Source organism: Acidovorax sp. GW821-FHT10E03, assembly GCF_059415205.1.
In genome coordinates this window covers 56,634-168,081 of sequence record NZ_JBWKMU010000009.1, presented here as the reverse complement: position 1 = coordinate 168,081, position 111,448 = coordinate 56,634, and the positions used below count along the sequence as shown (strand labels likewise).

The following is a 111,448-nucleotide window of genomic DNA, read 5'->3' as shown; positions in this document are numbered from 1 at the left end:
GGCCGATGGCAGCCGCAGATGCTGCAGGGCGGCCCAGGCCCATGCCGTGGCTTCGATCTCGCCGCCGTGCGGCACGGGGGGCAGTTCGGCAAGGGCATCGTCCATGCCCGCGCGCAGGGCTGCGGACACCACGGCCAGGTGTCCGGCCTCGTGCAGCAGGTCGCCGGGCCACCGCAGCCGCGCCAGGTCCACCCTCAGGCCGCCGCGCGCGATGCGCACGCCGGGCAGGAAGCTGTTGCCGCCGGCAAGCTCGTCCTCGGCCACGTCCAGGCCGATCTCCCGCAGAAAGGCCATGATCTTGCGGGCCAGCGCGGTGCGCTCTTCCTGTTCCACCCGGTCCTGCTCCATGGCGGTCAGGCTCCGAGCAGGTCCGCCACGCGCGAACGCAGCAACGAAGGCTGCACGTCCGACGGCGCCACGGCGTGCCCCACGTTCAGGCCCACGCGGCTGTAGAAGCCCCGCCGGAAGGGCCGCACCATGGCCCCGCCCTGCTCGATGCGGCTGAAGTACGAGCCCCACAGATTGGTCAGCGCCATGGGAATGACGGGCGCCTCGATGCCCTCTTCGCGGGCACGCTCGATGATCTTCATGATGCCGCCCTTGAACTCCTGCAGCTGCCCGTCCTTGGTGATGCCGCCTTCGGGAAAGATGGCCAGCAGGTCGCCTTCGCGCAGCACCTGCGCGGCGCGGTCGAAGGCGGCTTCGTAGGTCTTGGGGTCTTCCTTGTAGGGCGCGATGGGGATGGCCTTGGCCAGGCGGAACAGCCAGCCGAGCACCGGCACGCGGAAGATGCGGTGGTCCATCACGAAGTAGATGGGGCGCGGGCTGGCCGCCATGAGCAGCACGGCATCCACAAAGCTCACGTGGTTGCAGGCCAGGATGGCCGCGCCCGTGCTGGGCAGGTTCTCGTCGCCCTGCACCTTGAAGCGGTAGACGAAACGCGAGGACACCCAGGCCACGAAGCGCAGCAGGTACTCGGGCACCAGCATGAAGATGTAGAACGCCACCACCGCATTGGCCAGGCCGGTGAACAGGAAGATCTGCGGCACCGTGAAACCGGCGCCCAGCAAGGCGCCCGCGATGAGCGAACTCGCGATCATGAACAGCGCGTTCAGGATGTTGTTGGCCGCGATGATGCGCGCGCGGTGCGTGGGCTGGCTGCGCATCTGGATCAGCGCGTACATGGGCACGCTGTACAGGCCCGCGAACAGGCTGAGCAGCGCCAGGTCGAGCATCACGCGCCAGTGCTGGCTCTGCGCTAGAAAGGTGCCAAGGCCCATGATCTCCGCGGGCGGCAGGCTGCGCGCGGCGAAGTACAGGTCGATGGAGAACACGCTCATGCCGATGGCGCCCAGGGGCACCAGGCCGATCTCGACATGGCGGCGCGAGAGCACCTCGCACAGCAGCGAGCCGATGCCGATGCCGATGGAGAACACCACCAGCAGCAGCGAGGCCACCTGCTCGTTGCCGTGCAGCACCTCCTTGGCCAAGCTGGGGAACTGGCTCAGGAACACCGCGCCGAAGAACCACATCCAGCTGATGCCCAGCAGCGAGCGGAACACCACGATGTTGCCATGCGCGAGCCTGAGGTTGCGCCAGGTCTCGGTGAAGGGGTTCCAATTGATCGTGAGCCCCGGGTCGGTGGCCGGCACCGGGGGAATGAACTGCGCCACGGCGCGCCCCGCCAGCGCGGCCACCACGCAGGCCACGGCCACCGTGGTGTGGCCGATGCCCGGCAGCGCCACCAGCAGCCCCCCCGCCACGTTGCCCAGCAGGATGGCCACGAAGGTTCCCATCTCGACCATGCCGTTGCCGCCCGTGAGTTCGCGCTCGTTGAGCACCTGCGGCATGTAGGCGAACTTGACCGGCCCGAACAGCGTGGAGTGCACGCCCATGAGGAAGGTGCACAGCAGCAAGACGGGCACGTTGCCCGCGATGAATCCGAAGGCGGCCACCAGCATGATGGCGATCTCCAGGTTCTTCACGAAGCGGATCATGCGCGTCTTGTCGTACTTGTCGGTGAGCTGCCCCGAGGTGGCCGAGAACAGCAGGAACGGCAGGATGAACAGCGCGCCGATCACCAGCCCCGCCATCGCGGGCGGCAGCCACGACACGCTGAGCTGGTACGTCACCATCACGGTGAATGCGAACTTGAAGAGGTTGTCGTTGGCGGCGCCGGAGAACTGGGTCCAGAAGAACGGGGCGAAGCGCCGCTGGCGCAGCAGCGCGAACTGGTTCGGGTCCTCATGCCCATGGCCCGGGCTGCCCGTGTGCTGCACGGAGTGCACGTGGGGCGCCTGGGGCACGCTGGCTGGGGTGGTCTCGGGGTTCATGCGTTTCTCCTCGTGTCCAATGGGTCGGCGGTGGCTGCTGTGTGTGTTGGTATGGCCCGGCGCACCCGGGGCTGGAGGCCCTGCCCGCGTGCGACACCCATGGTGTGGGCGCCATTCTGCCCGCACATGGCGGCAAATGCGGGGCGCGGTGCGCGGCTGTGGCGCGAAGCCGCCAGCGCATCCAGCGCCATCAGCACCGGCCAGGCAGCGCCAGCCGCCAGCACGTGCTTGAGGCTGTGGCCCGACACCCACTGCGCCGTGGCGTCGAACACGGCATGGTCGGCCGCCTCGAACAGCTTGGCCACGGCGTACATCGCGATCACGGCGCCCAGGTGCACCGGCAGCGTGCCCGCACGCCGGGGCAGCAGGGCCAGCGCCAGCACCACCAGCATCCCGCCCAGCTGCACCACGGCCCAGGGCAGCAGATTGCCGGTGGTGGACCACCACAGCACCGCAGCCGGACCCGCCAGCAACACCGTGCCTGCGGCGGCCCAGCCCGCCCGGGCGCTCACCCGGCCACCCGCCGCCAGGCCCAGCAGGCCCGCGAAAGGCAGCACCATGCCCAGCCGGTCCCACAGCAGGCCCGCATCGTCGGGCACCGCGTGGTACAGGCCGGAGCCCACGGCCGTGCACACCAGGCCCGCGAAGAACAGGGCCGCGAAGACCCGGGAGGCCGCATCCATGGCCGGGCGCTCCACGCGCCGCAGCCAACGCAGCCCCCACAGGCCGGCGGCGGCGAATGGCAGGTTGCTCAGGACATCCAGCGCGCAAGGGATGCCCCACAGCGCGCGCTGGTCCGCAAAGGCGTGCTGGTGGGTGCTGGCCGGCAGCGCCGGGCCCAGGCACGCCAGCCCCAGCAGCAGCACGGCGAGGCCCAGCAGGGCCCCCTCGGCGCGCGACGGGCCGGGGCGATGGCGAAAGGGAGCGGGGAGAACGGTCATGGTCGTCGTGTCCGTGGGCAGGTGGTGGATCGATGCAGCGCAGTGTCTTCAGCCCAACGGCCCCGGGCCGCGAAAAGTCGCACGGAGGGCCACCCGAAGCACCCTGGGTACCGATAATCGATACCCATGAGCACCACCGCCGACCTCGTTGCCGCCCTGAAAAAGGAACTCAAGACCGCGCAGATGACCTACGCGGACCTGGCCCAGGCCCTGGGCATGGCCGAGTCCAGCGTCAAGCGCATGCTGGCCAAGGGCGACATGCCGCTGTCGCGCATCGACGCGATCTGCCGCGCGCTGGCGCTGGACTTCGCCGACCTGGCGCGCCGCGTGGCCGACAGCCAGCCCTTGCTCAAGGAACTGAGCCAGGAGCAGGAGCGCGCGGTGGTGGCCGACAAGAAGCTGCTGCTCATGGCCATCTGCGTGCTCAGCCAGTGGACGCTGGAGCAGGTGACCACCACCTACCGCCTCACCGAGGCCGAGGGCATCAAGTACCTCGCGCAGCTCGACCGCATCGGCATCATCGAGCTGCGGCCGCTGAACCGCTACCGCCTCAAGCTGGCCAAGACCTTCCGCTGGCGGCCCCACGGGCCGGTGATGAACTACTTTCGCGAGCATGCGCTGCTCGACTACTTCGCGGGCGGCTTCGACGGCCCGGGCGAAGGCGTGCTGCTGGTGCACGGCACCATCAGCCGGGGCCTGGCGCCCGCCTTCATGGAGCGCATGCAGCGCGTGGCGCAGGACTTCGCGCAGCAGCACCTGGCCGACCAGAAACTGCCGCCGCGCGAGCTGGAGGGCTACACCCTGCTGCTGGCCATGCGCAGTTGGGAGTTCGAGGCCTTCACCGGGATGAGACGACTCCCCCCCTGAGCCGCTGCGCGGCGTCCCCCGCGGGGGACGCACCCGGTGGCCCGGCAGAGCCGGTTCCACGGGTGCACCGGCCTTGGGCGCGCCGGTTTCGGAGGGCGATGGCATGGCATGGCGGGGGGCCGGTCGAGCCAGCACAAACACTATCTTTTTGATAGCTTCTTGCGCTTTACCGACAGGCGGTAGAGGTCTAAAAGGTGCTCAGAACAGCCGCTTCCAGCGCACCGAATGCCCGTTTCAGCGCCGGTTGACTCTTTAATGTGAATACACTATTCTTTAAATATTAAATTTTACCAATTTAAAGATATTAAATGAAGACCACCCGCCAGCAGCAAGATGCCACCCGCCGCCAGATCGTGGCCAGCGCGGTGGACCTCATGACCCGCCAGGGCTTCGACGGCGCGACGATGAAGGACATCGCCCGCGCCGCCGGCATTGGCGACGCCACGATCTACAAATACTTCCCGACCAAGGACCGCATCGTGCTGGGCTACCTGGACGACGTGGCCCACCAGGCGCTGGCCGACACCCTGCAGACGCCCGGCTTCGCGGGCTACGGCCTGCAGGAAAAGCTGCAGCGCCTGACCGACGCGGTGCTGGAGCGCCTGCTGGCCGACCGCGAGTTCGTGGCCCAGGTGCGCAGCCTGGCGCGGCGCTCGCCGCTGTCGATGCTGGCCGAGCCCCTGGCGGCACGGCACAGCCTGCGCGAGGCCGTCGCCAGCTTTCTGGAAGCCGCGGAGGCCAGTGGCGAAATCGAGCCCTGCGACTTCAAGGGCATGGCGGGCGGGCTGTACACCGACTACCTGGCCGGTGTGGTGACGTACTGGCTGGCCGACACCTCCGAGGAATTTGCCGACACCACGCAGCTGGTGGACCTCTCGCTCGGCGTGCTGGTGCAGGCGCTGCGCGGAGGGCTCGTCAACCGCGTGTTGCAACTGGGTGGTTTTGTGCTGCGCAGCCAGATGGCCCGCATGGTGCAGCACAGCAGCGGCCTGATGGGCATGCTGCAGCTGGCCAGACAGGCCATGGCCAGCGCACCGCCCGGCCCGGCCCCCGCCTACACGGCAGCCGCTGAACCATCCCGGTCGCCGGAGCCTTCCAAACCGCCGCGTGCGCCCCGCAAACCCCGCGCGGCCAGCCCGGCACCCGCCGCACAGCCAGTGGCCACGTCCCGCAAGAGGAAGTCCGCATGACCACCGCCCACACCGTGCGCGAGGTCCAAGTGCCCGCTGGCACGGTCATCCATGCCACCTTGCACAACGCGGATTTTTTTGACGCCTTCACAACGACCGATCCCCGCCCCGCCACCAGCGCATTGCAGACCTGGCTGGAGGTCTTGGCCAGGACACCGCGGTGGACGGAGCAACTTCTGGCAGTGCGCAACAAGCTGGTGCGGCTGGTGGGCCTCAAGGGCGTGGGGCAGTTGCAGGACGTGCATCCGCTTGCCAGCGGAGCCTCTCCAACCAATGCGCGCAGCTACCGCGTCGGAGACCGCGTGGGCATCTTCCTCATCCGCCATCTGAGCGACACCGAAGTGGTGATGGGGCAGGACGACAAACACCTGGATGTGCAGGTCTCGCTGACCAAGCACGGCCAGCCTGGCAGTGCCCCCACGGTCGTCATCAGCACCGTGGTGCACATCCACAACACGCTGGGCCATGCCTACATGGCCGTCATCACGCCGTTTCACCGCCGCATCGTGCAGGCCATGCTGCAACAACTGGCCGCTTCAAACCATGGCCCGGGCTGACCCGCCGCGCACCAGCCGGCTTGCGCGCGGCACCATCACGGGCCTGGCGGCGGCACGCATCGGCATGGCCCAACTAGGCCATCGCGTGCGCAGCACGCCGTCTGCCCAGGCGCAGGCCGACCACGAGGCCGCCCTGGGCCGCATCCTCTTTGGCGCCCTGGGCCAGCTGCGGGGTTCGGCGCTCAAGGTATCGCAACTGCTCAGCATGCACCCGGGCCTGCTGCCCGACGGCGTGCGGCAGGAGCTGGCGCGCGCCCACCACCAGGCGCCGCCGCTCAACCGCGCGCTGGTGGGGCGCGTGTTCCGCCAGGCCTTCGGCCAGGAGCCCGAGGCGCTGTTCGACCACTTCGAGCCCACCGCCTTCGCCGCCGCCAGCCTGGGCCAGGTGCACCGCGCACAGCTGGCGGGCCACGGCACGGTGGCCGTCAAGGTGCAGTACCCCGGCATTGCCGCCACCATCGCCAGCGACATGCAATTGATGCGCACCGCGCTGCGCGCGCTGGCCCACACCGACATGCCCCTGCCCGCCAGCACCGTGGTGGACGGCGTGATGGCCGAGATCGAGGCCACGCTGCTGCGCGAGGTGGACTACCTGCAGGAAGCCGAGCAACTGCAATGGTTTGCGCAGCACGCGGCTTTGCCCGGCGTGGTGCTGGCGCGGCCCATCCTGTCGCACACGCGGGCCCAGGTGCTCACGCAGCAGTTCCTGCCGGGCCAGCACCTGCAGGCCTGGCTGACCACGCAACCCACACAGCAGCAACGCGATCAGGCCGGGCAGCACCTGTGGGACTGGTTCATGCACTGCACTTTTGTGCTGGGCCGGGTGCATGCCGATCCGCACCCTGGTAATTTTCTGTTCGCCCCCGATGGCACGGTGGGTGTGCTCGACTTTGGCTGCACGCGCAGCCTCTCCGGCGGGTTTCGGACGCAAGTGACACAGGCGTGGTCCGCACTGCTGCGCCCTCCCTCCGACCCGCAGCGCGACGCGCTGGTGCTGCAGGCCTACCAGGCACTCGGGCTCGTCAACGCCGGCCTCTCCGTGCAGGCCTACGCCGCCGAACTCGCCCCCGCACTGGCTGACATGCAGGCCTGGCAGATGGAACCCTTCACGCAGGCGGTTTTCGATTTTGGCGCCAAGACGCCGCCACCCATCACCGCCGGCCGCCACCAGCGCGTGCTGGGCGATCACTTGGTGCAGGTGCCCGGCGAAATGCCGGCGTTCGAGCGCATGTGGATGGGCCTGATGCACCTGCTCACGGGGCTGGGTGCACGGGTGCGCACGCATTGCCCCGCCCTTCTTTCTTCCTAGGAACCCGCCCACATGACCACCCTGACCTCCCCCTCCCCTCGCTCTGCGGCCATACCGCCTCGCAGCCGCTGGAAGGGCCCGTGGATGCTGGCCGTGGCGCTGCTGCACACGCTGTATGCCGCCGTCGTGTTTCCGACCCAGCTGCAGGAGATCGTGCGGCGCGGCGTTTTCAACAGCGTGCAAAAAGACCCGGCCGTGGGCGCCGTGGTCTGGTTTGTGCTGTTCGGCGTGTTGTTCGCGTTGCTGGGCTGGGCCATCCTGCTGGCCGAACGCAACACAGCCATGGCGCCCGTCCCCATGCGCGGGCTCGGTGCCGGGTTGCTGGCCCTCACGCTGCTTGGCATCGTGCTCATGCCCGCCTCGGGCTTCTGGCTGGCGCTGCCGCCCGCGCTGGCCCTGTGCTGGCCCCCAAGGCGCTGAAGGCGAAGAAGACGGATCGACGCGCCGCGTCTACACCTTCCACGGCCACCCTGATTGACTTGAAAACTGTCCATGATGAATACTGCGCTGGTACTGGCAGCCGGGGGCCTCGCCCTGGTGGGCGTTGCGCACTCGGTGCTGGGTGAATTCCTCGTGTTTCGCGCACTGCGCACGCAGGGCGTGGTGCCCACCGGCGGCAAGCCCGTGCTGCACGAGCGGCAGGTGCGCATCCTGTGGGGCACCTGGCACCTGGCCACCGTGCTGGGCTGGGCCCTGAGCGCCCTGCTGTGGCGCCTGGGGACCGTATCCGGGGATGCCAACCTGGGGGCCTGGGTGGCTGACGTGGCCGGGCTGGCCACCTTGGTCAGCGGATTGCTGGTGTTCTATGCCACCGAGGGTAGGCACCCTGCATGGTTTGCCTTGCTGGTGGTGGCGACCCTGGTGTGGTGGCGTTGACACGCGCAGGCCTGCACCGGACGGCCGCCTGCACGCCCCGGCGTGAAAGAAATCACGAAAAGCCCCGCCTTTGCCGCCACGGGAAACACAACTTCACAAGACTTCGCAATTCGCCTACACCGTCTTGACGCAGCATCTGCACCATGAAGTCTCCGGTTCCGCAAGGAATCATTTTGAGGAGACCATCATGGCCCGCAATGCACTCGCCGCTGCTTCCATCGCCCTGCTGTCGCTGGGCGCCGCGACCGTGGCGCAGGCACAGACCAGCGCCACCGTCGTCATCCAGTCGGGGCAGCCCCACCACTACCAGGCGCCGCCCGCGCCGGTGATGGTGCAGTACGGCCCACCCCCGCCACCGCGCTACGAAGTGGTGCCCCGCCCCCGCCGCGACATGGTGTGGGTGCCTGGGTACTGGGACTGGCGCGGCCACCGCCACGTCTGGATCCAGGGCCACTGGGTGAAGGCCCGCCCGGGCTACTACTACCGCGAGCCCCGCTGGGTGGAGCATGGGGGCCGCTGGGAAATGCGCCGCGGCGGCTGGGACCGCGATGGCGACGGCATCCCCAATCGCTATGACCGCGACCGCGATGGCGATGGCATTCCCAACCGCTACGACCGCGACCATGACAGGGACCGCGACGGCGTGTCCAACCGCCACGACCGCGACCGCGACGGAGACGGCGTGCCGAACCGCCACGACCGCCGCCCGGACAACCCCTATCGCAATTGACGGGGCCTGAGCGCCGCCCGCCCCCCCGAGGGCGGCGGGCGCGCCAGGAACTGGCCCTCGCCGCCTACGCACACCCCCGCAGGGCGCCTACGCGGCCCGGCTGCCCGTGCCGCCACCATGCAGTGACCGCTTCCGCAAGGAACATCAGGAGAATCCCATGACCTTCATGACCCGCAAGACATTCACCGCAGCCTCCATCGCCTTGATGGCGCTGTGGACCCTCCCGCAGGCGCATGCCGCCACGCAGGGCACCGTCATCGTCCAATCGAGCCAGCCGGAGCGCAGCTACCACGCCACGCAGTACCAGGTGAGGCCCGCGCCCCCTCCCCCGCGCCATGAAGCCGTGCCCCGCCCCCGCCGGGGCCAGGTGTGGGAAGAAGGCCACTGGGAATGGCGTGGCAACCGCTACCAATGGGTGCGCGGCCACTGGGTGCAGGCCCGCGCCGGCCACCAGTATCGCCAGCCGCACTGGGTGGAACGCGAAGGCCGCTGGGAGTTTCAGCGTGGCGGCTGGGACCGTGACGGCGATGGCGTCTCCAACCGCCATGACCGCGACCGGGACGGCGACGGCGTACCGAACCGCCGCGACCAGCAGCCCGACAACCCGCGCCGCAACTGACCCCACGCCCGGCGCGCGCGCCGCGCAGGGCGCCGCCGGTCAGCCCAGTTGAAGTTCGGCGCGCCCCAGGCCGGGAAACTCAGCCACCACCACCGTGCCCGGCGCCACCATCACGGTGCCGGTGCAGGACCCGGTGGTCACCCACTGTCCCGCGCGCAGCCCACCCAGGCTGTGCGCGCCGCCATTGGCCAGCCAGGCGAGCAGGCGCAAGGGATCGCCCGCCGGGTTGCCCCAGCCAGCGTGCCGCACGGCCTGCGCGCCATTCACCGACAGCACCACAGGCTGCCGCATCGGCTGCACCGACTGCGCGCTCTCCGCTCCCGACCCCACGATGAGTGCCCCATGGCAGGCCTGGTCGGCCAGCCGGCTCCACTCGCCTTGCTGCGCCCAGGCGGCGTAGCGCGTGTCGCAGACCTCGATGGCCGCCCGCACCGACGCCACGGCGGACAGCACCTCGGCCTCGCTGTAGGGCTGCGCCCGGGCAGGCAGATCGGCACCCAGTTCGTACACCAGTTCCGCCTCCACACCCAGCACGGCGAAGCCCGCGCAGGACAGGCGCACCACGCCCCCGCCGGCCATCGCAAACACCGAATCGCGCGCCAGGGCCGCCCGCGCAGGCAGCGCCTGCGGCGACGCCGCGCCCACCTTCCAGCCCGCGATCTCGCCGCGCTCGCGCACCACGGCGTCCTGCACGGCATAGGCCTGGGCAGCGTTCTGGGGACGCAATGCGGCGGGCAGGTCGAGCGGACGGGGCGTGCGCCCCAGGCGGGCCATGGTGAGCACGGCCGCGCTGGTCAGCGGATCAAAGGCGGTATCGGGCATCAAGGCGTCCTGGAGAGAAAGGCGAAGGTTCCGGCGGATTATGGCCAACCCCGTGCCCGCAGCATCAGCAACGATTGCGGCTCATTAGCGCGGACAAAGCGGTTTTTGCGCGATGCGGGCTCCTAGAATGGCCCCCGCAGGAGAGTCAGCGGCCCCGCCCGCTTCACCGAAGGCGCAAACTCCCATACACGCTCAGGTCCCGTACTGCACCATTCATCAAAGCCGTCTGGAGAGCCGCTTCGCGCAACGCGAAGCGCACCGAAGGAGCAAACCGCGCGCCATGTGGGCCGCGCGGTGAATCTCTCAGGTACCAAGGACAGGGGGAGCGGCAGCTTGGGCATTCATGCGCCAGCTGCACGCTATTGAATTCATAGCTGCCAGCGCATGTTGTTCTAGCGCCAGAGCCCAGAAAGGCTTTGAAAATCATGCGCGTGATCGTTTTGGGCGCCGGCTTGCTCGGCGTGACTTCGGCTTACTTCCTGCAACAGCGCGGCCACGAGGTGACCGTCATCGACCGCCAGGGTGCGCCCGGCGCCGAGACCAGCTTCGCCAACGGTGGCCAGATCTCGGTGAGCCACGCGGAGCCCTGGGCCAACCCGAGCGCGCCGCTCAAGGTGCTGCAGTGGCTGGGCAAGGAGGATGCTCCACTGCTGTTCCGCCTGCGCGCCGACATGCGGCAATGGCTGTGGGGCCTGTCCTTCCTGCGCAACTGCACGCCCGCGCGCACGCGCCACAACATCGAGCAGATCGTGCGCCTGGGCACGTACAGCCGTGACACGCTGCAGCAGCTGCGCGCGGCCACCGGCCTCCAGTACGACCAGCGCACGCAGGGCATCCTGCACTTCTATACCAACCAAAAAGAGTTCGACGGCGCCCTGGCCCCTGCCGAGCAAATGCGCCAACTCGGCTGCGAGCGCCAGGTGATCAGCGCCGACGAGGCCGTGCGCATCGAGCCTGCCCTGGCCCATATCCGCCCGCAGCTGGCCGGAGCCACCTACACGGCCGAGGACGAATCCGGCGACGCCAACCAGTTCACACGCGAGCTGGCCAAGCTGTGTGAAGAGGCGGGCGTGCAGTTCCGCATGGGCCACCACATCACCGCGCTGCGCGAGGCAGGTGGCCGCATCGACCACGTGGAAGTGACCAATGCCGAAGGCCGCTTCGAGCGCGTGCGCGGCGATACGTTTGTGCTGGCCATGGGCTCGTTCAGCCCACTGCTCGCGCAGCCGCTGGGCATCCAGCTGCCTATCTACCCGGCCAAGGGCTATTCGGTGACCATGCCGGTCAAGGATGCGGGCAAGGCGCACCAGGTGAGCCTCACGGACGACGAGTTCAAGCTCGTGTTCTCGCGCTACACCAACGAACGGGGTGGCGACCGCCTGCGCATCGCCGGCACGGCCGAATTGAACGGCTACGACCGCCACCTGAACCAGGTGCGCTGCGACGCCATCGTGCGCCGCGTGGAGCAGCTGTTCCCCGGCGCGGGCGATGCCAGCCAGGCCCAGTTCTGGACCGGCCTGCGCCCCGCCACGCCCAGCAACGTGCCGCTGATCGGCGCCACCAAGGTGGCCAACCTCTTCCTCAACACGGGCCACGGCACGCTGGGCTGGACCCACGCCTGCGGCTCGGGCAAGGCCCTGGCCGACATCGTGAGCGGCCGGGTGCCCGAGGTGGACTTTGCATTCCAGGGTCTGCAGGGCTGCGCTCCCGGCAAGGCGCTGGTGCCATCGCGCACCACGGCCTGAACGGGAGCACAGCGGGGTTGCAGCACCGCCGCGCAGGCGGGCGCTGCCACCACGGGCCAGCGCCCGGCCTACCTGGCAGCGCCCGTGGCGTGCGCCACGAACTGCGCCACGGCCTGCATGTCCTTCTCGCTCATGCGTTCGGCATACGAAGGCATCACGCCGATGCCCGCCTTGAGCGCGCGCAGCACGCGGCCCGCGTCGGGCTTGAGCTCATCCAGCACCGGGCCCACCTGCCCCTCGGCACCGGCGGCCTGCAGCGTGTGGCACACGGCGCAGGCAGGCTGGATCTTGATGAACAGCTCCTTGCCCCGCGCCAGCTCGGCGGCATCCGCCGCCCAGCCGGCACCCGTCCACAGCAGCAGCACGCTCGACATGGCCGCGAGCGCAGGCACGCGCAAATGCTGGAAACCGATGCGCCCCAGCACCAGTGGCACCGCGGATCTGGCACGGCCAGTCCGGGGGGCGCGCGCCCCTCCAGGGAGGAAGGCGCGCAGCGTCTCAGGGGGGCGCCCGGTCACGCTGCGGTCACCGTGACCGCATGGTCGCGCCAGCTCGCGTTGTTGTAGCCGCCCAGGTTTTCCTCGCGCTGCTCGGCCTGCACATTGCCCGCGGCATCGGTGGCGCGGCTGGCCAGCACGTGCGTGCCCGCCGCCAGCGTGACCGGCAGCACGAACTGGCGCCACGCGAACTTGCCCAGATCGGGGCCGATGAGCCGCGCGGCCTGCCAGGTCTTGCCGCCGTCCACCGAGACCTCCACGCCCTTGATGGCCTGCGTGCCGCCAAAGGCCACGCCATGCACCTGCACCTGGCCGGCCTTGAGGGGGCCCTTCTCGGGCAGAGGGCCATTGATCCAGGACTTGACGCCCATCTCCCACACCGACGGCTGGTCGGGGCTGGCCTTGGAGCCGGGGGGCGACATGCGGTAGCCGTGCGACATGATGCGCGCCTGCGACTGGGCGCCGGTGAAGGCCACGCGCTTGACGTACTTGATGTTGTTCACGCCCTGGTAGCCCGGCACCACCAGCCGCAGCGGGCCGCCGTGCGCCAGCGAGATGGGCTCGCCATTCATTTCCCAGGCCAGCAGCGCATCCTCGGTGGCCTTGATGGGCACGGAGCGCTCCACCAGCACGGACAGCGGGTCCACGCCGTCGGGCAGCTTCTCACCCCCCGTGCCCGTGAGGTAGGCCGCGCCATCGGCGAGCCCGCCCAGCGCCGCCACCACATTGCGCAGCGGCACGCCGCTCCACACGACGCACCCCGCCGCGCCCACGGCCCAGGGCGTGCCGCTGGGCTTGCTGGGGAAGAAGCCACGCCCGTTGCCCGAGCACTGCAGCACGGTGGCCACGGTTTCCACGCCCAGGGTCTTGAGCTCGGCCAGGGTGAGGCTGCGCGGGTTCTTCACGCCTTCGACCGACACCGTCCAGGCGTCCCGGTTGTCCAGGATGGCCGCGTCGGGCGCAGGCAGGTTGTTGCGCACATACAGCTGGTTGGAGGGCGTGATGACACTGGTGCCGAAAGCCGAGCGCCGGGTTTCCAGCGTGCTGCTGCTGTGCACGATGAGCGCATCGGAAGACTTCCATCCCGCGTACGCGGGCAGCGGCTTGGCGGGGCTGGCGGCCTGCTGCGCCCTGGCGCTGCCGGTCCATCCGGCCAGGCCCAGCGCGCTCAAGGCAGCGGCGCTTCCGGCCAGCATGTGGCGGCGCGGCAATGTCATGGAATCTTTCATGGAAACGGTCTCCAAAATAATGATTGAACAGGCAGGCTCGCGACAGCGGTGGGCAGGCCCCCGGCTTTCAGCCTAGGCCGCATTCTGTGCGGCAGCCCCTGCGCACCGCGCGTGACATGGCGTTAGTAAACGTAACAAATACAAAACATCGGAAACATTCGTACGCAGATACGGAGGGCGTGGGCATATTCGCCCTTTCTTTTGAGAGAGGGCGCGCGCCATGAACACTGACTGGAGACCCATGGGTGGCAAGCTCGCGGTGCTGCTTTTCGCGTGCGCGGCCTGTGCCGTGGCGCAGGCCCAGCTCACCGCCATGGTGGCGGTGGAGCCCACGGCCCGCAAGGCGGCCCACTCCATCCTGCGCACGGCCGCCGAGTCCGGGCTCTCCAAGGCGGCCGGCCAGACGGTGGCCCTGGCCACCAGCGACGAACTGGCCGACGTGATGCGCGCCACGCGCAGCGCCAGCCACGACATCTTCATCGGCCCCGCCCAGGTGGCCGCTTCCGCCCTGCAGCGCGGCTATGAACTGGTGGGCGCGACGCAGAAATCGGACAGGTACCTGCTGGTCGGCCTGCCGCAGATCGACGCGGTGCCGGCGATGAAGGGCCGCAGGCTCTACCTGCCCCAGCAGGATTCGCTCTATACCTACATGGCGCGCGGCATGCTCAACGAGGCGGGCCTGTCGTTCCAGGACCTGCGGGCCGTGCAGTACGAGAAGTTTCCCCAGGCGGGACTCACGGCCCTGACGCTGGGCACGGCCGACGCCACCGTGGTGCGGGAGGACGAGTGGGCGGAATGGTCCGCCGCGCACCCGGGCACCGCGCGCGTGCTGGCCACCTCGCAGCCGGTGCCGGGCGGGTTTTCCATCGTGGTGAAGAAGGACCTGCCCGCCGATGCGCGCGGCAAGCTGGCCCAGTGGTTTGGCGGGGCCTCGTCCGCCACCGGCCTGCCCCCGGTCGCCGTGCGCCCCGAGGCCGCGGAGTACCGGCGCGTTGCGGAGCTCGGCCTCTTCACGCCCACCAGCCTGCCCGGGGTGAACCGCATCACCGCGCGCGAGGCGCAGAGCCTGCAGGCCCAGGGCGCGACGCTGGTGGACACGCGCACCGAAAAGGAATTCAAGACCCGGCGCATCCGGGGCGCCGTGTTTGCCGCCTATGTGGAAAAGAGCCTCAAGGACGTGGCGTTCAACGCGGCCCAGGACGATTTCCAGGCGCTCGACAAGATTCCCAGCCTGGACAAGGCCAAGCCCGTGATCTTTGCCTGCAACGGCGCCGAATGCTGGAAGTCCTACAAGGCGGCCAAGGTGGCGGCGGCCAAGGGCTTCAAGTCCGTGTACTGGCTGCGCGGCGGGCTGCCCGAGTGGGACGCGACCGGGCTGCCCACCGAAGGCGGCTGAGCACGCGGCGCACGGGCGGCCACGCCCCCCGCGCCAGGCCTGCCCTGCGGCCAGCGCGCCCTGCACCGTCGGGTGCCGCGCGCGCAGGCGCCGTGGCCTTGGGGAACCCGCCGCGCCCCCGTCCTTACAATCCCATACTCATCAACACCCAAGGGCGTGCAAGGCGCCCTTTGTATGGAAATAGCAATACTGTTCGCCCTCATCCTCCTCAACGGCCTGTTTGCCATGTCCGAGATCGCCCTGGTCACGGCCCGCAAAGCCCGGCTGCAGAAGCTGATCGATGAGGGCGATAGCGGCGCCGCCGCCGCCGTGAAGCTGGGCGAGGACCCCACCCGCTTCCTCTCCACCATCCAGATCGGCATCACGTCGATCGGCGTCCTCAACGGTATCGTGGGCGAGGCCGCGCTGGCCGCGCCGCTCGCGTCCTGGCTGGAGTCGCTGGGCGTGCCGCTGCCCTATGGCGGCTATGCGGCCACGGGGCTGGTGGTGGTGCTGATCACGTACTTCTCCATCGTCGTGGGCGAACTCGTGCCCAAGCGCATCGGCCAGTCGTACCCCGAGACCTTCGCCCGGCTCGTCGCGCGGCCCATCAACTTCCTGGCGCTGGCCACCAAGCCGTTCGTGCTGCTGCTGTCCACGTCCACGCGCACGCTGCTGCGCCTCCTGGGCGTGAAGGAAACCAGCGGCAGCCCCGTGACCGAGGAAGAGATCCACGCCATGCTGGTGGAAGGCACCACCGCCGGCGTGATCGAGTCGCACGAGCACACCATGGTGCGCAACGTGTTCCGGCTCGATGACCGCCAGATCGGCTCGCTCATGGTGCCGCGCGGCGACGTGGTGTGCCTGGACATCGATGCGCCGTTCGAAGACAACCTGCAGCGCATCGAAGAATCCGACCATGCCCGCTTTCCCGTGGTGCGCGGCGGCATGGACAACATCCTGGGCGTGCTCAACGCGCGCCAGTGGCTGTCGCGCACGCTGCGCGACCGCGCCCACGGCCTGACCCAGCAGACGCTGCAGACCGCGCTGTACGTGCCTGAAACCATCACGGGGATGGAGCTGCTGGACAACTTCCGGCTGTCGGACGTGCACATGGCTTTTGTCATCGACGAGTACGGCGAGGTGCAGGGCATCGTGACGCTGCAGGACCTGATCGAGGCCATCACCGGCGAGTTCCAGCCGCGCGACCCCGAGACCTCGTGGGCGCTGCAGCGCGAGGACGGCAGCTGGCTGCTGGACGGCCACATTCCCGTGCCCGAGCTGAAGGACCGCCTGAACCTGGACACCGTGCCCGAGGAGGAGCGCGGCCGCTACCACACGCTCAGCGGCATGATCATGCTGCTGACCGGCCGCCTGCCCAAGGTGACCGACACGGTGCAGTGGGAGAACTGGAAGCTCGAAGTGGTGGACATGGACGGCAAGACCATCGACAAGATCCTGGCCACGCGGCTGACGCCCGAGGAAAAAGCCGAGTCCGACGACAACGGCGCGGGCTGACCGGCGTTGGCGATTGCGGGGGCTGCTGCACCAGCCCGCCCCCTCTTCTACATCAGGACGGTGAGGGCTCGCCGTCCACAAACACGGTCAACACGCCGGTGTAGCCGTACAGATGGTGGTGGGCAATCTCGCCGCCCGCAAAAAAACCGGCCAGCGGCACATCGCCCAGCGCGTGGCGCACGATCTGCAGTTCGGCGCTGGGGCCGCCAAAATGCGGGCCGCCACGGCCCGAGCAGCTCACGTAGATGGCGCCGCAGATGCGCCGGCCCGCCTGCGGGGCGAGGCTGCCCTGGCCGCCCGCGGCGGGCCCGGCGGCCGCGCCCGCAGCGGCATCCGAGACCAGCGGCACGGGCTCCAGCTCCTCTGGCGACAGTTCCTCGCGGATCTCGGCGCAGATGCGCATGAGGTCGGCGCGTGCCGCGGCCACGTTGCGCTGGCAGAACGCCAGGTGCATGCCGGCCTCGACCTTGTCGGCCAGCGCCACGCCCCGGCGGGCGCCGTCCAGCCCCACGATGTGCCGCACCCGCGTGTCGGTGCCGAAGTGGCCCGTGCGGCGCTGGCCCTGGGGCTGCTCGCCCGCGCTGACCAGGCCCGCCAGCGTGGCGCGCACCTTGCGCAGGGCGGGCTGGGGATCTCCGTCGAGCGTGACGTCCAGCGTCTCCAGCAGCACGTCCAGCGCGGGTTCGCCGTCGAGCTGCAGCACCACGTTCTCCTGCGCGTCGGTGATGGTGCGCAGCGCCCCCACGGGCTGGCAACCCTGCGTGACGCGCGACACCAGCCCCACGCTGGCGCCAAACGCCACGCCCGACAGGCCGCCATCGAACACGCCGCCCGCCGCGCCCTGCCCGGCCATGTTCCCATCGCCCCCCACGGCGAACTGCACGCTCGCGCCGCGGCTTGCGCTCAGGCCCCCAAAGAGATAGCCCGTATCGGTGCGGGCCGCCATCTCCGCCAGCAGTTCGGCCAGCTCGGGCGTCTGGCCATCGGCATGCACCAGCGCGGTGTGCGCGACGAAGCCGCTGGCCGGGTGGCGCGGGTGGTTGGGCAGCGGTGCCACGCCCGAGAACACGCGGTACTGGTCGGCGGGTACATCGAGCAGCAGCACCGACAGCGCGGGCTCGTCAAAGTACTCGGCATTGTTGGCCGATACGCCCACGCCCACGGTGCCGCTCCAGTCCGTGACCTCGGGCAGTTCGCCACTGAGGTGGTCGAGCAGCGCCTGGGCCTCGCTGGCGTAGTGGTCGGTGATGTAGAGCAGGCCCAGCGTGGGCGCCGAGGCGTATTCGGGCAGCGCCATCTGGGCGCGCAACTGCGCCAGAACCAGCGCGGCGGCCATGCGCCACTGGGGATGGGTGGCGTGGCCGGAAGGGAAAAGCTTCATGGTGTGGATCTCCGTGCCAGGGGCGGTGGCGGGGGTGTCGGGCCCCCACGGGTTGCCACCCGCCCGCGTTGGCGTCAGCCCGCCCGCTTGCGGGCCGCCGGGCTGCGGGTGCTGCTGCCGGTTTTTTTGGCGGCGGGTTTCGCCGTGGTCTTGCGGGCCGCGGGCTTGTTGGTGGCGGCGGTCTTCCTGGCGGTGCCCGCCGCCGCGGCACGCTTGGCGCCGCCCTGCATGGTCTGCATGCCCTTGGCGGCGAACTGGGTGGCCATGCCGGTGGCCGTCTTGAGGGCTTCCTTGGCGAGGCCCGTGGCCATGTTCTTGGTGGTGTCGATGGCGGTCTGCTTGGCCGCGTCCTTCATGGCGTTGGCGGCGATCTGCTGGAACTGGCCGGTGAGCGCGCCCCACCACTGCATCGGGTCCACCACGGTGGGCGCGGCGGCGGCGGCCGCTGCCGCCTTGCTGCCCTTCGCCTTGGCCTTGGCGGGCTGGGCGGCGGGCTCGGCGTCCTCGCCCTCGTCTTCTTCTGCTTCTTCGGCGGGGCTCGCGCGGCCCGTGACGCGGGCGGCGGCCCCTGCGACGGCGCCGGCCGCGCCGCTCACCGTGTCGGCGGCTTTCTGCACGCCGCTCATCACGGTGTCGGCGGTCTTGAGCTTGAAGGCATTGGCCACGTCACCCATGCTGAAGTTCATGCCCTTGAGCGTGGCCAGGGTCATCTTCTGCACCTCCAGCGCCTGGATGGTGGCGGCCAGCGCGCGCGAGTTCTGCTCCAGCCAGAACTGCACGGCCTTGAGTTCATCGATGCGCTTTTCGAGCTCTTCCACGCTGATGGTGGGCGCTACCCAGTTGCTCAGGTTGGGCAACTGCGGAATGCTGCTGGACGCCCCCTTGGCCAGGCTCTGCAGAAAGTCAAAACCGGGAACAAGTTTGCCGAAACCGAAATTCGATGTGTCGCTCATGGCCGCTCCGCAAGAGGTGGGTCTGTGGTGGGGTCACAGCTTACTCCAATGCGTTGCGGCCGCGAAGGCAGTGGCGCAGGCCAAATCCTCAGTGTTTGTGCTCATGCGCCTTGGCGCCGCCGGGCGCCGACGTGCCCACGGGCACGCTCAGCTCCAGCTTGCTCTCCGCGCCCTTGGCGTCCTGGAACACCAGCGTGATGGGCACCGAGCTGTCCTTGGCCAGCGGGGCCTTCAGGTCCAGCAGCATGACGTGGTAGCCACCGGGCTTGAGCTCCACGGTCTTGCCCGCGGGCAGGTCCAGCGCGGGCACGGCGCGCATCTTCATCACGTCGCCTTCCATTTTCATCTCGTGCACTTCGGTGACGCCCGCAGCGGGCGACTCGGCGCGCACCAGGCGAGCGCCGTCCCGGGCGGTCAGCTGCATGAAGGCGCCGGTGCCCTTCTGGCCCTGCACGCTGGCGCGCGCCCAGGCGCCTTCGACCTTGACGGCGGCGGTCTGTGCCCACGCAGCAGGGGCGCTGGCCAAGGTCGCGGCCAGTGTGGAAACGAGGGCAGCGGTGCGAAGCAGTTTTTTCATGATGGATGTCTTTCGGATATCAGAAGGAAAATTGGATGGAACAAGCCCGTGGGCCTGACTGTCAATGATGGTGGGCAACGCCGCCGCCCGTGGGCAGAATCTCCAGCGCCGCCGCAGGGGACTTCAGGTCCGAAAGTTTCTGGCCCGCCTTGGGCACGTCAGTCCAGTCGTTCCGGCCTTCGGCGCAGGCCTGGCGCACGGGCCAGTACACGGTGCCCGCCTGCTCGGGCGCCTGGGCCACGAGCACGAACTCATCGTAGTGCGCGCTTTGCAGCATGTCGTCCGGCGTCTTGGCCGTCCAGGTGATGCGCACCACGTCTTCGGTGATGCTGCGGCCGTGGCTGGTGTACGGCTGTGCGAGTTTTTCGCGCTGTACCTCCAGCGTCCAACCGGGCTTAGGCATGGCGCGCGCGCCGCGCATGCCGGCCGGGATGTCCACCGCGACCTGCCGCGTGGGCGACGCGCCGCAGCCGTGGCCAACCTTGAAGCTCGCCTTGTAGCTGGCGCCTGCCGGGGCCACCTGGTATTCGAGCACCACATGGGCGGATGCAGAGCCAAAAAGGCCTCCAGCGCTTAATAGTAAAGCGGTAGCAGCTATATTTTTCATAGTGTTTGATTTCATACTCAGACCTTGCGTTTCAACGATTCATTGCCTTCAACACTGGCGCGCCCGAGGCGAGCGCCACCGCGGAACCGGCTTCGCCGGGCCGCTGGAGGCGTCCCCCTTAGGGGAAGCGGCGCAAGCCGCTCAGGGGGTTACTTTCAATTCAGCCAGGTAGGTGCGCTGCGGGTAGGGGTGGAAGTTCCAGAACTGGTAGTTGTTGAGGTTGTCGATGCCCACGGCAGCGCTCACCTGCTTGGTGATCTGGTAGCGCACACGCACGTCGGTGGTGAAGTAGCGGCTGGCGCCCTGGTAGGCAAAACCGTTCACGTCGGTGTTGTCCAGCGTGCTGTACTGCCTGCCGCTGTAGCGCGCGCCCAGCGTGTATGACCACTTGTCGTCGGGCCGGTACGTAGCCACGGCACTGGCGCGCCACTCGGGGATGCGCGGCTGCCACTTGCCCACGCTGGCGGGAAACTTGTCGTTGCGGGTGATCTTGGAGTCCGTCCAGGTCAGGCTTGACCCGAGGTCGAGCCCACGCAGAAGAACATTGGCGGCCTGGTACGACAGCTCGATGCCCTTGGTGCGGATAGCGTCCACGTTCTGCACGTTGGTCACGTTGGGCGTGACGAGCACGTTGGTCTGCGAATACAGCGCGTCCTTGGTGCGCTCAAAAAACGCGGTCAGGCGCAGCAGCCCATTGCCCATATCGCGCTCGGCCGTCAGCTCGGTGGTCCAGCTCTTTTCGGGCCTCAGGTTCGGGTCGTTGTTGATCAGCGTGCCGCTGCCGTTGATGCCACCCTGGTACAGCTCGGCCACGGTGGGCATGCGCACGGCGCGGCCGGTGGAGGCCTTGAGCACCCACAGATCATTGGCCTGGTAGGCCACGGCAGCCTTGGGCGACACATAGGTTTCGTTGCGCTCGGGGTGGCTCAGCGTGGTGGTGGCGTTGCCGGTCTGGCCATTGCTGGCGCTCCAGCGCTCGGCGCGGGCGCCCAGCACGGCCTTCCATTGGGGCGCGATCTTCCAGGTGTCTTGCGCCCACAGGCCAATGAGCTGGGTGTCGCCGTTGAAGGCCTGGTTGCGGGCGCCTGCAGCGCCGTTGATCCAGTTCGTCGTGGCGTTCTCGATGGTGCTCAGCTGGTAGCTATCGCGCTGCAGGCCGAAGTCCACGATATGCGTGCCCTGCACCCCATCCGGACGCCAGGTGCCTTTGGCGGCCAGCGTGTTCCAGCCCGTGCCCTTGTTGTTGACGATGCGCCCTGCGCCACCGTTCAGCGCGGCGGGCAGCGCCACGGTGGCGGCCCGCAGGGTGTCGGTCTGGTAGTCGTAGAGGCTGGCGGCCACCTCCCAGTCGAACACGCCCTGGGTGTGGCTCTTGACCGAGAGCCCGTGCATAAAGTGCGTGAGGTTCTCGTTGGAGACATTGAAGTCCGTGGGCGCGAGCGTGTACGAGCGGCCGTTGATGTTGACCGTGCCGCCGTAAACCGCATTGCCATTGGCGTCACGCAGGTAGCTGGTGGGGCGCCCTTCGGATTCGTTGTGCCACCAGCCCAGGGTGTAGGCCGCGCGCACGGTGGGCGAGAGGTCGTAGGCGATCTTGGCCTTGATGTGGTCTTGCTGCGTGTGGTACTGGGTGGCCGTGCCCAGCAGGTACCAAGGCTGGTTGCTGCGGTTGTTGCCCAGCACGGCACCCGTCACCGGCGTGCCTGCATGGCCCACGGCGCCTGCAGACACGAGGCGCGTGGGGAAGGTGAGCGGCTGGCCCTCGCTGTCGGTCTTGTTGAAGTTGAGGAACCACGACCAGTCGCCATTCTTGTTGCCCACCGAGGCGCTGACCTGCTTGCCCGCGTAGGTGGCGCTGGTGCCGTACAGATCGAACGGCTGGTGCTGGACGCTGACCTGCCCGTGCGCCTCGAACTTTGTCGGCATGCGCGTCACATAGTCCACCACGGCACCCACCGAGTTGCCGGCATAGGCTGCGGAAAACGGGCCGTAGAGCACATCCACGCGCTCGATCTCCTCGGGCGTGACCAGCATCCAGCGCGGCGCGTTGGTGGGGCCGTTGCCCAGGTAGTTGGAGAGCAGGATGCCGTCGGCGAACACCATGGACCGCGCCGGGTTGCCCGTGCCCGAGGCGCGCGTGGACAGCACGGCGTGGTTGTAGTCGCCGATGTAGCGCTTGCGCACCAGCAGGCTGGGCAGGTACTTGAGGGCGTCTTCGCTGTCGGTGGCGTTGATCGAGTGCTCGATCTGCTCGCGCGTCACGCCCTCGATGGTGGTGGGAATCTGCGTGGGCAGCGACGTGGGCTGGCCGCCGCGGATGGTGACCACGCCCAGCTCCTTGACGGGCGTGCTGCTGTCAGCGGTCTGGGCCCACGCGGGCACGGCCCAGGACAGGGCAAGGGGAAAGGCGCCGGCCACGGCCAGCGCCATGCGGCTTTTGCGCATGGGAACTCCTGAATTTCAAGCCAAATAGGCCGTCAGCGCTTACTCATCAAGCGCGAACAGCTATCAAACAAATAGCAATTTCAGGAGAAAGCGGGGGGCCCGCGCGGCGGCAGCGGCGCGGCGGTGCGCGCAGCGATGTGCGCGGCGGGGATGGGGCGCAGGGCGTGCGCCAGGGGGTGAACCACAGGCAGCCGGGCCTGGGACACGGGAGGCGGAGCGCCGACATGCGCACACAGGGGGCAATCGAGCGTGTGGCTGGACATCTCCTGCATGCCATCGTCGGTCTTGACCAGCAGCTTGATCGCGCCCGAACCCGAGCAGATCAGTTCCATCGCCTGGGGGTTGACCAGGGGCGAGGCCACGGCCACGCCGATGGACAGGACAAACCACGCCAGCACAAGGCGGGCGAGCCAGCGAAGGCCGCGGATGGTTTGCAGGGAGGAAGGCATGGCAGGGTGATTGTAGGTGGCCCGGCCCCGGCCGCCTTGATCAGGGTCATCTGCGCGACGGACGCGGCAGGAGCGCCCGCCTACCATGCGCCTGTCATCCACAACTACAAAGGAGACTCCACCATGCTCACACTCTGCGGCTTTTCCGCCAGCAACTACTACAACAAGGCCAAGCTCGCCCTGCTCGAAAAGGGCCTGCCCTTCACCGAGGAGCTGGCCTGGGTCGGCGAGACCGACCGCAGCGCCAGCCCGCTGGGCAAGGTGCCCTACCTGCGCACCCCCCACGGGCCACTGTGCGAATCGGCCGTGATCGCCGACTACATCGAGATGGCCCACCCCCAGCCCGCCCTGCTGCCCGCGGACCCCTATCAGGCCGCCAAGGTGCGCGAGCTGATCACGTTCCTGGAACTGCACCTGGAGCTGGTGGCGCGCAACCTGTACCCCCAGGCCTTCTTTGGCGGCAGCGTGAGCGAGGCCGCCCGCGACAAGGTGGGCGCGCAGTTGGAGAAGAACATCGCGGCGTTCGGCCAGCTGGCGAAATTCAGCCCTTACGTGGCGGGCGACACGTTCACCATGGCCGATTGCGCGGCCATCGTTCACCTGCCACTGGTGAGCTCGGCCACCAAGATCATCTATGGCCGCGACTACTTGGCCGCGCTGCCCGTGCGCGACTACCTCGCGCGCATGGCCGAACGCCCGCACGTGCAGCGCGTGAACGCCGACCGCAAGACGAACACCGCCGACATGCTGGCGAGGAAGTGAAGCTTGAGCGCAGCCCCCTGAGCCGCTGCGCGGCTTCCCCCGGAAGGGGACGCACCAGTTTCACGCGGCTGCGGATGTTGGTGCTGACGGAACCGGAGGGGCGCGGGCACTGCGCGCCGCGTGCAGCCGGTGGTCAGAACTTGGGGGCGCGCTTCTCGCGCAGGGACGCCACGCCCTCGCGGGCGTCGGGGCCACCAAAGCCCATGAATTCGAGCGCCAGCGAGGTTTCGAACATCGGGCCCGCCTGGCGCAGCCACTGGTTGAGCGCATGCTTGGTCCAGCGGATGGCGGTCTGCGAGCCGGCCGCCAGCCGGTCGGCCACCTCGTAGGCGCGCGGCAACAGCTCGGCCTCGTCCACGGCCAGCGATACGAGGCCGATGCGCTCGGCCTCCTCGCCGCTCACCGGGTCGCACAGCAGCAGGTAGTACTTGGCCTTGGCCATGCTGCACAGCAGCGGCCACACGATGGCCGCGTGGTCGCCGGCCGCCACGCCCAGGCGGGTGTGGCCGTCCACGATCTTCGCGCCACGCGCCGCGATGGAGATGTCGGCCAGCAGGCCCGCCACCAGGCCCGCGCCCACGGCCGGGCCGTGGATGGCCGAGACGATGGGCTTGTCGCAGTGCACGATGTTGTAGACCAGGTCGCGCGCTTCCTTCCAGATGCGGCAGCGCAACTCGAAATCCTCGGTCATGTCCTGCACCATGGCCAGGTCGCCCCCGCCCGAGAAGCCCGCGCCTTCGCCGCGCAGCACGGCGCAGCGCACGCTGTCGTCGTCGCTCACGTCGCGCCAGACCCCGCACAGCTCGCGGTGGCCCACATGGCCCGCCGTGGGCAGCTTGCCGTTCAGCGCGCGCATCTGGATGTCCAGCACCGCGCCATCGGCGCCGCGGCGGGTGATGTTCAGCGTCTCGTAGCGCTGGTAGTCGGGGAAAGGAGCAGGCATGGCGGTGTGCGCGCGGCAAGCGCGGTGCAGTTGGGGAAGATGCGGCATTGTGGCGCGGGGACGGCGGCGCCGGAACCCGTGCGCGGCGCAAATCCCGCTGCTATCCTGTGCGCATGCGCAGCCTCTTTCACCTCGCCTTTCACGTCACCGACCTGGACGCCGCGCGCCGCTTCTACGGCGGCGTGCTGGGGTGCCAGGAGGGCCGAAGCACCGACACCTGGGTGGACTTCGACTTCTTTGGCCACCAGATCTCCCTGCACCTGGGAGCGCCTTTCGCCAGCGCCCCCACCGGCCACGTGGGAAACCACATGGTGCCCATGCCGCACTTCGGCGCCATCCTGGAGCTGCCCGGGTGGCATGCGCTGGCCGCGCGGCTGAAGGCGGCAGGCACGGCCTTCGTGCTGGAGCCGCAGGTGCGCTTCGAGGGCCAGCCCGGCGAGCAATGGACCATGTTCTTCCACGACCCGAGCGGCAACCCGATCGAGATCAAGGGTTTCCGGTCGCTCGATGGGGTGTACGCCGCGTGAGCTACACCTTCGCGTCCGCCACCATCCTGCTCCTGCTGATCACGGATCCGCTGGGCAACATCCCCATCTTCGCCAATGCCCTGCGCGGAGTGGCCCCCGAGCGCCGCGCCCGCGTGATCCTGCGGGAGGTGCTGATCGCATTCGCGCTGCTGCTGGTGTTCCTGTTCTTCGGCGCCCAGTTCCTGCAGGTCATGAACCTGAGCGACCTGTCGCTGCAGATCGCGGGCGCGGTCGTGCTGTTCCTGATCGCGCTGCGCATGATCTTTCCGCCGGACACCGGGCCGCAGACCGAGCTGCCCGGAGAACCCCTGATCGTGCCGCTGGCCATCCCCGCGCTGGCGGGGCCGTCGGCCATGGCCACGGTGATGCTACTCGTGGCCCAGGCGCCCGAGCGGCGGCTGGAATGGGTGGGCGCGCTGTGCGTGACCATGGCGGTGTGCGCGGTCGTGCTGCTGATGGCCGAGCGCATCCAGCGCCTGCTGGGCGAACGCGTGGTCATGGCCTTCGAGCGCCTCATGGGGCTGATCCTGGTGGCCATCTCCGTGGAGATGCTCATTCGCGGCATCAAGCAGCTCGCCCACCAGCTGTAGCCACGGCGGCGCTTCGGGCGCACCAGGAGCGCCGCGCCGAGGCGGCGCGCCGCCCCCTCAGCGGCGCTGCAGCAACGGGATCGTGCCGAGGGCAAAGACCGAGTTGGGCACCCCGACCCGCGCCATCAGGGGGCGGGGCTTGGCGCTCAGCTTGGGCCGCGGGGCCGCGGGCACGGCCTCTTGCGGGACCACGCCCTTCTCCAGCTGCTGGGCAACGAGGTCCTGCAGGGTGACCGACTGCAGGTATTCCATCACCCGGGCGTTGAAGGTGGACCACAGCTCACCCGTCATCGACTTCACCTGCGCGGCCTGGCCGGGCGCCATGTTCTGGATGTCATCGGCCTTCAGGTTCTCGACCGCCAGGATGATCTCGGCCACGGAAATCTCGTCCGTGTTGCGCGCGAGGGTATAGCCGCCTCCGGGGCCGCGCGTGCTGTCCACGAGCCCGGCGCGCCGCAGCGCACTGAACAGCTGCTCCAGGTAAGACAGCGAGGTGCCCTGGCGCGCGCTGATCGTCGACAGGGCCACGGGCCGCATTTTCTGGCGCAGGGCCAGATCGGTCATGGCCGAGACTGCGAGTTGTCCTCTGGTGGTGATCCGCATCTTTGACTCCTTGTGAACGGTGTATGGCCAGGGTTCGGTGCCCGAAGGGGCGTTCCGCGATCTGTCCATGAACGTACTGTAGGGATCTTGACACTTCGCGTATATTCGATTTATCGAGATTTTTACTTCGATTTTTACGAAGTATCAAGGAGACGGCATGAACTTCAAGCACCTGCGCTACTTCTGGACCACGGCCAAGGCGGGCGGCATCATGCGCGCCGGCGAGCAGCTCAACACCACGCCGCAGACGCTGTCGGGCCAGATCAAGCAGCTGGAGGAATGGCTGGGCCACGACCTGTTCAAGAAGCGCGGCCGGGGGCTGGAGCTGACCAGCGAAGGCCGCGTGGCGCTGGGCTATGCGGAGCAGATCTTCGCGCTGGGCGACGAGCTGGAAAAGTCCATCCGCCTGGCGCGCGGGCAGTCGCGCCCGCTGGAGTTCCGCGTGGGTGTGGCGGATTCGGTGGCCAAATCGGTCGCCTACCGCCTGCTGGAGCCGGCAATGGGCCTGGCCGAACAGGTGCACATGACCTGCCACGAGGGCAAGTTCCCCGAGCTGGTGGCGCAGCTGAGCCTGAACCGGCTGGACCTGGTGCTGGCGGACGAGCCGGTGTCCAAGAAGATCGGCGTCAAGGCCTTCAACCACGGCCTGGGCACCAGCTCCATGAGCTTCTTCTGCGCACCGGCCCTGCGCAGCCAGCTGCAAGGGCCTTTCCCCAGGTGCCTGCATGGCGCGCCGATGCTGATCCAGGGGCCCATGTCCTCGGTGCGCCAGCAGCTCGATCACTGGTTCAACAAGCACCAGCTGCAGCCACGCCTGGTGGGGGAGTTCGACGACAGCGCGCTGATGAACGCCTTCGGGCGCGAGGGGCGCGGGGTGTTCACCTCGCCCACGGTGCTGGAAGAGGAGACGCAGGCCCAGTTCGGGGTCGAGGTGATCGGGCGCTCCACGGAGCTGGTCGAGGAGTTCTTTGCGATCTCGGTGGAGCGGCGCATCAGCCACCCCTGCGTGGCGGCCATCACCAAGGCGGCCCGGTCCGACCTGTTCGCAGCGTAATGGGGTAGCCCCTCTGAGCCGCTTCGCGTCTTCCCCCCAGAGGGGGGACGCCCCCAGCGCGGCGGGGCGGCCCTTGCGCGGGGGCACTCGCCCAGGTCGCGCCAGTTTCCTGACGCTGCGACTATTGCCACGCTCCCCTTACATCAAGCCGTCACCTGCACCTGGCGCGCGTACGGCAACGGTGCCACAGCACCATAGCCCTGCACGGCCAGCGCCGCCGCGGCATTGGCATAGCGCGCCGCCGCGAACACGTCGTCACCCAGGGCCAGGCGGGCCAGCAGGTTGCCGCAGAAGCAGTCTCCGGCACCGGTGGCGTCCACGGGCGTGACGCGCAGGCCTGCGATGCGTTCCTTGCGCCGGCCGTCGCTCGCCAGTGCGCCTTCGGCACCGAGCTTGAGCACCACGGTGGCCGCGCCACGCGCATGGCCCCAGTCGACGATGGCCTCGGGATCGGACAGGCCGGACAGGGCCTGCATGTCCTCCAGGCTGGGCAGGAAGATGTCGCACAGCGACACGGCCTGTGCGATGCAGGCCTGGGCCCGCGCCAGCGGCCAGAGCTTCAGGCGCAGGTTGGAGTCGAAGGCCACCAGGGTGCCAGCCTCGTGCGCCAGGCGCATGGCCTCGAAGGCCGTGTCGCAGGCCTGCGGCGAGATGGCCAGCGAAATGCCCGACAGGTGCAGGATGCGGGCCGCCTGCAGCACGGCCGTGGGCTCGCCCGCCAGCCACTGCGGCGCCATGCGGCTCGCGGCCGACCCTGCGCGCAGGTAGCTGAACTCGTGTCCGGCCGCCCCGTGCGAGACGAAGTAGATGCCGGTGGGGTGCTCGCCGTCGCTCTGCACGGCGCGGGTGTCCACGCCCTCGGCGCGCCACAGCGCGGTGAGCGCCTGGCCGAAGCTGTCCTGCCCGATGCGCGTGAGATAGGCCACGCGCGCGCCGGCCCGTGCCGCCGCAATGGCGGCATTGCTGGTGTCGCCGCCGAAGCCGCGCAGGTACTGCGGCTGGCCGGGGTGGACCTGGTTGAACTCGACCATGGCCTCGCCCAGCGCGGCCACGTCGAAGGTCTTTCCCACGGAGGTGGTGGAACGCTCAGGCACGGGGCTTGTAGGCGGTCACGTCGATCTCGACCTTGGCGTCGATCATGAGGCGCGACTCCACCGTGGAGCGGGCGGGCCGGTGCTCGCCGAAGCACTCCATGTAGACGCGGTTGAAGCTGCCGAAATCGCGCGCATCGGCCAGCCAGACGCTGACCTTGGCCACATCGGCCAGGGTGCAGTCGGCCAGCGCCAGAGCATCCTTGACGCGCTGGAACACCTGGCGCGTCTGGGCCTCGATGCCGCCGACGATGACCTGGCCCTGGTCGTCCGTGGGCACCTGGCCCGAGACGAAGACGAAGTCGCCGGCGCGCGTGGCGGGCGACAGGGGACGCGCCTGGCGGTCGGATGCGATGGGGGACTGGCCCAGCAGTTCTACATGGCTCATGCAAGCTCCTTGTGTAATGAATTTACATAAATCATCGGAAAAAACCCGTTTGACTTTCACAAACGAGTCATCTACGATTAAAAATGTAATGTTATTACTTATGGAGCCACGATGCAATCCTCATCCATCCGTGATTGGTTGACGCCCGGAAGGCCTGTTCAGGCCGCCAGGCGCAGCGTTCTGGGCCTGGCAGCAAGTGCTACCGTGCTCGTGGCCCTGGGGTCGGGCCAGCCCGCCCTGGCCGCCCCCGCCAAGGGGGGCGCCGCCAACCTGGCCATGGTCGGCGAGCCCCAGGGGCTGGACCCCATGGTGAGCACGGCCGATCTGGTCGGCACCATCATGCAGCACGTCTACGAGCCGCTGTACACCTTCGACGCGAACTGGGCCGTGGCGCCCATGCTGGCCGAGGGCCTGCCCTCCGTGTCCAAGGACGGCCTGACCTACACCATCGCCCTGCGCAAGGAAGTGAAGCTGCACAACGGCCGCGACCTGAATGCCGACGACGTGGTGGCCTCGCTGCAGCGCTGGATGGAACTGTCGCCGCGTGGCAAGGCCGTGGGCAAGGAGGTGGCCTCGCTCACGGCCAAGGGCCCGCTGTCGGTGGAGCTCAAGCTCAAGGCACCTTACGCGCCGCTGCTGGCCCAGCTGGCGCTGCCCAGCGGCATGGCCGCCATCATGGCCAAGGAGAGCATCGCGCCGCAGCTCAAGGATTTCATCGGCACCGGTCCCTACAAGTTCAAGGAGCGCCGCCCCGACCAGTTCACCGTGCTGGTGCGCCACGACACCTACAGCGCCCGCAAGGAGGCCCCGAGCGGCTACGCCGGCCGCCGCGAGGCCCTGCTCGACGAGCTGCGCTTCGTGCCCGTGCCCAATGCCAACACCCGCGTGGAGGGCGCCCTGTCGGGCCAGTTCCAGTACGCCGACCTGCTGCCCGTGGAAGCGGCCGGCCGCATCGACAAGGGTGCCCCGGCCGTGGTGCCCATCGTGACCAAGAACTTCGGTTTCCCCTACATCGTCTTCAACACCAAGGAAGGCGTGCTGGCCGCGCAGCCGCTGCGCCGCGCGGTGCAGACCGCCGTGGGCTCGGGCGAGCTGCTGGCTGCGGGCTTTGGCGACAACCGCTTCTTCGTGGTGGAGCCCAACTTCTTCCCCAAGGGCACGCCCTACTACTCGGACGCGGGCAGCAAGCTGTACAACGAGCGCAACCCGCAGGCCGCCAAGGACCAGGCGGCCAAGGCCGGCTACAGCGGCCAGCCGGTGCGCATCATGGCCAGCCGGCAGTACGAGTTCCACTACAACATGGCGCTGGTGATGGCAGAGCAGCTCAAGAAGGCCGGCTTCAAGACCGAACTGCAGGTGGTGGACTGGGCCACGCTGGTGCAGCGGCGCAACGATGCCAAGCTGTGGGACGTGTACTTCACGCACTCGGGCCTGTTCCCCGAGCCCATGCTCTCGCCGCCGCAGCTCGGTGACGGCGCGCCGGGCTGGTGGGATTCGCCCGCCAAGAAGGCCACGCTCACGGCCTTCAACCAGGAGACCAATGTCGCCAAGCGCGGCCCGCTGTGGGGTGCCGTGCAGCAGGTGGTGTACGACGAAGTGCCCTTCATCGAGGTCGGCAAGTTCAACGGCCTCTCGGCGCGCTCGGCCAAGCTGGAAGGCTACACGCCGGCGATCTGGCCGTTCTTCTGGAACACGGGCTTGGCCAGGTAAGCCCCCACTGCACGAAGGTTCGTTGCCATGCGTTTTCTGATGACCCGCCTGGGCGGCGCCCTGGTGGTGCTGGCCCTTGTCGCGGTGCTGGTGTTCGCGCTCACGCGCCTGGCCTCGGGCGACCCGGTGGCGCTGCTGCTGGGCGAGCAGGCCACGGCCGAGGACATCGCCGCGGCGCGCGTGCAGTACGGGCTGGACAAGCCCCTGCCCACGCAGTTCGTGCTCTGGGTGGGCGAGCTGCTGCAGGGCAACCTGGGCCAGTCCATCTTTTTGCAGCGCCCGGTGGCGCAGGCGCTGCTCGAGCGCGCCGAGCCCACGCTGTTCCTGGCGCTGTTCGCGGTGGGCATCGCGGCGCTGATCGGCATCCCCTGCGGCATGGCGGCCGCCATCTGGCGCGGCAGCCCCGGTGACCAGGCCCTGAGCGGCGTGGCCATGCTGGGCGCCAGCGTGCCCAGCTTCTGGCTCGGGCTGATCCTGATCCAGCTGTTCGCGGTCAAGCTCGGCTGGTTCCCGGCCTCGGGCTATGGCGACCCGGCCTCGCCGCTGGCCGAGCGCCTGTCGCACCTGCTGCTGCCGGCGCTGGTGCTGGGGCTGCTGAACTCGGCGCTAATCATCCGCTTCACGCGCGCCTCGATGCTCGACATCCTGGGCGAGGACTACGTGCGCACGGCACGCGCCAAGGGCCTGGCCGAAGGCACGGTGATGGTCAAGCACGTGCTGCGCAATGCGCTGGTGCCCATCGTCACGGTGCTGGGCCTGACACTGGCGCTGATGATCGGCGGCACGGTGGTGACCGAGACGGTGTTCAACCTGCCCGGCGTGGGCAATCTGGTGGTGCGCGCCGTGCTGCGCCGTGACTACCCGGTGATCCAGGGCACGCTGCTGGTCATCGCGGCCATCTATGTATTCATCAACCTGGCCATCGACTTCCTGTACACGCTGGTCGACCCACGCATCCGGCTGGAGGGCCAATGACATGGTGCAAGGCCTGATTCGCAATCTCAAGGACTACTGGCTGCCACTGGCACGCCGCCTGTTCGCGCGCAAGGTGGTGCTGGCCTCGGCCATCGTGCTGGCCCTGGTGGTCGCGGTGGCCACGGTGTTCCCCTGGGTGTCGGACGCCGACCCCAACGCCATCTCGATCAGCGAGCGCCTGAACGCGCCCTCCGCCGCGCACTGGGCCGGCACCGACGAGCTGGGGCGCGACGTGATGCTGCGCATCGTGCACGGCGCGCGCTATTCGCTGCTGATCGGCGGGCTCACCGCGGCGGGGGCCGTGCTGTTCGGCACGCTGCTGGGCATGTTCGCGGGCTTCTTTCGGCGGCTGGACGCGCCGCTGATGCGCGTGGTGGACGCGATGATGTCCTTCCCCGACATCCTGCTGGGCATCGCCCTGGTGTCCATCCTGGGCGCCTCGCTGTGGAACGTGATGCTGGCGCTGGTCATCGTCTACACGCCGCGCGTGGCGCGCGTGGTGCGGGCCAGCACCCTGGTGCTGCGCGAGCTGCTGTTCGTGGACGCCGCGCGCGCCCTGGGCGTGCGCACGCCGCGCATCCTGCTCAAGCACATCCTGCCCAACCTGGTCTCGCCCATCCTGGTGCAGGTGACCTTCATCTTCGCCTATGCCATCCTGGCCGAGGCCGGCCTGTCCTTCCTGGGCGTGGGCGTGCCGCCCGACATCCCCACCTGGGGCACCATGATCGCGGGCAGCCTGGAATCGGCCGACCGCGCGTTCTGGACGATTCTCTACCCGGGCCTGGCCATCGTGTTCACCGCCCTGTCGCTGCAGATGCTGGGCGACGGCGTGCGCGACCTGCTCGACCCCAAGCTCAAGAAGGCCGCATGAGCTTCTTTCACCGACCCACGCAAGCGCCCGCCCCTGGCGAGCGCGTTACGAAGGCACCCACCCCATGACCACCCCCACGGCTGCCCGGCTCGAAGTGCAGGGCCTGTCCACCTCGTTCGCCACCGACGCCGGCCGCATCCAGAGCGTGGCCGACGTGTCCTTTGCCATCCACCCGGGCCAGACGCTGGCGCTGGTCGGGGAGTCGGGCTCGGGCAAGTCCGTCACCAGCCTGACGCTGATGGGCCTACACGCCAAGACCTCGCAGGCCCAGGTCAGTGGCCAGGCCTGGTTCACCCGGCGCGACGGCCGGCGCGTGGACCTGCTGGCCCTGCCCGAGGCCGAGCGCCGGGCGCTGCGCGGCAACGAGATCGCGATGGTCTTCCAGGAGCCCATGACCAGCCTGAACCCGGTGCTCACCGTGGGTGAGCAGATCGCCGAATCGGTGCGCCTGCACCTCAAGCTCGACCGCCGCGCTGCACTGGCCCATGCCCAGCGCATGCTGGAGCTGGTGGAGATACCGGCCGCCAAGCAGCGCGTGCACGAGTACCCGCACCAGCTCTCGGGCGGCATGCGCCAGCGCGTGATGATTGCCCTGGCCATGGCCTGCAACCCCACGCTGCTGATCGCCGACGAGCCGACCACCGCGCTGGACGTGACCATCCAGGCGCAGATCCTGGCCCTCATGGGCCGGCTGCAGAAGGAGACGGGCATGAGCATGCTGTTCGTGACCCACAACCTGGGCGTGGTGGCGCAGTACGCCGACGCGGTGGCCGTGATGTACGCGGGCCGCATCGTCGAGTCGGCCCCGGTGCACGACCTGTTCGCGCAGCCCGAGCACCCCTACACGCGCGGCCTGCTGGCCTGCCTGCCCGGCGTGGCCCGGCGCCATGCGGTCGCGGTGGCCGGGCAGCGCCCGCGCCTGGTGGCCATACCGGGCCAGGTGTCGAGCCCGCTCGCGCCGCCGCCGGGCTGCGCCTTCGCGCCGCGCTGCGAGCGCCGCATCGCGGCCTGCGATGCACGCATGCCGGCCTTGTCCGACGGCAGTGCCACCGAGGCCGGCCGGCGGGTGCGCTGCATCCGTGTGGGCGAGCAGGCGCAGCAGGAGGTGAGCGCATGAATGCCGTGGCCATGGCCCCGACCCCGGGCGATAACCTCATCGAAGTGCGCGGCCTGCGCAAGTACTTCGGCAGCGGCCCACACCCGGTGCGCGCGGTGGACGACGTGAGCTTTGCCATCCGGCGCGGCGAGACGCTGGGCCTGGTGGGCGAGTCGGGCTCGGGCAAGAGCACCATCGGCCGGCTGCTGACGCGCCTGGTGGACCCGACGGCGGGGCAGATGCTGTACCACGGCGGCGAGGCCGGTGGGCAGGATCTGGCGGGGATGAGCCAGGGCCAGTTCCGCCCGCTGCGCTCGAAGATCCAGATCATCTTCCAGGACCCGTATGCCAGCCTGAACCCGCGCATGCGCATCCGCGAAGTGCTGGGTGAGGCACTGGACACACACAAACAGGCGCGCGGCGCGGCACGCCAGCCGCGCATCCAGGAGTTGCTCTCGCAGGTAGGCCTCAGGCCCGAACATGCGGACCGTTTTCCGCACGAGTTCTCGGGCGGGCAGCGCCAGCGCATCGGCATTGCGCGCGCGCTGGCGGTGCAGCCGAACTTCATCGTGGCGGACGAACCGCTGTCGGCGCTGGACGTGTCGATCCAGGCCCAGGTGGTGAACCTGCTGGGCGACCTCAAGGAACAACTGGGCCTGACCTTGCTGTTCATCTCGCACGACCTGGACGTGGTGGAGTACCTGTGCGACCGCGTGGTGGTGCTGTACCTGGGCCGCGTGATGGAGATCGCGCCCACCAGCGCGCTGTATGCGCGGCCGGCCCATCCCTACACGCGCGCGCTGCTCGCCGCGGCCCCCATCCCCGACCCGGCGCAGCGGCGTACCATCCCCCTGCTGCAGGGCGACCTGCCCAGCCCCGCCAATCCGCCCTCGGGCTGCGTGTTCCGCACGCGCTGCCCGCATGCGGTGGCCGAATGCGCCAGCGCCGACATGGCCCTGCGCCCCGTGGGCACCGAGCACTGGAAGGCCTGCTGGCGCGACGACATCTGACCGGCGCAGCCCCGCTGCGCCCCTCCAACATGACGAGACGACATGACGAACATCACCACTGACTTCACCCTGGACGCCACGAGCAAGAGCTTTCCCATCGCGGCGGCGCCCTGCCGCGCCAGCGAGATCGCTGCGCGCGGATGGAACGTGCTGGCAGATGACCTGGCCTTCCCGCTCGCGGTGCTGAGCCGCACGGCCCTGGCGCACAACCTGGCCTGGATGCAGGATTTCGCGGCGCGCAAAGGCATTGCCCTGGCGCCGCATGGCAAGACCACCATGTCGCCCGAACTGTTCGCACAGCAGCTGCAGGCGGGCGCCTGGGGCCTGACCTTCGCCACGGCCTTCCAGGTCGCCACAGGGGTGGAGGCAGGCGCGCGCCGCATCATCATCGCCAACCAGGTGGTCTGCGATGCCGATCTGGATGCGCTCGATGCGCTGCTGGCGCGCCATGGCGATCTCGCCGTCTGGTTCCTCGTGGACTCGCTCGCGCAGCTCACGCTGGTCGAGGACTGGAAGCAGCGCCGCGCAAGTGCCCGGGTGTTCAACGTGCTGCTCGAGATGGGCATCCCCGGCCAGCGCACCGGCTGCCGCACGCCGGACGAGGCACTGGCACTGGCGCGCGCCCTGGCAGCCTCAAGGGCCGTGCAGTTCGACGGCATCGAATGCTACGAGGGCGGCGTGGCGCGCTGCGACAACGACCATGACGCACGTGAAGTGACCGCCCTGGTGCGCCGCGTGCTGGAGGTCGCCCGCATCTGCGACGCAGCGCACCTATTCGCCAGCGAGCGCATCCTGCTCACGGCCGGCGGCTCGGCCGTGTTCGACCTGGTGGTGCCGCTGCTGCAGGCCCAGGGCCTGTCGCGCCCCGTGGAAGGCGTGCTGCGCTCGGGCTGCTATGTGACGCACGACCATGGCAACTACGCGCGCTTCCTCAAGAACGTGGAGCAGCGCGAAGGTCTCGATACCTCGCTGCGCCCGGCCCTCACGGTCTGGGCCATGGTGCAGTCGGTGCCAGAGCCTGGCCTGGCCCTGCTGACCTGCGGGCGCCGCGACATCTCCTACGACCTGGAAATGCCCATCCCGGTGCAGCTGGCGCGGCGCGGCGAGCGCACGGCGGCGGCCGCCCCTGCCGGCTGGAGCGTGAGCGCCTTGAACGACCAGCATGCCTACCTGCGCTTCGATGCCGCAGCCGGCGACGCCGCTGCGCCCCGTATGGGCGACCGCGTGGCGCTGGGTATCTCGCACCCCTGCACCACCTTCGACAAGTGGCGCTGGATGCCGCTGGTGGAAGACGATGGCGCCATCACGGGTGCCATCAGCACCCGGTTCTGAGGCCGGAGAAGCGCATGAACAGCAGCCTGCCTCCTTCGCCATCGTCCACCGTGCCGCCCAGCCCCACGCCCGGACTGCTGCAGCAGTTGCGCGAACGGCAGGACAGCCTGCCCGAGGCGCAGCGCAGCGTGGTGCGCGCCGTGCTCGAAGACCCGCGCGCCGCGGTGGCGGCCACGGTGGAGCAGCTGGCGCAGCAGGCGGGCGTGTCCATGCCGACCATCGTGCGCACCTGCCGCAGCTTCGGCTACGACTCGGTGCGCGAGTTCATGCTGGCGCTGGCGCAGGACCTGGCCGTCTCGGGCTCCTACCTGCACCGCAGCGTGCTGGCGGAGGACAGCACCCAGGACGTGGCCAGCAAGATCATTCATGCGGCCGTCTCTTCGCTGACCGAGCTGGGCCGGCGCATCGACGTCGACGTGATCGACCAGGTGGCGGCCAAACTCGCCAAGGCGCGGCGCATCGATTGCTACTCCGTCGGCGCGGCCTCGACCTTCACGGCCAGCGAGTTGCAGAGCCGGCTGTTCCGCCTGGGCCTCACGGCCAACGCGATCTTCGACGCGCACCAGCAGCTGGTGTCGGCCAGCACGCTGGGGCCAGAGGGCGTGGCCTTCGTCATTTCACACGTGGGGCGCATGCCCTACACGGTGGAGGCGGCCAAGTTCGCGCGCTCGCAAGGGGCCACCGTGGTGGCCCTCACCCAGCCGGGCACGCCGCTGGCCGAAACGGCCGACCTGGTGCTGGCGGTGTCGGTGCCGCAGGACGCGGTGATGCGCGTGGGCACCGAGGCGTACCTGGCCCACCTGGTGGTGATCGAGATCCTGATGGTGCGCCTGGCGCAGCAGCTGGGGCCGGTGGCCACGCGGGGCCTGCAGCAATTCAAGGCCCTGCTGCACAAGCACGGATTCGACAGCGCCGAGTATGCCGGCGCCATGGACCATGGACCGGCCATGCACAACAAGCCGGGCAAGAAAGAACACTGATGGCAGCAACGCAAGCGACCCTGCTGAGGAACGGAACGATCATCGACGGCACAGACCGCCCCGGCTGGACGGGCGACCTGCTGATGGCCGGGGAGCGCATCGTGGCACTGGCGCCAACGGGCACGATCGACCCGGCGCTGCTGTCAGGCCTGGCCGTCAGCACCGTGGACTGCACGGACCGCGTGATCGCACCGGGCTTCATCGACGTGCACACGCACGACGATGCGGCGGCGCTGGATGCGCCCGACATGCTGCCCAAGCTGTCGCAGGGCGTGACCACGGTGATCGTGGGCAACTGCGGCATCTCGCTGTCGCCCATGGTGACGGATGCACCGGCGGCGCCGCTGTCGCTGCTGGGCCAGCGCCAGTTCCGCCACGCGCGCATGGCCGACTACGCACGCGCCGTGGATGCCGCGCAGCCCGGCGTGAACGTGGCTGCGCTGCTGGGCCATACGGCCCTGCGCATGCGCTACCTGCCCGAGCTGGGGCGCGCGGCCACGGCCAGCGAACGCGCTGCCATGGCGGCCGACATGCAGGAGGCCATGGATGCGGGCGCGCTGGGCCTGTCGTCCGGCGTGTTCTACAAGGAAGCCTATGCGGCCGACCTCACCGAGCTGACCGAGCTGGCCAGCGTGGCCGCGCGCAATGGCGGCGTGTATGCGACCCACATCCGCGACGAACTCGCCGGCATACTCCCGGCGCTGCAGGAGGCGGCGCTCACGGCGCGCCATGCCGGACTGCCGCTGGTGCTGTCGCACCACAAGTGCGCCGGCGCCTCGAACTGGGGCCGCACGCGCGAGACGCTGCCGCTGATCGAGTCCCTCGCAAAGGGCCAGCCCATCAGCCTGGACGTGTACCCCTACACCGCGGGTTCGACGGTGCTGCGCACCGACCTGGTAGACGGTGTGATCGACATCCTGATCACCGGCAGCCAGCCACACCCGGAAATGGTGGGCCGTTACCTCAAGGACATCGCGCGGGAATGGGACACGACCGAGCAGGCGGCCTGCGACCGGCTGCAGCCCGGCGGTGCCTGCTACTTCCAGATGCGCGAGGACGATGTAGAGCGCGTGATTGCCCACCCCTTGTCCATGATCGGCTCGGACGGCCTGCCCCATGACGAGCGGCCGCATCCCCGCCTGTGGGGCGCCTTCCCGCGCGTGCTGGCCTGCTACTGGCGCGAGAAGGGCCTGCTGCGCCTGGAGGAAGCCATCCACAAGATGACCGGCCTGTCGGCCCAACGCTTTCGCATCGGCGAGCGCGGGCGGCTGGAAGCCGGCTGCATGGCCGATATCGTGGTGTTCGACCCGGCGCGCGTGCGCGATACCGCGAGCTACGAACAACCCGTGCAGTTCAGCGAGGGGATCGAACAGGTTTGGGTCAACGGCGTGCTGAGCTACACCGCGGCTGGTCGTGCCACGGGCGCGCGGGCCGGGCGGTTCATCCGGCGTCAGGCACTACCGGCCTGAAGGGGCGATTTGCCTGCGGGGCCTGGATCATCATCCATGCCCCCAGGAATTCCATCTTCTCCTGCCGAGCCTGCCGTCAACCGCGTGCAGCTGTGGCACCAAGACCCAGAAGTTTCGCCGTCTGGGCGGACTTGCCTGCTGGCACGGTGATCCGTCAGCTCACGGCTGAGCGGGTCAGCAGCAGCCGGATGCCTGCGTACACGAAGACTCCAGCCAGCAGCGCATTGAATGCGCGATGGATGCGGGCGTATGCCGCACGTGCCAACGGTGTCGAAAATGCCAGGGCATAGCCCATGAAGATACAAGCGCCGATGCCGGCGCAACACGCCACGACCGCCAGGGCATGGCTGCGTCCGGCGCCGGCGGGCACGCCAAGAGCGACGATGGAAAGCCACACAAAGACGGCCTTGGGGTTGGTCATGTGCATCGCCAGGCCGCGCCGAAATGCCTGGAGGTGGTCGCCGCCCGTGGTGTCGGAGGCCTCGTGCAGGGCATTCGGCGTGAATGCGGCACGCGCCGCCTTCCAGGCCAGCCAGAGCATGTAGATGCCGCCCAGCACCTTCAGGACGAGCAAGGACCATGAATAGCTGCGCATGAGTGCCGACATGCCCAGTGCAGCGGCCATACCCCAAAACACCGAGCCGAGGACCACCCCGGCAGCCAGGGCCATGGCACGCCTCCGTCCATGTGACATGGCGGCCGCCATGATCGCCAGATTGCTGGGGCCAGGGCTTGCAACACCAACGGTATAGGCCATGAGCGCCACCAGCAGGGCCGGGGACAGAAAACCTGCGTCCATGGAAGAGGCCTCCTGGAATGCACACCCCACCAAAGAGGAAAGCCGCTCACTGCAATGGCAGGGCACAAACAAAAACGCCCACGGTGAAGTGGGCGTTTGCTGTGAGCGGAGACCGCTACATATTGGTTGCGCGAGAAGGATTTGAACCTCCGACCTTTGGGTTATGAGCCCAACGAGCTACCAGACTGCTCCATCGCGCGGTAAGAAATAAATTATACCCTATTATTCAGCTGCTGCCGAATTATTTTCGGTTTCTGCAGCACGATCCACCAATTCAACCAGGGCCATGGGTGCATTGTCGCCCACACGGAAACCCATCTTGAGGATGCGGGTGTAGCCACCAGGACGCACCTTGAAGCGGGGGCCCAGGTCGTTGAACAGCTTGGTCACGCTGTCACGGTCGCGCAGGCGGTTGAAGGCCAGGCGGCGGTTGGCAACGGAGTCTTCCTTGGCCAGGGTGATCATGGGTTCGATCACGCGGCGCAGTTCCTTGGCCTTGGGGACGGTGGTCTTGATGACTTCGTGCTCGATGAGCGAGTTCATCATGTTCTGCAGCATCGCAAGGCGGTGCGAGCTGGTGCGGTTGAGTTTGCGGAGGCCGTGACCGTGACGCATGGTGCTTTTTCCTTATTTAAAATTAAATCAGGCAGCCGTGTAAGGTACTGCCCGAGGCACTGTTCCCATCCAAGGGAACAAAAAAACCGGGTTCCCACGATTCGTGGGAACCCAGAATTATAACTTAACGCTTGTCCAGACCGGCTGGTGGCCAGTTCTCAAGCTTCATGCCCAACGTGAGACCACGCGATGCGAGCACTTCTTTGATTTCGTTGAGCGACTTGCGACCCAGGTTAGGCGTCTTGAGCAGCTCGTTCTCGGTGCGCTGGATCAGGTCACCGATGTAGTAGATGTTCTCGGCCTTCAGGCAGTTGGCGGAACGCACGGTCAGTTCCAGCTCGTCCACAGGACGCAACAGGATCGGATCGAACGTGGCATTGCCGCGCGGGCCTGCCGGTGCGTCGAACGCAGCCAGCTCGCCACCTTCCAGCTGCGCGAACACCGCCAGCTGCTCCACCAGGATCTTGGCCGATGCGCGCACTGCGTCTTCGGCAGTGATGGCACCATTGGTCTCGATCTCGACAACCAGCTTGTCCAGGTCGGTACGCTGCTCCACGCGAGCGCTTTCCACCGTGTAGCTCACGCGCTTCACAGGGGAGAACGATGCATCCAGCACGATCCGGCCAATCGACTTGGTCGACTCGTCGGCATAGCGGCGCAGGCTGCCGGGCACGTAGCCACGGCCCTTCTCGACCTTGATCTGCATGTCCAGCTTGCCGCCGGCCGACAGATTCGCGATCACGTGGTCAGGGTTGACGATTTCCACGTCGTGAGGGGTCTGGATATCGCGTGCGGTAACCACACCTTCGCCATCCTTGCGCAGGCTCAGCGTGACTTCATCACGGTTGTGGAGCTTGAACACCACGCCCTTGAGGTTCAACAGGATGTTGACCACATCTTCCTGAACGCCGTCAATGGACGAGTACTCATGCAGAACGCCTGCAATGGTGACTTCCGTCGCTGCGTAACCCACCATGGACGAGAGCAGGACACGCCGAATGGCGTTACCCAGCGTGTGGCCGTACCCACGCTCGAACGGCTCCAGCGCGACCTTGGCACGGTTGTGGCCAAGCTGCTCGACATTGATCGCCTTGGGTTTCAGCAAATTGGTTTGCATTCAGACTTCCTCTCAATACCCCCAGCTCGTTACACCGGTAAGGCTGGTGAAGCGCCTAAACCGCGATGCCTCGCGGTTCAGGGACGGTTTTCTTGAAATATGTACCGAGCGATTAGCGCGAGTACAACTCAACGATCAGGGATTCGTTGATGTCGGCGCCAAACTCATCACGGTCCGGCACCTTCTTGAAGATGCCTTCGGCCTTCTCGGCGTTCACTTCCACCCACGCAGGCATGCCGACCTGGGCAGCCAGTTGCAGGGCTTCAACAATGCGGTTCTGCTTCTTGGACTTTTCACGCACGGCCACCACATCGCCCGTCTTCACGAGGTAGGAAGCGATGTTCACAGACTTGCCGTTCACCGTGATCGCCTTGTGCGAGACCAGCTGGCGCGCTTCGGCGCGGGTCGAGCCGAAGCCCATGCGGTACACCACGTTGTCGAGACGGGATTCCAGCAGGAACAGCAGGTTGGCGCCGGTATTGCCCTTCTTGCCTTCGGCGGCTTCGAAGTAGCGGCGGAACTGCTTTTCCAGCACGCCGTACATGCGCTTGACCTTCTGCTTTTCACGCAGTTGCAGGCCGTAGTCGGACGTGCGGGCACCGGAGGTGCGGCCGTGCTGGCCTGGCTTGGAGTCGAACTTGGACTTGTCGGCAATCGAGCGACGTGCGCTCTTGAGGAACAGGTCCGTGCCTTCACGGCGGGAGAGTTTGGCCTTGGGGCCGAGGTAACGTGCCACTTGAGCTTCCTTTGTGTCATCTACCGCAAACCATTGCGGGAGCCGCCTGAGGCGCTTGCGCGTTCACAGGCGGCGGTGGGCTTAGAGAGAGATTAGATACGACGGCGCTTTTGAGGGCGGCAGCCGTTGTGAGGCACGGGGGTCACATCGGAGATGGACGTGATGCGAATGCCCAGGGCGCCCAGAGCGCGCACCGAGGATTCACGGCCTGGGCCAGGACCCTTGATTTCAACGTCAAGGTTCTTGATGCCTTGGTCGATGGCAGCGCGGCCAGCCACTTCCGAAGCCACTTGGGCCGCGAAGGGAGTGGACTTGCGCGAGCCCTTGAAACCTTGGCCACCGGACGATGCCCACGACAGGGCATTGCCCTGGCGATCGGTGATCGTGATGATGGTGTTGTTGAACGAGGCGTGCACGTGTGCAATGCCGTCCGAAACATTCTTCCGGACCTTCTTGCGAACGCGCTGAGCTGCGTTATTGGCAGGAGACTTAGCCATGATGATCTTTCAATCTCTTTATTTCTTCAGTGCAGCTGCACCCTTGCGCGGACCCTTGCGAGTGCGTGCATTGGTACGGGTGCGCTGACCACGCATTGGCAGACCGCGGCGATGGCGGAAGCCACGATAGCAGCCGATGTCCATCAAGCGCTTGATGTTCATCGTGGTTTCGCGGCGCAGGTCACCTTCAATGGTGAACTGCTCGATTTGCTCGCGAATTTTTTCCAGATCACCATCCGTCAGATCCTTGATCTTCTTGGAGTAAGCGATACCAGTTGCTTCGCAGATCTTGCGAGCGCGGGTGCGACCAATGCCAAAAATGGCGGTCAAACCGATTTCCGCGTGCTTGTGCGGCGGAATGTTAATGCCAGCGATACGTGCCATATGCGTCCTCTAATACTTTCCAATCAACCTTGGCGCTGCTTGTGACGCAGATCCGTGCAGATCACGCGCACCACACCCTTGCGGCGGATGATCTTGCAGTTGCGGCAGATTTTTTTGACCGAAGCCGAAACTCTCATTGCATTCTCCTAAAACTTTTCCATCCGTCCCGGCTGTTTCGCACGGAACACAATTTGTGCCCGCGAAAAATCGTGGGGCGCCAACTCAACCGATATCCAGTTCTGCAGGCAGTCGCCGCTACGCGACCAACTGCCTTCCTTCATCATCATCAACCGCCTGCGTTGCCCTTGAAATTGGCTTTCTTGAGCAGCGATTCGTACTGTTGCGACATCATGTAGTTCTGAACCTGGGCCATGAAGTCCATGGTCACCACCACAATGATCAGCAGCGATGTCCCACCAAAGTAGAACGGAACGTTGTACTTCAAGATCAGGAACTCTGGCAGCAAGCACACGAAGGTGATGTACACAGCGCCTGCCAAGGTCAGGCGAACCAGGATCTTGTCGATATAACGGGCCGTCTGCTCACCGGGCCGGATGCCTGGGATGAACGCACCGCTCTTCTTCAGGTTATCTGCAGTCTCACGGCTGTTGAACACCAGTGCCGTATAGAAGAAGCAGAAGAACACAATCGCGGCAGCGTAGAACATCACATAGATGGGCTGACCAGGAGTCAACGCACCCGAGATGTCCTTCAACCAGCGCATCGACTCGCCTGCACTGAACCAGTTCACCACCGTGGCGGGCAACAGGATGATCGACGAGGCAAAGATCGGAGGAATCACGCCAGCCATGTTCAGCTTGAGGGGCAAGTGCGACGACTGGCCGCCGTAGACCTTGTTACCTACCTGCCGACGGGCGTAGTTCACCAGAATCTTGCGCTGACCACGCTCCACAAACACCACGAAGTAGGTCACCAGACCGACCACGAGGACGATGAAGATGGCGGCCAGGATGCTCATGGCACCCGTACGAACCAGTTCAAGGAGACCACCGATGGAGCTGGGCAATCCTGCTGCGATACCTGCAAAGATCAGGATCGAGATACCGTTGCCCAAACCACGTTCAGTGATCTGCTCACCCAGCCACATCAGGAACATCGTGCCGGCGGTCAGGCTGACGACGGCGGTCATGCGGAACCCGAAACCAGGGCTCAGCACCAGGCCTGCGGAGCTTTCCAGCGCGACGGCAATACCCAGCGACTGGAACAGGGCCAGGCCCAACGTTCCGTAGCGGGTGTACTGCGTGATCTTCCTGCGACCGGCTTCGCCTTCCTTCTTCAACTGCTCGAACGTGGGAATCACGTAAGTCATCAGCTGCATGATGATCGATGCCGAAATGTACGGCATGATCCCCAGAGCGAAGACCGTGAAACGCGACAGCGCACCACCCGAGAACATGTTGAACAGGTTCAGGATGCCGCCTTGCTGGCCACTGAACAGCTGCTGGAGTTGGGCTGGATCGATACCAGGCACAGGGATATGAGCCCCTATGCGATACACGACCAGCGCAAGCAACAGAAAAACCAGACGGCGACGCAGGTCGCCGAACTTGCCGGTCTTTGCAATTTGAGCTGCGCTAGTAGCCACAGATGCCTTCCTTCAGAGCCACACTCAGGCGACGCTGCCGCCAGCAGCTTCGATCGCTGCCTTGGCACCTGCCGTAGCGCCCACGCCATTGAGCTTGACAGCCTTGGTGAGGGAACCGCTCTTGATGACCTTGACCACCTTGGCCAGCTCGCCCACGAGGCCAGCTTGCTTGAGTGCCAGCACGTCCACTTCGGCCAGGCCGAGCTGATCGAGCGCCGTCAGCGTCACTTCTGCATTGAACTTGAGCAGGTGCGACTTGAAGCCGCGCTTGGGCAAGCGACGTTGCAGAGGCATTTGACCGCCTTCGAAGCCCACCTTGTGGTAGCCACCGGCGCGCGACTTCTGACCCTTGTGACCACGGCCAGCGGTCTTGCCCAGGCCGGAGCCGATACCACGGCCTACACGGCGCTTGGCATGCTTGGCACCGTCTGCGGGCTTGATGCTATTGAGTTCCATGATCTATCTCTCAGAGGACTTTGACCAGATAGCTGATCTTGTTAATCATGCCGCGCACTTCGGGCGAGTCCTGCAATTCGCTCACGCTGTTGAGCTTGCGCAGGCCCAGGCCACGGACGGTGGCGCGGTGCGATTCCTTGGTGCCGATAGGGCTGCGCACCAATTGAATCTTGACGGTTTGTTGCGTTGTCATTTTCAGGCTCCGATTCAGGCGAAGATGTCTTCGACCGTCTTGCCGCGCTTGGCTGCCACATTCGACGGAGTGGTCGAATTGACGAGCGCATCAAAAGTGGCACGGACCATGTTGTAGGGGTTGGAGGAACCATGGCTCTTGGCCACGATGTCCGTCACGCCCAGCACTTCGAAAACGGCGCGCATGGGGCCGCCGGCAATGATGCCGGTACCCTTGGGAGCGGGAGCCATCATCACGACAGCAGCGCCATGGTGGCCCGTCACGTTGTGGTAGATGGTGCCGTTCTTGAGCGATACCTTGACCATGTTGCGGCGGGCTTCTTCCATCGCCTTTTGCACGGCAGCAGGCACTTCCTTGGACTTGCCCTTGCCCATGCCAACACGGCCGTCACCGTCGCCAACCACCGTCAGTGCGGCGAAGCCGAGGATACGGCCGCCCTTCACGACTTTGGTCACGCGGTTGACCGCGATCATTTTCTCGCGCAGACCGTCGTCCTGACCTTCGCTCTGCACTTTGGGTTGAAATTTAGCCATTTTTTATTCGCTCCGCTTAGAACTGCAGGCCGGCTTCACGGGCTGCGTCGGCCAGGGCCTTGACGCGACCGTGGTAGGCAAAGCCTGCGCGATCAAATGCAACCTTCTCGACACCCGCAGCCTTCGCTTTTTCAGCGATGCGCTTGCCGATGATCTGGGCTGCAGCGGCATTGCCACCCTTGCCCGAACCGCCGAGCGACTTGCGCACGTCGGCTTCTGCCGTCGATGCACTTGCCAGCACCTTGCTGCCGTCGCCGGAGATCACACTGGCGTAGATATGGAGGTTCGTACGGTTCACGGTGAGACGCGCCACGCCTTGCTGTGCAATGCGGATGCGGGTCTGGCGCGAACGACGAAGACGCTGCTCTTTCTTGGTCAACATGTTGCAGCTCCTTATTTCTTCTTGGTCTCTTTGATCGTGATCTTTTCGTCCGCATAGCGGATACCCTTGCCCTTGTAGGGCTCGGGTGGACGAACAGCACGGATCTCAGCAGCGATTTGCCCCACACGCTGGCGGTCAGCACCCTTGATCACCACTTCCGTGGGCGTGGGGGTTGCGACCGTGATGCCAGCGGGCATTTCGATATTGACCGGGTGCGAATAGCCCACAGCCAGGTTCAGCTTGGAACCGGAAGCCGCAGCCTTGTAACCCACACCCACCAGGCTCAGCTTCTTTTCAAAGCCCTTGCTGACACCGACCACCATGTTGTTGACCAACTGGCGAATCGTGCCGCTCATGGCATTGGCTTCGCGGGAGTCGTTGACAGGCGCAAAGCTCAGCTTGCCTTCATTGCTCGACACCTTCACCAGCACATTCTGTGCGAGCGAGAGGGCGCCACCAGAACCCTTGACAGAGATCTGGTCATCTTTCACGGACACATCCACGCCAGCGGGGATGGTCACGGGCATTTTTCCTACTCGGGACATTTCAGTTTCTCCTCAATGCCGCGGGTTAGGCCACATAGCAGAGCACTTCGCCACCGACACCGGTAGCGCGCGCCTTGCGATCGGTCATCACGCCCTTGGGCGTCGTGACAATTGCCACACCCAGACCGTTCATGACTTGTGGAATGGAATCACGGCCTTTGTAGACACGCAGTCCGGGGCGGCTGACGCGCTCGATGCGCTCAATCACGGGACGGCCTGCGTAGTACTTCAGGGCAATTTCGAGTTCCGACTTGCCAGCTTCGGTTTTCACCTGGAAGCCGTCGATATAACCTTCGTCCTTCAGCACCTGGGCGATGGCAATCTTCACTTTGGAAGAAGGCACCAGAACCGTGGCCTTGGCGACCATCTGTGCATTACGGATGCGGGTCAGCAAGTCAGCGATGGGATCACTCATGCTCATGTTTAATCTCTCCTGCCTGCTTACCAGCTGGCCTTGGTGACACCAGGGATGTCGCCTGCAAAAGCCAGTTCACGGATCTTGGCGCGAGCCAGACCGAATTGACGGAAGGTGCCGCGTGGACGACCGGTGATTTCGCAACGGTTGCGCTGACGCGTCGGGTTGGCATTGCGGGGGAGCTTTTGCAGGCCCAGGCGGGCTGCATCGCGCTCTTCGTCGCTGCGCTTGGCATCGCCAGCGATTGCCTTCAGTTCCGCATACTTGGTTGCGTACTTGGCTGCCAGTTTTTCGCGCTTCAGTTCGCGCTGGATCAAAGCTACTTTAGCCATGCTTCGCCTCAGTTCTTGAACGGGAAACGGAAACCAGCGAGGAGAGCCTTGGCTTCTTCGTCCGACTTGGCCGTCGTGGTGATGCTGATATTGAGACCGCGCAAGGCATCCACCTTGTCGTACTCGATTTCAGGGAAAATGATCTGTTCCTTGACGCCGATGTTGTAGTTGCCACGGCCGTCGAAAGCGCGGCCGGAGATACCACGGAAGTCACGAACGCGGGGCAGAGCCACGGTCACGAAACGGTCCAGGAACTCATACATCTGCACGCCGCGCAGCGTGACCATGCAACCGATGGCCTGGCCTTCGCGGATCTTGAAACCGGCGATAGCCTTCTTGGCCTTGGTCACCACGGGCTTCTGACCAGCAATCTTGGTCAGGTCGGCCACGGCGTTGTCCATCACCTTCTTGTCCGAGACTGCCTCGCTCACGCCCATGTTCAGGGTGATCTTGGTCAGACGGGGAACCTGCATCGGTGAGGTGTAACCGAACTGCTTGGTCAGTTCGGGAGCGATCTTGTCGCGGTAAATTTCTTGGAGTCGTGCCATGTTTACCCCTTAGGCCGCCTTGATTTCAGCGCCGCTGGACTTGAACACGCGAACGCGCGTGCCGTCAGCCTGCACCTTGATGCCCACGCGATCAGCCTTGCCGGTCGCGGCATTGAAGATGGCCACATTGGACTGGTGAATCGGCATGGCCTTTTCAACGATGCCGCCCGTCGTACCCTTCATGGGGTTTGGCTTGGCGTGCTTCTTGACGAGGTTGATGCCGTCGATGACGAGGTGGGAGTCATCCTTGCGCAGCGACACCGTGCCACGCTTGCCCTTGTCACGGCCGGTCAGCACGATGACTTCGTCGCCCTTGCGAATCTTGTTCATGGCGCGTCCTTAGAGAACTTCAGGAGCCAGGGACACGATCTTCATGAACTTCTCGGTACGCAGTTCACGCGTCACGGGTCCAAAGATGCGGGTGCCGATAGGCTCCAACTTTGCGTTCAGCAACACTGCAGCGTTGCCATCGAATTTGACGAGCGAACCGTCGCCACGGCGAATACCCTTCGCCGTGCGAACGACCACCGCACTGTAAACCTCGCCTTTTTTGACGCGGCCACGTGGAGCGGCTTCTTTGATGCTCACCTTGATGATGTCGCCAACGCTTGCATAGCGACGCTTGGAACCACCCAGCACCTTGATGCAAAGGACGGACTTAGCGCCGGTATTGTCGGCAACCTCTAACCGAGATTCTGTCTGGATCATTTCAATATTCCCAACTTGCACCAGAAGACAACAGCCCCAGAGAACTTCTCAAGGGCTGCGGATCAGCCAGTCAGTCTTGGGCCCGTCGTCCGCACCGCAAACCATTTGCAGCACTTCCCGCTGGGCAGAAACTTCACGTAGGAAACGCGAAGCCCTCGATTATTGCAAAGGACTTCCAGGAAGTCAAGCGCCGCATCAGCCAGGGGCGTGCAGATACTGTTGCGCCAGCGCCAGAAAGTCGCTGAGACGAGGGTCCGAACCCAGTTCCTCCTGCAGGAGGTCAGCGACGGCGGGCGCCAGTTCAATGGCCTTGCGGGCATCGAGGAACAGCAGCCTGCAGCGGCGCGCCAGCACATCTTCCACCGTGCGGGCGTATTCATGCCGCGCCGCGAACCGCACCATCGCCTCCGTCAGGCCGCCGCCCAGATCCGTCTGTGCACCCGGCATTTCCTGAACGGCCGCCGCTTCGCTGCCATAGGAGTGCAGCCCCTGGGCATCGCTGATACGGTGCCGCACAGGCCCCGGGGGCGTTCCCACCAGGGGCAAATGATTGGTCACGCCCGCGGATTTTTCGGGCAGCAGGCCCGTGGTGAAGCATTTTTGCAACACATCTTCAGCCATGGCGCGGTAGGTGGTCCATTTGCCACCGGTCACGGTGATCAGGCCGCTGCGGCTGGCCAGGACGGTGTGCTCGCGGCTGATTTTCTTGGTGTTGTCGCCATCGTCGTCCTGCGGCTTCACCAAGGGACGCAGGCCAACCCAGATGCTGCGGATGTCCCCGATCTTGGGGGCGCGGGTGAGGTAGCGCGCCGATTCTTCCAGGATGAACTGGACTTCCTCGTGGAAAGGCTCCGGCTCCCGCACGATGTCCTGGCGCGGGCTGTCCGTCGTCCCCAGAATGAGCTTGCCCAGCCAGGGCACTGCAAACAGGACCCGGCCATCGGCCGTCTTGGGCACCATGAGGGCATGGTCGGAGGGAAGGAACTCGCGATCCACCACGATGTGCACGCCCTGGCTTGGCGCCACGATCGGCTTGACGGGGCGGCCAATGGCCTCGCCGTCCATCTGGCGCAGGGCATCCACCCACACGCCGGTGGCATTCACCACGGTGCGGGCGCGAACCGTGAACTGCTGGCCGCTGTCGGCGTCCTCGCAGACAAGGCCCGCCACCTTTCCCGCCTCATGGACCAGGGCCCGCGCAGGACAGTAGTTGACCACCAGCGCGCCCAGACCCGCCGCCGTCCGCGCCAGCGCCAGGGCCAGCCGGGCATCGTCGAACTGCCCGTCCCAGTACTTGACCCCTCCCTTGAGCCCCTCCGTCCGGGCCGTGGGCAGGCATTCCAGGGTGCGCGCACGGCCCAGGAACTGGGTGGCACCCAGTCCGGCTTTTCCGGCCAGGGCGTCGTACATCATGAGCCCGATGCCATAAAAGGGCGTCTCCCAGAAACGGTACGAGGGCATCACGAAAGGCAGGGGCTGGGCCAGATGCGGCGCGTTGTTCAGCAAGGTTGTGCGCTCATGCAACGCCTCGCGCACCAGCGCGATGTTGCCCTGGGCCAGGTAGCGGACACCGCCATGCACCAGCTTGGTGGCGCGGGACGAGGTCCCCTTGGCGAAGTCGTGCGAGTCCACCAGGACCACGCTGAAACCGCGCGCGGCCGCATCCAGAGCGACTCCCAGCCCCGTCGCCCCGCCACCAATCACGGCAAGGTCGTAGTGGTGCGGCTGGGCCAGACGGGCCAGCAGGTCGGCGCGTCGCGTAGGAAGGGGGGCAGTGGCGATGGTCATGGGGTGATTGTCCATGGGCGGAACAAGAATTAAGGGTTTACCCTTGAATTCTTGGCACTTCCGGGATGAGAAACCGCCCAAGGGGAAGGAACTCCGGGGGGCGGCATGGAGTAAAAAAGGCAGCCAGAGACCTTGTGAGCCCTGGCTGCCGGTGGCATCAGTCGTCAAGAAGCGACCGCTTCAGGGTCTCAACGTGCCTTGCCGTCCTTCCAAGCCTGCAGCAGCGTGCCGTACGCAATCGTCTGGCCCTTCGGCTTCTCATTGGCCAGCTTGGCCCAAGGCGCCTGCTTGTCGCTCAGCCACTTGGCGTTGTCGCTCTTCGGATTGAGCTTGGGGGCGCAATGCGCCATGCCGGCACGTTCCAGACGGGCCATCACCTGGTCCATTTCGTCGGCCAGCGTGTCCATGGCGCCCTGGGGCGTCTTTTCACCCGTGACGGCCTGGGCCACGTTCTTCCACCACAGCTGTGCCAGCTTGGGGTAGTCAGGCACGTTGGTGCCGGTGGGCGACCATGCCACGCGGGCGGGACTGCGATAGAACTCCACCAGGCCGCCCAGCTTGGGCGCCATGTCGGTCATGGCCTTGGACTGGATGTCGCTCTCGCGGATCGGGGTCAGGCCCACGATGGTCTTCTTGAGCGACGTGGTCTTGGCCGTCACGAACTGGGCGTAGAGCCAGGCAGCGGCGGTCTTGTTGGCGTCGTGGTCCTTGAAGAAGGTCCAGCTGCCCACGTCCTGGTAGCCGTTCTGCATGCCCTGCTTCCAGTACGGGCCGTTCGGGCCGGGGGCCATGCGCCACTTGGGCGTGCCGTCGGCATTCACCACAGGCAGGCCGGGCTTGGTCATGTCGGCCGTGAAGGCGGTGTACCAGAAGATCTGCTGGGCGATCTGGCCCTGGGCGGGCACGGGGCCGGCTTCGCCGAAGGTCATGCCCGTGGCTTCCTTGGGCGCGTACTTCTTCATCCAGTCCACGTACTTGGTCAGCGCGTAGACCGCCGCAGGCGAGTTGGTAGCGCCGCCACGGGCCACCGAGGCGCCCACGGGCGTGCACTTGTCGTCGGCCACGCGGATGCCCCACTCGTCGATCGGCAGGCCGTTGGGCGCGCCAATGTCCGCCGTACCCGCCATGGACAGCCATGCATCCGTGAAGCGCCAGCCCAGCGAAGGGTCCTTCTTGCCGTAGTCCATGTGGCCATAGATGGGCTTGCCGTCGATGTTCTTCACGTCGTTGGTGAAGAACTCGGCGATGTCCTCATAGGCGCTCCAGTTGAGCGGCACGCCCAGGTCGTAGCCGTACTTGGCCTTGAACTTGTCCTTGATGTCCTTGCGGTCGAACAGGTCGGCGCGGAACCAGTACAGGTTGGCGAACTGCTGGTCGGGCAGCTGGTACATCTTTCCGTCCGGGCCGGTCGTGAACTTGGTACCGATGTAGTCCTTGAGGTCGATGCCGGGGTTGGTGAATTCCTTGCCCGCACCGCCCATGTAGTCGGTCAGGCTCATGATCTTGCCGTAGCGGTAGTGCGTACCGATCAGATCCGAATCCGAGATCCAGCCGTCATAGATCGACTTGCCGGACTGCATGGAGGTCTGCAGCTTCTCGACCACGTCGCCTTCCTGGATCAGGTCGTGCTTGACCTTGATGCCCGTGATTTCCTCGAACGCCTTGGCCAGCGTCTTGGATTCGTATTCGTGGGTGGTGATGGTTTCAGACACCACCGAGATTTCCTTCACGCCCTTGGCCTGCAGCTTCTTGGCCGCATCGATGAACCACTTCATCTCGGCCATCTGCTGGTCCTTGCTCAGCGTGGAAGGCTGGAACTCGCTGTCAATCCACTTCTTGGCTTCCGCCTCGCCCGCCATGGCGGCCTGGCCCGTCATGACCGCAACTGCCAATGCCAGCGCTGTGTACCGCGTCTTCATAGTGCCTGTCTCCTCATAGTCATCTCCCCTTTTGGATGCAAGGGTCGCCCGGCTCCGGGGAAGGGTTGAGCCGCGCGACGGGAACCAACGGAATGAAAGCTGCCTGCGAACGCGCTACCCCTTGCGCAGGATCAGCGCCAGCAGCGCCATCGACAGCACGAAGCTGATCCAGATCGAAGGATCGCCCTGAAGGCTGAACCACTGGGCCAGCTTGCCGCTGATGCCCACAAAAATGAGATTCACGTAGGCTGCTGACAACAGCCCAATAAACAGCCGATCACCGCGCGTCGTCTCCAGCGGCAAAAAGCCCTTGCGCATCGTCGTGGGCGACTTGATCTCCCACACCGTCATGCCAATCAGCATCAGCACGATGCAAATGAAGAACACCGCCACGGGCAGCGTCCAAGCCATCCACTCAAACATGGCGATATCTCCTCAGACCCGGCCCATCGCGAAACCCTTCGCGATGTAGTGCCGAACAAACCAGATCACGATGGCACCCGGCACGATGGTCAGCACGCCGGCGGCGGCCAGCGTGGCCCAGTCCATGCCGCTCGCGCTCACCGTGCGCGTCATGGTGGCCACGATGGGCTTCGCATTCACGCTGGTCAGCGTGCGCGCCAGCAGCAGCTCCACCCAGCTGAACATGAAACAGAAGAACGCCGCCACGCCCACGCCGGCCTTGATCAGCGGCAGGAAGATCGTCATGAAAAAGCGCGGAAAGCTGTAGCCATCGATATAGGCCGTCTCGTCGATCTCGCGCGGAATGCCGCTCATGAAGCCTTCCAGGATCCACACCGCCAGCGGCACGTTGAACAAGAGGTGCGCCAGCGCCACGGCAATGTGCGTGTCCATCAGCCCCACGGTGGTGTAGAGCTGGAAGAACGGCAGCAAAAACACGGCCGGCGGCGTCATGCGGTTGGTCAGCAGCCAGAAGAACACATGCTTGTCGCCCAGGAACTGGTAGCGCGAGAACGCATAGGCCGCCGGCAGCGCCACGGTCAGCGATATCGCCGTGTTGATGGCCACGTAGATCAGGCTGTTGATGTAACCCGAGTACCAGGACTCGTCGGTGAAGATGGTCTTGTAGTTGTCCCACGTGAAGTTCTGGGGAAAGAACGAGAACGTCGAGAGGATCTCCGCGTTGGTCTTGAAGCTCATGTTGACCATCCAGTAGATGGGCAGCACGGCGAAGACCAGGTAGGCGATCAGGAACACCGACCGCTTGTGGAAGCGTTTTTCATTCATGGCCGGCCCCTTCGTTGCTGGCGGTGCCCACGCGCTGCATCCAGTTGTAGAGGATGAAGCACAGCAGCAGGATGATGAAGAAATAAATCAGCGAGAACGCTGCGGCGGGACCCAGGTCGAACTGGCCCACGGCCTTGGTCGTCAGGTACTGGCTCAGGAAGGTGGTGGCATTGCCCGGCCCGCCACCCGTGAGCACGAAGGGCTCGGTGTAGATCATGAAGCTGTCCATGAAGCGCAGCAGCACCGCGATCATGAGCACGCCGCGCATCTTGGGCAGCTGGATGTAGCGGAACACCGCGAACTTGCTGGCGCCGTCGATGCGTGCCGCCTGGTAGTACGCATCCGGGATGGAGCGCAGGCCGGCGAAGGCGAGCAGCGCCACCAGCGGCGTCCAGTGCCACACGTCCATGAGCAGCACCGTGAGCCATGCATGTGCGGCGTTGCCGGTGTAGCTGTACTCGATGCCCGCCTCCTGCAGCAGGCGCCCCATGAGGCCGATATCCGCGCGGCCATAGATCTGCCAGATGGTGCCCACCACGTTCCAGGGAATCAGCAGCGACAGCGCCACCACCACCAGCACGGCGGACGACTTCCACCCCTGCGCGGGCATGGACAGCGCGAGCAGGATGCCCAGCGGGATCTCCACCGCCAGCACCGCCAGCGAGAACGTGATCTGGCGCCACAGCGCGGCGTGCAACTCCTCGTCGCGCATCACGGCGGCGAACCACTCGGTGCCCACGAACACCCGGCGCTCGGGCGAAATGATGTCCTGCACCGAGTAGTTCACCACCGTCATCAACGGAAGGATGGCCGAGAAAGCCACGCAGATGATGACCGGAAGGATCAGGAACCAGGCCTTCTGGTTCACGGGCTTGGTGGTGGTGCTCATGCCAGCAGCTCCTCGTTTTGATAGAAGCACGTGTGCTCACCGAGCACCTGCAGCCAGACGGCATCCCCCGCGGAAGGCAGCCGTGCTTCCGGGCTGAAGCGCGCCTTGAGCGTGTGCTCACCCACCTTGGCGGTCAGCATCAGGTAGGTACCGATGTCCTGCACCTGCACCACCGTGCAGGGCAACGCACCGGCTTGGCCGGGCTCGGCCAGGGCCAGGTACTCGGGCCGCACGCCCACCTGCAACATACCTTCGGGCAGGGCGCGGTCCACCGGCGCGGCCAGGCGGTGGCCCGCCACCGACAACGCGGCTCCATCGCGCTGGGCGGGCAGGAAGTTCATGCCGGGCGAGCCGATGAAGTGGCCCACAAACACGTGTGCGGGCCGCTCGAACAGCGCGTCGGCCGAGCCCACCTGCACCGCCTTGCCGCGCGTCATCACCACCACCTGGTCGGCAAAGGTCAGTGCCTCGACCTGGTCGTGCGTCACATAGATCAGCGTGAGCTTGAGTTCGTGGTGGATCTGCTTGAGCTTGCGCCGCAGCTGCCACTTGAGGTGCGGGTCGATCACCGTGAGCGGCTCGTCGAACAGCACGGCCGCCACATCGGCGCGCACCAGGCCACGGCCCAGCGATATCTTCTGCTTGGCATCGGCCGCGAGGCCGGCCGCGCGCTGGTTGAGCTGCCCGCTCATCTCCAGCATCTCGGCGATCACGCCCACGCGCTGCCTGATCTGGTCTTCGGGCACCTTGCGGTTGCGCAGCGGGAAGGCCAGGTTCTCGGCCACCGTCATGGTGTCGTAGATCACGGGGAACTGGAACACCTGGGCGATGTTGCGCTCCTGCGGGCTGGCGCGCGTCACGTCGCGGCCATCGAACAGCACCTTGCCGTGCGAGGGCACGAGCAGGCCCGACATGATGTTGAGCATGGTGGTCTTGCCACAGCCCGAGGGGCCGAGCAGCGCATAGGCACCGCCGTCCTCGAACTCCATCTTGAGCGGCAGCAGCGCGTAATCGCTGTCCTGCTGCGGGTTGGGCTTGTAGGAATGCGCCAGATCCAGACTAATGCGAGCCATTTCAGCGCCCTCCCTGGCGCGCGGGCGCCCATGCCAGCCGGCCGTCAGCGCCAAACACATAGGCCTGCGCCGGGTCCAGATGCAGCGTGAGCGGCGTGCCCAGTTCGAAGTAATGCACCCCCGTCAGCTGGGCGACCAGGTCACCCCAGGGCGTCGTGGCGTGCACGAAAGTGTCGGACCCGGAAATCTCGGCCAGCTCCACCACGCCCCCCACGCTGATGTCATCAGGGCGGGCATGTACGCGCAGCGCGCTGGCGCGCACGCCCACGGTGAGCCCCGCGGCCGTAGCCACACCCTGCGGCAGCGGCACGGCCAGCTCCACGCCGCCCTCCAGGCGCACGCCACGCGGGGTTGCCGATGCGGCGATCAGGTTCATGGGCGGATCGCTGAAGGCACGCGCCACGCGCAGCGAGTTGGGCGCATGGAACACCTCCGCCGTCGGGCCGTACTGCAGCAGCTGCCCCTCGTCCAGCACGGCGGTATAGCCGCCCAGCAGCAGGGCCTCGCCCGGCTCGGTGGTCGCATAGACCACCGTGGACTGGCCGGCGGCAAACAGCTGCGTCAGTTCTTCACGCAGCTCTTCGCGCAGCTTGTAGTCCAGGTTCACCAGGGGTTCGTCCAGCAGCATCAGGGGCGCACCCTTGGCCAGGGCGCGGGCCAGCGCCACGCGCTGCTGTTGCCCGCCCGACAGCTCGGCAGGATAGCGGTCCAGGAACATGTCGATGTGCAGTCGGCTGGCGATCTCGCGCACCCGGGCGTCGATGTTCTTTTCGCCGCGCAGCTTGAGCGGTGACGCAATGTTGGCCGCCACCTTCATCGAGGGGTAGTTGATGAACTGCTGGTACACCATGGCCACGTTGCGGTCACGCACGGGCATGCCGGTCACATCCACGCCATCGACCGTCACGCGGCCCGCTGTCGGTGTGTCCAGCCCGGCCATGATGCGCATGAGGCTGGTCTTGCCTGCCTGCGTGGCGCCCAGCAGCACCGTCACGGCGCCGCTGTGCAGCGCCAGGCTCATGTCATGGAGCCAGGTCTGCGGACCAACCTTCTTGCTGATGCTGTCCAGTGCCAGCTGCATCACGCAACCTTTCTAATGGACCCCTGAGGGCCGGGTGGATCTGGCTCCCTGCCGCGCACGCAGCAAAACGCCTCGTTTTCGATTGCGTTCATTTTTGTTCTTTTTTGATCGTATTGAATCAAGGTTTACCCTTAACAGGTTCCTTTTTGTTCGATTTAAAGTATCTCCAATCCTCAGACCATTGATTCGCGTGAATACGAACCCCCGACAACTGCTGCTTCTCGAAGAAGTCCGCGCGCGCAAGTCCGCCACGGTCGAACAACTGGCCGACACGCTGGGCGTGACGCTGCAGACCGTGCGCCGCGATGTGCAGCGCCTGGCCGAGTCCGGCCTGCTCACGCGCTTCCATGGCGGCGTGCGCGTGCCCAGCTCCACGGTGGAGAACCTGGCCCACACCCAGCGCGAGACGCTGCATGCCGAAGGCAAGGCACGCATAGCGCGCGCCGTGGCCGAACAGGTGCCCAACGACTGCTCGCTGATCCTGAACATCGGCACGACCACGGAAGCCATCGCCAAGGCGCTGCTGCACCACCGTGGCCTGCGCGTGATCACCAACAACCTGAACGTGGCTGCCATCCTGAGCGGCAACCCCGAGTGCGAGGTCATCGTGGCCGGCGGCGTGGTGCGCGCGCGCGACCGCGGCATCGTGGGCGAGGCGGCGGTGGACTTCATCCGCCAGTTCAAGGTGGACATCGCGCTCATCGGCATCTCGGGCGTCGAGCCAGACGGCTCGCTGCGCGACTTCGACTACCGCGAGGTGAAGGTGGCGCAAACCATCATCGAGCAGTCGCGCGAGGTCTGGCTGGCGGCCGACCACAGCAAGTTCAACCGCCCGGCCATGGTGCAGCTGGCCACGCTGCAGCAGATCGACCGCCTGTTCACCGATGCGCCACCGCCCGAGCCCTTTCCCGTATTGCTCCAGGACGCCGAGGTCATCTGCACGGTCGCTGCATGACAGAAGGCCCCCCTGAGTCGCCTGCGGCGCCTCCCCCCGGTGGGGGACGACGCCCTCGCTGCGGGGCGGCCCTTGCTCGGCGTCCGCTGGCCTGGGCCGCGCGCTGATCGACCGCCGTGGACACTACGTGGATTCATACATTTCGGAGCCCCTCGTCACCATGACCTACCTGCTCGCCCTCGACCAAGGCACCTCCAGCTCCCGCAGCATCGTTTTTGACGAAGGCGGCCACATCGTGGCGCAGGCGCAGCTGGAGCTGCCGCAGATCTACCCCCAGCCCGGCTGGGTCGAGCATGACCCGCTGGAGATCTGGCGCACCCAGCTGGCCACGGCACGCGATGCGCTTGCCAAGGCGGGCATAGCAGCGAGCGCCGTGCGCGCGGTGGGCATCACCAACCAGCGCGAGACCACGGTGCTGTGGAACCGCAGGACCGGCCAGCCCGTGCACCACGCCATCGTTTGGCAGGACCGGCGTGCCGAACCCGCCTGCGCACAGCTGCGCGAACAAGGCCACGCAGCCACCATCCAGGCCAAGACCGGGCTGCTGGTGGACGCCTACTTCTCGGGCACCAAGCTGCAGTGGCTGCTGGACCATGTCCCCGGTGCGCGCGAAGCCGCCGAGCGCGGCGACCTGGCCTTTGGCACGGTGGACAGCTGGCTGATGTGGAAACTCACCCATGGCCAGGTGCATGTGACGGACGTGAGCAACGCCTCGCGCACCATGCTCTTCAATGTGCACACCAACCAGTGGGACGACGAGCTGCTGGCGCTGCTGCGCATTCCCAGGGCGCTGATGCCCGCAGTGCTGCCGTCGAGCGCCCACTTTGGCGACATCGCCCCCGACCTGCTGGGCCACTCCATCCGCATCGGCGGCGTGGCGGGCGACCAGCAAAGCGCGCTGTTCGGCCAGGCCTGCTTCACGGCCGGCATGGCCAAGAACACGTATGGCACCGGCTGCTTCATGCTGATGCACACGGGCGGCGTGTTCCAGACCAGCCAGAACGGCCTGCTCACCACCAGCGCGGCGCAGGCAGGCACGGCGCCCGAATACGCCATGGAGGGCAGTGTCTTCGTGGGCGGCGCCGTGGTGCAGTGGCTGCGCGACGGCCTGCGCGCCATCTCCACCAGCAACGAGGTCGAGTCGCTGGCGCAGAGCGTGCCCGACTCGGGCGGCGTGATGATGGTGCCCGCCTTCACGGGCCTGGGCGCCCCGTACTGGAAGCCCGATTCGCGCGGCACCATCACGGGCCTCACGCGCGGCACCACGCTGGGCCACATCGCCCGCGCAGCGCTGGAAAGCATCGCCTACCAGAGCGCCGCCCTGCTCCTGGCCATGAGCCGCGATGCCGTGGTCGCCGGCGGCGCACCGGTCAGCGAGCTGCGCGTGGACGGCGGCGCCTGCATCAACGACCTGCTGATGCAGTTCCAGGCCGACCTGCTGGGCATCCCCGTGGTGCGCCCGGCCGTCATCGAAACCACGGCCCTCGGTGCGGCCTACCTGGCGGGGCTGTCGAGCGGCGTGTACCGCAGCACGGACGAACTCTCGCAGCTGTGGCGCGCCGACCGCCGCTTCGTCCCCACGCTGGGCAGCGCGCGCGCGCAGGAGCTGATGGCGAACTGGGAACACGCCGTGCGGCAGACCACGGCCGCATAGGCAGGCTCACCGCCTTCAGGCCGCGGGCGGCATGGCCCCGGGCGGCTGCGCCTGCTCCTGCGGCAGGTAGATGCGCGCCAGCCCCCGCGTGATCGCGTCCACGATCTGGTCGCGCCGCAATGCGATGTGCGCGGACAGCAGACGCTCGCTCAGGGCCGGGTCCCGCGCGCGCAGGGCTTGCAGGATGTCCTGGTGCTCATGCTGGGTGGAATCGCGCCCGACGTTTTCCATGTCAATCCAGCGGATGAACCGGATGCGTTCATTGAGGCTCAGCAGCATGCGCCGCAATTCGGAATTGCCCGCCATGTCCGCGATGCGCATGTGAAAGCCCTCGTCCAGCTCCACCAGCCGCTGCACCGCAGCCGCGGCGGGAACGCGCCGGCTCTCCTCCAGGTAGGAACAGGCCTCTTCCACCTGGGCGTCCGTTGCCCGCTCGATCGCCAGCCGCATGCATTCGCGCTCGATCGCCACGCGCGCTTCATACAGGTCCAGCGTTTCCTGCACGTCGAGCGGGCGGCGCATGTAGCCCCGCGTGGCCGGCTGCAGGAACCCTTCCGTCACCAGCCGCCCCAGGGCCTCGCGCACGGGCGTGCGGCTCACGCCCAGACGCTCGGCCAGCTCGATTTCGCTCAGGCGCTCTCCGGGTTTGAACTGGTAGGCAATCGCCATGTGCCGCAGCGTGTTGTAGACGCTGGAACCTCTCTCGCGGCGAATCTTGGCAATGGGGGCTGTCATGGGGGTGTATTGTGCACGCGCTCTTTCAGAATTCATTTAGGTATACTTAAATGAATTCTCGCGAATCACCCCAACCCGACGAAGGCCCTCCGACATGACGACCCCTTTCAATGGCGCCGATGCGATGGTGCGCATGCTGCAGCACAACGGCGTGAAGCACATCTTCGGCCTGTGCGGCGACACCAGCCTGCCGTTCTATGACGCCCTGGCGCGCCTGGACCACGGCATCGACCACATCCTTACCCGCGACGAGCGCAGCGCCGGCTACATGGCCGACGCCTACGCCCGCGTGACCGGCAAGGTGGGTGTGTGCGAGGGCCCCAGCGGCGGGGGCGCCACCTACCTGCTGCCCGGGCTGGTGGAGGCCAACGAGTCCTCCGTGGCGGTGCTGGGCATCACCTCGGATGTGTCGGTGGGCGCGCGCGGCAAGTTCCCGCTGACCGAACTCGACCAGCAGGCACTCTACCGCCCCCTGACCAAATGGAACACCACCATCGACCGGGTGGACCAGATTCCGCATGCCGTGCGCAGCGCTTTCCGTGCCATGACCACGGGCCGCCCCGGCGCGGCCCACATCTGCCTGCCCTACGACGTGCAAAAACATGCCATCGACCCCGCGGAGGTGTGGGCGCAGCCAGGGCATGGCCAGTTTCCCGCCCACCGCTCGGCACCCGACCCCGCGGCGGTGGACGAGGCCGCCGACCGCCTCGTGGCGGCCACGTCGCCCGTGCTCATCTGCGGCGGCGGCGTGGTGATCGCTGGCGCCAGCGCGGCGCTCGACGCCCTGGCCACGCTGCTCAACGCGCCGGTCTGCACCAGCGTGAGCGGCCAGGGCAGCCTGGCCGACACGCACCCGCTGAACGCGGGCGTGGTCGGCACCAATGGCGGGATCGATGCCACCCGCGCCGTGGTGGCGCAGGCCGACCTCGTCCTGTTCATCGGCGCGCGCGCGGGCTCCACCACCACCGAGCACTGGCAGATGCCGTCCCGCAAGGTCACCATCCTGCACCTTGACGTGGATGCGATGACCATCGGCACCAACTACCGCACCGACGTGGCGCTGGTCGGGGATGCGCTGCTCGGCCTGCAGGCGCTGCACGCCGCGGTGCAGGCGCGCATCGGGCGCCGCCCCGCCCACGCGGCCGATGGCAGGGCGCTGGCCGGCGAGGCACGCGCCCGCAAGCAGGCCTTCTTCGCACCGCTGGCGGCATCGCTGGACCGCCCCATCAAGCCCGAGCGCGTGGTGGACGTGCTCAACCGGCTGCTGCCGCCCCGCGCCATCGTGGTGGCCGACCCCGGCACGCCCTGCCCCTACTTCACCGCCTACTTCAACGCACCGCAATCAGGGCGCCACTTCATCACCAACCGGGCGCACGGCGCGCTGGGCTTCGCCATGTCGGCCGGCGTGGGCGCGGCGTTCGGGCAGCCGGACTCGGTGGTGGTTTCCGTCATGGGCGACGGCAGTTTCGGCTTCACCTGCGGGGAGCTGGAGACCATCGTGCGCCGCAACGTGCCCCTGAAGATGATCGTGTTCTCCAATGCGGTCTATGGCTGGATCAAGGCCAGCCAGAAAACCGGCTACGACGGGCGCTACTTCTCCGTGGACTTCAACCGCACCCACCATGCGCGCGTGGCCGAGGCCTTCGGCGTGAAGGCCTGGCAGGTGGAAGACCCCGCGGACCTCGAGGGCGCCATCAGGGCGGCCCTCCTGCACGACGGCCCGGCGCTGGTCGACGTGGTCTCGCAGGAACTGCAGGACACGGCCGTGCCCGTGAGCCAGTGGATGGGCTGAGGCCCGCCCCCCGGCATGTCCGCGGGCGCCAGCCTTGGCGCCCGCCGCTGATTCACTTGAAGAGGAGTTTCCATGACCCGCACCGCGTCCCGCCGCCAGATCCTGTCGGCCGCCCTTGCATCCGCCCTGGGGCTGGGCGGCCCCGCGCTGGCCAGCAACGATGCCAACCTCAAGCTGGTGATCACCTTTCCACCGGGGGGCAGCACCGACATCGCGGCGCGCATCCTGCAGCCCCGCCTGGCCGAGAAGGCGGGCCGCCCGGTGGTCGTGGAGAACCGGCCCGGCGCGGCCAGCCAGATCGCCACGCAGTACGTGGCCAAGTCGGCCCCGGACGGCAACACCGTGCTGGTGAGCTTCGACACCCACGCCATCAACCCCATCGCCAAGCCCCGGCTGCCCTACGACACCTTCAAGGATTTCGCGGGCGTCTCGCTGGCGCTGCGGTTTCCGCTGGTGATCGGCGCCGCCGCCTCCGTGCCGGCCAAGGACCTGCGCGGCTTTCTCGACCTGGCCGCCAAGGCGCCCGGCAAATACAGTTACGCATCCACCGGCCTCGGCTCGATGAACCACCTGGTGATGGAGGACATCAAGCGCCGCTCCGGCACCTTCGTGCTGCATGTGCCCTTTGGCGGCGGCGGCCCCGCCGTCCAGGCGGTGCTGGGCGACGTGGCCAGCCTGACCTTGCTCAGCTATGCGGCGCTGCGCGGCCAGATCGCCGCGGGCAAGATCAAGCCGCTGGCCGTGACGGGCGCCCGGCGCCTGCCCGAACTGCCCGACGTGCCCACCGTGGCCGAATCGGGATTCCCCGGCTTCGAGGCCTATTCCTGGATCGGGCTGTTCGTGCCCGCCGCGACACCGGCCGCCACGGTGCACCAGCTGACCGAGGACTTCCAGGCCACCCTGCAGACGCCCGACATCAAGGCCAGGCTCACGCAGGCGGGCTTTGAAGTCGTCGCCAGCGACGGGCCGGGCCTGGAGCGCCACGTGCGCGAGGAATATGAGCGCTGGGGCAAATTCGTGCGCGAAACCCGGCTGAAGCTGGACGAATGACCATGGAGCCCCACGCCATGCCCTTCGCCCTGGACCACATCGTCATCGCCGTGGCCGACCTGCAAGCCGCCATCGCCGACTATCGCGCCCTGGGCCTGCAGGTGCTTCCCGGCGGGCAGCACCCGGGGCGCACCTCGCACAACGCCCTGGTGGTGTTTGCGGACGGCGCCTACCTGGAACTCATCGCATGGCGGGCCCCGGCCCCCGAAGAGCGCTGGTACCGCACGCTGCGCGACCATGGCGAGGGCCTGGTGGACTTCGCGCTGCGTGCGCCGGACACCGTGCAGGCGCTGGCGGACGCACGCGCGCGCAGGCTCGGCACCCTGACCGGCCCGGTCGACGGCGGCCGGCTGCGGCCCGACGGCGTGCAGCTTCGCTGGCAGACCGCGCGCCACGTCACGCCGGACGTTCCCTTCCTGTGCGGCGACATCACCCCCCGGGCCCTGCGCGTGCCCGAAGGCGCCGCCCGCGTCCACCCCAACGGCGCAGAGGGCGCTGCGGCGCTGACGGTGGCCGTGCACGACCTGGATGCCACCCTGGCGCGCTACCAGGCCCTGCTGGGCGCGCAGGCGCAGGCCGCCACCCTGGCCAGCGCAGGCGGAATCCGCACCGCGCGGCTCCCGCTGGGCAGCACGCTGCTGTGGCTGCAGAGCCCCGAGCGCGCGGCCAGCGCCCCCGGCGCGGCAGAACCGCCCGCCGCCCAGGCGCTGCGCGAGCGGCTGGCCTCGCGCGGCGAAGGGCCCTGCGCGCTGGTCCTTCGCCGCCGCGCTGACACGCTCCCGCCCGGCACCGCGGCCACCCACGGCGTCGCGCTCCAATGGCTGGCCGCCGAGATTCCCTAAACTGCCAGCTTTTGATTCCCTCCGCCTGCCCGACATGAACACCACCGCCGCTCCCACCTCCCTGCCCGTCATCGCCTTCATCGGCGGTGGCAACATGGCCAGCGCCATCATTGGCGGGCTGATCCACCAGGGCCACCCCGCCCGCGACATCGAAGTGGTCGAGCCCTGGCCCGAAGCGCGCGAGGCGCTGCGCAAGAACTACGGGATCGAGGCCCAGCCCGAAGCCGGCCCCGCCCTGCAGCGCGCCCGCATCGTGGTCTGGGCCGTCAAGCCCCAGACCTTCAAGGACGCGGCCGCCCAGGCCCGGGCCCACACGCAGGACGCGCTGCACCTGAGCGTGGCCGCCGGCATCCGCTCGGACAGCATCGCCCAATGGCTGGGCACCGAACGCATCGTGCGCACCATGCCCAACACGCCGGCGCTGGTGGGCAAGGGCATGAGCGCGCTGTATGCCCGCCCCGCCGTGGGCGCGGCCGCCCGCGTGCAGGTCGAGTCCATCATGGCGTCCACCGGGGAATTCCTGTGGATGGAAAGCGAAAAGCAGCTCGACGCGGTCACGGCGCTGTCGGGTTCGGGCCCGGCGTATGTCTTTTACTTCCTGGAAGCCATGACCCGGGCGGGCGTCGGCATGGGGCTGTCGCAGCAGCAGGCGCACCAGCTGGCCGTGGGCACGTTCGTGGGCGCATCGGAGCTGGCGCGCCGCTCCGACGAGCCGCCCGCCGTGCTGCGCCAGCGCGTCACCTCCAAAGGCGGCACCACCTACGCGGCGCTGCAGTCCATGGAGGCCGCGGGCATGGGCGCGAGCTTCGAGGCCGCCATGCGCGCCGCCGAGCAGCGGGCGCTTGAACTGGGCGATGAATTCGGCGGCTAAGCCCCGAGGCGCTGCCCTGGCCGGGGCCATGCCGTCCGCGGCCAGCGGGTACCGCGCAGCCCCGTGACAGGCGGAGACACCGTCTGCAAACGGGTCAATGGGCCGCCAGCTGGCGCAGCAGATAGCTGCCGGCGATCCCCGCGAACACCGTGGCGCCGAGCCAGTGGTTGACCCGGAAGGCCTTGAAGCACCCCTCGCGGGTGCGGTGGCGGATCAGGCGCCAATGCCACAGCACCTGCGCGAGCGCCCCGGCGATTGCTATGTAAAACATAGCACCTAGCGCATACCGATCAAGCGCTACAGCCCAAATGGACAGGAAGAGCAGATAGAACGCCACGATGGCCGCCACGTCCAGGCGGCCCAGCGTGATGGCCGAGGTCTTGATGCCGATCCGCAGGTCGTCGTCGCGGTCCACCATGGCGTATTCGGTGTCGTAGGCCAGCACCCAGAACAGGTTGCCCAGCCACATCCACCAGGCCACGGCAGGCACCGCGCCCTGCACCGCGGCGAACGCGATCACGATGCCGAAATTGAACGCGATGCCCAGCACCGCCTGCGGCATGGAGATCACGCGCTTGGAGAACGGGTAGGCGATGGCCACCAGCAGCGCGGGCACCGACCAGGCGATGGCCGCGGCGTTGGTGGTGAGCACCAGGCCGAACGCCAGCAGCGCCAGCACCGCGCCCAGGGCCAGGGCTTCCTTCACGCCCACGGCGCCCGTGGTGACCGGGCGCTGCGCCGTGCGCTTGACATGCCTGTCGAAGTCGCGGTCGGCCACGTCGTTCACGCAGCAGCCCGCGCTGCGCATGAGGATGGTGCCCAGCACGAACACCGCCAGCAGGTGCCAGCCCGGAAACCCGTCCGCCGCGATCCACAGCGCGCTGAGCGTGGGCCACAGGCATACCAGCCAGCCGGCGGGGCGGTCCCAGCGGATGAGGTCAAGGTACAGGGCGAAGCGGCTGCGCAAAGATACGGACGGCATGCGGGCTGAGCGGAAAAGGACGGTGGAAACCCGCCGGACACGCGGGCGCACCGAATGTAGCAGGGAGGGTACGGGCAGCCCGAAGAACCGGTAAAGTCTCCCGTTCCCTTCCACTACGGACCAGCCCGCATGCCCCGATCATCGAGCCCCCAGGCCGCCACGCGCTTTGCCATCCCCCGCACGCTGCTGGCGGGTTTCGTGGTGGCGGCCCTGGCCACGCTGGTCATCGCTCTGGTCAATTTCCGCGCCTCCGAACTGCGCGCCGACGCGGTCGATGCGATGGACCGGACCACCCTGGCGATGCGCCAGCTCAATCTGCTGAGTTCGGCCCTCAAGGACGCGGAGACGGGCCAGCGGGGCTACCTGCTGACGGGCGAAGCCCCCTACCTGCAGCCCTACCAGCTCGCGCTCACCGCGGTGGAGCGGCAGATGTCCGCCCTGAAGGCCAGCACGGCGGACAACCCCGTGCAGCGGCGGCTGGTGGTGCAGATCGATGACCTGGCCCAGCAAAAGCTGCGCGAGCTGAACGAAACCATCGAGCTGCGCAAGGCCGGCAATGCCGACGGCGCGATGGCGCTCGTGCGCACCGATGCCGGCAAGAACCTCATGGACCGCGTGCGCGACCTGGCCGCCGACCTGTTCACGCTGCAAAGCCAGCAGCTGGAAGCCCGCCGCCAGCAGTGGGTGGATGCCGCCACGGCCTCCGCCTACTACTCGTGGGGCGGCTCGCTGGTGCTGCTGGTGCTGATCTGCGTCTCCGCCGCGCTGACCGCGCGCGAATACCGCGCCAAGGCCCTGCAGTCCTGGGTGGCGGCGGGCCTCACCGGCCTGGGCCAGCGCATCCAGGGCGACCACCGGCTCGAGGACATCGGCGAGCTGGCCCTGGAATACCTGGCCACCTACCTCAAGGCCTCCGTCGGCGCGGGCTATGCGGCCAATGGCCACGGCAGCTTCGCGCTGTTTGGCGGCTATGCCCTGCCGCGCGAACGCCTGGAGCAGAAGCTCCTCGCGGGCGAGGGCCTCGTCGGGCAGGCCGTGCGCTCGCGCCAGCTGCTGCATGTGCGCGATGTGCCGCCGGGCCACCTGCAGGTCGCCTCGGGCACCGGGCAGTCCGGCCCGGCCGAGCTGCTGGTGGCGCCCGCAGTGGAAAACGGCGAAGTCTTCGCCGTGATCGAGCTGGGCTTCTACCGGCCGGTGGGCGAGGCCGAGCGCGACCTGATGGAGCGCGCCTCGGAGATGCTGGCCGTGGCCATCCGCTCGGGCATCGACCGCACGCGCCTTGAATCCCTGCTGGAAGAAACCCAGCGCCAGTCCGAGGAGCTGCAGATGCAGCAGGAAGAGCTGCGGGTCAACAACGAGGAGCTGGAGCAGCAAAGCCGCGTGCTGCAGGAATCGCAGGCGCAGATGGAAGTGCAGCAGACCGAGCTGGAGCAGACCAACGCGCACCTGGAAGAGCAGACCCAGCAGCTCGAGCACCAGCGCGAACAGCTCCTGCGCGCCCAGAGCGCGCTGACCGACAAGGCCCGCGAGCTGGAACTGTCGAGCCAGTACAAGAGCGAATTCCTGGCCAACATGAGCCATGAGCTGCGCACGCCCCTCAACTCCACGCTGATCCTGGCCAAGCTGCTGTCGGACAACAAGCCCGGCAACCTCAGCGGCGACCAGGTGAAGTACGCGCAGACCATCTACGCGGCCGGCAACGACCTGCTGGCGCTCATCAATGACATCCTGGATCTGTCCAAGATCGAGGCAGGCCAGGCCACCGTGGCCGTGGAGCCGGTTTCCATCGCACGGGCCGTGCAGGCACTGGTGGACCCGCTGCGCCCGCTGGCCCAGGAAAGGGGCCTGGCGCTCAACGCCACCGTGGCCCCGGACGTGCCCGCGACCATGGACACCGACCCCCTGCGCCTGGGACAGGTGCTCAAGAACCTGCTGTCGAATGCGATCAAGTTCACCGAGCAGGGCTCGGTGGCGCTGCACGTGTCCCGCAACCCCGGCGACACGCTGTCGTTCGTGGTCAAGGACACCGGCATCGGCATTCCCGCGCACCAGCAGGAACTGATCTTCGAAGCCTTCCGCCAGGCCGATGGCAGCACCCACCGCAAGTACGGCGGCACGGGCCTGGGCCTGTCGATCTCACGCGACCTGGCGCAGCTGCTGGGCGGGCACATCACCGTGGAAAGCACGCCCGGCCAGGGCAGCGTGTTCACGCTGGTCCTGCCCCTGCAGCTGGAAGCGGCCATGCCGGTGGCGCCCCTCCTGCCCGCGAGCGTGCGGGCGGAGCCCGCCCCGCCCGCCGATGCGCCCGCGCGGCTGCCTGCCGCGGCGCCGCAGGACGCCCCGCCCCCTCCGGGCACCCGCGCGGGCCCGGCGCCACTGCCGCGTGCCGGTGCGCGCAGCATTCTCATCATCGAGGACGACGAACGCTTTGCGCACATCCTGCGCGACCTGGCCCAGGAAATGGGCTTCGAGTGCGCCGTGGCCCTGAACGCCGCCGACGGCATGCTGGCCGCCACGCAGAGCCTGCCCAGCGCCATCGTGCTGGACGTGAACCTGCCGGACTTCTCGGGGCTGGGCGTGCTCGACCAGCTCAAGCGCAACCCGGCCACGCGCCACATCCCCGTGCACGTGGTGTCGGTGGCCGACTATTCGCAGGAAGCCATGGGCCGGGGCGCCGTGGGCTACGCGCTCAAGCCGGTCAAGCGCGAGGAACTGGTGCATGCGCTGGAACGCCTGGAGGCCAAGTTCACCCAGAACATGCACCGCGTGCTGGTGGTCGAAGACGACGAGCGCCAGCGGGAAAGCGTGCGCCACCTGCTCAGCCGCGATGGCGTGGAGATCGTCTGCGCCGGCACCGCCGCCGCCGCCCTCGAACACCTGCGCGGCGCGACCTTCGACTGCATGGTGATGGACCTGAACCTGCCCGACCTGAACGGCTACGAGCTGCTGCAGCAGATGACCGAGCAGGACGGCGTGTCGTTCCCGCCCGTCATCGTGTACACCGGCAGGGCGCTGTCGCGCGACGAGGAACAGCTGCTGCGGCGCTTCTCCAAGTCCATCATCATCAAGGACGCCCGCTCGCCCGAGCGGCTGCTGGACGAAGTCACGCTGTTCCTGCACCAGGTGGAGTCCGAGCTGTCCGCCGAACACCGCCAGATGCTGCAGGTGGCCCGCAACCGGGACACGGCCCTGGAAGGGCGCACCGTGCTCGTGGTGGAGGACGACGTGCGCAACGTGTTCGCGCTCTCCAGCATCCTCGAGCCCTCGGGCATCCGCGTGGAGATCGCCCGCAACGGCCGCGAGGCGCTGGACGCCCTGGCCCGCGCCGACAGCGGCGCGAGCGCCCATGCCATCGACCTCGTGCTCATGGACATCATGATGCCGGAGATGGACGGCTACACCGCCATGCGCGAGATTCGCGCCCGCCCGGAATGGCGGCGCCTGCCCATCATCGCGCTCACCGCCAAGGCCATGAAGGACGACCAGGAAAAATGCCTGGCGGCCGGAGCCAACGACTACATCGCCAAGCCGCTCGACGTGGAAAAGCTGCTGTCGCTGGTGCGGGTCTGGATGCCCAAGTAACCCGGCAGCGCACCATGCCCCACCGCAAGAAGGCACGCACGGCGGACATCGAGCAGCGCCTGCTGATCGATGCGATCTACCACCGCTACCACTACGATTTCAGGGGCTATGCGCAGGCGTCCCTCAAGCGGCGATTGAACACGGCCCTGCTGCAGTTCCAGTGCCAGACGCTCTCGCAGCTGCAGGACCGCGTGCTGCACGAGCCCGCGGTGTTCCCGGCACTGCTCGAGTACCTCACGGTGCAGGTCAGCGACATGTTCCGCGACCCAAGCTACTTCCTGTCGCTGCGCAACGAGGTGGTGCCCCTGCTGCGCACCTACCCGTCGCTCAAGGTCTGGGTGGCGGGCTGCAGCGCGGGCGAGGAGGTGTATTCGCTGGCCATCCTGCTGCACGAGGAAGGCCTGCTCGAGCGCACGCTGATCTACGCCACCGACATCAACCCCCATGCGCTGCATGCCGCCGAGGCCGGCGTGTTCGACGTGGCCCGTGTCGCGTCCTTCACCGAGAACCATGCCCGCTCGGGCGCGCGCAGCTCCCTGTCGGACTACTACTCGGCTCACTACGGGCGGGCGGTGTTCGACAAGTCGCTCAAGGAGCACATGGTGTTCTCGGACCACAGCCTGGCCACCGACAGCGTGTTCGCCGAGATGCACCTGGTCTCCTGCCGCAACGTGCTCATCTACTTCGAGCGCGAACTGCAGGACCGGGCGCTGGGGCTGTTCCGCGACGCGCTGTGCCACCGGGGCTTCCTGGGCCTGGGCTCCAAGGAGTCGCTGCGGTTCTCCGGCCAGGCGGATGCCTTTGACGACCTCGTGCCCGAGGACCGCATCTACCGCAAGAAGGCGGGCCTGTGACGCGGCCACGACACCCGCCAGCCGAGCCCCTGGAGGGCTACGACGCCATCGTGGTGGGCGGGTCCTCCGGCGGCATCGATGCGCTCATGCAGGTGCTGCCCGCGCTGCCCGCCAGCCTGCGCGCCGCAGTGCTGATCGTGCTGCACCTGCCCCGCGACCGGCGCAGCCTGCTGGCGGAGATCTTCCGGCAACGCTGCGCGCTCCCCCTGCACGAAGCGCAGGACAAGCAGTCCATCGCCCCGGGCGCGGTGTACTTCGCGCCGCCGGACTACCACCTGCTGGTGGATGCGGGGCCGGGCATCGCGCTGTCCGTGGACGCGCCCGTGCATTTCTCGCGCCCCTCGATCGACGTGCTCTTCGAATCCGCGGCCGACCAGTATGGCGGCCGCCTGGTGGGCATCCTGCTCTCGGGCGCCAACGAGGACGGGGCCCACGGCCTGCGGTCCATCCGCGCCGCGGGCGGGCTGGCCATCGTCCAGGAACCCGCCAGCGCGGCCATGCCCACCATGCCGCAGGCCGCGCTGGCCTGCACCGAGGCCCACCACGTCCTGCCCCCCAAAGGCATTGCCGATCTGATCGCAGACCTGCACCGCCAGCGCCTGCTGTGATGCACCGCGCCCTTACCCACCCCGACGCCCACATCCTCTCCCCGCACGCGAAGACCATGCCACACACCGACCGCATCAAATGCCTGCTCGTCGATGACATTCCTGAAAACCTGATCGCGCTGGAAGCGCTGCTGCAGCGCGACGGCCTCGACATCCTGAAGGCCCAGTCCGGCCCGCAGGCACTGGAGCTGCTGCTCGCCCACGGGGACGTGGCGCTGGCCCTGCTCGATGTGCAGATGCCGGAGATGAATGGCTTCGAGCTGGCCGAACTGATCCGCGGCAGCGAGCGCACGCGCCATATTCCGCTGATCTTCATGACCGCCGGTTCCCGCGAGCAGAACTGGCAGTTCCGGGGCTACGAAAGCGGTGCGGTGGACTTTCTGTACAAGCCCATCGAACCGCACGTGCTCACCAGCAAGGCCAACGTGTTCTTCGAGCTGCACCGGCGCAAGCAGGCCCTGGCCCACGAACTGAAGGAGCGCACGGCGGCACTGCGCATCAACGAGATGTTCATGGCAGTGCTGAGCCACGACCTGCGCACGCCCCTGATGTCGATCACGGCGGCCGCCACGGTGCTCAAGCGCCAGCCCGATGCCGAGAAGGTGGGCGCGATGGCCGACCGGGTGCTCAGCAGCAGCCAGCGCATGGGCCGGATGATCGAAGACCTGCTGGACGTCACCCGCATACGCCACGCGGGCGGGCTGGCCCTGCAGCTGGGCCCCGTCGGCATGCAGGCCGTGGTGCAGCGCGCGCTGGACGAGGTGCAGACCGGGTTCCCGGCCCACCGCATCGAGTCCACGCTGGCGGGGGACCTGGCCGGGGTCTGGGACGCCGAGCGCATGTGCCAGGTGATGACCAACCTGGTGGGCAATGCCATCCACCACGGCGATCCCGCGCAACCCGTGCGCATCGCGGTGGACGGAACCCAGGCGGGGAGCGTGTCGGTCTCGGTGGCCAACGGGGGCGTGATACCGCCAGGCCTGCTGCCCCATCTTTTCGACCCGTTCCACGGACGGGAAAGAGAGCCGGGACGCCACCAGGGGCTGGGGCTGGGACTGTTCATCGCGCACCAGATCGTTCGCGCGCACTCGGGGAACATCGAGGTGTGCTCACAGGACGCAAGCACCTCTTTTCGCGTGACCCTGCCCCGGGTCTCGCCTGCGCCCGGCGATCGCAAGGCACCGCCGGCCTGAGCCGGCACCGCGGTGGCGCGTCAGGCGACGGGGCGCGCCACGGCCTCGCGGATGGAACTCAGCAGCTGCTCCAGGTCCTCCAGGTCGAAGGGCTTGAGCAAGGTCCGGACATTGGGGCCCCAGGCGCCGGGATAGTGGCCCAGCTCATAGCCCGAGCACAGGACCACCCAGCGTTGCGGGTCCTGTGCCAGCAGCCGGCGCGCGAGATCCGTCCCCGAAATGCCGGGCAGGCTCACGTCCGAGACCAGCAGGTCGTAGGACTGCAGGGCATCAAGCTCCAGGGCTTCTTCGGCCGTGGCGCACGAAGTCACCGTCTGGCCTTCGCCCTCCATCAGCATGCCAATGGTCTCGCGCAGTTCGGCGTTGTCTTCCACGTAGAGGATTCGCATACATCACAGATTTTCTTGTCCTCCATGCCCCTGACGTCGCCCCACGGCAGCAGGCGGCATGCCCAAGCCCGGATCATCCACACAAGCCAGGCGGCCCCCTGTAGGACAACACGCACTTCCGTCCCCTCGGGGCGCACGCGGGCGCCGCCCCGCGTCCAGGGCTGCGGTGCGGCTACTCCTCCAGCAGCGAGCGCAACATCCACGCCGTCTGCTCGTGCACCGTCAGGCGCTGCGTCAGCAGGTCCGCCGTGGGCTCGTCGCTGGCCTTGTCCGCCAGCGGGAACAGGCTGCGGGCGGTGCGGGCCACGGCCTCGTGGCCTTCGACCAGCACACGCACCATATCGAGCGCCTTGGGCGGCTTGGCGGGCGCGTCGGGCACCGTGGCGAGCTTGCCGAACTCGGCGTACGAGCCGGGCGCCACATGGCCCAGCGAGCGGATGCGCTCGGCGATCGGGTCCACCGCGTTCCACAGTTCGGTGTACTGCGCCATGAACATGGTGTGCAGCGTGTTGAACATGGGGCCCGTCACGTTCCAGTGGAAGTTGTGCGTGGTCAGGTACAGCGTGTAGGTGTCGGCCAGCAGGCGCGAGAGGCCTTGCGCGATCGCGGCGCGGTCCTTGTCGCTGATGCCGATGTTGATGCTGGGGGCTGCGGTGGTCTTGGGGGCCTTGGCCATGGGAAGCTCCTTCGTTGGAATGGGGGTCAATCGATGGAATCCGCCGCGCCATCGCAGCCCGGAAGGCTCCGGGCCACGGCGCGCGGCGGCTGGTGGTCACTGTAGCGCAGGCGCCAAAGCCATCACTGCATCTGGCTCAAATTCCCGATGCGCACGAGCATCTCGGTGAACATCTGCATGTCCGCGTCCAGGTCCACCACTTCCTTGAACTCCTTGGCGTTGTGGGCCGTGTACTTCTTGCCCGGCATGGCGGGGCCGAAGTTGATGGCGTTGGGCATGAGCTTGGCCGTGGTGCTGCCGGCCGTGGGCACGGGCTTGGCTTCCAGTCCCGTGGTGTCGCCAAAGGTGTTGAGCAGCGTGGAGAGCCAGGCGCCCTGGGGATCGCGGGCCATCCAGTTGCCCTGGCTGTGGTCCACCTCCACCGCCACGCCGGCCTGGGCGCCCCAGGCCTTGATCTTCGCGGCCGTCGCCTGGGAGAGCGCCTCGGGCGTGCTGCCGCGGGGCATGCGCACATTGACCAGCACGTCGACCTTGCCATCCTTCTCGCGGATGAGGTTGGGCGACATCGTCAGCGGGCCCATGAAATCGTCGCTGTAGGCCAGACCCAGAGTGCGGCCCAGGTAGTCGGTGCCGTACAGGTCGGTGAGGTAGCGCACGGCCTGCGCGTAGCCGTTGGGGGCGAGCACCACGCCGGATGCCTTCAGGAACAGCGCCAGGCGCGGCAGCGGGTTCACGCCTTCTTCAGGGCGCGAGCCGTGGGCCGATGCGCCGGTGACCTTGACCTGCACGGCTGCGCCGTCCTGCGTGACATCGATGCTGAAAGGCCCGCCCTGCGGCTTGTACTTCTCGATGAAGGCCGCCTTGGCAGCGTTCAGGCGCGCCGACACGTCGGCGGTGTTGCCTCCCTGCAGCCTGGCCGTGGCGGTCTGCGGCACGGCGTTGGCCGATGCGGCGCCGGCCATGGCGGTGATGGCGGTGGCGCTGACGCTAGCCATCGATCCCAGCGCGAACGAGGCGCGCAATGCGCCAGACCCCTTCTCGGCCACCACGGCGGGGTACTTGCTGTCGAGCACGATGTTGTACTCGGGCAGCTCGGTCCTGGCGCGGTAGTACTTCATGGCGTCGCCACCGGTCTCTTCCGTCGTCTCGATCATGAGGCGGATGGTGCGCGACAGCGGCAGGCCGCTGTCCTTGACCGTCTTCATCGCATACAGCACGGCGGCGATCGAGCCCTTGTCGTCGATGGAGCCGCGGCCGTACAGGTTGCCGCCCACGCGCGTGAGCTTGAAGGGATCGAGGCGCGTGCCGTCGTCCAACACCCATTCGTCGGCCACCACGGGCACCACGTCGGCGTGCGTGAGGATGCCGAACTCCTCCTTGCCCGTGCCGGGCAGCTTCACTTCAAAGATGCGGTTGTCCACATTGCGGTACTGCAGGCCAAAATCGCGGGCCATGCGTTCCACCAGCGCGCCGAAGGCGATGATGGACTTGTCCTCGTGCGGCGGCACTTTCTCGGACCGGAAGGTGGGGAGCGCCACCATCTTCGCCGTGGCGTCGATCACCGCGGATTGGTTGTGCAGGCGGTTGTACAGGCCGAGCAGGCGGCCGATGTTGACCAGGTCATCGCCCGCCAGCGGCTGCTTGGCCGCATAGGCCGAGACGCTGGCGCGCAGCAGCGGGTTCTCGCGCGCGGCCTGGGCCAGGAACTCGGTGAAGCTGCCTTGCGCTGCGGCGGGCAGCACGGCCACCAGGCGGTCCATGTCGGCCTTCTTGACCGTGCCCGCCGAGGGTGCGTTGGTGGGCATGCTGGTGCACGCGGCCAGGCCCAGGGCCAGGCCGGCGGCCATCAGGATTTTTTTCATCTATTGCTTTCCTTGGGTTGTGGAGTGCGCAGGGCGCCCGCGGTGCGCATGTGGCGCAGCCCCGCGGTGCGGGCGGCCCGTTGGCGCCGCCCGCGGCGTGCCGCCCGAAAGCAGCCGCACGCCATGCGGGGCGAGAGTGTAGTCCCGCGCAGGCTGGGTCAGGACAGGCGCTTGACGCCGGGCAGCTCGCAGGCATACACGGCGTTGCGCAGTGCCGCGATGGCTTCGTAGCGCGTGAAGCTGCGCCGCCATGCCAGCACCACGCGGCGCATGGGCGGCGGCCCCCCGTCCTCTTCACGGATGGGCAGGTAGCGGATGTAGGTCTCGTCGCTCTTGCGGCGGCGTGACACGGTCAGCAGGGCGTCGCGCGGCACCGACAGGCGCGGCACCAGGGTCACGCCCATGCCCGCGGCCACCATGTGCTTGATGGTCTCCAGCGACGAGCCCTCGAAGGACTTGCGGATGCCCTCGGCATTGCTCGCAAAGCGCGCGAACTCGGGGCAGACCTCCAGCACGTGGTCGCGAAAGCAGTGGCCCGCCCCCAGCAGCAGCATGGTTTCACTCTTGAGTTCGGCGGCCGTCACGGATTTCTTGGCCGCCAGCGGGTGCGAACTGGGCACCGCCGCCATGAAGGGCTCGTCGTACAGCGGCGCCATGGCCAGGCCCGTGTCCGGAAACGGCTCGGCCAGGATGGCGCAGTCGATCTCGCCCGTGCGCAGCATTTCCAGCAGCTTCACCGTGAAGTTCTCCTGCAGCATGAGCGGCATCTGCGGCGAGCGGCCGATGGCCTGGCGCACCAGGTCGGGCAGCAGATAGGGCCCGATGGTGTAGATCACGCCCAGGGTCAGCGGGCCGGCCAGCGGGTCCTTGCCGCGCTTGGCGATTTCCTTGATGGCCGCCGCCTGTTCCAGCACGCTCTGGGCCTGGCGCACGATCTCCTCGCCCAGCGGCGTGACCGAGACCTCGCCCGCGCTGCGCTCAAAGAGCTTCACGTCGAGCTCTTCCTCCAGCTTCTTGATCGCGACCGACAGCGTGGGCTGCGAGACATAGCAGGCATCGGCCGCATGGCCAAAGTGCTTCTCGCGCGCCACGGCGACGATGTATTTGAGTTCGGTCAGGGTCATGGTCTGTTCCTGGGCTGGGGGTGAATGGCAGTCCCCTGCCCATGCTGCGCGCGCGGCGGCTTGGGGGGAATGTCATCTTCATGCCTTCAGATAGTCCGATTTTCCACCCAACCAGCGCGCCACGTGTTGCGCCGCCAGGTCCGGGTGGCGGTCCAGCATCACCGGCGCCAGTTCGCGGGCCCAGTCGAGCAGCACGGTGTCGGTGGCCAGGTCGGCAAAACGCAGCAGCGCGTCGCCCGACTGGCGCGCGCCCAGGAACTCGCCGGGGCCCCGGATCTCCAGGTCGCGCCGGGCGATCTCGAAGCCGTCGTTGGTCTCGGCCATGGCACGCAGGCGCTCCTTGGCGGTCTCGCCCACGCGGCCGCTGTCGTTGGTGGCATACAGCAGCACGCAGGCGGACGCCGCCGCGCCGCGCCCCACGCGGCCGCGCAGCTGGTGCAGCTGCGACAGGCCAAAGCGCTCGGCATGCTCGATGACCATGAGCGAGGCGTTGGGCACGTCCACGCCCACCTCGATCACGGTGGTGCTGACCAGCACGCCCATCTGGCCGCTGGTGAAGAGCGCCATCACCGCCTTTTTCTCGGCCGTGGGCATGCGCGAGTGCAGCAGGCCGACCATGCAGCCCGGCAAGGCTTCGCTCAAGTCGGCGTGCGTGGCAGTGGCGTTGCTCAGGTCCAGCGCCTCACTCTCCTCGATCAGCGGGCACACCCAGTACACCTGCCGGCCGGATTCCACCTGCGCGCCGATGCGCTCGATGACCTCGTCCTTGCGGCTGTCGGCGATCAGCTTGGTGACGATGGGCGTGCGGCCTGGGGGCAGCTCGTCGATGACCGAGACGTCGAGGTCGGCGTAGTAGCTCATGGCCAGCGTGCGCGGAATGGGCGTGGCGCTCATCATCAGCATGTGCGGCTCCATGGGAACCTTGCGCCCCCACGCTCCGCCGCTGCGCGGGTCGCTGCCCCCCGAGGGGACCGCGTCGCCTTGGGGCGGCCCGGCGGCGACGCCCTCCGCCAGCTTTTGCCGCAGCGCCAGCCGCTGCGCCACGCCGAAGCGGTGCTGCTCGTCGATGATGGCCAGCGCCAGGTTCTTGAACCGCACCTGGTCCTGGATCACGGCGTGGGTGCCCACCACCAGCGCCGCCTCGCCGCTCTCGACCAGCGCCAGCATGGCGGTGCGGTCCTTCTTTTTCTGCCCGCCCACCAGCCAGGCCACCTTGCGGCCTCGCTCGGCCAGTAGGGGCTCCAGCCAGCCGATCATCTTGGCGAAGTGCTGCTCCGCCAGGATCTCGGTGGGCGCCATCAGCGCGCACTGCCAGCCCGCGTCCATGGCCAGGCACGCGGCCAGGGCCGACACCACCGTCTTGCCCGAGCCCACGTCGCCCTGCAGCAGCCGGTGCATGGGCACCTGGCGCGCCAGGTCGGCCGCGATCTCCTCGCCCACGCGGCGCTGCGCGGCGGTCAGGCTGAACGGCAGCACGGCCATCAGTTGCTCGTGCAGCGGCAGCGCACCATCGGTGGGCCGACGCACCTTCAGCACCGGCGCACGCAGCATGTCCCGCGCGCGGCGTGATTGCTGCTGCGACAGCTGCTGGGCCAGCAGCTCCTCCACCTTCAGGCGCTGCCACGCGGGGTGGCTGTGGTCTTCCAGCGTGGACAGCGCCACATCCGGCGTGGGGTGGTGCAAAAAAGTGAGCGCCTCGCGCAGGCTGAACAAGCGCGGGAGGCCATTCTGGCTTGTAAAACGCGCATACGGCGGCTCGGTGCCGGGTGGCAGCGTGTCCGACAGGTCCACCCGGGCCAGCGCACCGACCACCGCGCGGCGCAGGTAGGGCTGCGGCAAGCCGGCCGTGGTGGGGTAGACGGGCGTGAGCGCGGCGGGTAGCTCGCCCCCCGCCAGGCGGAACGCCGGGTGCAGCATCTGCCGGCCCCAGAACCCGCCCTTGACCTCGCCCCGGATGCGCAGGCGCGCGCCCACGGACAGGGTCTTCTGGTGCGAGGGGTAGAAGCTGAAGAAGCGCAGCTCGCACGTGCCGGAGCCGTCCTCCACCTGCACCACCAGCTGGCGGCGCGGGCGCAGCTGCACCTCGCTGGCGGTCACGGTGGCTTCGATCTGGACCATCTGCCCGTCGCGCGCGCTGGCCAGCGGGGTGATGCGGGTTTCGTCCTCGTAGCGCAGGGGCAGGTGCAGGGCCAGGTCGATGTCGCGCTGGAGGCCCAGCTTCTGCAGCGCCTTCTGGGCCACCGATGCACCGCCCTTGGGCACGGCAGGCGCCGCCGCCGCCGGGGGGCTAGGGCGAATCGGCATTCACATGTCCCCTAGGGGAAACTCTGGATACGGCGGCGGGCATGTAGCGGGTTTTACGAACGACACGAATGGGCAAAAAGGCTACCATGGTTACCACTGCCAGCGCGTCAAGGCAGGCGCCTTTTCCGAGTCCAGGGGTCTTCTTGCCATGCTCAAGCGCATCCAAATTCAGCACCTTACCCTGGGCATGTATCTGCACGAGTTCTGCGGCTCGTGGATGGAGCACCCCTTCTGGCGGGCCAAGTTCCTGCTGAGCGACCCCAAGGACCTCGCCCGCATCCAGGCCACCGCGATCCATGAATGCTGGATCGACACCTCCCGGGGCCGGGACGTGGCCCCCGGCACCGCCTCGGTGTCCCGCGAGGAGGTGGACGCCCAGATCGAGACGGACTTCAGCCGGCTGGAGGACCTGCCGCCCATCAAGGTCACGCTGCCCTCCCCACCCCCGCCGCCCAGGCGCGACCGCAAGCCCGCCGACATGAAGAGCGAGCTCAAGGCCGCCGCCGCCCTCTGCGTGAAATCCAGGGAGGCGGTGATTTCGATGTTCAACGAGGCACGCCTGGGGCGCGCGGTGGACTCCGCCAGCGCGCAGAGCCTGGTGGAGGAAATCTCGGACTCCGTCACCCGCAACCCGGGCGCGCTCATCAGCCTGGCGCGCCTGAAGACGGCGGACGACTACACCTACATGCATTCGGTGGCCGTGTGCGCGCTCATGGTGGCGCTGGCCAAACAGCTCAGGCTCAAGGACGACCAGCAGCGGCTGGCCGGCATGGCGGGCCTGCTGCACGACCTGGGCAAGGCCGCGGTACCGCTCGCGGTACTCAACAAGCCCGGCAAGCTCACCGACCAGGAGTTCACCGTGGTGCGCAGCCATCCGGTGCAGGGCTTTCACATGCTCAAGGAAGGCGGCAACATGCCCGACGCGGTGCTGGACGCGTGCCTGCACCACCACGAGAAGGTGGACGGCTCCGGCTACCCGGACAAGCTGCAGGGCGACGGCATCAGCGTGATCGCGCGCATGACGGCGATCTGCGACGTGTACGACGCCATCACCTCCGACCGCCCCTACAAGCGCGGCTGGGACCCCGCCGAATCGCTGCGCCGCATGGCCGAATGGACCCAGGACCACTTCGACGCGCGGCTGTTCCAGGCGTTCGTCAAGAGCATCGGCATCTATCCCGTGGGCTCGCTCGTGCGGCTGACCTCGGGGCGCATCGGCGTGGTGACCGAGCAATCGGCCGCGGCGCTCACCACGCCCCACGTCAAGGTGTTCTTCTCCACCAATTCCGGCCTGCGCGTCCCGCCCGAGACGGTGGATCTCTCCGCCCCGGGGTGCCACGAGAAGATCGTCGCCCGCGAAGACCCGGACAAGTGGCGCTTTCCGGACCTGAACGAGCTGTGGTCGGGCTTTCCCGAAAAGACCTGGTAGGCCCGGCCCCCGGCCCCGCCGTGGGAAAATGGCGGCCTCCCCGCTTTTTTCTTGGCACGGGCCTGTCCGGCCCTCAAGCCCCATGACCGCATCCAGCCCGCCTGCCCCGCGCACCTACACGCTCAGCGACTTCGACTTCTCGCTGCCTCCCGAACTCATTGCCCAGCACCCCGCCGCCGAACGCAGCGCCTCGCGCCTGCTGGACGGACGCGCCATCGAGCCCGTGGACCGCATCTTCCGCGAGCTGCCCGGCCTGCTGCGCGAAGGCGACCTGCTGGTGTTCAACGACACCCGGGTGGTCAAGGCGCGCATCTTTGGCGAGAAGGCCAGCGGCGGCAAGCTGGAGCTCTTGATCGAGCGCGTGCTGCCCGCCGAAGCCGGCGGCACGGGCAACGAAGTCGTGGCCCACATGAAGGTCAGCAAGAAGCCGCTGCCCGGCAGCACCGTGCACATGGCGGGCGGCCGCCACGGCGGTGGTTTCGACGCCACGCTGCTGGGCCGCTGGCCCCATGACGACGGCCCGCTGTTCCGCTTTGCGCTGCACGGCCCCGCAGGCGAGTCGCCGTGGGAGCTGATGGACCGCCACGGCCACCTGCCGCTGCCGCCCTACATCGAGCGCCAGCAGAACACCGGCCACGACCCCGACGAAGCCGAGGACAGCCAGCGCTACCAAACGGTGTTTGCGCGCGCCCCCGGCGCCGTGGCCGCGCCCACCGCCGCGCTGCACTTCGACGAGGGCGTGCTGGCCGGCCTGGCCGCGCGCGGCATCGAGCGCGCCAGCGTCACGCTGCACGTGGGCGCGGGCACCTTCCAGCCCTGCAAGACCGAAAACCTGGCCGAGCACCAGATGCACAGCGAGTGGTACGAGGTGCCGCTGGCCACGCTGGCCGCGCTGGAGCGCTGCCGCCAGCGCGGCGGCCGCGTGGTGGCCGTGGGCACGACCACGGTGCGCACGCTCGAATCGTGGGCGAAGACCGGTCTGGCCACGGGCGACACCAGCATCTTCATCACGCCGGGCTTTGCTTTCCAGGTGGTGGATGTGCTGGTCACCAACTTCCACCTGCCCAAGAGCACGCTGATGATGCTGGTGAGCGCGTTCGCGGGCTATGCGCACACCATGGGCCTGTACCGGCACGCCATCGCGCAGGGGTACCGGTTCTTCAGCTACGGGGATGCGATGCTGCTGGAGCGCCCACCCGCGCGTTGACCGGCGATGCGGCCCTGCGGCTCCACGGCAATCGGCGGGGTCAAGGGCAGTTGCTGACGGGCGCCACGCGCGGTGCGGCGCCCACATCGGGCAGGCGATTGGCCGAGGGCAGCCGCACGCAGTAGGTGCCCGACGGGCTCTCCACCTGCGTGACCCGGGAGCCATCGCCACCGCGCCACTCGCGGGTCGAAATCGCAGCACCCAAGGGACTGGCCGCTGGCGCGCCGTCTCCCACTGCCAGTTGCGCCGCCGGTACGGCACCGTGGCGGCGCTGCCATTCGCGCTCTTGGCGGTCGGCACGGCCCACGGCGTCGGGGCTCCAGCGCAGAGGTGCATCGGCCATCCGGCTGTCGGACGCAGGCAGCTCGGGCGCGGGCGCAGCGGCAGTCGCGGCCTGCGGAGGGGACAGCTGCACGGCGCGTGCCGGGGTGCCAATGACCGTGCCGGTCACTGCATCGGTGGGCGCGTCGGCGCTGCGGTGGCGCTCTGCCGCACGCACCGGGCGCGATGCAGATGCGGGCGCGGAAACGGAACCCTTGGGGAGAGCCTGCGCACGCCCCGGGCCGAGCACCGCCATGGCGGGCTGCAGCACCTCGGCGTGCGCGATCCACTGCACCTCCATCGCTTGTCGCGGTGATGTGAATGGTGGCGGTGGTGCCGATAGCGATGGCGAGACGCGGCTGGTCGACAGATTCCACGCGGTCAGGATGACACCGTGCAGCAGCACCGAGGCCACCACGGCCACTGCCACGCGCCTGCGCCGGCTGACGGAAGCGGCACCCCAGCCCCACCAGCGCACTTACACGCCTTCTTGCGCCGCGCCGTCGTCCGCGCCATCACCGCCGCTGTCCACCCACGCCAGCAGGTCGCCGGGCTGGCACTGCAGGTACTCGCAGATGGCCGAGAGCGTCTCGAAGCGCACGCCCTTGACCTTGCCGCTCTTGAGCAAGGACAGGTTGGCCTCGGTGATGCCCACATGGGCCGCCAGATCGCGCGACTTGACCTTGCGGCGCACCAGCATCTCATCCAGGGTGACAACAATCGTCATGGTGTGGCAGTCGCTCTCGGAACCTGTTTTCAGACAAACGCATCGGATTCGGCCTTCAGGCGGCTGCCCTCGGCGAGCACGTGGGCCAGCAGCAGCATCATCAGCCCGACCACCAGCACACTCATCTCGAACGAGCTCACGCTCAGCACGACCATACCGCCCTTTTGCCCCGACGCGAGCCACGACAGCATCGCCGAGACGCCGACCTGGTAGACCAGCGACGCCACGAACATCGCCAGAAAGCCCCAGCCCACGCCCCGAAACCCGCGCACGACCTCCGGCCCGAACACCTCGCCGCGCAAGAAGGCGCGGCAGATGCGGTGCACGCACAGCACGGTGTACAGCAGGGCCAGGCCGGGTATGCACTCCAGCGCCACGCCGAGCCAGCGCCAGGCGGCGTCCATCGTTGCCGGCGCGACCACGCCAGCCACCATGGCCTGCGCAGGCACCACCGTCACGGGCAGCCAGCGCCCCCAATCCATCGCATGCCCGATGGCGGCCCAGCGCGCCAACGACAGCCCGATGGACACCAGCGCGCAGGCCCAACTGGCCACGAGCAGACCCCAGGCCAACCGCCGAAAGGCGGTGCTGTGGACCGATGAGCGCTGCAAATCAAGGGAATGAGGCATTTGGGCACCTGAGTTTTCTGCAAAACAATAATAACATGCCGTTTTACAGTAATTATTGCCCCATGCAACCCAGCTCCCTTTCTTCCCCGAGCAACCCCAAGCCCGCACCCGCACTGCTGCGCGCTACCGCCTCCGCTCTTTGCTGCAGTCGCCCGGCACCGTGGGGTCGACCCCTGCTGTTGGCTGTGTGCGCCGCGGTGCTGCTCGCCGCGTGCGGCAGCGTGCCGGTGTCGTCGCTCTGGAAGCTGCGCAAGCTGCAGATCGAGACGCTGGATCCGGCGGCGCTGCGCGCAGCCGTGGTGCACAGCCCGAGCCTGCAGTTGCACGGTCAGTCGCTGGTGCTGTCGGTGGGCGTGTCGCGCAAGGTGCGCCTGCCCGGCGACCGCGACACGGTGGAACGCCTGGAAGAAAAGCTGCCGCTGCAGGAGCTGCGCAGCACCGCGGAACGCAGCCCGCTGGCGCCGTACGAGTCCAGCCACACCGTGGTGCAGGTCTGGCGCATCGAGCCCGCCGACCTGCGGCGCCTGCAGGCGCTGCGCGACAAGGCCCTGGCCTGGAAGGCCGCCGACGACGGGCCGCGGGAACTGAGCCTGGGGCTGGAGCTGGCCGGCTGCCAGATGAAGAACAGCCCGAGGAACCAGGTGGTGAGCACCCTGCTGCGCTTCACCGACCCGGGCGAGTACATCCCTCTCGTGCGCAACATCGACGTGGCCGAGACCATGCCGGCGGCGGAGCTGCAAAAGCGGTTTCCGGACTGCGCGCCCGGTTGACCCGCGCGCAGCGGCCGTGGGCAGCCTGCGCACCCGCCGCCAGCGCGCCGGGCCCGGTGGTCAGAACGCGACCGCGTGCCCGTCCTTGCGTGGGTCCGACCCGGCGATGTAGTGCCCGCCGTCGCGCAGGACCAGCTGGGCCCCGCCAAAGGCGAACACGCCGTTGCCCTCCTCCACCGTGACCTCGTGGCCGCGCGCACGCAGCGCCGCCACCACGGCGGGATCGAACGCGGGCTCCACGGCCACGCCCTTGCCGCCCGTCACGCGCCAGCGGGGCGCGTCGGCGGCGGCCTGCGGGTTCTGGCCGTAGCGCAGCACGCGCAGCGCCATCTGGGTGTGACCCTGGCTCTGCATGGGGCCGCCCATCACGCCAAAGGCCATTTGCGGCGTGCCATCGGCATGCATGGCAAACGCCGGGATGATGGTGTGCGAGGGGCGCTTGCGCGGGCCCACTTCGTTGGCGTGGCCTGGCTTGAGGTTGAAGCCGTGGCCCCGGTTCTGCAGGCTGATGCCCGTGCCCGGCACCACCACGCCCGAGCCGAAGCCCATGTAGTTGGACTGGATGAACGAGACCATCATGCCCTGGCTATCTGCCGCCGCCAGGTACACCGTGCCGCCCGGGCGCGGCGCGCCGTGGCCCGGGTCGCCCGCGCGCTCGGGGTCGATGAGCGCCGCGCGGCTGCGCAGGTAATCGGACTGCAGCAGGTCGCGGGGAGTCACCGGCATCGCATCAATGTCGGCGTTGTACTGGTCCAGGTCGGCCAGCGCGAGCTTCATGGCCTCGATGCTCGCGTGCACCGTCTCCACGCTGTCGAGGGGGTGCTCGCCGATGCCGTGCGCGTCCAGCATGCCCAGAGCCATCAGCGCGGCAATGCCCTGGCCGTTGGGCGGTATCTCGTGGATCACCGAGTCGCCGAAGCGCTGCTCGATGGTGCCCACCCAGTCGGCCTGGTGCGAGGCGAGGTCTTCGAGCGTCATCGCGCCGCCGTGGGCCTGTGCATGGGCCACCATGCGCTCGGCGATCACGCCCCGGTAGAAGGCCTCGCCCTGGGTCTCGGCGATCAGTTCCAGCGTGCGCGCATGGGCCTCGCTGCGGAAGATCTCGCCCGCCCGCGGTGCGCGGCCACCGGGCAGGAAGCACTCGGCAAAACCGGGCTGCGCGCCCAGCTTGGCGCCACCCAGCGCCCACAGGCGGGCGATGGTGGGCGACACCGGAAAACCATTGCGCGCGTAGTCGATGGCGGGTTGCGCCAGCTGTGCGAAGGGCAGCTTGCCCAGGCGCCTGGACAGCGCCACCCATGCCGAGACGGCGCCCGGCACGGTCACCGCGTTCCACCCCGTCTCGGGGATGCCGCCCAGCTTCTTGAAATACTCCGGCGACCACGCGGCCGGTGAGCGGCCCGAGGCATTGAGGCCGTGCAGTTCCTTGCCGTCCCACACGATGGCAAAGCCGTCGCTGCCGATGCCGCAGCCCGTGGGCTCGACCACGGTGAGCGCCATGGCGGCGGCGATGGCGGCATCCACCGCGTTGCCGCCCGCCAGCAGCATGCGCAGCCCCGCCTGCGCGGCCAGTGGCTGCGAGGTAGAGACCACATTGCGCCCCATGACCGCGCTGCGGTGGGAGGCGTAGGGAAGGGACCAGTCGAGGGTTGGGTTATTCATAGCGTTCTGACTCCGTGGCTCGCAAGGGTTGCGGTGCGTGGAAACTGGCGCGGCGCAAAGCGAGAGACGCCAAGGAAGGGCTGCCCCGCACCGAGGGCGTCGTCCCCCTCGGGGGGAAGGCGCCGAAGGCGACTCAGGGGGGCTACTCCACCGCGATTTTGTGCTGCCGAATCACCGTCGCCCAGCGGTTGCTGTCGGCCTGCACCATGGCACCAAACTGCGCGGGCGTGCGCGGCGCGGCAGGCTCCACGCCCAGCTTGGCCAGGCTCTCGGCCACTTCGGGCGCCTGCACTGCCTTGGCAAAGGCCTTGTGCACCTTGTCGACCAGCGCGGGCGGTGCGCCCGCGGGCAGGTACACGCCGAACCAGGTCACCGACGAATAACCGGGCAGGCCGGACTCGGCCAGCGTGGGCAGCTCGGGCGCCAGCGTGCTGCGCTTCTCGCTGGTCACGGCCAGGGCCCGCAGGCGGCCGGCCTTGGCGTGCGGCATGCCCGTGGGCAGGGAGTCGAACAGCACGTGGGTCTGCCCGGCGATCAGGTCCGGAATGGCCAGCGCCGTGCCCTTGTAGGGGATGTGCGTCATCTCCACGCCGGCCTGCGCGCTGAAGGCTGCCGTGTTCAGGTGCACGATGGTGCCGTTGCCGCTGGTGGCGTAGTTGAGCTTGCCTGGATGGGCCTTGGCGTAGGCGATGAGTTCGCCCACGGTCTTGACCGGCAGCGAGTTGGTGACCAGCAGCACGCTGGGTGCGTCAGCCACGTGGGCCACGGGCACAAAGTCCTTGCGCGGGTCGTAGGCCAGCTTGGGCATCAGATGGGGCGAGATGGCATGCGTGCTGCTGGTGGTCAGCAGCAGAGTGTAGCCATCGGGTGCGGCCTTGGCCGCCTCGGCCGTGCCCAGGGTGCCGCCGGCGCCGGGCTTGTTGTCCACGACCAGCTGCTGGCCCAGGTCGGCCGCCACGCGCTGGGTGACCACCCGGGCCACCAGGTCGGTGGCGCCGCTGGCCGGAAACGGCACGATGACCCGTACGGGCCGGTCGGGCCACGCGGCCTGCGCCTGTGCGCTGGCGCCCCACACCATCAACCAGGCCAGGCACACGACGCCACGGCCCCAGGGAAAAAGACGCATACAGGTACTCCAGAAGAAGGGGAAAAGCGCGATGCCGGACCGCGCACGCAGACAGGGACAGGGGGAGCCGCAGGGCCCCGCCCGGGGGCAACCAGACAGCCATCTTAGGAAGCCAGCCCCCGGAAGACCAACGCCAAATAGGCAAGCAGCTTTGCCGCAGCGGCAAACCACTTCATACTTTGGGCCACCACCCGGCAATACGCCCCACTCCAGCCCCCTGCCCTGCCCATGCGCCCCCAGCTCCTGCAAGACACCGCCCTGCGCTACTTCCTGGAGGTAGCGCACAGCGGTTCGCTCACCGAAGCCTCGGCACGGCTGCACGTAGCCGCTTCGGCGCTCAGCCGCCAGATCGCCGGGCTGGAGGCGCAGCTGGGCACGCCGCTGTTCGACCGCCACCCGCGCGGCATGGTGCTCACCGCGGCCGGAGAGATCCTGGCCGTGCACGCCCGGCGCACGGTGCTGGACGCCGAACGCGCGCTGGGCGAGATCGGCGCGCTGCAGGGCCTGCGCGCGGGGCAGGTGCGTCTGGCCACGTCGGACGCATTTGCCAACGAGTTGGTGCCGCGCCTGTGTGTGGAATTCCAGCGCACGCACACGGGCATCCAGTTCAGCGTGATCTCGCTGCCCACCGCCCAAGTGCCCGACGCGGTGCGCAGCGGCGCGGCCGACATCGGCCTGTGCTTCAGCCGTGCGCCGCACAAGGACATCGAGGTCGCCTACCGGCAAGGCGCTCCGGTGCTGGCACTCATCCCGCCCGGCCATGCGCTGGCGGAATCGGCCAGCGTCACGCTCGCGCAGATGGCCGCCTACCCCCTGGCCCTGCCGCCCGCCGAGACCACGGTGCGCCAGATGATCGACATCGTGTGCAGCCGCCAGGGCCTGCAGCTGGAGGCGGTGCTCATCAGCAACCATGCCAAGACGGTGCTCAATTTCGTGGCGCATGGCGGGGGGCTGTCGGTGGCCAGCGAGATCGCGGCACGCCACCTGGTGGCGGCGGGCGCCGTGGTGGCCGTGCCCATCAGCGACCCTGGCATGGACCTGCGCGACCTGGAGGTGCAGACCCTGGCGGGCCGCAGCCTGCCCGTGGCGGCGCAGGCCTTTCTCGACCTGCTCAAGGAGCGGCTGCCGGGGCGCTGGTAGACCGCGGGGGCGCAGCGCCGCCGCGCCGGCGCCTCAATACCCGTGCTGCGCCCGGAACGCGCGCGCCTTGCCGAAATGCCCGTTGCCGATGAACGGCACGGGCGGGCGCAGGGCGGACAGCGGCGAAGGGTGGTTGGACAGGAGCAGCAAGTGGCCTCGGTCCTGGGGGATCAGCGCGCGCTTGGATTGCGCGTGCGAGCCCCAGAGCATGAACACCACGGGCCGCTCGCCCTCGGCCACATGGCGGATGACCGCGTCGGTCAGGGCCTCCCAGCCCTTGCCGGCATGGCTGGCGGGCTGGCCCTCTTCCACCGTGAGGCCGGTGTTGAGCAACAGCACGCCGTTCTTCGCCCACTTGACCAGGCTGCCCCCCGGGTTCGGAAACGGCGGGAAAGCCACGCCCAGGTCGCGCTGCATTTCCTTGAAGATGTTTTGCAGCGAGGGCGGCAGGCGCACGCCCGGCGCCACCGAGAACGCCAGCCCCTCGGCCTGGCCGCGCCCGTGGTAGGGGTCCTGGCCCAGGATGACCACGCGCACCTCGTCCGGCGGCGTGAGTTCCAGCGCCCGCAGCGGGCGGGGCGGGAAGATCACCGCGCCCGCATCGAGCCGCGACTGCAGAAAGGCAAGCAGCGACTGGCCGCGCACACCGGCAAAGAAGTCATCGACCAGCGGCTGCCAGCCGGAGGCCACCGGCCAGTCCGCGGGGTCAGCGCTTTGCAGCTGGGTGGGGTTTGCAGCGGCGTCATTCATGGTCAAAAAGGCCTCTACCGCTTGATGGACAAGCGCAACAAGCTATCAAATAATGAGCAAACGCAGAATCAGGCGAACAGTTTCGCCAGCGCTTCGCCCGGCTCCGGCGCGCGCATGAACGCCTCGCCCACCAAAAACGCGTGCACGCCGGCATCGCGCATGCGCTTCACGTCGTCAGGCTTCAGGATGCCCGACTCGGTGACCAGCAGCCGGTCGGCCGGCACATCCTTGAGCAGGCCCAGGGTGGTGTCCAGCGTCACCTCGAACGTGCGCAGGTTGCGGTTGTTGATGCCCACCAGCGGCGTCTTGAGCCTGAGCGCGCGCTCCAGCTCGGCGCCGTCGTGCACCTCCACCAGCACCGCCATGTCCAGGCTGCGCGCGATGGCTTCGAAGTCGGCCATCTGCGAATCATCCAGGCTGGCCGCGATCAGCAAGATGGCATCCGCCCCCATCGCCCGGGACTCGTAGATCTGGTACGCATCGACCATGAAGTCCTTGCGCAGCACCGGCAGCTGGCAGCTGGCACGCGCCTGCTTGAGGTAGTCCACGCTGCCCTGGAAGAACTGCTTGTCCGTCAGCACCGACAGGCAGGCGGCGCTCACCTTGCCGTCGCCATCGGCATAGCTCTGTGCGATGTCGGCGGGGATGAAGTCGGCCCGCAGCACGCCCTTGCTGGGGCTGGCCTTCTTGACCTCGGCGATCACCGCCGCCTGGCCCTTGGCGATCTTGGCGCGCAGCGCGCCTTCGAAGTCGCGCGTGAGCACGCGGCTCTCGGCATCGGCGCGGATGGCGTCGAGGGGCATGCGCTTCTTCGCAGCGGCCACTTCTTCGTGCTTGACGGCCACGATCTTGTTGAGGATGTCGCTCATGGGAAACCTGCCTTTTCAACCCCGGCGGGGTCGCGATTGAACGTTGAAACATGGCGCGAGCGCAACGCCCGCGCGGCCCAAAGCGGAGGACACCGCAGAGCTGGCTTTGCCAGGCTGCGGGTGTCGTCCCCCTTCCCGCAGGAGAAGGGGGAAGCGGCGCAGCCGCTCAGGGGGTTGATCTTCATGCAGCCAGCGCATGCGTGCGCGTGACCATCTGCTCGAGCTTGGCCAGCGCCGCGCCCGAGGCGATGGCGGCCCGTGCCTTTTCAAGCCCTGCGGGCACCGAGTCGATCACATTGGCCGCATACAGCGCCACACCCGCGTTCAGGCAGACGATGTCCTGCGCGGCGCCCGGCTCGCCCTTGAGCACGCCGATCAGCATCTCGCGCGACTGTTCGGGGGATTCGACCTTCAAGGCGCGGTTGCTGGACATGGACATGCCAAAGTCCTCGGGGTGGATTTCGTACTCGGTGATCTGCCCGTTCTTCAGCTCGCCCACCAGCGTGGCCGCGCCCAGGCTGACCTCGTCCATGCCGTCGCGGCCGTAGACCACCATGGCGTGTTCGGCGCCCAGGCGCTGCAGCGCGCGCACCTGGATGCCCACGAGGTCGGGATGGAACACGCCCATCAGGATGTTGGGCGCGCCGGCCGGGTTGGTCAGCGGGCCCAGGATGTTGAAGATGGTGCGCACGCCCAGCTCCTTGCGCACGGGGGCCACGTTCTTCATGGCCGGATGGTGGTTGGGCGCGAACATGAAGCCGATGCCGACCTCTGCGATGCACTGCGCGATCTGCTCGGGCTTGAGGTTGATGTGGATGCCCAGGGCCTCCATCACATCCGCGCTGCCGCTCTTGCTGGACACGCCGCGCCCGCCGTGCTTGCTGACCTTGGCGCCCGCCGCTGCGGCCACGAACATGGAGCAGGTGGAGATGTTGAAGGTGTTGGCGCCGTCGCCGCCCGTGCCCACGATGTCCACCAGGTGCTTACTGTCGGGCACATGGACCTTGGTGGAGAACTCGCGCATCACCTGCGCGGCGGCCGTGATCTCGCCGATGGTTTCCTTCTTCACGCGCAGGCCGGTGACGATGGCCGCCGTCATGACGGGCGAGAGCTCGCCGCTCATGATCATGCGCATCAGGTGCAGCATCTCGTCATGAAAAATTTCGCGGTGCTCGATGGTGCGCTGCAGCGCTTCCTGGGGAGTGATGGACATGGTGATAGATCCTGTCTGCGTTGATTCTTCAATGGCGCGTGGCAGCCGGCGGATTCCACGGTACGGGCGCTGCCAGGGCGAGTGCACCCGTGGATCCGGCTTTGCCGGTCCACCGGGTGCGACCCCAGGGGGATGACGCGAAGCGGCTCAGGGGGGTGTGCTTCATTGTGTGGGTTGCTCGGTGAAGGCCAGTTTCAGGCCAAAGCCGATGAACATGGCGCCCGCCACGCGGTCCAGCCAGTGCATGCCGCGCTGCACCGCGCCCATGCGGCGCGCCATCCAGCCCGCGGCCAGCGCCCAGCCCGTGTTGACGGGAATCGCGTTCACGTTGAACAGCACACCCAGCAGCACGAAGGCCAGCGCCTTGTTCTCCGTGCCGGGCGCGATGAACTGCGGCACGAAGGCCAGGAAGAAGATCGCGACCTTGGGGTTGAGCACGTTGGTCCAGAAGCCGCCCCGGAAGATCTTGGACAGCGGCATGGCGGCACCGGACGATGCCCCCGCCTGCGCCGCCGCGATGGCCGCCGCGCTGCCACCGTCATCCGAGGGCTTGGACAGCAGCATGCGCACGCCCATCCACATCAGGTAGGCCGCGCCCACCCACTTGAGCACGGTGAACGCCGTGGCCGAGGTGGCCAGCAGCGCGCCCACGCCCACGGCGGCCGCGAAGATGTGCACGAAGCACCCGGCCGTGATGCCCAGGCCCGCCACGATGCCCGCGCGGGTGCCGGACTTGAGGGCGTTGGACACGATGTAGAGCACGTCCGGGCCGGGCGTGAGGTTCAGCAGCCAGCCGGCCGCGATGAACATGAGCAGTTGGTGGCTGTCGGGCATGGTGTTACGACCAGCGTCGCTCCGGTTGCAGGCGGTGCAGGAAGGTGGTGAGCGAGTCGCGCGGCAGCGGCACCGCATGCCCCGCCAGGATGCGGCCGGCCGCCCCCCGGTGGTAGGTGCCGTGCACCACCACGTGGTTCAGTATCTCGGCCCGCGTCATGGTGCCGGTGTCGCCGTCGGTGAAGCGGAACTGCACGGGCTCGGCCAGCTGGTCTGCGGTGAGCCCGTTCGCGTACTGCGCATACCAGTCGTCCGACGCGCGGACCGCCTCGCGCAGGGCCGGCAATGCGGGCGTTTCCTCGGTGTTGGTGGCCGTGTAGGTGGTTTGCGGCAGGCCTTGAAGGTGGCTCGCGAAGATGCGGTCCACCACGTAGGTGTGGTTCAGGATGCGCACAAAGAGCCGGTGATCGCCCTCGGGCAGCGTGGCCTGCGAGGCTTCGCCCAGCGCGAGCAACTCTTCATTGGCCCAGCGCTTATACTGGAACAGCTGGGCGAGCGAGCCCGAGGAAGCTGCTGCAGCATCGGCCGGCGCCGTCATGCGCGCTGCTCCAGAAAGTTCTTCAGCATCGCGTGACCGTGTTCGGTGAGGATGCTTTCGGGGTGGAACTGCACGCCCTGGATGGCCAGCTCCTTGTGGCGCACGCCCATGATCTCGCCGTCATCCGTCCAGGCCGTGACCTGCAGCACGTCGGGGCACGCGGCGCGATCGATGGCCAGCGAGTGGTAGCGGTTCACGGTGAATTTTTCGGGCAGGCCCGCGAACACGCCCTGCTGTGTGGTGGTGATGACGCTGGTCTTGCCGTGCATCAGCTCCTGCGCGCGGACGATGGTGCCGCCGAAGGCCGCGCCGATGCTCTGGTGGCCCAGGCACACGCCCAGGATGGGCAGCTTGCCCGCGAAGTGCTGGATCGCCGCCACCGAGATGCCGGCCTCGGCGGGCGAGCACGGGCCGGGCGAGATCACCAGGCGGTCGGGCGCGCGCGCCGCAATGCCTTCAAGCGTGATTTCATCGTTGCGGAACACCTCGACCTCGGCACCCAGCTCGCCGAAGTACTGCACGATGTTGTAGGTGAAGCTGTCGTAGTTGTCGACCATCAAGAGTTTCATGCGGCGCTCCCGGCAGAGGCGGATTCGCGCAGGCGGGCGAACTCGCGGTGTTCATAGGCAATGCAGGCTTCCATGAGGCTGCGGTAGATGGCTTCCATCACGTCGGCATCGCCGCCTTCGGCCAGCGCCTGCTCGCGCACGCGGTCCACGATGGCCTGTATGCGCGCCTCATCGCGCACCTGCGTGGCGTCTTGCTTGATGCGCGCGGCCTGCGTCATGTAGCCCACGCGCTCCACCAGCAGGGGCACCAGCACGTCGTCCAGCCTGTTCACCTCGCGGCGCACGTCCGGCATGGCGGCGCAGGATTTGACTTTGTCGATGGCGCGGGTCATTCGAGGCCCTCCTCGACCAGTTCCGCCGCGCGCAGCAGCGCACGGGCCTTGTGCTCGGTTTCCTTCCATTCGAGCTCGGGCACCGAGTCGGCCACCACGCCGGCGGCCGCCTGCACGTAGAGCGTGCCGTTCTTCACGATGCCGGTGCGGATGGCGATGGCCACGTCCATGTCGCCGGCGTAGCTCAGGTAGCCGCAGGCGCCGCCGTACAGGCCGCGCTTGGTGGGTTCGAGCTGGTCGATGATTTCCATCGCATGCACCTTGGGCGCGCCGGTGAGCGTGCCGGCCGGGAAGGTGGCCTTGAGCACGTCGATGGCCGTCATGCCGTCGTTGAGGATGCCTTCCACGTTGCTCACGATGTGCATCACGTGGCTGTAGCGCTCGATGGCGAAGGCCTCGGTGACCTTCACCGTGCCGGTCTTGGCGATGCGGCCGATGTCGTTGCGCGCCAGGTCGATCAGCATCACATGCTCGGCGCGCTCCTTGGGGTCGTTGATGAGCTCGACCTCGGCGGCCTTGTCCTTCTCCAGCGTGGCGCCACGGGGGCGCGTGCCGGCCAGGGGGCGGATGGTGACCTTCTGGCCGTCGGGCGTGTTCTCCTGGCGCACCAGGATCTCGGGGCTCGCGCCCACCACGTGGAAGTCGCCGAAGTCGTAGAAGTACATGTACGGCGACGGGTTCAGCGAGCGAAGCGCGCGGTACAGCGACAGGGGGCTTTCGGTGTAGCGCTTGTGGATGCGCTGGCCCACCTGCACCTGCATGAAATCACCGGCGGCGATCAGTTCCTTGGCGCGGTCCACGGCGGCGAGGTAGTCGGCCTTGGAGAAGTCGCGCTGCGCGGGGTGGCTTTCGGTGGGCTTGACGATGGGCGCGCTCACCGAATACTTGAGCTGGTCCTTCAGGTCGCGCAGGCGCTTCTTGGCCTTGGCGTAGGCCTCGGGCTGGGCCGGATCGGCGTAGACGATGAGGTAGAGCTTGCCCGACAGGTTGTCGATGACGGCGAGTTCCTCGCACTGCAGCAGCAGGATGTCGGGGCAGCCCAGCGTGTCGGGCGGGCAGGTGTCTTCGAGCTTCTTTTCGATGTAGCGCACCGCGTCGTAGCCGAAGTAGCCAGCCAGGCCGCCGCAAAAGCGCGGCAGGCCGGGGCGCAAGGCCACCTTGAAGCGCTTCTGGTACGCCTCGATGAAGTCGAGCGGGTTGCCCGCTGCGGACTCCACCACCTCGCCGTTGGTCACCACCTCGGTCTTGGCGCTGGCGCCAAAACCGCTGGCGCGCAGCAGCGTGCGCGCGGGCAGGCCGATGAAGCTGTAGCGCCCGAAGCGCTCGCCGCCCACCACGGATTCAAGCAGGAAGCTGTGCTTGCCGCCGTCCTTGCTGTGGGCCAGCTTCAGGTACAGGGAGAGAGGGGTTTCAAGGTCCGCAAAGGCTTCCGCCATGAGCGGAATGCGGTTGTAGCCTTCGCCGGCCAGGCTTTTGAATTCAAGTTCTGTGATCACGGGAAGAGCTCCCAGCTGTGGCAGCGCGTGTCCCCCGGGCAACAAAAGGGGGCGCTGCGGTCCATTCAATCGGCCCCGGTAGGGCCACGGGTGCACGCTGGGGCAATTGCCCAGGTGCCATCAGGCGTTCAAGGAGACAGGCTGACGCCAGGGCCAGGCTCCCCGGTCGCTGCAACCTGTGATGAACACGTGGTGAATGAACATGGCCCAAAGTGTAGCAAAGGTTCCCGGCCGCCCCGCTTTTGACACAGCGCAACGCCGCGCCGCGCAACCACTCGAAAACCCTGTTGCGGCAAAAAGCAGGTGCAGCAACAATTTGAAACGAACGACCGTTCTTTTTTAGGAGTTGCGCATGAAGTTCCTCCAGCGATGCGCCGCAGCGGCAGCGTTGTGCCTGCTGACGGCCGGTGCCATTGCCCAGACCATCACCGTGGCCGACGTCAAGTACGAAGAAACCACCAGCCTGAGCGGCAGCAGCCTGCAGCTCAATGGGGCGGGCGTGCGCTACAAGGCGGTCTTCAAGGTCTACACGGCCGGCCTGTATCTCGAAAAGAAAGCCCACACGCCGCAGGACATTGCCGCGCTCAAGGGCCCCAAGCGCATGAGCATCACCATGCTGCGCGAGATCGACTCCACCGAGCTGGGCAAGCTCTTCTCGCGCGGCATGGAGGACAACATGGACCGCGCGGCGTTCTCCAAGCTGATTCCCGGCGTGCTGCGCATGAGCCAGATCTTCTCGGACCACAAGAAGCTGCAGGCAGGCGACCAGTTCATGATCGACTGGATACCCGGCACCGGCACGGTGATCACGGTCAAGGGCAAGCCGCAGGGCGAGCCGTTCAAGGAGCCGGAATTCTTCAACGCGCTGCTGGGCATCTGGCTGGGCAACACACCGGCCGACTGGAAGCTCAAGGATGCCTTGCTCGGCAAGCCCGCATAGCCGCCCGCGCCGGTTGCGCGTCCCGGGACACCACCGCTACGGGCAAACCCCCATGAAACCATGCCTGCGGCTGTCACCCGCCCGACAGCGGCGGGCCGCACCGGGGCGTAACCTTTGATCCAGGGAATTCCGGGCCTTCGACGCAACCTGCACCGCATGCCCCTGCGGCGCCACCCGCGCCATGTGATGCCACGCACAGCCCGGCCCGGGCGCCCTGCGCCACCCGCATGCGCCACGGCCCTTGCCACCCCAGAGCCCCAGCCCCGCCCCCAGACACCTTTTTTGCGCCCGCCATCACCATGAAATTCAGCAACCTTTCCGTCGGCCTGCGCCTGGGCGCTTCCTTTGGGGCCATCCTGCTCATCACCGCCCTCATCGCAGCCACCGGCATATGGCGCATCGCCAGCCTGCAGAATGCCAGCGAGCGTGTCGCCACGCAGGAGATCGAGCAACAGATGCTGGTGGAAGACTGGGCCTCCGACATCCGCCTGAACTGGGTCCGCACGGAGGCATTCCTCAAGGCCATCGACCGCGACTACATGGACAAGCTCGCCGCGGACACCCAGGCCACGGCCAAGGGCATGGATGCCAAGGTCCAGCGCATCGAGGCGCTGGTGCAGGGCGAGCCTGGCCGCGCACTGCTGGCCGCCATTGCCACGGCGCGCGCGGCCTACAACGACAAGCAGGCCGAGATCCGCGAACTGCACCGGGGCGGCGAGCCGAACGTGCCCGCCCTGGTGGACAAGGACCTTCGCCCGCTGGCCGACAAATACCTGAAGTCACTGGACGACCTGCGCACGGCCATGGCCACGCAACTGGCTGAAAGCCAGGCCGACACCGGCACCCTTGCCAAGGCCAGCCAGGCACTTCTGGGCGTGGGCACCCTGGTGGCGGTGGCGCTGGGGGCCCTGCTGGCCTGGACGGTCACGCGCTCGATCGTTCGGCCCGTGCAGCGGGGCAAGCAGGCGGCGGAGAGCATTGCCAGCGGCGACCTCACGCACGCCATCGAGGCCCATGGCGGCGACGAGACAGGCCAGCTGCTCCAGGCGCTGTCCACCATGCAATCGCGCCTGGCCACCATCGTGGGCAATGTGCGCCACAGCGCCGAAGGCGTGGCCACCGCCAGTGCCGAAATCGCCTCGGGCAACAACGACCTGTCGGCCCGCACCGAGCAGCAGGCCTCGGCGCTGCAGCAGACGGCCGCCTCGATGGAACAGCTGGGCTCCACGGTGCGCCAGAACGCGGACAACGCGCGCCAGGCCAACCAGCTGGCGATGAGCGCCTCCACCGTCGCCCAGCAGGGCGGCGACGTGGTGGCCGAGGTGGTGGACACCATGAAGGGCATCAACGACAGCAGCCGCAAGATCGCCGACATCATCAGCGTGATCGACGGCATCGCGTTCCAGACCAACATCCTGGCGCTCAACGCTGCGGTGGAGGCGGCACGCGCGGGCGAGCAGGGCCGGGGCTTCGCCGTGGTGGCCGGCGAGGTGCGCAGCCTGGCCGGGCGCAGCGCCGAGGCTGCCAAGGAGATCAAGGCCCTGATCGGCACCAGCGTGGAGCGCGTGGAACAGGGCACCGCGCTGGTGGACAAGGCGGGCGCCACGATGACCGAGGTGGTCGGGGCCATCCGCCGCGTGACGGACATCATGGGCGAGATCAGCGCGGCCAGCAGCGAGCAGAGCCAGGGCGTATCCCAGGTGGGTGATGCGATCACGCAGATGGACCAGGCCACGCAGCAGAACGCGGCGCTGGTGGAGCAAAGCGCCGCAGCGGCCGACAGCCTCAAGACCCAGGCAGGCCAGCTGGTCGATGCCGTGGCCGTGTTCCGGCTGGGCAGCGACGCTGCCGCTGGCGCGCCAGCGCATGCGGCACTCGTCACCACGGCACCACCGGCCCGTACAGCCGGCAGCGCACGGGTGCTGCCAACGGCTGCGCAGCGCCGTATCGCGGCCTGATCAGCCCGCGAACGCGCTCAGCGCATCCGCGAAACCATCGGCATCCACCGCCCGCGCGGGCTGGCCGTGGTTATAGCCGTAGGTCACCAGCACCACGGGGCAGCCGGCGGCGCGCGCGGCCTGCGCATCGTTGCTGGAATCGCCGACCATCAGCGTGCGCGCGGGCGCGGTGCCCAGGGCCTCGCAGGTCTTGACGAGGGGCAGCGGATCGGGCTTCTTGCGCGCGAAGCTGTCGCCACCGAACACCTGCGAAAAGTAGCCGTCGAGCCCCTTGGCCTTCAGCAAGGGCACGGCGAAATCCAGGGGCTTGTTGGTCAGGCAGGCCAGGCGCAGGCCCGCGGCCTGCAGCGCCTGCAGGCCGGCCACCACGCCGGGGTACACCTGCGCATACTGGCCGTTGATGGCCAGGTAGTGCTTCTGGTAGCTGGCCCAGGCCGCGGGGTACAGCGATTCGACCTGCGCCGCCTCGGCCGGCTGGCCCTCGGATGCCAGCACATGGGCCAGCACCGAACGCAGCAGGTGCTCCGAGCCTTTGCCCACCATGCGCTCGATGGAGGGTGCCTCGATGGGTGGCAGCGCCAGTTCGCGCAGCATGCGGTTGAGCGCCTCGGCAAAGTCCCCGAGCGTGTCCACCATGGTGCCGTCCAGGTCCACGATGGCGGCGTCCACGCGGGACAACAGGGCGGACAGGGGCGAGGATGTGGACATGCGAAAAAAACCTTGCAGTGCAGACGAGGAAAGGCCGGGCATCTTGCCCGGCCTGCCTGGATTTTAAAGGGCCCATCTTCGTCGCACATCGCGAAAGCCATGCATGGCCATTGCCCCGTGAAACTGGCGCGGCCAAAACCAGTGCTCCCGCGCAAGGGACGCCCCGCCGCGCTGGGAGCGTCCCCGCTCAGATTGCGAAGCAATCTGAGAGAGGGGGAAGGCGCGAAGCGACTCAGGGGTGCTCATCTCAAGCTCAGTGTCTGGCGCTTCCAGGCCGGGTCCTGCCAGCGCTGGAACAGGGGCAGCGCGGCCACGTCACCCGTCACGCGCTCGGTGGCCAGGCCTTCCAGGCGCACGATCTCGAAGCTCTTGCGGTAGCGGCCCTGGCCCCGGGCCTCGCGTGCCACCAGCATCTGCTGGCCGCCGGGCACCCAGCCAGCCCACTCGGCCACGCCGGTTTCGGGCGCCGTGGCGGCGGGGGGCAGCACGTCGACCAGCCAGCCCTCGGCGGTCTTGCGCATCACCCACAGCTCGCGCCAGCCTTCCAGCGGCTGCACGGCCAGGGCCACGGCCGTGCCCTCGCGGTTCACGCTGGCAGAGGCAGCCCAGACCACGCCGTAGGTGCAGCGGCGCAGCCACGGGGTCTTCACGCCCCTGTGGGCATCGACCAGCAGCACGCAGGTCTCGCCGGGCGCACCGGGCTCGGTCACGATGCCCGGGCGGCTGCCCTGGGCCACCGGCAGGCTGGCGGGCACCAGGGCCCAGCGCACGGCGCCCACGCGCATGGCGGCGTCGTTGTAGGCCGGCTGGTCCTCGTCGGGCAGGTCGTTCTTGCTCACACCGGAGAACTCGGCCAGGGCGCGGGCCGCAGCAGCGGCCACGGCCGGGCCGACGGCATCCTTGCGCGCCTGCTGGAAGGCCAGGGCACTCCACACACTGGCACGGCGCACCTGGATGCGGTTGCGCACATAGGAGGGCAGGCCGGCCACGTCCACGCGTTCGAGCACATCGGACTGCCATTCCTGCACGCGGGCACGCTCGTGCGGCGGCAGGTCGGGGTTCACGCATTCGGGCCGCGTCAGGGCCAGTGCCGCGCGGGCGCGCTGCTCGGCATCGGCCACGGGCATGGCCAGCACGCGGCGGAAGGCCTCGCCGTCGTAGCAGACCTGCATGCGGCCTTCGACCTCGTAGGTCGTGAAGCGCACGCCGTAGCCGTTGGCGACATCCAGGTGCGCCGACAGCGTGGCGCCCGAGGCCTTGCCGGGCGCAGCGACCGAGGCGCGGCGCGCCAGCCGGTCGGCCAGCATGCCCAGTGCGTCGAAGGCCTGGGCGCCCTGCACGCCGGCCAGCGCACTGGCCGGCGCCGCCTGCAGGTAGGCGGCGGTGATGCCGACGCCCAGCGCCTCGGCCCCCGGGCTGTCGCGCACGAAGCGCAGCACCGACAGCAGCGCCGGGCCTTCGGCTTCATCGAGCGCCACGCGGCGCACGTCGCTGGCGCGGATGAAGCCGCCGCGTTCGCGCTTGTGATCCCAGACCTGCAGGTAGTCGAGGCGCTCGCCGCGCACCTCGAGCACCTCGCCCTGCCACAGGGCGGACTGCTGCTGGGCCGAGTCGCGCGGGGCGGCGCGCAGGCTGGCCTGGTCCTGCACGACGATGGCGCTGCCGAATGTGCTGGCGGGCGCGGGGGGCACGGCGGCGGTGGCGACCATGGCGGCGGCAGAGGCGATGGCTGCGACGAGCGTGAGGGTGGTGCGGTCCATGTTCATTGCTCCGTGGCGGGGGTCGTGGCGGTGTCGTCGGCACCGGCGGCAGCCTGCGCGGCCACGGCCTGGGCATTGCGGTTGCCGCCCAGCAGTGCCGCACCGATGAAATCGCCATTGGTCGGCGGGGGCGCGATGATGACCTGGATCTTGTCCGACAGCTTGTCGGCCAGCGTCTTCTGGATCAGCAACGGGTGGCGCGTGACCAGGGCGCCTTCGCGCGCCATCTGCTCGGCGTTGACCTTGCCGATGCGGTCCATGCGATAGGCCTCGGCCTCGGCCAGCTTCTGGCGCGCATCGGCCTCGCCGTTGGCTTCGATGCGGCGCGCCTGGGCGCTGCCCTCCGCGGCCTTGATGCGCGAGACCTTCTCGGCCTCGGCCTCCAGCTGGCGCTGCTCGATCTGGCGCTGCTTGAAGGGCAGCACGTGCTTCATGGCCTCTTCCTGGGCGCGGGCGGCGATCACCTGCTCGCGGGCGGCGGCTTCGGCAGCCACCTCGCGGCGCACCTTGTCGGCGCTGGCGTCGAGCTCGGTCTCCTTCACGCGCTTGTCCTTGAGCTCCAGCGTGTAGCGCATCTTCTCGGACGCCAGCTCCTCGGCCAGCAGGCTGTCCATGCCACGGCGGTATTCGGCGGGCAGGTCCACCTTGCCGATCTGCACATGGCGCAGCAGCACGCCTTCGGCGGCCAGGCGGGTGCGCAGTTCGGCTTCAATGGTCTGCGCGATTTCGGTGCGCTTGGACGAGAAAATCTCGCGCACCGTGTAGCGGGCAAACACCCTGTAGACCAAGCCCTGCACGGCAGGCGCCACGATGTCGGCGTCCACGTCATCGGGCAAGCGGCCGGCCCGGACGGCGTCGGAGGCCGGATCGAGCGCGTAGCGCACGCTCAGGTCGAGCCCGAACGACAGGCCTTCCACCGATTGCAGGGGTGCGCTGCCGTTGGCCTGGCGCATCGCTTCAGGGCGATAGCTCTGATCCCGCAAGGAGAAGATGCGCACACTGTGCAGGCCCGGCACCACCCACATGCTGCCGTCGCGCCACTGGCTCACCGAACCGGTGAACTCGTTCATGCGGACCGCCAGCTCGCCCTGGCCCAGTTGCTGCACCGGTGGGTGGCGCACCACCAGGGCACCGGCGGCCACCACCACGGCTGCGGCCGCCATCCAGCGCGCCGTGCTGGCCGTGGGCAGCAGGTAGGCCCAGTGGATGCGCCCTTCGGCCGCGGGTGCTGGCGTGGGGGCGTCGGCTTCCACAGGTGCCGCAGCTTGCGGCCCTTCGGCACGGGCGTCCAGCGGGTGGGCGGCGGCGTTGCGGCCACGCAGGGCTTGCACGATGCGGTTCCAGGCGGTTTTCATGGTGTTTCTCTCTCTTGGGTGGTGAATTTGTTGTCTGCTTCTGAGCGGCCCAACCGGGCTGCTCATTGGCGACTGATTCTTCGGATTCACCCCGGAAGCAACAATGCAGCGCAGCCCCCAAAGCCCTCACGCCCGCCGCGCAACCCCTCCGGGCCCGGAAGAAATCTTCACACCGGGCAAGCAATGCGCCCCGGATAATCGACGCACCCTTACTCCGCGCTCCGCCCATGACCCGCATCGCCGTGATCGAAGACGACCTGCCCACCAGCAACCAGCTGGCGGGCTGGATTGCCAGTGCGAAAAACGGCATCGTGATCGACCAGTGGTTCACGCGCGACGACGCCGAAGCCGCCCTGGCGCGCGAGCACTACCACGCCGTGGTGCTCGACATCGAACTGGGCCGCGAGCGCCATGCGGGCGTGGCGCTCATCAACGCCATCAACAAGCGCCGCCAGGGCACGCCGGTACTGGTGGTGTCGGCCATGCCCGCCGCCATCTACCGCAGCATCATGAAGGCGCTGGACGCGTGGGACTACCTGCAGAAGACCACGTTCGAGGAGGCCGACTTCATCGAGACCTTCCTCGACATCCTGCGCACCACGCAGGCCCCGGCGAACGCCGCCACGTCCTTGTCCGCGCCGGCGCCGGATGCGCTGGTACTGGACCCGCTGTGGCAGCGCACGCCCACCTGGCGCGGCGAGCGCATCAACCTGCCGCTGACGGCCCAGCGCATCCTGGCCACGCTGCACCAGCGCAGCGGCGAGGTCGTGTCGTACGACGAGCTGTTCGAGGTGGTCAAGAGCGGGCGCAACCGGGACAACGTGCGCAAGCATGTGAGCACCATCCGCGAAGCCCTGCGCGAGGTGGACCCCGCCTTCGAAGGCATTGAAAACGTGCCCATGCGGGGCTTTCGCTGGGTAGGCAAGTGAGGCATCCCCCTGAGCGGCTTCGCCGCTTCCCCCTTCTCTCGAACGGCTGCGCCATTCAGGAAGGGGGACGCCGCCAGTGCGGCGGGGCGGCCCTTGCACGGCGGCCCTGGCCTGGGCCGCGCCGGGTTCAGACGCCGTGTGCAGTGCTTTCACGCAGGGGGACCTGAAATGAAACGCCCGCTGCGCCCCACGCTCGACATCCCCAAGCTGGAAATGCCCCGCCTGGGCCTGCCCGCCTTCCGGCTGCGGATTCTGGTGCGCGGTGTGTTTGTGCTGCTGGCGCTGGCCACCGTCGCGCTGAGCGTGGTGCTGCTCAAGGAAGAAAAGGAGCGTGGCTGGGAAAGCTACCGGCACGGCTTCGCGCGCAGCCAGTCCGAGGTCATGGCCCGCCTGCGCCACCCCTCGGGGCAGCTGGCCCTGCTCAACGCGGGCAGCCGGGGTTCGGCCCCGGCACCGCTCGCACCCTTGCTGCTGCCCTATGCGGCGCTGGACTTCGACGACCAGAACAAGGCCCAGCAGGCCGTGGAAATGGCGGGCTGCGCGGTGCAGTACCCCGACGGCGCGTCGGTCTGCGCGGCCATCGGCAACAACCCGTATGCCGGGGGCTTCATCTATCTGGTGGGCAGCTTCTACGCGGGCGCGCTGGTGCCGCGCGAACGTGGTGCCCTGGACCTGCAGGCGGTGCACCGCGCCCGCGTCACGCTGGACATGCGCGGCGCCACATCCCGCTGGGTCGCGCCCTTTGAAGCACTGCCCCCCCAGGGCACGATCAGCACCCGGGGCCGCCTGACGGGTTTTGTGGACGGTGGCGAGGAATCCCTGGACGCCCGCGCCCGGCCGGTGCGGGATTTTCGCGGCTGGCTCTGGCAGAACGGCCAGTGCCGGGACCTCGCAGGCGCCGCGCCCGATTGCCTGCGCCGCACCTTCTACTCCATCCGCCTTCCCGTGGAGCTGTTCCGCGAAGCGCTGTTTGACAAGCAGCGCCTGGTCTGGCCGCCACAGGATCTGGGCAGCATGCGCGTGCGCGTGGAAATGCTGGCGCCCGGTGCGGCTGCGCCCCTGTTCGACAGCAACGCCCCCGGAGCCCAGGCCGCCGCATCGCTGGCCGACGTGGCGCGCACCCTGCTGCCTGGCGAACAGGTACAGATCCGCAAGCTGGGCACGAGCGACAGCGAAGCGATCACGCTCAAGGGCTCCGAGGTGCAGGCAGATCCGTCGGCGCCCTGGCTGCTGCGCCTCATCAGCTGGCTGCCGCTGGAGTGGCAGGCCGCTGGCGATCATCAGGCGCAGCCGGTACCGGCCGGCCTCGACATTCTGGACACCCCGGCGGGCAACTATGCCGTCACCTTTACCGGCAACCTGCGCGGCGTGGAGCAGGGCCTTGCCGCCGTGGCCACCCGCATGTCGTGGTACCTGGGCGCCATGCTCGCGGCCATCGCGCTGGCCTGGCTGGTGGTGGAGGTGGGCCTCATCCGCCGCGTGACCGCCCTCACCCGCCGCGCGGCAGCGGTTTCGTACAACGTGCAGGAGGGGCACATCGGCCCGCGCCTGGGCGACCTGGACGTATCGGACCTGCGCGGATCGGACGAACTGGGCATTCTGGCTGGCGGCCTGGCCGACCTGCTCCAGCGTGTGAAGGACGATATCCAGCGCGAACAGTTGCGCGCCCAGCAGGAGCGCGACATGTGGCATGCCGTGGGGCACGAGATCATGTCCCCCTTGCAGTCGCTCATGGTGCTGCACGGCGGCGCAAGCGACCCGGGCCACCGCTACATCCAGCGCATGCAGCAGGCGGTGCACGTGCTCTATGGCACTGCATCCCCGGCGGAGGCCTTGCAGGCGGCGGACGTGCCGCAGGGGCGGCTGGACCTGGACGCCTTCCTGCGCCATGTGGCCGGCAACGCGCACTTTGCCGGCATCGACCAGGTGGTCTATGAAGGCGGCGCGGGGCCTGTCATCGTGCGGGCGGACGAGTTTGCGCTGGAGGACGTGGTGACCCACATCCTGCGCAACGCCGACCGCTACCGCCCGGCGGGCACGGCGATCACGCTGACGCTGGCGGCCTCCGAATCCACCGCCAGCGCCACGCTGCACAACCAGGGCGCCACCATCGACGAGGATCTGCTGGGGCGCATTTTCGAGCTGGGCGTCTCCGACCCCAGCCTGCCCATGCCCGAGGGCGAGACCGGGCACCGGGGCCAGGGCCTGTTCGTGGCCAAGACCTACATGGCCAAGATGGGCGGCACCGTCAACGCGCGCAATACGGCCGATGGCGTGGCCTTCGTCCTGACCTTTCAGCGCCTGGGCTGACGCCTTCGCCCCACGCGCAACGGGGGGCAGCGGGGTTGCACCGGCCACCGCGCACCACGTTCCCGCGGCTGCGCCACAGCGCGTTGCGAGATGCCTGCGCAGCACCCGGTCCGGGTGCGCCCCAGGGCATCACTCGAATTGAACTTCGGTGGCCTGAAGTACCCCGGAAACCACCTGGCGGCCTCGCACCGTCACGCGAACGCCATTGCGCAAACCCTTCGCCGTCCCGTTGGCGAACACCACGCCCTCACCGGAGGCATTCACGGGCTGTCCGTTCACACGGAAGTCATGGATGGACCGATACTGCCCAATGGCACCGATCAGCTCAAAGGTGGCAAGCCCGCCCGTCCCCGGCACATGGCGAATGCGCGCCCGCTGGGCCACCAGCACACCGCCGGACATCGTTCCGGCGACTTCGAGCTTGACGCCATTTCCAATGGCCGTGGCGGGCCCGCCCGTGATGAGCGCGGACGCGGCATTCACCCGCGTTCCGTACAGCGAGAACTCGGCATTCAGATGACTGAAGTTCGACACGATGCCCAGCAGGTTGGCCGCGAAGCTCCCCGCCGTGGGCAAGGTGTGGCCTCGCCGGATCTGTTGAGCGTTCAGCACGCCATCAACGGGCGGCGCCATGGCCCGCACGTACACCACCATGCCATTGGCCAATGCAGTGCCGAGCAACGTGCCCTTGAAAGACGCGGCCGCGTAGCTCACCAGATGGCCGCCCAGCCGGAAGGTCCTGGAAGCACCATCAAGCTGTTCAATGGCACCCGCCATGATCAACGGCATGCCCGGGTCCTTGCGTTCGACCCGGCTCGCACGCCACCGGCCATCCCCCACTGGCAGCGCATAGATCTGCAAGGTGGTGCCCACCGCCACCGAGGACAGTCCCGCCAGGCCGTCGTACACCGTGGTTGTATCCACCGCAATCCGGTTCCCCCAGATTTCGAATTCGCCCGCGGCCACGTTCAGTGCCGTGACCGGCCCCCGGAACTCGGGGACCGAAAGGACGCTGGTCGCGACCCCCGTCGCCAGGTCTGGCCGAATGGAGCCGCTGATCAACGCGGTCATCCCCAGGCGCAACGCGTCCGAATCCTCTGTCGTGATCTGCGCAGTGTCGGTGGCAAATCGCACGCCATTGACAATCACGCTGCCAAAACCGTCCGCAACGCCGATGCCCACGGCGGAAGCCGTCACCCCCGTGCCTCCGGAGCCCACGCCGCCCGCGTCCCCTGGGGCGGCAGCAACACCATCGCCCACCCCATCGCCCGTGCCCGTGCCCGTGCCTGTGCCGGCACCAGTCCCAGTGTCTGTACCGGAGATTCCACCGTTGCCCCCCACCCCAGCCGGCGCGGGGCCCTCCTGCGATCCGCCGCCACAGGCGGCCAACACGAGCCACAGGGTCAGCAGGGCTGATCGGATGAGCACATGCATGGGTATCTCACCGTTTTACTTTCAATGGATCAGGTACTTTCGGCGAACCGGCACCTTGCACAGGCATCAAGGACGCCTCGGTGCCTGGGGGCAGGTCCCGCTCGTCCTCGTAGTAGGCGTAGATCCCGACACGCATGCGCCCCGCCCCCTTCCCGTCGCTCTGTTCCACGGCGTCCGTCATCTCCCGCACGAGCAGATGGTGGGTCGCCTCCCAGTGCTGGCGCGCGACCTGATGTATGCGCTCGCAGTCCTCCAGTGTCAAGCCGGAGGCATAGACCGCGCGCTCCAGCATGCGGGGCTGCTGGCCCAGCGTGTTGGATACCGCGGCCTGCAGATGGTCTCGCACGTTGTCTCCCAGGAAGGCGAGCATGTCGCGCACGCTGGTGGTGGGCAAAAAGCTGTCCCCCAGCAAGTGGACCTCGTCGTCCGAGAGAGCGACCAGGTTCAGCCTCAGCAACTCTTCCAGCACGGTGCGGTGGTGGACATTGCCACGGGTCGCGAACCGGGACAGCAGTTCGAAGGAATGGCCCTTCCCAGAATCCGCCAAGGGCAATGTGCGCTGCGATTCATCTTCCGAGACCACCTGGAGCCAGGCCGTGTAGGCCTTCGCCGCCGCAGAACCCTCGGTGGCAGGCAACACGGAGCGCGTGTCGCGCACCCGGGCTGTCACGTCCTTGCGATTGAGCCCGGTCGTGGTGGCCAGCTGGCTGAGATGGGGTTTCGCCCCATCCTTCGCGAGCCATAGATTCCGTGCCTCGTCGACCAAAAGGTCGCGCAGCACCTCTTCGAGCTGCGGGTGCTTCAGGCCCATCGCCAGGGCCAGGCGCACCGCTGGCCGCAGGATGCGTGCCAGGGCAGCTTGGGTCCAGGAAATTCGGTCTTGCATGAATGTTCGGAATAGCCGCGATTTTCCGCGAATTCCGCGGGGGCTGCCATGCCTGCCCGCAGCCCCTCGCGGGCAATGCATGCCCCCGTAAAAAGGCGCGAGGGCGCACGGAGGCGGGAGGCGGTGTCTGACAGGGTCGCAAGGCGCTCGGGGCTACGCTGAAGCCAGCCCGTTTGTGATTACCGAGATTGCCAGGAGCCCTTACATGACCCGCACCGCTTTTTTTGCCCCCGTCCTCACGGCGACCCTGTTGGCAGCCTGCGCAGGCGCCCTCGCCCAGACGCCGCCCCCGGATGCCCGTGCGCGCTACGAGCAGGAGCGCGAGAAGTGCATGACCAACAACACCCAGGACAGCCTCGCGACCTGCCTGCGCGAGGCGAACAACGCGCTGGACGCGTCCCGCAAGGGGCAGCTGAGCAACCCGGGCGCCGCCGCCACGGACAACGCCACGCAGCGCTGCGCGGCGTTCCCGACGGCGGCGGAGCAGACGGAATGCGTGCGCCGCATCCAGAACAGCCCGGCCAGCGGCTCGGTGCCCGGTGGCGGGGTGCTGCGTGAATCCACCACGACCACCGTCGTGCCGCAATAGGCAGTGGCAGCCCCGTATTGGTAATCGTGCCGCGGCAGGCCGCAGCGGCGCGGCCTGGCCAGCCGCCGTGGACGTCAGGCCAGCTGCACGCGCATGGCGTCGATAACGCCCTGGTAGTCTGGCTTGCCGAAGATGGCGCTGCCCGCCACGAACGTATCGGCGCCCGCATCCGCCACACGGCGGATGTTGTCCGTCTTGATGCCGCCGTCCACCTCGAGGCGGATGTCCTTGCCCGTGGCATCGATGCGGCGGCGCACCTCCTCGATCTTGCGCAGCGCCGAGTCGATGAAGCTCTGGCCACCAAACCCTGGGTTCACGCTCATGATGAGGATCAGATCGATGTCGTCGATCACCCAGTCGAGCACATCCAGCGGCGCGGCCGGGTTGAACACCAGCCCGGGCTTCACGCCCTTGGCGCGGATGGCCTGGATGCTGCGGTGCACATGGGCCGAAGCGTCCGGATGGAAGCTGATGTAGTCGGCCCCGGCGTCGGCGAACGCGGCGGCCAACGCATCCACGGGCTCGATCATCAGGTGCACGTCCACCGGAACGGGCACGCCGGCGGCGGTCCGGGCATGCGGCTTGAGTGCCTGGCAGACCATGGGGCCGAAGGTCAGGTTGGGTACGTAATGGTTGTCCATCACGTCGAAGTGAATCCAGTCCGCGCCAGCGGCGATGACATTGCGCACCTCTTCACCCAGGCGGGCGAAGTCGGCGGAGAGGATGGAGGGGGCGATGCGGAAAGAACGGCTCATGGGGGCAATTGTCGCAGTTCAGCGGTTCCACAGGGCAAGCCTCGCCTATTGCGCTGCGTGCACGCGACGTGCCCCCGCCCGGGCGCCGCCGCGCACTCTGGCCCCGGGCACGCGGGGTTTCTGCACCATTGGCTTACCATTCGCCCCATGCCAAAGTACCAGTTCGCCGTGGAGGTGCGCCCCGAATACCTGCCCGAGCAGTCCGCCCCGGACACCGGCGTGTTCAGCTTCGCCTACACGATCACCATCACCAATGCGGGGGAAGCGCCAGCACAGCTGATTTCGCGCCACTGGATCATCAGCGATTCCCGCGGCCACACCGAGGAGGTCAAGGGCCTGGGCGTGGTGGGCCACCAGCCGCTGCTCAAGCCCGGTGAATCGTTCCAGTACACCAGCGGATGCCGGCTGCGCACCGCCAGCGGCACCATGCACGGGACGTTCCACTGCGTGGCGGAAGACGGGGAGCCTTTCAACACGCCCGTGCCGCTCTTCGTGCTGGAAGCGATCAACCACGGCCCGTCGGGTGAGCCGCTGAGCGGTCGGGTGCTGCATTGAAGCGTGGCAAGACCACCCCGGACCTGGCCAGCCTGCTGTCGGCGCTGGATCCGGCAGCCGACCTCGCGCACCGCCACCTGTGGCTCATCCACCTGCTGGACTGGGTGCGGGGCGAGCGCGACTCCGTGGCCTCCGCCGTGGGCCGCGTGCAGCTCTTCCTGGATGCGGTGCAGGCACGGCCCGACATCCAGCTGCGGCTTCAGGCGTGGTGGGCCACGCTGGTCGACCAGGTGGACATCACCACCCTGCTGGCGGATTTCGGCTTCGCGCCCCGCACCGCGCTGGTCAGCGAGCTGGCCGAACGCCTGCGCACCAAGCTGCTGCCGGGCAGCCCTGAAACCATCGACGCGTCCGAGCTGTTCATGCTGGCCCTGCCCGGGGAGTTCGACGCGCAATGGCTGTCGGCCCTGGAAGAGACACAGCTCACCCGCCTTGTGGCGCTGCTGGCGCCCCCCAGCACCGAAGGCAACCCGGGCCCCTCGCGCTGGCAACGGGCCCTGCTGGATGCCATCACCTACTGCGCCGGACAGATTCTCTCCACGGGCTTCGCACCCGAGCTGCGCCTGCGCATGAGCGAATCCGCCCGCGAAGCCCAGCCCTTTCATGCCCTGATCCGCGACGTGGAAAGCCTGCGCGTGGAGGTGCTGCATGCGCTGCGCACTCCAGACCGGCTCAACGAGGCCGCGCAGCGCCTGCGCGAGCGGCTGGAGGCCTGCCGCGCCGCGGCCGCCACGGTCTACACCCATTTCGAGGACAACGGCATCTCCGTGGGCCTGGTCTTCCGCCTGCGGCAACTGCGCGAGCGCATCCTGCGCGTGCGCGAGCTGCTGGACTGCCTGCTGTCGCCCAAGCCGTCCGTCACCGCCGCCCGGCTCATGGCGCGCCTGGTGATGGTGGGCCAGGAACGGCGCAGCCTGCGCGCCCTGCTGGCGTCCAACTCCTCGCTGCTGGCGGCCAAGGTGGTCGAGCGCAGCGCGGAAACCGGCGAACACTACATCACGCGCACCGCGGCCGAGTACCGGGCCATGGTCCGCAAGGCGGCAGGGGGCGGCGCGGTCATGGCCTTCACCACGCTGGCCAAGTTCGGCCTCTATGCGCTGGCGCTGTCGGCCTTCTGGGGCGGCTTCTGGGCGGGCGTGAACTACGCCGTCACGTTCGTGCTGATCCAGCTGCTGCACCTGACCGTGGCGACCAAGCAGCCCGCGATGACGGCGCCCGCCATGGCCGCAAAGCTCAAGGAGCTGGGCGCCAGCGACGCCATCGAGTCGTTCGTGGACGAGATCACGCACCTGGTGCGCTCCCAGGTGGCCGCCGTGCTGGGCAATGTGTTCGTGGTGTTCCCGGCGGTGCTCGGGCTGGCCATGCTGATCGCGCTGGCCACCGGCAGCCCGGCCATCAGCGAGCGCGAGGCAGCGCACGTGTTCGAGTCCCTGCACCTGCTGGGCCCGTCGCTGCTCTTCGCGGCATTCACCGGGGTGCTGCTGTTCGCCTCCAGCATCATCGCGGGCTGGACCGAGAACTGGTTCGTGCTCAACCGCCTGGACTCGGCCATGCACTACAACCCGCGCATCACCCGCATGCTGGGCACGGAGCGGGCCGCCCGCTGGGCGCGTTTCCTGCGCGAGAACCTCTCGGGCTTCGCGGCCAACATCTCGCTGGGCTTCATGCTGGGGCTCGTCCCGGCCTTTGCAGGGTTTTTCGGACTGGCCCTGGATGTGCGCCATGTCACACTGTCCACAGGCCAGGTGGGCGCGGCCAGCGCCGCGCTGGGTCTGGGAGTGCTGCACATGCCCGCCTTCTGGTGGGCCGTGGCGTCGCTTCCCTTGCTGGGCGCGCTGAATGTCACCGTCAGTTTCTACCTGGCCTTCAGCCTCGCGCTGCGCGCGCAGAGCGTGAGCGGCGTGGACCGGTCGCGCATCTACGCGGCGATCCGCGCGCGCATGCGTTCGGCGCCCCTGAGTTTTTTCATGCCCGAACGCCGCACCGCGCCCTGAGGCGCAGCGGCGGGTGGAACCAAGCGCCGCCCCTGTCCTACAGAGACGTTTTGTTTCCGCCTGTAAATTCAGGCCACGCCAGGCGCACCCCTTCCCCCGCGGAGGCGGTGTGCGCCCGCTCCTTCACACCGACGGGCCAGCCCGTCTGACGCAGAGGTCCCGAAACATGAATGAAATCCTGAGCTTCTGGGCGCAATGGCTGCGCCCCTCGGCCGGGTTGCCCACGGTGCAATGGTCGCTGCTGCTCGCGGTGGCGGCCATGGTGGGCTATCTCACGCAGCGCCACACCGGCCTGCCCAAGGTGCTGGGCTACTCGCTGGTGGGCACCGCCGCCGGGCTCGCAGGCTTCAGCGGCGCCGTGTGGCCGCTGCAGGGTATCGGCCTGTTCCTGCTGGAGCTGGGGATCGCCCTGGTGCTCTTTGAATGCGGTGGCCGCATCCCGCTGCGCTGGTTCCGCCACAACCCCATGGTGCTGGTGCAGAGCATTGCCGAATCCGTGCTGACCTACTTTGCCGTGTACTGGGTGCTGGTGTGGCTGAACCTGCCCCCGCAGGTGGCCGGCCCGCTGGCGCTGGTGGCCCTGGCGGCATCGCCCGCCGTGCTCACGCGCGTGGTGGCGGACACCCGCGCGGCCGGCCCGGTGACGGAGCGCGCCATCGTGCTCACCACCCTGTCCACCCTGTATGCGCTGACGCTGGGCAGCGCGAAGGCCGAGCTGATCAACCGCCAGAGCCTCACCGTGGTGGAAACCGTGTACCCGGTGATCGTGGTGCTGGGCGTTTCCATCGTGGTGGCGGCCGTGCTGGCGCTGGTCTTGCGCATGGCGCTGCGCTTCATGAGCCCCACGAGCGAGAACACCTCGATGCTGTTCCTCGCGCTGGTGGCGGCGGGCACCGCCGTGGCGGCGCACATGGGCGGTTCGGCGCCGCTGGCGGCGCTGCTGGGCGGCATGCTGCTCAAGCAGCTCAACCCGCGCCCCTGGGCATGGCCGCGCCAGCTGGGCAATGCGTCCTCGCTGCTGACCATGCTGATGTTCGTGCTGGTGTCCACCGTGGCCGCCCAGGCGGACTGGAGCGCGCCGGTGGCGGGCGTCGTGCTGGCACTGATCGCCGTGCGCCTGCTGGCCAAGGCCACGGGTGTCGCCCTGGGCAACGTGGGCAGCGGCGCCAGCTGGAAGCAGGCCCTGTGGGTGGGCTGCGCCATGACGCCGATGTCGTCCATCGCGCTGCTGATTGCCTCGCAGTTCGTGCTCGCCTCGCCCTCCACGGGCCATGTGATCGCCGGCGTGGCGCTGCCCGCCATCCTGCTCATGGAAGTACTGGGCGCCGTGATCGCCACCGTGGCCATCTACCGCGCGGGCGAGAGCTCTAAACCCTGGGCGCCACTGACGACCCGTGGCCACAACGGAGACACCCCATCGTGAGTCTTGAAGCCTTCAACCATTCCGAACCGCTGACGCTGGGCGTCGAGCTGGAGCTGCAGCTCGTCAACACCAACGACTACGACCTGGCCCCCTATGCCGAGGACATGCTGCGCCTCATGAAGAAAACCCCGCTGCCCGGCAGCGTGGTGCCCGAGATGACGAACAGCATGATCGAGATCTCCACGGGCATCTGCCATTCCAGCAGCGAGGTGCTGGGCCAGCTCACGCCCATCCGCGACGCGCTGGTCAAAAGCGCCGACAAGCTCAACATCGCCGTGGTGGGCGGCGGCACGCACCCGTTCCAGCAATGGCACGAGCGGCGCATCTACGACAAGCCGCGCTTTCGCGAGCTGTCGGAGCTGTACGGCTACCTGTCCAAGCAGTTCACCATCTTCGGCCAGCACGTGCACATCGGCTGCCCCGACGCGAACGCCGCGCTGCTCATGCTGCACCGCATGTCGCGCTACATCCCGCACTTCATC

At 67.9% G+C, this 111,448-nt stretch carries 113 protein-coding genes, 1 tRNA gene and 1 riboswitch (2 of these 115 only partly in view); of the genes, 46 read left to right on the top strand and 68 right to left on the bottom strand.

Features of this window, described 5'->3' with window-relative positions:
• The 3 genes in view from AC07OD_RS17395 to AC07OD_RS17385 are tightly spaced (at most 5 nt apart) and all read right to left on the bottom strand, a layout consistent with a single transcriptional unit that may run on beyond the window.
• A protein-coding gene (locus AC07OD_RS17395; protein WP_494597632.1) for a hypothetical protein crosses the window boundary here: on the bottom strand, positions 1–348 show its 5' portion. 180 nt of this gene lie to the left of the window's left edge; only the first 348 of its 528 coding nucleotides appear in the window; its start codon is at positions 346–348; its stop codon lies off the left edge, out of view.
• A gap of 5 nt (positions 349–353) precedes the next feature.
• Positions 354–2,333: an MFS transporter gene (locus AC07OD_RS17390; protein WP_255594830.1), complete on the bottom strand. Its 1,980-nt coding sequence runs from the start codon at positions 2,331–2,333 to the stop codon at positions 354–356.
• Positions 2,330–3,274 carry a hypothetical protein gene (locus AC07OD_RS17385; protein ID WP_255594829.1) on the bottom strand — a complete coding sequence of 315 codons (945 nt, stop codon included), beginning with the start codon at positions 3,272–3,274 and terminating at the stop codon, positions 2,330–2,332. Before AC07OD_RS17385 ends, AC07OD_RS17390 begins: the two co-directional genes overlap by 4 nt.
• Positions 3,275–3,400: 126 nt before the next feature.
• Between AC07OD_RS17385 and AC07OD_RS17380 the strand changes: the two genes are divergently transcribed.
• The 8 genes from AC07OD_RS17380 (at position 3,401) to AC07OD_RS17345 (ending at position 9,422) form a co-directional block, all read left to right on the top strand.
• On the top strand, positions 3,401–4,141 hold the full coding sequence (locus AC07OD_RS17380; protein WP_218296863.1) for a helix-turn-helix domain-containing protein: 741 nt from the start codon (positions 3,401–3,403) through the stop codon (positions 4,139–4,141).
• A gap of 308 nt (positions 4,142–4,449) precedes the next feature.
• A complete protein-coding gene (locus tag AC07OD_RS17375) occupies positions 4,450–5,331 on the top strand; it encodes a TetR/AcrR family transcriptional regulator (RefSeq protein ID WP_494597631.1) in 882 nt (293 codons plus the stop codon).
• Positions 5,328–5,888: a DUF2867 domain-containing protein gene (locus AC07OD_RS17370; protein ID WP_494597630.1), complete on the top strand. Its 561-nt coding sequence runs from the start codon at positions 5,328–5,330 to the stop codon at positions 5,886–5,888. Before AC07OD_RS17375 ends, AC07OD_RS17370 begins: the two co-directional genes overlap by 4 nt.
• The gene (locus AC07OD_RS17365) at positions 5,875–7,197 is read left to right on the top strand and encodes an ABC1 kinase family protein (RefSeq protein WP_494597629.1); all 1,323 of its coding nucleotides are present in this window, start codon (positions 5,875–5,877) and stop codon (positions 7,195–7,197) included. The genes AC07OD_RS17370 and AC07OD_RS17365 overlap by 14 nt, the downstream gene beginning before the upstream one ends.
• Before the next feature lie 12 nt (positions 7,198–7,209).
• Positions 7,210–7,617 (top strand): DUF6463 family protein, encoded by a 408-nt coding sequence (locus AC07OD_RS17360; protein WP_494597628.1) that lies wholly within the window; start codon positions 7,210–7,212, stop codon positions 7,615–7,617.
• A gap of 72 nt (positions 7,618–7,689) precedes the next feature.
• Positions 7,690–8,073: a hypothetical protein gene (locus AC07OD_RS17355; RefSeq protein WP_494597627.1), complete on the top strand. Its 384-nt coding sequence runs from the start codon at positions 7,690–7,692 to the stop codon at positions 8,071–8,073.
• A gap of 187 nt (positions 8,074–8,260) precedes the next feature.
• Positions 8,261–8,803: a YXWGXW repeat-containing protein gene (locus tag AC07OD_RS17350; protein ID WP_494597626.1), complete on the top strand. Its 543-nt coding sequence runs from the start codon at positions 8,261–8,263 to the stop codon at positions 8,801–8,803.
• A gap of 166 nt (positions 8,804–8,969) precedes the next feature.
• Positions 8,970–9,422: a YXWGXW repeat-containing protein gene (locus AC07OD_RS17345; protein ID WP_494597676.1), complete on the top strand. Its 453-nt coding sequence runs from the start codon at positions 8,970–8,972 to the stop codon at positions 9,420–9,422.
• 39 nt (positions 9,423–9,461) lie between these two features.
• On the opposite strand, the gene AC07OD_RS17340 is transcribed toward AC07OD_RS17345, so the two are convergent.
• Positions 9,462–10,244 (bottom strand): 2-keto-4-pentenoate hydratase, encoded by a 783-nt coding sequence (locus AC07OD_RS17340; protein ID WP_218296857.1) that lies wholly within the window; start codon positions 10,242–10,244, stop codon positions 9,462–9,464.
• Between the two features lie 216 nt (positions 10,245–10,460).
• A riboswitch (glycine riboswitch) is annotated at positions 10,461–10,574 on the top strand.
• 95 nt (positions 10,575–10,669) lie between these two features.
• Here AC07OD_RS17340 and AC07OD_RS17335 point away from each other — a divergent pair.
• Positions 10,670–11,989 carry a D-amino acid dehydrogenase gene (locus AC07OD_RS17335; RefSeq protein WP_494597625.1) on the top strand — a complete coding sequence of 440 codons (1,320 nt, stop codon included), beginning with the start codon at positions 10,670–10,672 and terminating at the stop codon, positions 11,987–11,989.
• Positions 11,990–12,057: 68 nt separating this feature from the next.
• Here AC07OD_RS17335 and sorU read toward each other — a convergent pair whose 3' ends face one another.
• Together sorU and sorT are read right to left on the bottom strand one after the other, a co-directional pair.
• Positions 12,058–12,363: a SorU family sulfite dehydrogenase c-type cytochrome subunit gene (gene sorU, locus AC07OD_RS17330; RefSeq protein ID WP_304505101.1), complete on the bottom strand. Its 306-nt coding sequence runs from the start codon at positions 12,361–12,363 to the stop codon at positions 12,058–12,060.
• A gap of 140 nt (positions 12,364–12,503) precedes the next feature.
• The gene (sorT, locus tag AC07OD_RS17325; protein WP_494597624.1) at positions 12,504–13,715 is read right to left on the bottom strand and encodes a SorT family sulfite dehydrogenase catalytic subunit; all 1,212 of its coding nucleotides are present in this window, start codon (positions 13,713–13,715) and stop codon (positions 12,504–12,506) included.
• A gap of 220 nt (positions 13,716–13,935) precedes the next feature.
• Between sorT and AC07OD_RS17320 the strand changes: the two genes are divergently transcribed.
• Positions 13,936–15,111: a rhodanese-like domain-containing protein gene (locus AC07OD_RS17320; RefSeq protein ID WP_255591614.1), complete on the top strand. Its 1,176-nt coding sequence runs from the start codon at positions 13,936–13,938 to the stop codon at positions 15,109–15,111.
• A gap of 174 nt (positions 15,112–15,285) precedes the next feature.
• The gene (locus AC07OD_RS17315) at positions 15,286–16,608 is read left to right on the top strand and encodes a hemolysin family protein (RefSeq protein ID WP_218341261.1); all 1,323 of its coding nucleotides are present in this window, start codon (positions 15,286–15,288) and stop codon (positions 16,606–16,608) included.
• A 52-nt stretch (positions 16,609–16,660) separates the two neighbouring features.
• Here the strand turns inward: AC07OD_RS17315 and AC07OD_RS17310 are convergent, their stop codons facing one another.
• The 6 genes from AC07OD_RS17310 to AC07OD_RS17285 all read right to left on the bottom strand — a co-directional run bounded on the left by AC07OD_RS17310 (position 16,661) and on the right by AC07OD_RS17285 (position 23,020).
• The gene (locus tag AC07OD_RS17310) at positions 16,661–17,989 is read right to left on the bottom strand and encodes an FIST signal transduction protein (protein ID WP_494597623.1); all 1,329 of its coding nucleotides are present in this window, start codon (positions 17,987–17,989) and stop codon (positions 16,661–16,663) included.
• A 74-nt stretch (positions 17,990–18,063) separates the two neighbouring features.
• Positions 18,064–18,942 carry a PhaM family polyhydroxyalkanoate granule multifunctional regulatory protein gene (locus AC07OD_RS17305; protein WP_218341259.1) on the bottom strand — a complete coding sequence of 293 codons (879 nt, stop codon included), beginning with the start codon at positions 18,940–18,942 and terminating at the stop codon, positions 18,064–18,066.
• A gap of 88 nt (positions 18,943–19,030) precedes the next feature.
• Entirely contained in the window at positions 19,031–19,519 is a 489-nt protein-coding gene (locus tag AC07OD_RS17300; RefSeq protein ID WP_218296851.1) for a copper chaperone PCu(A)C, read from the bottom strand.
• A gap of 61 nt (positions 19,520–19,580) precedes the next feature.
• Entirely contained in the window at positions 19,581–20,141 is a 561-nt protein-coding gene (locus AC07OD_RS17295; RefSeq protein WP_494597622.1) for a YcnI family copper-binding membrane protein, read from the bottom strand.
• Positions 20,142–20,267: 126 nt separating this feature from the next.
• Positions 20,268–22,571 carry a TonB-dependent receptor gene (locus AC07OD_RS17290; RefSeq protein WP_494597621.1) on the bottom strand — a complete coding sequence of 768 codons (2,304 nt, stop codon included), beginning with the start codon at positions 22,569–22,571 and terminating at the stop codon, positions 20,268–20,270.
• An 80-nt stretch (positions 22,572–22,651) separates the two neighbouring features.
• Positions 22,652–23,020 (bottom strand): DUF2946 family protein, encoded by a 369-nt coding sequence (locus tag AC07OD_RS17285; RefSeq protein ID WP_218341257.1) that lies wholly within the window; start codon positions 23,018–23,020, stop codon positions 22,652–22,654.
• Positions 23,021–23,143: 123 nt separating this feature from the next.
• On the opposite strand from AC07OD_RS17285, the gene AC07OD_RS17280 reads away from it, so the two are divergent.
• Positions 23,144–23,782 (top strand): glutathione S-transferase, encoded by a 639-nt coding sequence (locus AC07OD_RS17280; protein WP_218296847.1) that lies wholly within the window; start codon positions 23,144–23,146, stop codon positions 23,780–23,782.
• 133 nt (positions 23,783–23,915) lie between these two features.
• Here AC07OD_RS17280 and AC07OD_RS17275 read toward each other — a convergent pair whose 3' ends face one another.
• A complete protein-coding gene (locus AC07OD_RS17275) occupies positions 23,916–24,725 on the bottom strand; it encodes an enoyl-CoA hydratase/isomerase family protein (RefSeq protein WP_369643558.1) in 810 nt (269 codons plus the stop codon).
• 113 nt (positions 24,726–24,838) lie between these two features.
• On the opposite strand from AC07OD_RS17275, the gene AC07OD_RS17270 reads away from it, so the two are divergent.
• Together AC07OD_RS17270 and AC07OD_RS17265 are read left to right on the top strand one after the other, a co-directional pair.
• Positions 24,839–25,252, top strand: coding sequence for a VOC family protein (locus AC07OD_RS17270; RefSeq protein WP_492807949.1), 414 nt, complete (start codon positions 24,839–24,841; stop codon positions 25,250–25,252).
• Entirely contained in the window at positions 25,249–25,842 is a 594-nt protein-coding gene (locus AC07OD_RS17265; protein WP_369643559.1) for a MarC family protein, read from the top strand. Before AC07OD_RS17270 ends, AC07OD_RS17265 begins: the two co-directional genes overlap by 4 nt.
• Before the next feature lie 57 nt (positions 25,843–25,899).
• On the opposite strand, the gene AC07OD_RS17260 is transcribed toward AC07OD_RS17265, so the two are convergent.
• Positions 25,900–26,445, bottom strand: a complete 546-nt coding sequence (locus AC07OD_RS17260) for an Rrf2 family transcriptional regulator (protein WP_369643560.1) — start codon at positions 26,443–26,445, stop codon at positions 25,900–25,902.
• Between the two features lie 157 nt (positions 26,446–26,602).
• Here AC07OD_RS17260 and nhaR point away from each other — a divergent pair, with 157 nt between their 5' ends.
• Positions 26,603–27,499: a transcriptional activator NhaR gene (gene nhaR / locus AC07OD_RS17255; RefSeq protein ID WP_494597620.1), complete on the top strand. Its 897-nt coding sequence runs from the start codon at positions 26,603–26,605 to the stop codon at positions 27,497–27,499.
• Between the two features lie 143 nt (positions 27,500–27,642).
• Here nhaR and AC07OD_RS17250 read toward each other — a convergent pair whose 3' ends face one another.
• Positions 27,643–28,593 (bottom strand): sugar kinase, encoded by a 951-nt coding sequence (locus tag AC07OD_RS17250; protein ID WP_494597619.1) that lies wholly within the window; start codon positions 28,591–28,593, stop codon positions 27,643–27,645.
• The gene (locus tag AC07OD_RS17245; RefSeq protein WP_007849612.1) at positions 28,586–28,978 is read right to left on the bottom strand and encodes a RidA family protein; all 393 of its coding nucleotides are present in this window, start codon (positions 28,976–28,978) and stop codon (positions 28,586–28,588) included. The genes AC07OD_RS17250 and AC07OD_RS17245 overlap by 8 nt, the downstream gene beginning before the upstream one ends.
• A 111-nt stretch (positions 28,979–29,089) precedes the next feature.
• Between AC07OD_RS17245 and AC07OD_RS17240 the strand changes: the two genes are divergently transcribed.
• From AC07OD_RS17240 to AC07OD_RS17205, 8 genes are all read left to right on the top strand, one after another.
• A complete protein-coding gene (locus tag AC07OD_RS17240; protein ID WP_494597618.1) occupies positions 29,090–30,688 on the top strand; it encodes an ABC transporter substrate-binding protein in 1,599 nt (532 codons plus the stop codon).
• A gap of 27 nt (positions 30,689–30,715) precedes the next feature.
• Positions 30,716–31,663: an ABC transporter permease gene (locus AC07OD_RS17235; protein ID WP_492245063.1), complete on the top strand. Its 948-nt coding sequence runs from the start codon at positions 30,716–30,718 to the stop codon at positions 31,661–31,663.
• Between the two features lies 1 nt (position 31,664).
• Entirely contained in the window at positions 31,665–32,534 is an 870-nt protein-coding gene (locus AC07OD_RS17230) for an ABC transporter permease (protein ID WP_007849605.1), read from the top strand.
• Between the two features lie 64 nt (positions 32,535–32,598).
• Positions 32,599–33,651: an ABC transporter ATP-binding protein gene (locus AC07OD_RS17225; RefSeq protein ID WP_494597617.1), complete on the top strand. Its 1,053-nt coding sequence runs from the start codon at positions 32,599–32,601 to the stop codon at positions 33,649–33,651.
• Positions 33,648–34,640 carry an ABC transporter ATP-binding protein gene (locus tag AC07OD_RS17220; protein WP_494597616.1) on the top strand — a complete coding sequence of 331 codons (993 nt, stop codon included), beginning with the start codon at positions 33,648–33,650 and terminating at the stop codon, positions 34,638–34,640. The genes AC07OD_RS17225 and AC07OD_RS17220 overlap by 4 nt, the downstream gene beginning before the upstream one ends.
• A gap of 42 nt (positions 34,641–34,682) precedes the next feature.
• Positions 34,683–35,972, top strand: coding sequence for an alanine racemase (locus tag AC07OD_RS17215; protein WP_494597615.1), 1,290 nt, complete (start codon positions 34,683–34,685; stop codon positions 35,970–35,972).
• 14 nt (positions 35,973–35,986) lie between these two features.
• Positions 35,987–36,952: a MurR/RpiR family transcriptional regulator gene (locus AC07OD_RS17210; RefSeq protein WP_494597614.1), complete on the top strand. Its 966-nt coding sequence runs from the start codon at positions 35,987–35,989 to the stop codon at positions 36,950–36,952.
• On the top strand, positions 36,952–38,421 hold the full coding sequence (locus AC07OD_RS17205; RefSeq protein ID WP_494597613.1) for an N-acyl-D-amino-acid deacylase family protein: 1,470 nt from the start codon (positions 36,952–36,954) through the stop codon (positions 38,419–38,421). The genes AC07OD_RS17210 and AC07OD_RS17205 overlap by 1 nt, the downstream gene beginning before the upstream one ends.
• 154 nt (positions 38,422–38,575) lie before the next feature.
• Here AC07OD_RS17205 and AC07OD_RS17200 read toward each other — a convergent pair whose 3' ends face one another.
• The 26 genes from AC07OD_RS17200 to AC07OD_RS17075 form a co-directional block, all read right to left on the bottom strand.
• Positions 38,576–39,178: a LysE family translocator gene (locus AC07OD_RS17200; RefSeq protein WP_494597675.1), complete on the bottom strand. Its 603-nt coding sequence runs from the start codon at positions 39,176–39,178 to the stop codon at positions 38,576–38,578.
• A gap of 165 nt (positions 39,179–39,343) precedes the next feature.
• Positions 39,344–39,420: transfer RNA gene (locus AC07OD_RS17195), tRNA-Met, on the bottom strand.
• Between the two features lie 22 nt (positions 39,421–39,442).
• A complete protein-coding gene (rplQ, locus tag AC07OD_RS17190) occupies positions 39,443–39,835 on the bottom strand; it encodes a 50S ribosomal protein L17 (RefSeq protein WP_008906513.1) in 393 nt (130 codons plus the stop codon).
• 124 nt (positions 39,836–39,959) lie between these two features.
• Complete coding sequence (locus AC07OD_RS17185; RefSeq protein WP_008906514.1) at positions 39,960–40,952, bottom strand: DNA-directed RNA polymerase subunit alpha; 993 nt, start codon at positions 40,950–40,952, stop codon at positions 39,960–39,962.
• Between the two features lie 112 nt (positions 40,953–41,064).
• Positions 41,065–41,688 (bottom strand): 30S ribosomal protein S4, encoded by a 624-nt coding sequence (gene rpsD, locus AC07OD_RS17180; RefSeq protein WP_218296832.1) that lies wholly within the window; start codon positions 41,686–41,688, stop codon positions 41,065–41,067.
• Positions 41,689–41,780: 92 nt separating this feature from the next.
• A complete protein-coding gene (gene rpsK / locus AC07OD_RS17175) occupies positions 41,781–42,185 on the bottom strand; it encodes a 30S ribosomal protein S11 (RefSeq protein WP_005793662.1) in 405 nt (134 codons plus the stop codon).
• Positions 42,186–42,203: 18 nt separating this feature from the next.
• The gene (gene rpsM, locus AC07OD_RS17170; RefSeq protein ID WP_008906516.1) at positions 42,204–42,569 is read right to left on the bottom strand and encodes a 30S ribosomal protein S13; all 366 of its coding nucleotides are present in this window, start codon (positions 42,567–42,569) and stop codon (positions 42,204–42,206) included.
• 23 nt (positions 42,570–42,592) lie between these two features.
• The gene (gene rpmJ / locus AC07OD_RS17165; RefSeq protein WP_005793651.1) at positions 42,593–42,706 is read right to left on the bottom strand and encodes a 50S ribosomal protein L36; all 114 of its coding nucleotides are present in this window, start codon (positions 42,704–42,706) and stop codon (positions 42,593–42,595) included.
• Positions 42,707–42,855: 149 nt separating this feature from the next.
• The gene (gene secY, locus AC07OD_RS17160; protein WP_218296831.1) at positions 42,856–44,175 is read right to left on the bottom strand and encodes a preprotein translocase subunit SecY; all 1,320 of its coding nucleotides are present in this window, start codon (positions 44,173–44,175) and stop codon (positions 42,856–42,858) included.
• A gap of 24 nt (positions 44,176–44,199) precedes the next feature.
• On the bottom strand, positions 44,200–44,631 hold the full coding sequence (gene rplO / locus AC07OD_RS17155; protein ID WP_055395677.1) for a 50S ribosomal protein L15: 432 nt from the start codon (positions 44,629–44,631) through the stop codon (positions 44,200–44,202).
• A 10-nt stretch (positions 44,632–44,641) separates the two neighbouring features.
• On the bottom strand, positions 44,642–44,824 hold the full coding sequence (rpmD, locus tag AC07OD_RS17150; RefSeq protein ID WP_007861725.1) for a 50S ribosomal protein L30: 183 nt from the start codon (positions 44,822–44,824) through the stop codon (positions 44,642–44,644).
• Positions 44,825–44,838: 14 nt separating this feature from the next.
• The gene (rpsE, locus tag AC07OD_RS17145; RefSeq protein ID WP_218296830.1) at positions 44,839–45,357 is read right to left on the bottom strand and encodes a 30S ribosomal protein S5; all 519 of its coding nucleotides are present in this window, start codon (positions 45,355–45,357) and stop codon (positions 44,839–44,841) included.
• Positions 45,358–45,373: 16 nt separating this feature from the next.
• Positions 45,374–45,739, bottom strand: coding sequence for a 50S ribosomal protein L18 (rplR, locus tag AC07OD_RS17140; protein ID WP_005793639.1), 366 nt, complete (start codon positions 45,737–45,739; stop codon positions 45,374–45,376).
• Between the two features lie 11 nt (positions 45,740–45,750).
• Positions 45,751–46,284: a 50S ribosomal protein L6 gene (gene rplF, locus AC07OD_RS17135; RefSeq protein ID WP_218296829.1), complete on the bottom strand. Its 534-nt coding sequence runs from the start codon at positions 46,282–46,284 to the stop codon at positions 45,751–45,753.
• A 25-nt stretch (positions 46,285–46,309) separates the two neighbouring features.
• Complete coding sequence (rpsH, locus tag AC07OD_RS17130) at positions 46,310–46,705, bottom strand: 30S ribosomal protein S8 (RefSeq protein WP_008906523.1); 396 nt, start codon at positions 46,703–46,705, stop codon at positions 46,310–46,312.
• 20 nt (positions 46,706–46,725) lie between these two features.
• Positions 46,726–47,031 (bottom strand): 30S ribosomal protein S14, encoded by a 306-nt coding sequence (gene rpsN, locus AC07OD_RS17125; protein WP_007861712.1) that lies wholly within the window; start codon positions 47,029–47,031, stop codon positions 46,726–46,728.
• An 8-nt stretch (positions 47,032–47,039) separates the two neighbouring features.
• The gene (rplE, locus tag AC07OD_RS17120; protein WP_005793632.1) at positions 47,040–47,579 is read right to left on the bottom strand and encodes a 50S ribosomal protein L5; all 540 of its coding nucleotides are present in this window, start codon (positions 47,577–47,579) and stop codon (positions 47,040–47,042) included.
• A gap of 9 nt (positions 47,580–47,588) precedes the next feature.
• On the bottom strand, positions 47,589–47,909 hold the full coding sequence (gene rplX / locus AC07OD_RS17115) for a 50S ribosomal protein L24 (RefSeq protein WP_184860255.1): 321 nt from the start codon (positions 47,907–47,909) through the stop codon (positions 47,589–47,591).
• Positions 47,910–47,918: 9 nt separating this feature from the next.
• Positions 47,919–48,287: a 50S ribosomal protein L14 gene (gene rplN / locus AC07OD_RS17110; protein ID WP_007861702.1), complete on the bottom strand. Its 369-nt coding sequence runs from the start codon at positions 48,285–48,287 to the stop codon at positions 47,919–47,921.
• A gap of 195 nt (positions 48,288–48,482) precedes the next feature.
• A complete protein-coding gene (locus AC07OD_RS17105) occupies positions 48,483–50,075 on the bottom strand; it encodes a glycerol-3-phosphate dehydrogenase/oxidase (protein ID WP_494597612.1) in 1,593 nt (530 codons plus the stop codon).
• Between the two features lie 188 nt (positions 50,076–50,263).
• A complete protein-coding gene (locus tag AC07OD_RS17100) occupies positions 50,264–51,994 on the bottom strand; it encodes an ABC transporter substrate-binding protein (protein ID WP_218296827.1) in 1,731 nt (576 codons plus the stop codon).
• A gap of 114 nt (positions 51,995–52,108) precedes the next feature.
• Positions 52,109–52,417 (bottom strand): DUF2160 domain-containing protein, encoded by a 309-nt coding sequence (locus tag AC07OD_RS17095; RefSeq protein WP_218296826.1) that lies wholly within the window; start codon positions 52,415–52,417, stop codon positions 52,109–52,111.
• Between the two features lie 12 nt (positions 52,418–52,429).
• Positions 52,430–53,242, bottom strand: a complete 813-nt coding sequence (locus AC07OD_RS17090; RefSeq protein WP_218296825.1) for a carbohydrate ABC transporter permease — start codon at positions 53,240–53,242, stop codon at positions 52,430–52,432.
• Entirely contained in the window at positions 53,235–54,131 is an 897-nt protein-coding gene (locus AC07OD_RS17085; protein ID WP_218296824.1) for a carbohydrate ABC transporter permease, read from the bottom strand. Before AC07OD_RS17085 ends, AC07OD_RS17090 begins: the two co-directional genes overlap by 8 nt.
• Complete coding sequence (locus tag AC07OD_RS17080) at positions 54,128–55,204, bottom strand: ABC transporter ATP-binding protein (RefSeq protein WP_492245055.1); 1,077 nt, start codon at positions 55,202–55,204, stop codon at positions 54,128–54,130. The genes AC07OD_RS17085 and AC07OD_RS17080 overlap by 4 nt, the downstream gene beginning before the upstream one ends.
• A gap of 1 nt (position 55,205) precedes the next feature.
• Positions 55,206–56,285: an ABC transporter ATP-binding protein gene (locus AC07OD_RS17075; protein ID WP_218296822.1), complete on the bottom strand. Its 1,080-nt coding sequence runs from the start codon at positions 56,283–56,285 to the stop codon at positions 55,206–55,208.
• A gap of 190 nt (positions 56,286–56,475) precedes the next feature.
• On the opposite strand from AC07OD_RS17075, the gene AC07OD_RS17070 reads away from it, so the two are divergent.
• Together AC07OD_RS17070 and glpK are read left to right on the top strand one after the other, a co-directional pair.
• Entirely contained in the window at positions 56,476–57,240 is a 765-nt protein-coding gene (locus AC07OD_RS17070) for a DeoR/GlpR family DNA-binding transcription regulator (RefSeq protein ID WP_218296821.1), read from the top strand.
• 160 nt (positions 57,241–57,400) lie between these two features.
• A complete protein-coding gene (gene glpK / locus AC07OD_RS17065) occupies positions 57,401–58,894 on the top strand; it encodes a glycerol kinase GlpK (protein WP_218296820.1) in 1,494 nt (497 codons plus the stop codon).
• A gap of 15 nt (positions 58,895–58,909) precedes the next feature.
• On the opposite strand, the gene AC07OD_RS17060 is transcribed toward glpK, so the two are convergent.
• Positions 58,910–59,629, bottom strand: coding sequence for a GntR family transcriptional regulator (locus tag AC07OD_RS17060; protein ID WP_494597611.1), 720 nt, complete (start codon positions 59,627–59,629; stop codon positions 58,910–58,912).
• Positions 59,630–59,723: 94 nt separating this feature from the next.
• On the opposite strand from AC07OD_RS17060, the gene AC07OD_RS17055 reads away from it, so the two are divergent.
• The 4 genes from AC07OD_RS17055 to proC all read left to right on the top strand — a co-directional run bounded on the left by AC07OD_RS17055 (position 59,724) and on the right by proC (position 64,184).
• Positions 59,724–61,421, top strand: coding sequence for a thiamine pyrophosphate-binding protein (locus AC07OD_RS17055; RefSeq protein WP_494597610.1), 1,698 nt, complete (start codon positions 59,724–59,726; stop codon positions 61,419–61,421).
• Between the two features lie 72 nt (positions 61,422–61,493).
• Positions 61,494–62,471, top strand: coding sequence for a Bug family tripartite tricarboxylate transporter substrate binding protein (locus AC07OD_RS17050; RefSeq protein WP_218296817.1), 978 nt, complete (start codon positions 61,494–61,496; stop codon positions 62,469–62,471).
• Between the two features lie 17 nt (positions 62,472–62,488).
• Entirely contained in the window at positions 62,489–63,313 is an 825-nt protein-coding gene (locus tag AC07OD_RS17045; protein ID WP_494597609.1) for a VOC family protein, read from the top strand.
• Between the two features lie 34 nt (positions 63,314–63,347).
• Complete coding sequence (gene proC / locus AC07OD_RS17040; RefSeq protein ID WP_494597608.1) at positions 63,348–64,184, top strand: pyrroline-5-carboxylate reductase; 837 nt, start codon at positions 63,348–63,350, stop codon at positions 64,182–64,184.
• Positions 64,185–64,278: 94 nt separating this feature from the next.
• Here proC and ubiA read toward each other — a convergent pair whose 3' ends face one another.
• Complete coding sequence (gene ubiA / locus AC07OD_RS17035) at positions 64,279–65,166, bottom strand: 4-hydroxybenzoate octaprenyltransferase (protein WP_218341238.1); 888 nt, start codon at positions 65,164–65,166, stop codon at positions 64,279–64,281.
• 129 nt (positions 65,167–65,295) lie between these two features.
• On the opposite strand from ubiA, the gene AC07OD_RS17030 reads away from it, so the two are divergent.
• From AC07OD_RS17030 to AC07OD_RS17015, 4 genes are read left to right on the top strand one after another with little or no spacing between them, the layout of a single operon-like run.
• Positions 65,296–68,748, top strand: a complete 3,453-nt coding sequence (locus AC07OD_RS17030; protein ID WP_494597607.1) for a response regulator — start codon at positions 65,296–65,298, stop codon at positions 68,746–68,748.
• Between the two features lie 14 nt (positions 68,749–68,762).
• Complete coding sequence (locus tag AC07OD_RS17025; protein ID WP_218296812.1) at positions 68,763–69,602, top strand: CheR family methyltransferase; 840 nt, start codon at positions 68,763–68,765, stop codon at positions 69,600–69,602.
• Positions 69,599–70,210 carry a chemotaxis protein CheB gene (locus AC07OD_RS17020; RefSeq protein WP_494597606.1) on the top strand — a complete coding sequence of 204 codons (612 nt, stop codon included), beginning with the start codon at positions 69,599–69,601 and terminating at the stop codon, positions 70,208–70,210. Before AC07OD_RS17025 ends, AC07OD_RS17020 begins: the two co-directional genes overlap by 4 nt.
• Before the next feature lie 56 nt (positions 70,211–70,266).
• On the top strand, positions 70,267–71,403 hold the full coding sequence (locus AC07OD_RS17015; RefSeq protein ID WP_492245050.1) for a hybrid sensor histidine kinase/response regulator: 1,137 nt from the start codon (positions 70,267–70,269) through the stop codon (positions 71,401–71,403).
• Between the two features lie 20 nt (positions 71,404–71,423).
• On the opposite strand, the gene AC07OD_RS17010 is transcribed toward AC07OD_RS17015, so the two are convergent.
• The 5 genes from AC07OD_RS17010 to recG all read right to left on the bottom strand — a co-directional run bounded on the left by AC07OD_RS17010 (position 71,424) and on the right by recG (position 77,758).
• Complete coding sequence (locus AC07OD_RS17010) at positions 71,424–71,792, bottom strand: response regulator (protein ID WP_218296811.1); 369 nt, start codon at positions 71,790–71,792, stop codon at positions 71,424–71,426.
• 172 nt (positions 71,793–71,964) lie between these two features.
• Positions 71,965–72,468: a Dps family protein gene (locus tag AC07OD_RS17005; RefSeq protein ID WP_218296810.1), complete on the bottom strand. Its 504-nt coding sequence runs from the start codon at positions 72,466–72,468 to the stop codon at positions 71,965–71,967.
• A 122-nt stretch (positions 72,469–72,590) separates the two neighbouring features.
• Positions 72,591–74,330: a dipeptidase gene (locus AC07OD_RS17000; protein ID WP_494597605.1), complete on the bottom strand. Its 1,740-nt coding sequence runs from the start codon at positions 74,328–74,330 to the stop codon at positions 72,591–72,593.
• Between the two features lie 158 nt (positions 74,331–74,488).
• Positions 74,489–75,454, bottom strand: coding sequence for a LysR substrate-binding domain-containing protein (locus AC07OD_RS16995; RefSeq protein ID WP_218296808.1), 966 nt, complete (start codon positions 75,452–75,454; stop codon positions 74,489–74,491).
• A 78-nt stretch (positions 75,455–75,532) separates the two neighbouring features.
• Complete coding sequence (gene recG, locus AC07OD_RS16990; protein ID WP_494597604.1) at positions 75,533–77,758, bottom strand: ATP-dependent DNA helicase RecG; 2,226 nt, start codon at positions 77,756–77,758, stop codon at positions 75,533–75,535.
• 148 nt (positions 77,759–77,906) lie between these two features.
• Between recG and AC07OD_RS16985 the strand changes: the two genes are divergently transcribed.
• Both AC07OD_RS16985 and queA read left to right on the top strand, forming a co-directional pair.
• On the top strand, positions 77,907–79,187 hold the full coding sequence (locus AC07OD_RS16985) for a cyclic di-GMP phosphodiesterase (RefSeq protein ID WP_218296806.1): 1,281 nt from the start codon (positions 77,907–77,909) through the stop codon (positions 79,185–79,187).
• An 82-nt stretch (positions 79,188–79,269) separates the two neighbouring features.
• Positions 79,270–80,394, top strand: coding sequence for a tRNA preQ1(34) S-adenosylmethionine ribosyltransferase-isomerase QueA (gene queA / locus AC07OD_RS16980; protein WP_218341234.1), 1,125 nt, complete (start codon positions 79,270–79,272; stop codon positions 80,392–80,394).
• 40 nt (positions 80,395–80,434) lie between these two features.
• On the opposite strand, the gene AC07OD_RS16975 is transcribed toward queA, so the two are convergent.
• From AC07OD_RS16975 to AC07OD_RS16965, 3 genes are read right to left on the bottom strand one after another with little or no spacing between them, the layout of a single operon-like run.
• Positions 80,435–81,145: a hypothetical protein gene (locus tag AC07OD_RS16975; protein WP_494597603.1), complete on the bottom strand. Its 711-nt coding sequence runs from the start codon at positions 81,143–81,145 to the stop codon at positions 80,435–80,437.
• Positions 81,146–81,193: 48 nt separating this feature from the next.
• Positions 81,194–81,442, bottom strand: a complete 249-nt coding sequence (locus AC07OD_RS16970) for a helix-turn-helix domain-containing protein (protein ID WP_218341232.1) — start codon at positions 81,440–81,442, stop codon at positions 81,194–81,196.
• Positions 81,443–81,471: 29 nt separating this feature from the next.
• Positions 81,472–82,071: a DUF2975 domain-containing protein gene (locus tag AC07OD_RS16965; RefSeq protein ID WP_255591593.1), complete on the bottom strand. Its 600-nt coding sequence runs from the start codon at positions 82,069–82,071 to the stop codon at positions 81,472–81,474.
• Positions 82,072–82,250: 179 nt separating this feature from the next.
• Between AC07OD_RS16965 and AC07OD_RS16960 the strand changes: the two genes are divergently transcribed.
• Positions 82,251–82,841, top strand: a complete 591-nt coding sequence (locus AC07OD_RS16960) for a hypothetical protein (protein ID WP_494597602.1) — start codon at positions 82,251–82,253, stop codon at positions 82,839–82,841.
• Between the two features lie 60 nt (positions 82,842–82,901).
• Here AC07OD_RS16960 and AC07OD_RS16955 read toward each other — a convergent pair whose 3' ends face one another.
• The gene (locus tag AC07OD_RS16955; RefSeq protein ID WP_494597601.1) at positions 82,902–84,503 is read right to left on the bottom strand and encodes a gamma-glutamyltransferase family protein; all 1,602 of its coding nucleotides are present in this window, start codon (positions 84,501–84,503) and stop codon (positions 82,902–82,904) included.
• Between the two features lie 142 nt (positions 84,504–84,645).
• Positions 84,646–85,629, bottom strand: coding sequence for a Bug family tripartite tricarboxylate transporter substrate binding protein (locus AC07OD_RS16950; protein ID WP_494597600.1), 984 nt, complete (start codon positions 85,627–85,629; stop codon positions 84,646–84,648).
• A gap of 228 nt (positions 85,630–85,857) precedes the next feature.
• On the opposite strand from AC07OD_RS16950, the gene AC07OD_RS16945 reads away from it, so the two are divergent.
• Positions 85,858–86,769, top strand: a complete 912-nt coding sequence (locus tag AC07OD_RS16945) for a LysR family transcriptional regulator (protein ID WP_218341229.1) — start codon at positions 85,858–85,860, stop codon at positions 86,767–86,769.
• Between the two features lie 33 nt (positions 86,770–86,802).
• On the opposite strand, the gene AC07OD_RS16940 is transcribed toward AC07OD_RS16945, so the two are convergent.
• The 8 genes from AC07OD_RS16940 to trpE all read right to left on the bottom strand — a co-directional run bounded on the left by AC07OD_RS16940 (position 86,803) and on the right by trpE (position 93,370).
• A complete protein-coding gene (locus AC07OD_RS16940; protein WP_492254075.1) occupies positions 86,803–87,519 on the bottom strand; it encodes a uracil-DNA glycosylase in 717 nt (238 codons plus the stop codon).
• 68 nt (positions 87,520–87,587) lie between these two features.
• Entirely contained in the window at positions 87,588–88,388 is an 801-nt protein-coding gene (gene trpC / locus AC07OD_RS16935; protein WP_494597599.1) for an indole-3-glycerol phosphate synthase TrpC, read from the bottom strand.
• A gap of 181 nt (positions 88,389–88,569) precedes the next feature.
• Positions 88,570–89,601, bottom strand: coding sequence for an anthranilate phosphoribosyltransferase (gene trpD, locus AC07OD_RS16930; RefSeq protein ID WP_494597598.1), 1,032 nt, complete (start codon positions 89,599–89,601; stop codon positions 88,570–88,572).
• Between the two features lie 162 nt (positions 89,602–89,763).
• On the bottom strand, positions 89,764–90,435 hold the full coding sequence (locus AC07OD_RS16925) for a LysE family translocator (RefSeq protein ID WP_494597597.1): 672 nt from the start codon (positions 90,433–90,435) through the stop codon (positions 89,764–89,766).
• Positions 90,436–90,439: 4 nt separating this feature from the next.
• A complete protein-coding gene (locus AC07OD_RS16920) occupies positions 90,440–90,973 on the bottom strand; it encodes a DinB family protein (protein WP_494597596.1) in 534 nt (177 codons plus the stop codon).
• Positions 90,970–91,542 carry an aminodeoxychorismate/anthranilate synthase component II gene (locus AC07OD_RS16915; protein ID WP_218296793.1) on the bottom strand — a complete coding sequence of 191 codons (573 nt, stop codon included), beginning with the start codon at positions 91,540–91,542 and terminating at the stop codon, positions 90,970–90,972. Before AC07OD_RS16915 ends, AC07OD_RS16920 begins: the two co-directional genes overlap by 4 nt.
• Entirely contained in the window at positions 91,539–91,874 is a 336-nt protein-coding gene (locus tag AC07OD_RS16910; protein WP_218296792.1) for a chorismate mutase, read from the bottom strand. The genes AC07OD_RS16915 and AC07OD_RS16910 overlap by 4 nt, the downstream gene beginning before the upstream one ends.
• Entirely contained in the window at positions 91,871–93,370 is a 1,500-nt protein-coding gene (gene trpE / locus AC07OD_RS16905; RefSeq protein ID WP_218296791.1) for an anthranilate synthase component I, read from the bottom strand. Before trpE ends, AC07OD_RS16910 begins: the two co-directional genes overlap by 4 nt.
• A 352-nt stretch (positions 93,371–93,722) precedes the next feature.
• Here trpE and AC07OD_RS16900 point away from each other — a divergent pair, with 352 nt between their 5' ends.
• Together AC07OD_RS16900 and AC07OD_RS16895 are read left to right on the top strand one after the other, a co-directional pair.
• Positions 93,723–94,310: a chalcone isomerase family protein gene (locus tag AC07OD_RS16900; protein ID WP_218341223.1), complete on the top strand. Its 588-nt coding sequence runs from the start codon at positions 93,723–93,725 to the stop codon at positions 94,308–94,310.
• Between the two features lie 299 nt (positions 94,311–94,609).
• A complete protein-coding gene (locus AC07OD_RS16895) occupies positions 94,610–96,268 on the top strand; it encodes a methyl-accepting chemotaxis protein (RefSeq protein ID WP_494597595.1) in 1,659 nt (552 codons plus the stop codon).
• On the opposite strand, the gene gph is transcribed toward AC07OD_RS16895, so the two are convergent.
• From gph to AC07OD_RS16880, 3 genes are all read right to left on the bottom strand, one after another.
• Positions 96,269–96,976 carry a phosphoglycolate phosphatase gene (gph, locus tag AC07OD_RS16890; RefSeq protein ID WP_494597594.1) on the bottom strand — a complete coding sequence of 236 codons (708 nt, stop codon included), beginning with the start codon at positions 96,974–96,976 and terminating at the stop codon, positions 96,269–96,271.
• A 242-nt stretch (positions 96,977–97,218) separates the two neighbouring features.
• Positions 97,219–98,685: a hypothetical protein gene (locus AC07OD_RS16885; protein WP_494597674.1), complete on the bottom strand. Its 1,467-nt coding sequence runs from the start codon at positions 98,683–98,685 to the stop codon at positions 97,219–97,221.
• Positions 98,686–98,738: 53 nt separating this feature from the next.
• On the bottom strand, positions 98,739–100,091 hold the full coding sequence (locus tag AC07OD_RS16880; protein WP_494597593.1) for an SPFH domain-containing protein: 1,353 nt from the start codon (positions 100,089–100,091) through the stop codon (positions 98,739–98,741).
• A 227-nt stretch (positions 100,092–100,318) separates the two neighbouring features.
• On the opposite strand from AC07OD_RS16880, the gene AC07OD_RS16875 reads away from it, so the two are divergent.
• The gene (locus tag AC07OD_RS16875) at positions 100,319–101,020 is read left to right on the top strand and encodes a response regulator transcription factor (RefSeq protein ID WP_494597592.1); all 702 of its coding nucleotides are present in this window, start codon (positions 100,319–100,321) and stop codon (positions 101,018–101,020) included.
• Between the two features lie 168 nt (positions 101,021–101,188).
• Entirely contained in the window at positions 101,189–103,330 is a 2,142-nt protein-coding gene (locus AC07OD_RS16870) for a sensor histidine kinase (protein ID WP_494597591.1), read from the top strand.
• A 129-nt stretch (positions 103,331–103,459) separates the two neighbouring features.
• Here AC07OD_RS16870 and AC07OD_RS16865 read toward each other — a convergent pair whose 3' ends face one another.
• Together AC07OD_RS16865 and AC07OD_RS16860 are read right to left on the bottom strand one after the other, a co-directional pair.
• The gene (locus tag AC07OD_RS16865; RefSeq protein ID WP_494597590.1) at positions 103,460–104,527 is read right to left on the bottom strand and encodes a DUF5666 domain-containing protein; all 1,068 of its coding nucleotides are present in this window, start codon (positions 104,525–104,527) and stop codon (positions 103,460–103,462) included.
• Between the two features lie 244 nt (positions 104,528–104,771).
• A complete protein-coding gene (locus AC07OD_RS16860) occupies positions 104,772–105,650 on the bottom strand; it encodes a DUF6502 family protein (protein ID WP_494597589.1) in 879 nt (292 codons plus the stop codon).
• A 205-nt stretch (positions 105,651–105,855) separates the two neighbouring features.
• Here AC07OD_RS16860 and AC07OD_RS16855 point away from each other — a divergent pair, with 205 nt between their 5' ends.
• Complete coding sequence (locus AC07OD_RS16855; protein WP_218296783.1) at positions 105,856–106,239, top strand: hypothetical protein; 384 nt, start codon at positions 105,856–105,858, stop codon at positions 106,237–106,239.
• A gap of 74 nt (positions 106,240–106,313) precedes the next feature.
• On the opposite strand, the gene rpe is transcribed toward AC07OD_RS16855, so the two are convergent.
• Positions 106,314–106,994 (bottom strand): ribulose-phosphate 3-epimerase, encoded by a 681-nt coding sequence (gene rpe / locus AC07OD_RS16850; protein ID WP_218341214.1) that lies wholly within the window; start codon positions 106,992–106,994, stop codon positions 106,314–106,316.
• A 147-nt stretch (positions 106,995–107,141) separates the two neighbouring features.
• On the opposite strand from rpe, the gene apaG reads away from it, so the two are divergent.
• The 4 genes from apaG to AC07OD_RS16830 form a co-directional block, all read left to right on the top strand.
• Entirely contained in the window at positions 107,142–107,549 is a 408-nt protein-coding gene (gene apaG, locus AC07OD_RS16845) for a Co2+/Mg2+ efflux facilitator ApaG/CorD (protein ID WP_218296781.1), read from the top strand.
• Positions 107,546–109,543 carry a transporter-like protein TlpB gene (tlpB, locus tag AC07OD_RS16840; RefSeq protein WP_494597588.1) on the top strand — a complete coding sequence of 666 codons (1,998 nt, stop codon included), beginning with the start codon at positions 107,546–107,548 and terminating at the stop codon, positions 109,541–109,543. Before apaG ends, tlpB begins: the two co-directional genes overlap by 4 nt.
• A 166-nt stretch (positions 109,544–109,709) precedes the next feature.
• Entirely contained in the window at positions 109,710–110,966 is a 1,257-nt protein-coding gene (locus AC07OD_RS16835; RefSeq protein WP_218296779.1) for a cation:proton antiporter, read from the top strand.
• Positions 110,963–111,448 carry the beginning of a YbdK family carboxylate-amine ligase gene (locus tag AC07OD_RS16830; RefSeq protein WP_218296778.1) on the top strand. 639 nt of this gene lie beyond the right edge of the window, so the window shows 486 of its 1,125 coding nt (coding positions 1–486); it begins with the start codon at positions 110,963–110,965; the stop codon falls past the right edge of the window. Before AC07OD_RS16835 ends, AC07OD_RS16830 begins: the two co-directional genes overlap by 4 nt.

Coding starts and splice junctions, on each gene's coding strand:
- AC07OD_RS17390 (WP_255594830.1), bottom strand. CDS start 2,333: ATGAACCCCGAGACCACCCCAGCCAGCGTGCCCCAGGCGCCCCACGTG.
- AC07OD_RS17385 (WP_255594829.1), bottom strand. CDS start 3,274: ATGACCGTTCTCCCCGCTCCCTTTCGCCATCGCCCCGGCCCGTCGCGC.
- AC07OD_RS17380 (WP_218296863.1), top strand. CDS start 3,401: ATGAGCACCACCGCCGACCTCGTTGCCGCCCTGAAAAAGGAACTCAAG.
- AC07OD_RS17375 (WP_494597631.1), top strand. CDS start 4,450: ATGAAGACCACCCGCCAGCAGCAAGATGCCACCCGCCGCCAGATCGTG.
- AC07OD_RS17370 (WP_494597630.1), top strand. CDS start 5,328: ATGACCACCGCCCACACCGTGCGCGAGGTCCAAGTGCCCGCTGGCACG.
- AC07OD_RS17365 (WP_494597629.1), top strand. CDS start 5,875: ATGGCCCGGGCTGACCCGCCGCGCACCAGCCGGCTTGCGCGCGGCACC.
- AC07OD_RS17360 (WP_494597628.1), top strand. CDS start 7,210: ATGACCACCCTGACCTCCCCCTCCCCTCGCTCTGCGGCCATACCGCCT.
- AC07OD_RS17355 (WP_494597627.1), top strand. CDS start 7,690: ATGATGAATACTGCGCTGGTACTGGCAGCCGGGGGCCTCGCCCTGGTG.
- AC07OD_RS17350 (WP_494597626.1), top strand. CDS start 8,261: ATGGCCCGCAATGCACTCGCCGCTGCTTCCATCGCCCTGCTGTCGCTG.
- AC07OD_RS17345 (WP_494597676.1), top strand. CDS start 8,970: ATGACCCGCAAGACATTCACCGCAGCCTCCATCGCCTTGATGGCGCTG.
- AC07OD_RS17340 (WP_218296857.1), bottom strand. CDS start 10,244: ATGCCCGATACCGCCTTTGATCCGCTGACCAGCGCGGCCGTGCTCACC.
- AC07OD_RS17335 (WP_494597625.1), top strand. CDS start 10,670: ATGCGCGTGATCGTTTTGGGCGCCGGCTTGCTCGGCGTGACTTCGGCT.
- sorU (WP_304505101.1), bottom strand. CDS start 12,363: ATGTCGAGCGTGCTGCTGCTGTGGACGGGTGCCGGCTGGGCGGCGGAT.
- sorT (WP_494597624.1), bottom strand. CDS start 13,715: ATGAAAGATTCCATGACATTGCCGCGCCGCCACATGCTGGCCGGAAGC.
- AC07OD_RS17320 (WP_255591614.1), top strand. CDS start 13,936: ATGAACACTGACTGGAGACCCATGGGTGGCAAGCTCGCGGTGCTGCTT.
- AC07OD_RS17315 (WP_218341261.1), top strand. CDS start 15,286: ATGGAAATAGCAATACTGTTCGCCCTCATCCTCCTCAACGGCCTGTTT.
- AC07OD_RS17310 (WP_494597623.1), bottom strand. CDS start 17,989: ATGAAGCTTTTCCCTTCCGGCCACGCCACCCATCCCCAGTGGCGCATG.
- AC07OD_RS17305 (WP_218341259.1), bottom strand. CDS start 18,942: ATGAGCGACACATCGAATTTCGGTTTCGGCAAACTTGTTCCCGGTTTT.
- AC07OD_RS17300 (WP_218296851.1), bottom strand. CDS start 19,519: ATGAAAAAACTGCTTCGCACCGCTGCCCTCGTTTCCACACTGGCCGCG.
- AC07OD_RS17295 (WP_494597622.1), bottom strand. CDS start 20,141: ATGAAATCAAACACTATGAAAAATATAGCTGCTACCGCTTTACTATTA.
- AC07OD_RS17290 (WP_494597621.1), bottom strand. CDS start 22,571: ATGCGCAAAAGCCGCATGGCGCTGGCCGTGGCCGGCGCCTTTCCCCTT.
- AC07OD_RS17285 (WP_218341257.1), bottom strand. CDS start 23,020: ATGCCTTCCTCCCTGCAAACCATCCGCGGCCTTCGCTGGCTCGCCCGC.
- AC07OD_RS17280 (WP_218296847.1), top strand. CDS start 23,144: ATGCTCACACTCTGCGGCTTTTCCGCCAGCAACTACTACAACAAGGCC.
- AC07OD_RS17275 (WP_369643558.1), bottom strand. CDS start 24,725: ATGCCTGCTCCTTTCCCCGACTACCAGCGCTACGAGACGCTGAACATC.
- AC07OD_RS17270 (WP_492807949.1), top strand. CDS start 24,839: ATGCGCAGCCTCTTTCACCTCGCCTTTCACGTCACCGACCTGGACGCC.
- AC07OD_RS17260 (WP_369643560.1), bottom strand. CDS start 26,445: ATGCGGATCACCACCAGAGGACAACTCGCAGTCTCGGCCATGACCGAT.
- nhaR (WP_494597620.1), top strand. CDS start 26,603: ATGAACTTCAAGCACCTGCGCTACTTCTGGACCACGGCCAAGGCGGGC.
- AC07OD_RS17245 (WP_007849612.1), bottom strand. CDS start 28,978: ATGAGCCATGTAGAACTGCTGGGCCAGTCCCCCATCGCATCCGACCGC.
- AC07OD_RS17240 (WP_494597618.1), top strand. CDS start 29,090: ATGCAATCCTCATCCATCCGTGATTGGTTGACGCCCGGAAGGCCTGTT.
- AC07OD_RS17235 (WP_492245063.1), top strand. CDS start 30,716: ATGCGTTTTCTGATGACCCGCCTGGGCGGCGCCCTGGTGGTGCTGGCC.
- AC07OD_RS17230 (WP_007849605.1), top strand. CDS start 31,665: ATGGTGCAAGGCCTGATTCGCAATCTCAAGGACTACTGGCTGCCACTG.
- AC07OD_RS17225 (WP_494597617.1), top strand. CDS start 32,599: ATGACCACCCCCACGGCTGCCCGGCTCGAAGTGCAGGGCCTGTCCACC.
- AC07OD_RS17220 (WP_494597616.1), top strand. CDS start 33,648: ATGAATGCCGTGGCCATGGCCCCGACCCCGGGCGATAACCTCATCGAA.
- AC07OD_RS17215 (WP_494597615.1), top strand. CDS start 34,683: ATGACGAACATCACCACTGACTTCACCCTGGACGCCACGAGCAAGAGC.
- AC07OD_RS17210 (WP_494597614.1), top strand. CDS start 35,987: ATGAACAGCAGCCTGCCTCCTTCGCCATCGTCCACCGTGCCGCCCAGC.
- AC07OD_RS17205 (WP_494597613.1), top strand. CDS start 36,952: ATGGCAGCAACGCAAGCGACCCTGCTGAGGAACGGAACGATCATCGAC.
- AC07OD_RS17200 (WP_494597675.1), bottom strand. CDS start 39,178: ATGGCCTATACCGTTGGTGTTGCAAGCCCTGGCCCCAGCAATCTGGCG.
- rplQ (WP_008906513.1), bottom strand. CDS start 39,835: ATGCGTCACGGTCACGGCCTCCGCAAACTCAACCGCACCAGCTCGCAC.
- AC07OD_RS17185 (WP_008906514.1), bottom strand. CDS start 40,952: ATGCAAACCAATTTGCTGAAACCCAAGGCGATCAATGTCGAGCAGCTT.
- rpsK (WP_005793662.1), bottom strand. CDS start 42,185: ATGGCTAAGTCTCCTGCCAATAACGCAGCTCAGCGCGTTCGCAAGAAG.
- rpsM (WP_008906516.1), bottom strand. CDS start 42,569: ATGGCACGTATCGCTGGCATTAACATTCCGCCGCACAAGCACGCGGAA.
- rpmJ (WP_005793651.1), bottom strand. CDS start 42,706: ATGAGAGTTTCGGCTTCGGTCAAAAAAATCTGCCGCAACTGCAAGATC.
- rplO (WP_055395677.1), bottom strand. CDS start 44,631: ATGGAACTCAATAGCATCAAGCCCGCAGACGGTGCCAAGCATGCCAAG.
- rpmD (WP_007861725.1), bottom strand. CDS start 44,824: ATGACAACGCAACAAACCGTCAAGATTCAATTGGTGCGCAGCCCTATC.
- rpsE (WP_218296830.1), bottom strand. CDS start 45,357: ATGGCTAAATTTCAACCCAAAGTGCAGAGCGAAGGTCAGGACGACGGT.
- rplR (WP_005793639.1), bottom strand. CDS start 45,739: ATGTTGACCAAGAAAGAGCAGCGTCTTCGTCGTTCGCGCCAGACCCGC.
- rplF (WP_218296829.1), bottom strand. CDS start 46,284: ATGTCCCGAGTAGGAAAAATGCCCGTGACCATCCCCGCTGGCGTGGAT.
- rpsH (WP_008906523.1), bottom strand. CDS start 46,705: ATGAGCATGAGTGATCCCATCGCTGACTTGCTGACCCGCATCCGTAAT.
- rpsN (WP_007861712.1), bottom strand. CDS start 47,031: ATGGCTAAAGTAGCTTTGATCCAGCGCGAACTGAAGCGCGAAAAACTG.
- rplE (WP_005793632.1), bottom strand. CDS start 47,579: ATGGCACGACTCCAAGAAATTTACCGCGACAAGATCGCTCCCGAACTG.
- rplX (WP_184860255.1), bottom strand. CDS start 47,909: ATGAACAAGATTCGCAAGGGCGACGAAGTCATCGTGCTGACCGGCCGT.
- rplN (WP_007861702.1), bottom strand. CDS start 48,287: ATGATCCAGACAGAATCTCGGTTAGAGGTTGCCGACAATACCGGCGCT.
- AC07OD_RS17105 (WP_494597612.1), bottom strand. CDS start 50,075: ATGACCATCGCCACTGCCCCCCTTCCTACGCGACGCGCCGACCTGCTG.
- AC07OD_RS17100 (WP_218296827.1), bottom strand. CDS start 51,994: ATGAAGACGCGGTACACAGCGCTGGCATTGGCAGTTGCGGTCATGACG.
- AC07OD_RS17095 (WP_218296826.1), bottom strand. CDS start 52,417: ATGTTTGAGTGGATGGCTTGGACGCTGCCCGTGGCGGTGTTCTTCATT.
- AC07OD_RS17090 (WP_218296825.1), bottom strand. CDS start 53,242: ATGAATGAAAAACGCTTCCACAAGCGGTCGGTGTTCCTGATCGCCTAC.
- AC07OD_RS17085 (WP_218296824.1), bottom strand. CDS start 54,131: ATGAGCACCACCACCAAGCCCGTGAACCAGAAGGCCTGGTTCCTGATC.
- AC07OD_RS17080 (WP_492245055.1), bottom strand. CDS start 55,204: ATGGCTCGCATTAGTCTGGATCTGGCGCATTCCTACAAGCCCAACCCG.
- AC07OD_RS17075 (WP_218296822.1), bottom strand. CDS start 56,285: ATGCAGCTGGCACTGGACAGCATCAGCAAGAAGGTTGGTCCGCAGACC.
- glpK (WP_218296820.1), top strand. CDS start 57,401: ATGACCTACCTGCTCGCCCTCGACCAAGGCACCTCCAGCTCCCGCAGC.
- AC07OD_RS17060 (WP_494597611.1), bottom strand. CDS start 59,629: ATGACAGCCCCCATTGCCAAGATTCGCCGCGAGAGAGGTTCCAGCGTC.
- AC07OD_RS17055 (WP_494597610.1), top strand. CDS start 59,724: ATGACGACCCCTTTCAATGGCGCCGATGCGATGGTGCGCATGCTGCAG.
- AC07OD_RS17050 (WP_218296817.1), top strand. CDS start 61,494: ATGACCCGCACCGCGTCCCGCCGCCAGATCCTGTCGGCCGCCCTTGCA.
- AC07OD_RS17045 (WP_494597609.1), top strand. CDS start 62,489: ATGCCCTTCGCCCTGGACCACATCGTCATCGCCGTGGCCGACCTGCAA.
- proC (WP_494597608.1), top strand. CDS start 63,348: ATGAACACCACCGCCGCTCCCACCTCCCTGCCCGTCATCGCCTTCATC.
- ubiA (WP_218341238.1), bottom strand. CDS start 65,166: ATGCCGTCCGTATCTTTGCGCAGCCGCTTCGCCCTGTACCTTGACCTC.
- AC07OD_RS17030 (WP_494597607.1), top strand. CDS start 65,296: ATGCCCCGATCATCGAGCCCCCAGGCCGCCACGCGCTTTGCCATCCCC.
- AC07OD_RS17025 (WP_218296812.1), top strand. CDS start 68,763: ATGCCCCACCGCAAGAAGGCACGCACGGCGGACATCGAGCAGCGCCTG.
- AC07OD_RS17015 (WP_492245050.1), top strand. CDS start 70,267: ATGCCACACACCGACCGCATCAAATGCCTGCTCGTCGATGACATTCCT.
- AC07OD_RS17010 (WP_218296811.1), bottom strand. CDS start 71,792: ATGCGAATCCTCTACGTGGAAGACAACGCCGAACTGCGCGAGACCATT.
- AC07OD_RS17005 (WP_218296810.1), bottom strand. CDS start 72,468: ATGGCCAAGGCCCCCAAGACCACCGCAGCCCCCAGCATCAACATCGGC.
- AC07OD_RS17000 (WP_494597605.1), bottom strand. CDS start 74,330: ATGAAAAAAATCCTGATGGCCGCCGGCCTGGCCCTGGGCCTGGCCGCG.
- AC07OD_RS16995 (WP_218296808.1), bottom strand. CDS start 75,454: ATGACCCTGACCGAACTCAAATACATCGTCGCCGTGGCGCGCGAGAAG.
- recG (WP_494597604.1), bottom strand. CDS start 77,758: ATGCCGATTCGCCCTAGCCCCCCGGCGGCGGCGGCGCCTGCCGTGCCC.
- AC07OD_RS16985 (WP_218296806.1), top strand. CDS start 77,907: ATGCTCAAGCGCATCCAAATTCAGCACCTTACCCTGGGCATGTATCTG.
- queA (WP_218341234.1), top strand. CDS start 79,270: ATGACCGCATCCAGCCCGCCTGCCCCGCGCACCTACACGCTCAGCGAC.
- AC07OD_RS16970 (WP_218341232.1), bottom strand. CDS start 81,442: ATGACGATTGTTGTCACCCTGGATGAGATGCTGGTGCGCCGCAAGGTC.
- AC07OD_RS16965 (WP_255591593.1), bottom strand. CDS start 82,071: ATGCCTCATTCCCTTGATTTGCAGCGCTCATCGGTCCACAGCACCGCC.
- AC07OD_RS16955 (WP_494597601.1), bottom strand. CDS start 84,503: ATGAATAACCCAACCCTCGACTGGTCCCTTCCCTACGCCTCCCACCGC.
- AC07OD_RS16950 (WP_494597600.1), bottom strand. CDS start 85,629: ATGCGTCTTTTTCCCTGGGGCCGTGGCGTCGTGTGCCTGGCCTGGTTG.
- AC07OD_RS16945 (WP_218341229.1), top strand. CDS start 85,858: ATGCGCCCCCAGCTCCTGCAAGACACCGCCCTGCGCTACTTCCTGGAG.
- AC07OD_RS16940 (WP_492254075.1), bottom strand. CDS start 87,519: ATGAATGACGCCGCTGCAAACCCCACCCAGCTGCAAAGCGCTGACCCC.
- trpC (WP_494597599.1), bottom strand. CDS start 88,388: ATGAGCGACATCCTCAACAAGATCGTGGCCGTCAAGCACGAAGAAGTG.
- trpD (WP_494597598.1), bottom strand. CDS start 89,601: ATGTCCATCACTCCCCAGGAAGCGCTGCAGCGCACCATCGAGCACCGC.
- AC07OD_RS16925 (WP_494597597.1), bottom strand. CDS start 90,435: ATGCCCGACAGCCACCAACTGCTCATGTTCATCGCGGCCGGCTGGCTG.
- AC07OD_RS16920 (WP_494597596.1), bottom strand. CDS start 90,973: ATGACGGCGCCGGCCGATGCTGCAGCAGCTTCCTCGGGCTCGCTCGCC.
- AC07OD_RS16915 (WP_218296793.1), bottom strand. CDS start 91,542: ATGAAACTCTTGATGGTCGACAACTACGACAGCTTCACCTACAACATC.
- AC07OD_RS16910 (WP_218296792.1), bottom strand. CDS start 91,874: ATGACCCGCGCCATCGACAAAGTCAAATCCTGCGCCGCCATGCCGGAC.
- AC07OD_RS16900 (WP_218341223.1), top strand. CDS start 93,723: ATGAAGTTCCTCCAGCGATGCGCCGCAGCGGCAGCGTTGTGCCTGCTG.
- AC07OD_RS16895 (WP_494597595.1), top strand. CDS start 94,610: ATGAAATTCAGCAACCTTTCCGTCGGCCTGCGCCTGGGCGCTTCCTTT.
- gph (WP_494597594.1), bottom strand. CDS start 96,976: ATGTCCACATCCTCGCCCCTGTCCGCCCTGTTGTCCCGCGTGGACGCC.
- AC07OD_RS16885 (WP_494597674.1), bottom strand. CDS start 98,685: ATGGTCGCCACCGCCGCCGTGCCCCCCGCGCCCGCCAGCACATTCGGC.
- AC07OD_RS16880 (WP_494597593.1), bottom strand. CDS start 100,091: ATGAAAACCGCCTGGAACCGCATCGTGCAAGCCCTGCGTGGCCGCAAC.
- AC07OD_RS16875 (WP_494597592.1), top strand. CDS start 100,319: ATGACCCGCATCGCCGTGATCGAAGACGACCTGCCCACCAGCAACCAG.
- AC07OD_RS16870 (WP_494597591.1), top strand. CDS start 101,189: ATGAAACGCCCGCTGCGCCCCACGCTCGACATCCCCAAGCTGGAAATG.
- AC07OD_RS16860 (WP_494597589.1), bottom strand. CDS start 105,650: ATGCAAGACCGAATTTCCTGGACCCAAGCTGCCCTGGCACGCATCCTG.
- AC07OD_RS16855 (WP_218296783.1), top strand. CDS start 105,856: ATGACCCGCACCGCTTTTTTTGCCCCCGTCCTCACGGCGACCCTGTTG.
- rpe (WP_218341214.1), bottom strand. CDS start 106,994: ATGAGCCGTTCTTTCCGCATCGCCCCCTCCATCCTCTCCGCCGACTTC.
- apaG (WP_218296781.1), top strand. CDS start 107,142: ATGCCAAAGTACCAGTTCGCCGTGGAGGTGCGCCCCGAATACCTGCCC.
- AC07OD_RS16835 (WP_218296779.1), top strand. CDS start 109,710: ATGAATGAAATCCTGAGCTTCTGGGCGCAATGGCTGCGCCCCTCGGCC.